This window comes from Mesorhizobium sp. WSM4935, from assembly GCF_029625735.1.
Taxonomy (GTDB): domain Bacteria; phylum Pseudomonadota; class Alphaproteobacteria; order Rhizobiales; family Rhizobiaceae; genus Mesorhizobium.
Genome location: NZ_JARTVR010000013.1, coordinates 56,301 through 169,452 on the forward strand (window position 1 = coordinate 56,301; position 113,152 = coordinate 169,452).

Consider the following 113,152-nt stretch of genomic DNA (forward strand, 5'->3'; position numbering starts at 1 on the left):
GCCGCCGCGAGGTGACGGTTGCCGATGTGCCAGGCGAGCTCGGTCAGATGAACCGCGTCGCGGGCGCGGATGTCGTAGACCTCCTCGGGTGCGGCGACGATTTCGAGCTGGCGGCCGTCCTCCAGCACCAGCCGGTCGCCATTGTTGAGCGCCACCGGCTCGGGCAGGTCGACCAGCACCTTGTCGCCGCCGGCGGTCTCGACGGCGCGGCGGCGCAGATGCCGCTCGTCATGCGGCAGCACGGCCTTGTCATAGGGCGCGGTCAAAGCCGGATCGCCGGCGGCAAGCACCGAGACGGCGCGCGGAAATTTGGTGAAATCGGTGGTGATGTTGAGCTTCATTTCATGGCTCCGCCATTAGCTTGAGCGCGGGCACGAGCAGGTCGCGACAGCACGCGGTCGAAATAGGCATTCACCCGGTCGGACTCGATCGGGAAACGGCCGGCGCGCGCCCAGCCACCCATATCGCCCAGCAAGACGTCGACGGCCGAGAAGCGGTCGCCCAGCGCAAAGGGCTTGTCGCCGAGCCGGCGGTCCAGCGCCCTCACTTCCGAAGCAAAATCATAGGCGGCCGCAGGCCCGACGTCGACGCGCAGTTCCTTCGGCAGCAGGAAACGATGGCGCAGCTTGTTCCACAGCGGCGCCTCGAACTCGCTCTGGGCGAAATGCATCCAGGAATCCATCTCGGCGCGGCCAGCGAGACCGGGATTGGCGCCCATGCCCTTATCGGCATGCTTGTCCGCCAGATAGACGCAGATCGCGGCCGAGTCGGTCACCTCAATGTCGCCATCGATCAGGATCGGCACCTTGCCGGAAGGATTGAGCGCGTAAGCCTCCGGCGAGCGCAGCTTCACCTCGACGAACTCGTAGGGCAGCCCGAGCTCCTCGAGCATCCAGAGCACCCGGCTGACCCGAGAGCCGCGCGATCCGACGGCCTTGTACATGGTTGAGCCCTGCATTTCCGAGATTTCTAGGGCATCCTGAGCGCCGGTCCAATCGCGCTCAGACGATGGTGTCGAAGAGCCGCAGGATGAACGATATCTGATAGACGAGCGCGGCCGCGACGAAGGCGATGTGGAAGCGGCGGTCGCGCACCATGATCGCGACGATGCAGAGCGCCACGAAGACCGGCGTGCGGATCAGATATTCGTTGCCGAAGCGGGCGAAATGCTCCGGACCTTTGAGCAGCGTGTCGATGACGTCGAGCAGATAGGTCGCGCCAAGCAGCCCGAAGAACCAGGCGCGGCGCGAGTAAAAATAATCCTCGTAGCTGGTGTAATCGAGCATCGAATCCGGAAACAGCAGCGCGCAGAGCAGGAACAGCGTGATGGCGTAGAAAATGATGAAAAGATATTTGCCGAAGGTCCAGTTCTCGATGGCATAGAGGCCGAACTCCCACCACCAGAAATGCACCAGCATCAACAGCACCGAGGCGACCCAGGCGAGATGCACCGCGTAGAGCCGGTACTGGCCGGGATGCTGGACGATGCGGGCCGTTCCCGAAAGCAGCCGGGTGACGCCGAGGCCGATCACCATGCCCATGACGATGCGGATATGCGGAAAGATGTCGTGCGGCGAGGCGATTTCGGTGGGCATGCCTGATCACAATGCTGCTGCTTTGCCGCATATTGCGATCTGCGCACGCGCGCCGCAACGATATTTGCCCGCTCACCGGTCAGCCGTTGTCAGAACAGAAAATACCGTTGCGCCATCGGCAGCACGGTCGCGGGTTCGCAGGTGAGCAGCTCGCCGTCGGCGCGCACTTCGTATGTTTCGGGATCGACCTCGACATGCGGCGTGGCGTCGTTGAGCACCATGGAATGCTTGCCGATACCGCCGCGCGTGTTCTCGACCGCGATCATCGCCTTGTCGACGCCGAGCCTGTCCCGCAGGCCAGCATCGAACGCCGCTTTCGAGACGAAGGTCACGGAGGAGTTGGTCAGCGCCTTGCCATACGCGCCGAACATCGGCCGGTAATGCATCGGCTGCGGCGTCGGGATCGAGGCGTTGGGATCGCCCATGGGTGCTGCCGCGATCGTGCCCCCCACCAGGACCATCTCCGGCTTGACGCCGAAGAAGGCCGGATTCCACAGGACAAGATCGGCGCGCTTGCCGACGGTGATCGAGCCGATCTCCTTCGACAGGCCGTGCGCGATGGCCGGGTTGATGGTGTATTTGGCGATGTAGCGGCGGACGCGGACATTGTCGTTGTCGCCGGTCTCATCAGGCAGCGCGCCGCGCTGGCGCTTCATCTTGTCAGCGGTCTGCCAGCAGCGGATCGCCACTTCGCCGACACGGCCCATGGCCTGGCTGTCGGAAGAGATGATCGAGAAGGCGCCGATGTCGTGCAGGATGTCCTCGGCCGCAATCGTCTCCTTGCGGATGCGGCTCTCGGCGAAGGCGATGTCTTCCGGGATCGACGGCGACAGATGATGGCACACCATCAGCATGTCGAGATGCTCGGCCAGCGTGTTGACCGTGTAAGGCCTGGTCGGGTTGGTCGAGGACGGGATGACATTGGGCAGGCCGCAGACCTTGATGATGTCCGGCGCGTGGCCGCCGCCGGCGCCCTCGGTGTGGAAGGCATGGATGGTGCGGCCGTCGATGGCCGCGACCGTGTTTTCCACGAAGCCGGACTCGTTCAGCGTGTCGGTATGGATCATCACCTGCACGTCGTAAGCGTCGGCGACCGACAGGCAGCAGTCGATGGCGGCCGGGGTCGTGCCCCAGTCCTCGTGCAGCTTCAGCGCGCAGGCGCCAGCCAGCACCATCTCTTCCAGCGCCGCCGGCTTTGACGCATTGCCCTTGCCCGAGAGGCCGATATTCATCGGAAAAGCGTCGAAGGACTGGATCATGCGCGCCATATGCCAGGGGCCGGGCGTGCAGGTGGTGGCCAAGGTGCCGTGCGCCGGCCCGGTGCCGCCGCCGAGCATGGTGGTGATGCCGCTCATCAGCGCTTCCTCGATCTGCTGCGGGCAGATGAAATGGATATGCGCGTCGAAGCCGCCGGCCGTGAGGATCTTGCCCTCGCCGGCGATGATCTCGGTACCGGGGCCGATGATGATGGTGACGCCAGCTTGCGTATCCGGATTGCCGGCCTTGCCGATCGCCGCGATGCGGCCATCCTTCAGGCCGATATCGGCCTTGACGATACCGGCAAGCGCGTCAACGATCAGCGCATTGGTGATGACGGTATCGACCGCGCCGCCTGCCCGCGTGACTTGGCTCTGGCCCATGCCGTCGCGGATGACCTTGCCGCCGCCGAATTTCACTTCCTCGCCGTAGACCGTGAAATCCCTCTCGACCTCGATGAACAGCTCGGTGTCGGCGAGCCGCACCTTGTCGCCGATCGTCGGTCCATACATCTGCGCATAGGCGGCGCGGCTTATCCTGGCCATCAGCAATCGCTCCCGAAATTCCAATTGTTTGCGCGCGGGGCACACATTGTCGCCATCCAATGGTCACGCAATGACCCGCCCGGCGACACTTTGAGCGCCCATTTGCGCTTTCCCATCGGGCCGTTGAGGCGGGCGGAATCACTCCCAAGCCGATGGAAGGAAGATCCATGCGCAAAGCGATAGTTCTCGCCGCGACCGCCACCCTGATGATGGCGGGGGCCGCCAGCGCCCAGCAGCAGCCGACGCCGCAGCCAAGCCCGGCGCCCACCGCACCCGCCGCGCCAAAAGCCCAGTCCGCGGCGCCGGCGATCCAGAGCGTCAACATCGTCGACATCACAGAACTGCCCAAGGACACGCAGACGCAGGTCAACCAGATCGTGGCGCAGCGCGGCGACGCCGGCCTGCAGACCTTGCGCAAGTCGATCGACGCCACGCCCAAGGTGAAATCCGCGCTCGAAGCCAAGGGCATGAGCTCGGCGCAGGTGATCGCCGCCAGCATGCAGCCCAATGGCGCGCTGACGCTGATCACCAAGAAGGCAAGCTGATTGCACGTCAAGGCGGGCCGCGTCGCGGTCCGCCTGTCGGCTTTTGAAGGGAACCTGCGGCCAGACAGGGCCGTTTCGCTGTTTTCGCCCCGTCAGGAGTTCAGTCAGGAGCGAGCGATGGCGAAAGCCCCGCGTTTTGCAAGATGGAGTTCCGCGGTTGCCGCCGCGCTTGTCATGGCCGCGCCCCAGGCGGCGTCCGCGGCGCAGCCGCTGGACAATGGCAGTCCTGCCGCGGCGATCGTCGATTCCGATGTCCGACAGGAAGAGGCGCTCTCCACGACGGAGGCCGGGAAGGTCATCACCGCCATCGACCGCACCCGCGACAACATCGGCGCGGTGCGCAAGACCACCAAGCTCGACAGGGTCGACATCGTGTTCCTGACCGATGCCGCGCGTAGCGAAGGCGGGCCGCCGCCGGCCATCGAGAACAAGGTGAAGCAGCATCAGGAGGACGTCGCCGAATTGCGCCAGGAGATCGAGGCGAACGCGCTGCTCTTCAACGCCATCGATTCGCGACGCGTGCAGGCCGAGGACGTGCTTGCCGTGGAATTCGACAATCCGGGAAAGGTCGTCATCTACGCCGCCGCCAAGCCGCCGAAATGATGTGAGCGCGCCGGCCATCTTCACAGCTTGCCCATCACCTTCTGCTGGAAACCATAGACCTCGCGCTTGCCGCCCAGCGGCACGAGCGTGACGTCGCGCTCCTGTCCCGGCTCGAAGCGTATGGCCGTGCCGGCAGCGATATCGAGCCGCATGCCCCGCGCGCGCTCGCGGTCGAATTTCAGGCCCTCATTGGTCTCGAAGAAATGATAGTGGCTGCCGACCTGGATCGGCCGGTCGCCGCTGTTGGCGACCTTGAGCGTCACCGTGGGCAGGCCCTTGTTCAGCTCGATGTCGCCTTTGGCGGTGATGACTTCTCCGGGGATCATCGCGCCCTCACAGCACGCCGAAGGCAAGGCCGACGCCAATCGCCGCGCAAGCGGCGCCGGCGGCGCGCGCCAGACCGCGGAAGCGCGATCCTAACCCGACGCCGGCCGCAATGCCGGCGCCGTGGAGCAGCGCCGTGGCCACCGCAAAGCCCGCCATATAGTCCAGCCCCGCCGCATTTTCCGGCACTTCGGTGCCATGGGCATTGCCGTGGAACAGCGCGAACAGGCCGATGACAGCGATCCCGGCCGAGAGCGGCAGGTCGATCGCCAATGCCACCAGCAGACCGAGCGCCACGACGGAAGCGAGGATAGCCGGCTCCACGAAAGGCGCCGGCACATGCAGCATGCCGAGCGCGCCGCCGGCCAGCATCACGCCGACGGAGGCCAGCGGCCAGGCCCAGACCGCCTTACCGCCCTTCATCGCCGCCCAAAGGCCGACGGCAACCATCACGGTCATATGGTCGAGCCCAGACAGCGGATGCGCGAAACCGGCGGCGAAGGAAGAGGTGGAGCCTGCGCCGACATGGGCTTCAGCCGGCATAGCGGCTGCCAGGAAAAGGATCGCGGCAAGTGTGGTTCGTTTCGTCGAAGCGGTGATCATCTTTCTGCCCTTCTCCAATTGACCTGGTTCAAGCGGCCTTGCGCGGGCCGCAGCCTCCGGCCTTGAGCACGCGCGTGGTCGATGGTGGGTATTTCGTCAGCTTGGCTGCCGGCCGGATCGGCCGCGGCGCGAAATTGCCGCCGCAATTGGGGCAGACCCCGCCCAGCACATTGTCCACGCAGTCGGCGCAGAAGGTGCATTCGAAGGTGCAGATCAGCGCATCGGCCGCCTCCGGCGGCAGATCCTTGTCGCAGCATTCGCAATTGGGCCTAAGCTCCAGCATCGGTCTTCCTCATCGGATCGGCCCTCACCTGATCGGTTCGTGCACGGTCACCAGCTTGGTGCCGTCGGGGAACGTCGCCTCGACCTGGACGTCGTGGATCATCTCGGCGATGCCGTCCATGACCTGAGCGCGGGTGACGACATGGGCGCCCGCCTCCATCAGTTCCGCGACCGGGCGGCCGTCGCGCGCGCCTTCGACGACGAAGTCGGTGATCAGGGCGATGGCTTCGGGATGGTTGAGCCTGACGCCACGCTCCAGGCGCTTGCGCGCCACCATCGCCGCCATGGCGATGAGCAGCTTGTCCTTTTCACGCGGCGTAAGGTTCATGCGATGTCCCGGTATTTCAGATCAGAGTGACCACAATTTGGGCAGTCCCGCCCGTCCATTGAGCAGTTCGACGAGCAGAACCAGCCGCTTGCGGAGCTGGTAGCCGTCGCCGGCGCAGAGCCTCGCAAGAAGCTTGCCAGATCGGCCGACGCTCCAGAAACTGGCGCCGCCCCAGCCGCCGATCGCCGGATCGCCGATGATGGCGCGGACCTTCTCCAGCAGGTCTTCCGCCTGCGGCGAAACGAGGAGCACTGTGGCAAGCGCAAGCGCGCCGCCGGTCGCCGCCCGCCGCTGGAGCGTCGCGGCGATATCCGGGCCGAGCCGGAAATCCTCCGCATGGACCAGCGCGCCGCCCTGGCGGACCCGCCAGCGGTCATGGAAACTGCCTTGAACCGTGCGCTCGCCCATCGCAAGCCGGCCGAACAGCGTGGCTTCGAGTATCAATGCCTCGGCACCGTCGCCAAGCTCGACATCCAGCGTGCGGGCGAAAGCGGCACGGTCGAAAACGATGGTTTCCTGCGGCAGCCAGGCGATGCGGCCGCCCGGGCCGACCCGGAGGCCGACGCTTGTCTCGGCCCTGTCGGCGGCAGCGCGATAGAGTTTTTCGCAGGCTTGGGTGGTGACGGAGGCGGAGGCGCCGGCGCCGACCTCGATTGTCCAGCCGAGGCGGTCGCCGCCGGTCATTCCGCCGGCCGTGTTGATGAGCACCGCCTCGAGCGGATCGCCTTCTACTGCCGGCAGGCGGATCTTGGCCGATCCATCCTGATACAGCCGCTGCAAGCGCGTCCGGCCGTCGCTCTTGCCGCAGAAAAGCCTGGCTCGCCCGGCAACACGTTGCGCGGCAGGCAAAGGATCGGCGGCCGAAGGCAAGGCGGGCCGGGATGGGAGAGTGTTCTCGATCGTGTCCACCATTCCAGGTTAAGCACTCCGGCGGCTTTGTCGATATATCGCTTGTTGCTTGACATCGTTTTGGTTTCTATAGAGGGAAGCCACCCTGGAGCGGTTGCGCGATGTCTGGCGAGGTAAGGGCAACGGCGTTTGTTGGATCCGGGGACAAAAAGGGCGCTGATCAGTTGGCGTCGGGAAACGACAGGGAAGGAACCGAATGGCTGACCAACTGACGACCGAGATCATCGAAAAGATCAAAGCGCATGCCGATACCGGCGGCGAGGAAATCACCGCCAGCACCGATCTCGGAACGCTCGGCATCCATTCGCTGGAGTTGACCGAGATCATCTTCGATCTCGAGGAAAAATACGGCATCGAGATCGAGATGAACACGGTCGATGCCTGGAGCAATCTCAAGAACGTCGGCGACATGGTCGAGGCGGTTCGCGAACTGATCGCGAAAAAAGCCTGATTGCATGCAAAGACGCGTCGTCATCACCGGTATCGGCGGGATTTGCGGGCTCGGCAACGATGCGCCTGCGATATGGGACGCCATGCGCGCCGGCCGCTCGGCCATCGGCCCCATCGACAATCCGTCGCTGCATGACCTCAAGGTCAAGACTGGTTGCCAAATCAAGCAATTGCCGGACCACGGCATCGACCGCAAGCAGGTCGTGTCGATGGACCGTTTCAGCCTGCTGGCGGTGATCGCGGCGCGCGAAGCCATGCGACAATCGGGCTTGACCGCGCATGCCGACAACACCTACCGGATGGGCGCAATCGTCGGCGTCGGCGTCGCGGGCTTCGAGACCATCGAGGAGAATTACCGCGCGATCCTGCTCGAAGGGCGCAACCGCGCCGCCATCTTCACCGTGCCGAAAGTCATGCCGGGCGCGGCCGCCGGCCAGGTCAGCATGAATCTCGGGCTGCGCGGCCCTGTTTTCGGCGCCACGTCGGCCTGCTCGTCCGCCAACCATGCGATTGCCTCGGCCGTCGACCAGATCAGGCTCGGTCGCGCCGACGTGATGGTCGCCGGCGGCACCGAAGCGCCGCTGGTGTGGGGCGTGCTGAAAGGCTGGGAAGCGCTGAGAGTGCTTTCGCCTGACACCTGCCGGCCGTTCTCGGCCGATCGTGCCGGCCTTGTGCTTGGCGAAGGCGCCGGGATGGCGGTGCTCGAAAGCTATGATCACGCGACGGCGCGCGGCGCCACCATTTTGGCCGAGATCGCCGGCGTCGGGCTTTCGGCCGACGCGTCCGACATCGTCGCGCCGACCGTCGAGGGACCGGAAGCGGCCATGCGTTTTTGCCTGGCGGATGCCGGGCTCAATCCGGAAGACGTCGACTATCTCAACGCGCATGGGACCGGCACCAAGGCCAACGACCAGATCGAGACCGCAGCGATCAAGCGTGTCTTCGGCGAGCATGCCCGTTCGCTTTCGGTGTCGTCGACCAAGTCGATGCATGCGCATTGCCTCGGCGCCTCGGGCGGGCTGGAGATGATCGCCTGCGTGATGGCGATCCGCGACGGCATCGTGCCGCCCACCGCTAACTATCGCGAGCCGGACCCGGAATGCGACCTCGACGTGACGCCGAACACGGCGCGCGAGCGCAAGGTACGCGCGGCGCTCAGCAACAGTTTCGCCTTCGGCGGAACCAACTCGGTGCTGGCCTTCAGGGAGGTCTGACCGAAGCCCTCCGGTTGACTGTATGTGCATGGATAGAACGGACCTCCCGTTTCCCGGGAACGGCGGACCGCCCTATCTCTTTGTTTTTACGCAATTCCGGTCGGAAGGTTACGGCGAAGACGCCGAACCTAACCGCTCACACTTTTCCTGGAATTGCTCTAGCCGCTTGTCGGTGTATTGATCGCGGTCGGCCACAGACCTAATTCTTGCCTCACCCGCCACAGGCGCCGCCCGGCGTCCGCTCCGGAGTTTCCGATGACCGACCTGTCCGCCTTTCCGATCGCCAAGCGCTGGCCGGCCAAGCAGCCCGAGCGCCTGCAGCTCTATTCCGCCACGACGCCCAATGGCGTGAAGGTCTCGATCGCGCTGGAGGAGATCGGCCTTCCCTATGAGCCGCATTATGTCGATATCGGCAAGAACGAGAGCTGGACGCCGGAGTTCCTGTCGCTCAACCCGAACGGCAAGATCCCGGCGATCGTCGACCCGGACGGTCCGGGCGGCAAGCCGATCGGCCTGTTCGAGTCCGGCGCCATCCTGCTCTATCTGGCGGACAAGACCGGCGAGCTCATTCCCGCCGATCCGGCGCGGCGCTACGAGGCGATCCAGTGGGTGTTCTTCCAGATGGCGGCGATCGGTCCGATCTTCGGGCAGGTCGGCTTCTTCCACAAATTCGCCGGGCGCGAGATTGCCGACAAGCGGCCGCTGGAGCGTTACCGCGACGAATCGCGGCGGTTGATCGGCGTGCTGGAAACGCGGCTGAAGGGCCGCAAGTGGATCATGGACGACGATTACACCATCGCGGACGTATCGATGCTGGGCTGGGTGCGCAATTTGATCGGCTTCTACGAGGCGCGCGAGCTGGTCGGCTTCGACGACTTCCCGACCGTCGCCGAGTGGCTGGAGCGCGGCCTGGCGCGCCCGGCGGTGAAGCGGGGGCTCGCCATTCCGGCGAAGGGCTGAGCCCTTACTTCGTCTTGGCGCTTGCGCCGCCGCGGCCAAACATGGACGCCGCCAGCCTCACGGTTGCCACGACCGCTCCGGTCGCGACGCTGGCCACGGTGCGGATCGGACCCGACTTCTTGACCGCGGGTCCCTTTGCGGGCTTGTGGTGCTTCGCGCTCTCGGCCGCGACCTTGTGAGCCGCGCCGGGCGTTACCCTCTTCGGCGCCGCCTTGCCGAAAGCCGGCTTGGCGTCCTTCGACCGCTCGGCGATCGCGGCGCCGGCCTTGGGCTGCGCCGTCCTGGATTGGTTGGCCCTGGCTTTCTTGGGCGCGGTTTTTCTGCTGTTGGTTGCCATCTGACAGCTCCTGCAATTTTCTTCTCAACTCCAGACGGAAAGCGGTGCGCGCTTTCCTGGAATTGCTCCGGCGCCGAACAATTCGGGATAGGGTCATAACGGCGCGAAAACCTTAAGGTTCCCGTTCAAAAATATTGAAAATTGAGCAGGTTAACCAATCATCAGGGTCATTGGTCAATGACGGGTCATTGACCAATGACCATGTCGGCAGGCCGGCGCCGCGCCAGCACCCGCTCGATGTTGGGCATATCGTTGGAGGCGATCCAGGCGCGGGCGTCCTCGTCGGACTTGCCGTGCTCGCGCCAGCGCTCCATCAGCCGGCGCTCGAGCTCGTTGCGCGGCACGTCGACGAAGATGGTGAAATCGAACAAAGCCGCCAGCCGCGACCACGGCTCCTCGTCGAGCAGCAGGTAGTTGCCCTCGACCAGGATGAACTTGGTGTCGGCGCCGATGATTTCGGCCGCCGCGCGCGACAGTTCGATGCTGCGGTCGAACACCGGGATGGCAATATCGGGCTCGCCGGAGCGGATGCGCTTCAGCAGCGTCTCGAAACCGGCGAAATCGAAGGTTTCCGGCGCGCCCTTGCGGGGACGCAGGCCGCGACGGTTGAGAATGATGTCGTCAAAGTGGAAGCCGTCCATCGGCACGATTTCCGAGCTGCCCTCAGGCAAAAGCTCATGCAAGGAAGCGGAGAGCGTCGACTTGCCGGCGCCTGGCGGACCGGCGATGGCGACGACGAAGCGCTTGGCCTTGCCGGCGCGCTTGAAGATGGCGGCGGTGATATGGGCGATCTCGGACATCGGCGCTTTCCGGTAAGGTTGCGGCCGGCATTTTGGCGGGTGTCGGTGGAAAATTCAAACCTGGTTCCGAAGTTTCGGCGGCCTAAGCCTTCGAGATTAGCCGGACGCCCTTCCCTTCGTCATCCGCGCTAGAATGACGGACTCTTAGAACGCGCTGCCCCTGAGCCCTTACGCCGGAACCGAACGGCCGATGCGCAGGAAGTCGCCGTCGAAAGGCACCTCCTTCGCCGCGCCGTTCGAAGCAAGGATGCGCAAGCGATCGGGCGCGGATTCGATGCTCGGCGCCTCGGTCTCCGCAAACGCCACCCCGCCGAGGATATGGCGGAAGGAGACGCTGCGCCCCTCGGCCAGCGCGAAGGCCGTCGCCACGCCTTCATGCTTCAGCCAGTTGTCGCCGAGCGAAGCGGCGTGGCCGATCGCGGTGCGGCCGTCCTCGATGCCGAGCACGCCGAGATGGCGGCCGCTCCAGGGCGCATAGTCGCGGCCGCCATTCGAGAACCACAGCATGGTCACCGGCAGTTCGGCCGGGTTCTTCAGCACCAGCACCAGGTCCTGCTCGGCGCGGCGGGCAATCGCGGTCCAGCCCGGGCCGCCGTGATCCGCCTCGACGAGCGTGATGAAATCCTCGCGCCTGTCTTCCATGCGATAGTCGGTGAGGTCGGTGGCGCCGCCGGCGGCCAGCGGAAACTGCTTGGGGTCGGTGGCGCGGGCCGGATAGGCCAGCATGAAGCGGCCGCGCGCCGGATCGGGCTCGAGCGGTGTGGGAGGCGTCACCGCCACGCGTTTCGGCGAGAAGGCCAGCCGGCCGCCGCCTTGCATCACCGTCATCGGATGATGGGCGACGGAAATCGCACCCGAGCCGCCGGAAAAGATGTGCTCCTGGTAGAGGAAAGGATGGCCGTCGCGCAGCGTCAAGACCTTGTCGACGGCCGCGCCCATCACCTTGCGGCGCAGCCGGAAGACGGCGCGCCAGCCGCCGGCAATGGGACTGTTCTCGACCACGTCCCACTCGCTGTTGGCCGGCCAGCCATGCAGGGGTGCGACCTCGACATCGCTGGCGGAGAAGGGCGCGCAGAGGAAATCGCCGGAGAGCCGCACTGTGCCTTCGGGGAGATTTGCAGGCAGGCTCTCGCGCGGCGAGCCGACCCAGGGCGCGCGATGCAGCGGCTTCAGAACGCGGCCATCGGCCTCGATCTCCATGGCGGCGATGTGGCCGACGGCAAGGTCGAGCGAGACGGAAATGCCCTTTGCGCCGATCGTGACCGTGTCCATGCATGCCTCCCGCGAATCTTTGCGCAAGAAAAGCCTGTCCGAGGGAGGGCGCGCAAGCGGGGCGACCGGCATTTTGCATCAAGGTGCGGCAGGGGCCGCCAAGTTGTGGCCGCAGGCGCTGCCCCTCATTGCCCTGCCGGGCCTTTCTCCCCGTATAGTGACGGGGAGAAAGGGGCTGGCCGCCATGGCTGCGCCCTTTCTGCAACGCTGGCGATTGGCGAAATCGGCGATGACCGTGCTCCTCTCCCCGTCGCTATACGGGGAGAGGATGCCGGCAGGCAGGTGAGGGGCAGCGCCGAACCTCCGGAAGCAAAGAAAGCATACTCACACCTCCCGAAAACCTGGGCAAATGCGTTACTATCGCCGTTAACCAGTTGGACGCGGCACATAGGTTACGTTAGCTTCGCCGCGTCTCAGCAACAGTTTTAGAAACGTCTTGCCCCGTCCTCTCGCCTTCCTCCAGAAACTCATCGCCGTCTTGGCATTGCTCGCGCTGGTCGCCGGCTGCACGACGGCAGCGCCGCCGGAAAGCGTGCTTGCCGTGCCGGCGCAGCCGCAGAAATATGCGGCGATCGTGGTCGACGCCTCGAGCGGCAAGACCTTGTTCGAGGTCAATTCGAGGGCGCAGCGCTATCCCGCCTCGCTGACCAAGATGATGACGCTCTACATGCTGTTCGAGGCGCTGGAGAGCGGCCGCGTCACCAAGCAGACGCGCATCCCGGTTTCCGACCATGCCGCCTCGCAGCCGCCGACCAAGCTGCGCTTCCGGCGCGGCGAGACGATCGACGTCGATTCCGCCATCCGCGCCATGGTGGTGAAGTCGGCAAACGACGTGGCGGTGGCGGTGGGCGAATATCTGGGCGGCGGCTCGGAGGACCAGTTCGCGGCGATGATGACCGCCAAGGCCCGCTCGCTCGGCATGACCGGCACCAATTTCCGCAATGCCTGCGGCCTGCCCGACGACGGCCAGGTGACCACGGCGCGAGACATGGCGGTGCTGGGCATGGCGCTGGAAAAGCGCTTCCCGCAGCATTTCCACTATTTCTCCGAAAGCGACTTCATGTTCCGCGGCCGCCTGGTGCGCGGCCACAACGACATGCTGGGACGGGTGCGCGGTGTCGACGGCATCAAGACCGGCTACATCCGCGCCTCCGGCTACAACATCGTCACCTCCTACAATGCCGACGGGCGGCACCTGATCGTGGTGGTGATGGGCGCCGACTCGGCGCGCCAGCGCAACGACCATGTCGAGGCGCTGATCCAGCGCAGCCTCGGGCCGGCGACCGCCAACGCCGGCCAACCCAGGCTGATGTATTCCGGGCAGCAGCCGGCCTCGGCGCCGCCCGGCACGATGCCGCCGGACTCGGCTTTGCCAGGGTTGCGGCCGCCAGGTTCCGCGGCGCCCGCGTCGACGCCGCCGGGCCAGCTGGCATCCGATTTTCCGTCGCCGGATCTGGCATCGCCCGGCGCGCCGCTGCTGCCGACGCAGTAGGCGGCGGGGCGAACCAGAAGGCCTGAGACGCCGGCGGGACAGCGCCCCCCCTCTGGCCTGCCGGCCATCTCCCCCACAAGGGGGGAGATCAGATGTCACGCCTGCTTTCGCCAATCGCGAACGCTGCAGGAATGAGCGGGGCGCCGAAACCGCCAATCTCCCCCCTTGTGGGGGAGATGTCCGGCAGGACAGAGGGGGGCGCGAAGGATCGCTGCCTGCCCCGCCTTTCGCTGGCGCAAGGGTCTGTCGAGATTCAGGTCAGGCCGCGCCGAGAATGATGGTTTCCGAGAACCGGACCGGAGCGTACTTGAAGTACGTGAGCACCGGAAGAGCAGGAAATCATCGTTCGCAGGCCGGCCTCACCTGAATATCGGCGGACCCTATCGAACCACCAGCACCGGGATCGTCGTCAGCGACACCACCTCCGCCGTCTGGCTGCCCAGCACCAGGCGGCCGATGCCGCGGCGGCCATGCGAGGCCATGACGATGAGGTCGCTGCCTTCCGCGCCGGCGACCTCGAGGATCGCCTCGGCGGGGGTGCGGTTCTCGATATGCAAGGTCTTCGCGCTGACGCCCTTCGCCTCTGCCTCGGCCTTGCATTTGTCGAGCAGCTCACTTGCATATTTGCGCGCGCTTCCCTCGTAATTGACCAGCTCGTCGGCGGCGACATAGCCCGCCATGGCGCCGCCCCAGGCAAGCGCCGGGAACGGCTCAGAGACGGTGACGAAGGCCACGGTGGCGCCGAGGCCCTTGGCCAGCTCCAGCCCGTGGGCGACGCCCTTCTGGGCGAGTTCGGAGCCGTCGGTGGCGATCAGGATTTTCTTGTACATGGTGGCGATCCCTCAAATTGCGGGGCGCCGCGCGCGCCCCAGGTGGCGGGAGCCTGAACGGTAAGGCCTGATTTCGATATAGTCAGCCTATGAGGCCCGCCACAGGGCCCAGTTGGATGTGGATCAAGGCCAGGCGGCGGAGACGATTGCTCCAGGGTTAGGCGCGAAATCGCCGGCGGCGCTCCCCTCTCCGTCTCGGCTTCGCCGAGCCACCTCTCCCCGCTCCGCGGGGCGAGGAACCCAAGCTTGCGAGGTCGCGCCCTCGGCGATTGGCGTTTCCTCGCCCCCGCAAAGCGGGGGAGAGGTGGATCGGCGCGCAGCGCCGAGACGGAGCGGGGGCTGCGCCGACCCATGCAATTGCCTCAGCAGCCCGCCCGTCCCATCACAAGAACTTGTTTCGTCACACACTTTTCACACTGACCATGGATATGCCGCGCCGGCTTGGCGTATCGTGGCGCAAAGCCTCGAACAGGAGCATCGACCATGGCAGGCGACCCGAAGGCATCCGCGCAAATCCAGGCCGACAATGAGAACGACGTCGCCGGCGAGTATCTCGAGGCGGAAACCGTACCGGAGGATGCGCAGGCAGCCGCCGACGAGATCCTCGAAGCGCCGGAAGTGCCGGATTCCGAGCCGCACCCTGAACCGCATGTTCCGGGCACCACCAGGGTCAAGCCGAAGAAGAAGCCCTCGGCGATATCGGGGCGCAAATTCCGCAAGCGCGACCTGGTGCGCGTCGACGATCTGAGGCCCAGCCTTGCCGACCGCATCCGCTCCGACCATCCCGACCTGCCGCGCGGCGCCCGCATCAGCCGCGAGGAGCTCGCCCGCTACCGCATGCGCTACATGGAGGAATTGCTGCAGCAGGAGCATGGCGAATTCTCCGAGCTCGACCGCCAGGTGGTGGAATCGATCGCCAGGCAGGACACGATCTCGGAGAACTCCGAAGAGGAGTTCGAGGAGCACCGCTCCTTCGCCGACCGCGTCTCCGACTCGATGGCCGAGTTCGGGGGCAGCTGGTGGTTCCTGATCTCGTTCGCCGGCATCCTCTTGGTGTGGATCGGCCTCAACCTCGTGGAAGGCGAGGCGAAGGCCTTCGACCCCTACCCGTTCATCCTGCTCAACCTTCTCTTATCCTGCATCGCCGCCATACAGGCGCCGGTGATCATGATGAGCCAGAAGCGCCAGGAAGCCAAAGACCGGCTGCGCTCCTTCAACGACTACCGGGTGAACCTGAAGGCCGAGCTCGAAGTGCGGCACCTGCACGAAAAGCTCGACTATTTGATCTCGCGCCAATGGCAGCGCCTGGCCGAAATGCAGCAGATGCAGCTTGATGCGATGCACGAGCTGACCGCGGCGAAAAAGGTGAAGCGCGCGACAAGGGCGGTGCGGCGGAAGACGGCGAAGGTGGGAGCGGAGGGCTAGTTCCTCGCCCCACGCAGTGGGGAGAGGTGGCTCGGCGAAGCCGAGACGGAGAGGGGAGCGCCCTATTCGACAGCCCATCCGTCAGACAATCGCCCCACCAGCCCCCGCACAATCGCCAATTGCCCGTTGAAGCGTGCTGCGGCTTCCGCTAAGAAGCCGTGGCTGGCCGGCTCACCGGCCGGTTCGTTTTCCGGTTCCCCGGGAAGCACCCGTAGCTCAGCTGGATAGAGCGCTGCCCTCCGAAGGCAGAGGTCACAAGTTCGAATCTTGTCGGGTGCGCCAATGATAGCCGCGTCGGCCGAATGGGGGTAGGGCATACGCCCTTGGATAAACACTAGTCTAGAGCGTGTTTGACCTTAAAGGGTTGCTTTCAACCTGCCCTATACCTTTACAACCAACTCGTACGACCTGACTAACATCCGCTCGAGCTGACACAGTAAGAAAGCTGCTGGGCAGCTCGCGCATGGCAATCTGCTTTCTGCTGCCCACTATAGTTATTTTCGCACGCCTGAGAATCTAGGTCGTAATTTCTTGCACAGTTCTCTTTGACGTCATTGCAATCCGCCATGGCAATTGCGGAATAACACATTGCCGCTGAGAAGACGATTATACCGATGCGCGCGATTTTCATTGCCACACCTCCCTATTTTATGAGAGTATGCTAAACTAATATTTAAAGAAAGGCAAGGGTGGGCAAGCGCGCGAGTGGATCGTGCCTCAAGAGTTCCGTTTTTAGGCATTGGCGGAGGCAAGACATGGACGAACAAGACAAATTCGCGATTTGGATCGCGGCATCGACGCTGCGTAGCGGCAATCGCGAGATAGATGCTCTCGCGCTGGATGACATTGCACAACAAGTGCGAGGGAGCGGCGACCTCGAGAGAGAGTTGGCAGCCATGCGGCAGTTCGATCGAAGGGGCGGCGATTTCGGTGCCGAGATCGTTGGCGCAGTTGTAATCCCGATCCTGATTGAAGCGGGCAAACAGCTTTGGGCAGCGTATCTGAAGAAGTTGACAGACAAGGCCGCTGGCCAGTTGGCGGACGTTACTGCGGACGAGGTTAAGGCCCTCGTGAGGGGGCGATGGTCGAGGGTCGACGAGAGCGCTAGAGCCGATTTTGAGACTTTTCTACGAGCTGAGGCCGTCAGGCAAGGCCTTTCCGAAGCGCAAACGGAGGGCCTATTAGCTGCGCTGCACCAGCCCGGTATGCCAAGTGAGATCGCGAAAGCCTGAAGCGCAAGATTGCGCGGCGGAAGACACCGCTGCTCATGCTTTGGTCGAAGCATGTTCGATCGAGATCGCCGCGCAAAAAGTGCTTCTTTGGGTCGTGGTTCTGCCGACCGCTATTGTCATACTACCCGCGACAGTAATCGCTCTTGCGCTCTACTTAACCGTGCATCTGATCGGAGCCATTTCGACCAACCTGCATTGGATTGGCGAATGGGCAGAGGAGCACTGGTGGAGCCAGTTGGTCGCGAGCGGCATTATTTCTTTGGCGGTCGGCTGGGTGCCCTCCATTCTAAGTCGCAATCCATCACTTGTCAGAGGTGAGCGCCGCCTGCGTGCACTAACTGGTCAGGCAGGAGGTGCGTTAGCTAGCATCGTATCAGACCTGTGGCAGCTGTTGCCCAGGGCGGCTGCCCAACCTCCTCCGACCGTAATGTGGTTTGCCAACTTCAATGTGATGGCCAGCGCCAATGACCGCAGCAATTTCAAGGAAATCCATGTAAGTTCAGCACTTTGGGAGCGTGCGATACGACGCGACCCTATAGCAATTGGGATACTCGCACATGAAATGGCGCATCTCGTCTTTCATGACGGACCACGTCTACGTTCCATAGAAGGTTTTGTAGCAACTGCACATCGAGCCCTAGGTGCCGCGAAAATCAGTGTGCTTTTGCCTGCGGCGATGGCTGGAATCGCAGCTGTCGTAAATTACACGACACTTTTCGATCTAGTTTGCTATGAGGTTGCCGTAGTCGCATTTGCGGCGCTCGTATTGCTTGTCCCAATTTTCGCCGATGTCATCGTTCGACGCAGCGCCGCGCTAATCACAGCGCTCATCGAGATTCGCGCAGATGCATGCGCCGGCCTTTGGACCGATGGACTTGCCGGGTTCGCCCGTTCGCTTTCGGCGGATTCCAGCGTCAAACCGTCTTCTCCAGCTGACATTCGACACTCTGTCCTTTCGCCAGATTTGACGCATATCTCCAATTCCGAGCGTATTGCCCTGTTGAGCGACACCCAAAGATTGGCTACTCCTAAGCTCCGATATTTCGCCTTGTCGCTTGCATTGCCATTCCTCCTTCCATTGAACCCTTTGACCCCATTACAAGGGGGCGGGATGCTAGACTACATACTTGTAGCAGCGGTCGTTGTGGTCGCCCATTTTACGGCGATTGCAATGATTGTCTCTGGAGCGCCTGCACTGTCAGCCTCGGTTTCATGGCGCACGACGAGCACGTTGGGCGCGTTCCTCTGCGTCGCAATAATTCTCCCACAGGTTAATCTTTATCAGTTCGGGTATCTTCTAAGTCATCTCGCTGCTGGACTCGTGTCACCGGGAGGCTTTGGCACCGATGCCTTAACTTGGGAGACCATGTTGAGCGACATTGAGATCTCGATCATAGGGCTTTTGGATGATTTTCTTAAAGCAACCGGCGGGGGCCTAATATTTGTTGCTATGATTTGTTCCACCGTCTGCCTAAGAGTATTGTCTTCTCGGACCCGGCAGATCATTTCGGTATTACCTCGAAAAATACCGAAATCCCTTTGGATTGGCCCGGCTTCTTTAGCAAGCATTGCTACACTTGCGTCGATCTATGACAAGTGGCGATCCCCGACCTTCTTTCCGTTCAATCTAGCTGCGGTCTGGTTCGAAGCAACGATCTCTATGCCTTGGGTTCGCCTCTGCACCCCCGAGTTAGTGGGGGTAATCATTTTCGCCCTGGAGATCGCCTGCCTGAAAGTGTCGGCATCACGCGCCCGCCAGGTCGACCTTTAGTACGCTTTGGACGCTACAAACCCAGATCAAGCTGAGAGCGGCTCGGCTATTCTTACCAAACGCTGCTCTTGGATAACTTCGTGAAGACCACCCCCTCACCCCAGCACCTCCCCTATCGCCGCCGCCAGCCGCTCCACGCCGTCCCGCGTCTGCGCCGCATCACACGCCGCGTAGCCCAGCACCAGCCCCTGCGTCGGCGCCGTGTTCTGGAAATATTTCGACAGCGGCGAGACGTTGATCGCCCTCTTTGCCGCCGCCTGGCTGACCTTGATGTCGTCGATGCCTTCCTTGAGATAGCCTACCACCTGGATGCCGGCTTCGACGGGGGAGAGGGTGATCTCGTCGCGCAGGCGCTCGCTGACAATGTCGCGGAAAAGCTGGCGGCGCTGGGCGTAGATGCGGCGCATGCGCTTCAGGTGCCGGCTCATATGGCCTTCGGTGATGAAATCGGCGAGCGCGGCCTGCAGGAGCAGCGGCGCGAACTGGCCGGTGGTGGAGAGCGCGTTGACGATGCGGCCGGCGAGCTCCGGCGGCAGCACCATGAAACCGAGGCGCAGCGCCGGGAACAGCAGCTTGGCGAATGTGCCGACATAGATGACGCGGCCGGAGCGATCCATGGTCTGGATCGCCGGCACGGGGCGGCCCTGGAAACGGTATTCGCCATCGAAATCGTCCTCGATCACCCAGGAATTCGCGGTCTCGGCGATGTCGAGCAGGCGCAGCCGCTCCTCCATGCGCATGGTGATGCCGAGCGGATGCTGGCAGGCCGGCGTCACATAGATGAGGCGGGGCAACGGGTCCGGCGGGTCTAGGCGCCAGCCGCGCTCCTGGTCGACCGCAATCGGCAGGATCCTTGCGCCGGCCACGGTGAAGGCGGCCTTGGCGCCGTAATAGCCGGGCTCCTCCATCCACACCGTGTCGCCGGGGTCGAGCAGAAGGCGCGCCAGAAGATCGAAGGCGGCCTGCGCGCCGGTGGTGACGACGATCTGCTCCGGCCGGCAGCGCACGCCGCGGGCGGAGAAGAGATACCCGGCGATCGCCTCCTTCAGCGCCGGATGGCCGGTGACGTCATAGGTGCCGAACAGCGTCTCGCCGCCATGGCTGGCGCGGCGCGCGACCAGCCGGCCCCAGACGCCGAAGGGAAAGCTCTGCGCATCCGGCATGCCGGGGTGGAAGGCGACATGCCCCGGCCGGCCGTGATGATAGGGCTGGCTGAGCAGCTGCTGGCCACGCAGCGAGGGTGATCGCAGCGGCGCGGGCGGTTCCTCGGCCGGTGTTTCGCGCGGGCCTTCGGGCAGGTCGACGATGACCGGGCGGGCGCCCTGGCGGTTGGCGAGATAGCCTTCGGTGACAAGCTGGTCGTAGGCGGCGACGATGGTGTTGCGCCCAAGGCCGAGCTCGGCGGCCAAGGCGCGGGTGGAGGGAAGCTCCGAGCCGGGAGGAAGCGCGCGGCTGCGGATGATGGCGACGAGGCCGTCATAGAGCTGGCGCGACAGATGCTCGGGGCTCGAGCGGTTCACGGCGAGCATGTCGAGCGGGAAGGGCTGCGGTTTGGGGTGTGGGCGCATGGGTTATCTCGCGCCGTGGGTGCTACCGCGTGTGGACCTTCCAGGCCGAGTTCCTTCGCGCCCCCCTCTGCCCTGCCGGGCATCTCCCCCACGAGGGGGGAGATTGGCAGCTTCGCCGCCTCGCTCTTTCCTGCGGAGCTTGTTATTGGCGAAAGCCGGCGTGACATCGATCTCCCCCCTCGTGGGGGAGATGCCCGGTAGGGCAGAGGGGGGCGCTGTCCCGCCGGCGATCGACATTTGCTGACCTACGTTCTTTCTTCCCCCATCCTGCCACACCCGTCTCCCCGCACAAACTGGTTCCTTCATTTTCCCGAAAACTGGCCCTCGCGAGGGAGACAGAGCGGGGTAGACTTCCACCACTGACGTTGGGGCAAGACGTCGACAGGACATGTGAGGCACGGCGCTGGGAGGGCGTCCGGCCGAACGAAACGGGCAGGGCTTTCGCCCCGCCAGCAATCGCAGCCATCTCCTCCCGAGACCATGAACCCCGCAGCCATCCGGCTGCGGGGTGGAAAGCGAGCAATGACGACCGTTCGACTTGGCATCAACCCGATCACCTGGACCAATGACGACGTGCCGGAGCTGGGCGGCGACACGCCGCTCGAGACCTGCCTGAGCGAAACCGCCGAAGCCGGCTATGCCGGCACCGAGCTTGGCGGCAAGTTTCCGCGCGACAGCCGTGCGCTTCGGCCGATCCTCGACCATTACGGGCTGGCGCTGGTCTCCGGCTGGTATGACGGGCGCATCTGCGAGAAGGAGGTGGACGAGGAGTTCGAGGCGATCCGGCCGCATCTGACGCTGCTCAAGGACCTCGGCGCCAGGCGTGTCGTCTATGCCGACACCTCGCGCGGCCGGCATGGCGCCATCCATGACCCGATCTCGCAGCGGCCGAAGCTGATGGACGGCGAATGGAAAGTCTATGGCGAAAAGATTACCCGGCTCGCCGAGCGTTTTGTCGATTTCGGGGTCGGCATGGCCTTCCATCATCACATGGGCACGATCGTCGAGACCGACGAGGAGATCGACCGGCTGATGCAGACCACCGGCGAGGCGGTCGGCCTGCTCTACGACACCGGGCACTGCGCCTTTTCCGGCGGCGACCCGGAGCAGTTGCTGCGCCGGCATGTGAGCCGTGTCGTGCATGTGCATTGCAAGGATGTGCGCCCGGCCATCTTGAAGAAGGCGCGCGACACCGACATGAGCTTCATGGGCGCGGTGATGGAAGGCATCTTCACCGTGCCGGGCGACGGTGCGATTGACTATGAGACGCTCTTAAAGATCCTCGCCGACCAGGGCTATTCCGGCTGGCTGGTGGTGGAGGCCGAGCAGGATCCGGCCAAGGCGCACCCCTTGACCTATGCGACCCTGGGCTACCGCAATCTGAAGAGGCTCGCCCAAGGCGCGGGCTTCTATGTGCATGAGCGCGCCAAGGAGGTCCGCCATGCCGGCTGAACGCAAGGTCGTCATCAACATCGACGATGTCGGCATGTGCCGTGGCGCCAATGTCGCCTATCTGAAGCTGAAACGCGCCGGCGCGGTGGACAGCGGCTCGGTGATGGTGCCCTGCCCGTGGTTCCTCGAAATCGCGGAGGCGGGAGCCGCAGACGCTTCGCTCAATCTTGGCGTCCACATCACGCTCACTTCGGAGAAGAAATACTATCGCTGGCGGCCGCTGACCAAGGCGAGCCAGGCGTCGGGCATCGTCGATAGCGACGGCTATCTGTTCCGCTCGGTGCGGGAATTGCGCGCCAAGGGCGAGCCGGACGCGGTGGAGGCCGAGATGCGGGCGCAGATCGACGCGGCCTTGGCCGCAGGGCTGTCGCTCACGCATATTGACGGGCATATGGGCGCGGTGTTCTCGCCGGAATTCGTCGACCGCTACGCTTCGGTCGGCATCGACTACGGCCTGCCGACTTTGTTTCCGAAAAGCATTTCGGTCTACGGACCGATCCACAATCTGGGTCCGCTGGACGACAGCGTCTTCTCCGCACCGGGCAAGCGGCTGGAGCAGGCCGGCCAAACGCTGGCAAGCGCGGTTCTGGAGACGCCCTGGCATCGCAACCAGCCGGCCCGGGCGCGCTACGAGGCGCTGTTCGGTGATATCGGCGAAGGGCTCAACTTTCTTTGCCTGCATGCCAATGCGCCGGGCGAGATCGAGGTGATCGAGCCGAAGTCGGCGCAGATCCGCATCGACGAATTCGACCTGCTTGCTGACCCGGATTTCATGGCCTTTGTGGAGGGATTGTCTATCCGCCGCGGCTCGCTCCAGGATTTTCGAGCATGATCCCGAACCGAAGGTCAGCGGAAGCAAAAAGTGGAAACCGGTTTTTGCTTCGCTGACCTACGGTTCGGAAAAGATCATGCTCCAAACAGGAATCATGACGAAGGGCCTGACCGGGAGGGTCGAGGCCGAGACTTGAGACGACAACGATAACTTGAGGAGAACCACTATGAGTGCCTTATTCTCGATGTCCGGAATGCGAAATCTGCTTGGCGCGGCGGCGCTCTCGCTCGCCTTTGCCGGCGCCGGCATCCTGCCCGCGCCGGCCCAGGTGAAGAAGGAAAGCGATGTGCGCATCGTCTTCGTCACCCACGGCCAGGCCAACGACGTCTATTGGAGCGTGGTGAAGAACGGCATGCAGGCCGCCGCCAAGCAGCTCGGCGTCAAGGTCGAATATCAGGCGCCGGAGACCTTCGATGTGGTGCGCATGGCGCGCATGATCGAGGCGGCGACGGCGTCCAAGCCCGACGGACTGGTCGTCTCCATTCCCGACATGGATGCGCTGAAGGCACCGGTGGAAGCGGCGAAGGCCGCCGGCATTCCGGTGGTGGTCATCGACAGCGGCGAGGAAGCGGTGGAGCCCTGGGGCCTCGATCTCTTCGTCGGCGGCGGCTCGGAATATGACAATGGCGTCAAGGCCGGCGAGATCATGGCCAAGGCCGGCGTCAAGAAGGGCATCTGCATCAACCACGAGGTCGGCAATGTCAGCCTCGACAAGCGCTGCGAAGGCTATAATGACGGGCTGAAGAAGAGCGGCGGCTCCTCCGACGTGGTCGCGGCCACCATGGACCCGACCGACGTGACGCGCCGCGTCGAAGGCTATCTCACCGCGCATCCGGATGTCACCGGCGTGCTGACGCTCGGCCCGACGGTCGCCGCGCCCCTGCTCAAGATGTTCGAGGATGCCGGCACGATCGGCAATTACAAGATCGGCACCTTCGACCTGTCGCCCGAGATCCTCGATGCCGTCAGCAAAGGCACGATGATGTTCGGCATCGACAACCAGCAATATATGATGGGCTATTATCCCGTCGTCTTCCTGACCAACAAGGCGATGTACAAGACCTTCCCGACAGCCGCCGTGCGCACCGGGCCGTCCTTCATCATGAAGGATGACGCGGCCGCCGTGCGCGATCTCAGCAAGGCCGGCATCCGCTGATGCTATAATGGCCCGCCAGCGCTCTAAGACAGAGCACCGGCGGGCCCTTGTTGGACAAGAAATCCGGACGGAAGCCAGGGCGAAGCCGCCTCACCTGCCGCCTCGGATTTTGCTCAGGTGCCCTGGACGCTTATTGGGATGACGATCGTGACCGATGCCCTGAACCCGGCTCACCCGCCCGAGCCGAAACCCGTTTCGCGACGCCTGGTGCGCCTGATGCGGCGGCCGGAGCTCGGCGCCATCACCGGCACCATCATCGTCTTCCTCGCCTTCGGCATCACCGCCGGCAATAGCGGCCTGTTCTCGATGGCCGGCATCGCCAATTTCCTGCAGGTCTCGGCGCAGCTCGGCATACTGGCCGCGGCGGTCGCGCTGTTGATGATCGGCGGCGAGTTCGACCTGTCGCTGGGATCCATGATCGGATTCGCCAGCGTCACGATCGGGCTTTGCGTCACCCAGTTCGGACTTTCGATCTCCGTTGCGGTGGCGATCGCCTTCGTCATCGCCATTATCGTCGGCGCGCTCAACGGCATCCTTGTGGTGCGAACGAGGCTGCCGTCCTTCATCGTCACGCTGGCAGGCCTGTTCATCCTGCGCGGACTGACGCTCGCCATCACCCGCACGGTCACCGGGCGCACGCAGATACCCTATATCACCGACGGCCAGGAGGGCAGCTTCGTGGTCTGGCTGTTCGGCGGCAAGTTCGGCGCGCCGGTCTTCGCCTGGCTCGCCTCGCACGGCTTGATCGCCGCCCGCCCCGACGGCTCGCCCATGGTGCAGGGCCTGTCGATGTCAATCCTGTGGTGGGTTGCGGTGACCGCCTTCGCCACTTGGCTGCTGATCAAGACGCGCTTCGGCAATTGGGTGTTCGCTGTCGGTGGCGACGACCGGGCCGCGCGCAATGTCGGCGTGCCGGTCGACCGGGTGAAGATCCTGCTGTTCATCGGCACGGCGCTTTCGGCGACACTGTTCGCCGTCATCCAGGTGCTGGAAGCCGGCTCCGCCGACACGCTGCGCGGCACGCAGAAGGAATTCCAGGCGATCATCGCCGCGGTGATCGGCGGCTGCCTGCTCACCGGCGGCTACGGCTCGGCGATCGGCGCCATGTTCGGCGCGCTGATCTTTGGCACGGTGGAGATGGGCATCTTCTACACCGGCATCGACACCGACTGGTTCCAGGTGTTCCTCGGCTCGATGCTGCTGATTGCCGTGCTGGTCAACAATTACGTGCGCCGCAAGGCGACGGAGGCACGCTGATGGCCGATCCGGTTCCGCTGATCGAACTGCGCAACGTCACCCGCCGCTTCGGCTCGGTGACGGCGCTGCGCGACATGTCCTTTGCCGCGCATGCCGGCGAGGTGCATTGCCTGCTCGGCGACAATGGCGCCGGCAAGTCGACGCTGATCAAGACGCTGTCGGGCGTGCACACGCCGAGCGAAGGCCAGATGTATGTCGACGGCCGGCCGGTGACCTTCACCTCGCCGCGCCAGGCGCTCGACGCCGGCATCGCCACGGTCTTCCAAGACCTGTCGATGATCCCGCTGATGAGCATCACCCGCAATTTCTTCCTTGGACGCGAGCCGGTGAAGGGCGCCTGGGTCACAAAGCGCATCGACATGAAAAAAGCCGACGCCATCGTCTATGAGGAGCTCGGCAAGATCGGCATCAATGTGCGCGACCCGCAGCAGGCGGTGGGCACGCTTTCCGGCGGCGAGCGGCAATGCGTGGCGATCGCCCGCGCCGTCTATCACGGCGCCCGGGTGCTGATCCTCGACGAGCCGACCTCGGCGCTCGGCGTGCACCAGGCCTCGATCGTGCTGCGCTATGTGGCGCAGGCGCGAGCCCGCGGGCTCGCAGTCATCTTCATCACCCACAATATCCACCACGCCTATCCGATCGGCGATGTCTTCACCATGCTCAACCGCGGCCGCTCGCTCGGCACGTTCCGCAAGGGCGACATCACCGAAAAAGAGGTGCTGGACATGATGGCCGGCGGCCGCGAGATCCGCGAATTGCAGCAGGAGTTGGAGCGCTTCACCAAGCCGGGTTCCGGCGCGGAAGCAGTCATCTCCTGAAAGACTGAAAAGAGAGAAAAATGATCGACGCCGCATTGTTCGGCGCCGGGCTGATCGGCTCGGTGCATGCGAAAAATCTTGCCCGGCATCCGGGCGTTCGCCTGCGCTATGTCGTCGATCCGCGCCGCGACGCGGCCGAGCGGATCGCCGCTGCGACGGGCGCCGAGATCGCCGATACCGCGACGGTGATGAAAGACCCGTCGATCAAGGCCGTGCTGATCGCGTCCGCCACGCGCACACATGCCGATCTGATCATCGAGGCCGCGGCCAAAGGCAAGGCGATCTTTTGCGAGAAGCCGATCGATCTCGACATCGCCCGCACGGACGAATGCCTGGCGGCTGTCGAGAAGGCCGGCGTGGCGCTGCAGATCGGCTTCAACCGGCGCTTCGATCCGTCCTTCGCCACTGTCAAGAAGAGGATCGACGCCGGCGAGATCGGCGCGGTCGAGCAGGTGATCATCACCAGCCGCGACCCGGAACCGGAAACCGAGGAAGCGCTGGCGGGCGGCGGCGGCGTGTTCCGCGAGATGACGATCCACGATTTCGACATGGCGCGCTTTTTGTTGGGCGAGGAGCCGGTCGAGCTCTTCGCCACCGGCTCCTCGCTGGTGCTGCCCTACTATGCGAAGCTGGGCGATTACGACACGGCGATGTTCATCCTGCGCACGGCATCCGGCAGGCAATGCCACATCAACAACAGCGTGCGCGCCGTCTATGGCTACGACCAGCGCATCGAGGTGCATGGCTCGAGGGGCATGCTGCAGGCCGGCAATCGCACGCCGACTTCGGTGAGCCTCAGCGGCGAGAGCGGGATCGCCACTGAGCGGCCGCTCTATTTCTTCGTCGAGCGCTATGCCGAATCCTACGAGGCCGAGCTCGACCATTTCATCCAGGCGCTCGCCGCGGGGTGCAGGCCGGCGGTCGGCGCCGCCGATGGCCGCAAGGCGATGATCCTGTGCGAGGCTGCCCTTGCCTCCGCCAAGTCCGGCCGCTTCGAGCCGGTCCGGTTCTGAGGTGTTGCCTGCCCTATCTCACGTCTATCCAGCGCTGCTCCTGGAAGGAGCGCGCCATGGCATGCACGGTGCGCTCGATCTCCAGCCCCTCGTCGAAATCGATGACGCGGGCCGGCTTGCCGGCGATGCGCATCAGGAGCTCGCGGCACTCGATCATCTTGAGGTCGTTGAAGCCGAGGCCATGGCCGGGCGCCGGCAGGAAGGAATCGTAGGGCTTGTGGTGCGGCGCGACCAGGATGGTGCGGTAGCCCTGCTCGGTCGGCCGGTCGGCGGTGAGGTAAAGCTGGAACTCGTTCATCCGCTCCTGGTCGTAGAGGATCGAGCCCTTGGAGCCGAAGATCTGGATTGCGATGCGACCCTTGCGGCCCCAGGCCGAGCGGTTGACCAGGAGCGTGCCGGCGACACCGTTTTCGAGATGCATCAAGACGCTGGCGATGTCGTAGGTCTCGACCGCGCGGCGGTCGCCGGAAGCGGTCTTGCGGTCGGCATAGGGTTTGACCATGTCGCACATGACGCGGGACACACGGCCGAACAGTGCCTTGATCAGCGACAACGGGTGGACGGCGAAATCGTCGAGCGCGCCATAGCCGGACGAAGCCTCGTGCTTCCAGAAGAACAGCGCCTCCGGGTCGGCCATGAAATCCTCGTCCATCTCGATGCGCAAGAGGTTGACGTCGCCGATGATCTTTTCCTCGAGCAGCGCGCCGATATGGCGGATGGCAGGATTCTGGATGTAATTGTAGCCGAGCACGGCGGCCTTGCCGGATTTTCTCGCAGCCTTCGCCATCGCCTCGGCCTCGGCGAAGCTCGGCGCCATCGGCTTCTCGCACCACAGATGCTTGCCGGCCTCGAGGATGGCGATCGCCATCTCGGGATGGAACTGGTTGGGCGTGGTCAGCGAGATAACGTCGACGTCGGGATCGTTGACCACGGCGCGCCAATCGCCGGAGCCTTTTGCGAAGCCGAACTCGCCGGACTTGCGCCGGGCAAGCTCGTCATTCACCTCGCCCAGATGCACCAGTTTCGGCTTGTCGACATCTGGAAAGACGGTGCCCACCGCGTTCCAGGCGATGGCGTGGCACTTGCCCATGAAGCCCGTGCCGATGAGGCCCACTCCGACCATGTCGATTGTCTCCGAGATTCGGGAAATAGCGATATGGATGAATTAGTCCATTTTGGCTGCGAATGGAACATACAAATCATTTTTATGGTGTTCTTGCGCGAACTCGCTATGATGAGGCAGGAGAGGGACAAAGCATATGCGCGCGGACGGAGCGACGATGGACGAACGGCTGCCTCGTGATTTCGAAACGCTGCGCGCGACGATCCTGGACCGGCGCGCGAGCCTGCCGAAGCGCATCGCGCAAATCGCCGCCTATGCGCTCGACAATCCCGACGACATCGCCTTCGGAACGGCGGCGAGCATTGCCGCTTCGGCCGGCGTGCAGCCCTCGACGTTGATCCGCTTCGCCCAGCAACTCGGCTTCGACGGCTTCACCAGCCTGCAACAGGTTTTCCGCGAGCGCCTGCGTGAGCGCAATTCCTCCTATGACGAGCGGCTGGCGGCGCTGCGCGCCAAGGCCGAGGAAGGCGGCGGCCATCGGGCTATCTTCGACGGCTTCGTCGCCGCCGCCAGCACCTCGCTGGGAGACATTTCGCGCTCGCTCAACGATGCGCATTTCGAGGAGGCTGTGGCGCTTTTGGCGAAGGCCGAGACCATCTATGTGCTGGCCAAGCGCCGGTCCTATCCGGTCGCGTCCTACATCGCCTATGCGCTGGGCAAGCTCAAGATCCGCAACCAGCTGGTGGAATCGGCCGCGGGGCTCAACGCCGAGATGATCGGCTTCGCCACGCCGCGCGACGCCGTCATCGCCATCAGCTTTTCGCCTTACGCGCCGGCGACCATCGAGGAGACGCGCTCGATCGCCGAGCAAGGGGTGCCGATCGTGGCGATCACCGACTCGTCCTTCTCGCCGCTGGCGCAATTCGCCAAGGTCTGGTTCGAGGTCGCCGAGGCCGATTTCGGTGGCTTCCGCTCAATCTCGGCGACGATGGCGCTGGCAATGGCGCTGACCGTCGCCGTGGGTGAGAAGCGCCGCGAAGCTGGGCGGCGGCGCAAGGGCTGAGCCTCGCCGAGAAGCGCTTTTCGGCTTGGGAACGCTCATTCCATATTGACTGTAGATTGGAATTAATATTTCATATTGACGACACCACGCCATCGCCGGCGCGCGCTGTCCAAAACGACGCTGCTCTGCACAACAAGGCCGATGGGAGGTTCGAATGGGCGAAGCCGTGGAAGGGAAATACCCGCCGCTCGACGTCATCACCATCGGCCGCGCTTCGGTCGATCTCTACGGCCAGCAGATCGGCTCGCGGCTGGAGGACATCACCTCTTTCGCCAAGTCGGTCGGCGGCTGCCCGGCCAATATTTCCGTCGGCACGGCAAGGCTCGGCCTGCGCTCGGCGCTTCTCACCCGGGTCGGCGACGAGCAGATGGGCCGCTTCATCCGCGAACAGCTTCGGCGCGAAGGCGTCTCGGTCGACGGACTGAAGACCGACAAGGAACGGCTGACTGCGCTGGTCTTACTTTCGGTCGAGAGCGAAGGCGTCTCGCCGATGATCTTTTACCGCTCCGACTGCGCGGATATGGCGCTGGCCGAAGAGGATATCGACGAGGCCTTCATCGCTTCGGCCCGCTCGGTGGTCGTTACCGGCACGCATTTCTCGCGGCCCAATTCCGATGCCGCGCAGCGCAAGGCGATCCGACTGATGAAGGCCAAGGGCGGCAAGGTGGTGTTCGATATCGACTATCGCCCGAACCTCTGGGGCCTTGCCGGCCATGCCGAGGGTTTCGAGCGCTATGTCAAATCCGACCGCGTCTCGGCACAGCTGAAGACGGTGCTGCCGGACTGCGATCTCATCGTCGGCACCGAGGAAGAGATCATGATCGCTTCGGGCGCCGACGATTGCCTGAGCGCGCTGAAGACGATCCGCGGGATTTCTTCGGCGACCATCGTGCTGAAGCGCGGCGCCAAGGGCTGCATCGTCTATGACGGGCCAATCAGCGACGATCTCGAGGACGGCATCGTCGGCAGGGGTTTTCCGATCGAGATCTACAATGTGCTCGGCGCCGGCGACGCCTTCATGTCCGGTTTCCTGCGCGGCTGGCTGGGCGGCGAAAGCTTTGCCACCGCCGCGACCTGGGCCAATGCCTGCGGCGCCTTCGCCGTGTCGCGCCTGCTCTGCGCGCCGGAATATCCGACCTTCGAGGAGCTGCAGTTCTTCCTGAAGCAGGGCAGCAAGCACCTGGCGCTGCGCAAGGACGAGGCGATCAACCACATTCATTGGGCGACGACGCGCAGGCGCGACATTCCCTCGCTGATGGCTTTAGCCTGCGACCATCGCGTCCAGCTCGAAGACGTTGCCGCCAAGGTCGGCGGCGATATTGCGCGCATCCCCGATTTCAAGGTGCTGACCGTCAAAGCGGCGGCAAAGGTCGCCGCCGGCCGCGACGGCTACGGCATGCTGATCGACGAGAAATATGGCCGCGACGCGATGTTCGAATTCGCCCGCCATCCCTTCGCCTGGCTCGGCCGGCCGGTCGAATTGCCAGGGTCGCGGCCGCTGCGCTTCGAATTCTCACAGGATATCGGCTCGCAGCTCGCCGAATGGCCGGTCGACCACTGCATCAAATGCCTGTGCTTCTATCATCCGGACGACCCGGAAGCGCTGAAGAGCGAGCAGCAGCAGAAGCTGCGGGCGCTGTTCGAGGCGGCGCGGAAAGTCGGCCGGGAGCTGCTGGTCGAGATCATCGCCGGCAAGCACGGCAAGCTCGACGACACCACCATTCCGCGCGCGCTGGAAGAGCTCTATGCGCTGGGCATCAAGCCGGACTGGTGGAAGCTCGAGCCGCAGGCTTCCGCAGGCGCCTGGGCAAAGATCGAACAGGTGATCGTCAGGAACGATCCGTGGTGCCGCGGCGTCGTGCTGCTCGGGCTGGAGGCGCCGCAGGACGAGCTGGTGGCGGCCTTCGCGGCAACCGCCAACGCGCCGATCGTCAAGGGATTTGCCGTCGGTCGCACCATCTTCGTCAACGCCGCCGAACAATGGTTGGCCGGCCGAATGTCGGATGACGAGGCGGTGGCCGACATGGCGGCGCGTTTCGAGCAGCTGACCGAGGCGTGGCTTGCCGCGCGCGGCCGCAAGGCCGCATAACAAGACCGGCGAAGGATTGCGGAGGAAACACCATGAGCAAGACAATCCGCCTGACCATGGCGCAGGCGCTGACCCGCTTTCTCAGCCGGCAAATGACCGAGATCGACGGCAAGACGGTGCCGATCTTCGGCGGCGTCTGGGCGATCTTCGGCCATGGCAATGTCGCCGGCATCGGCGAGGCGCTCTACCAGGTCCGCGACGAATTGCCGACTTTCCGCGCCCATAACGAGCAAGCGATGGCGCATGCGGCGATCGCCTATGGCAAGGCCAATTTTCGCCGCCGCTTCATGGCCGCGACTTCTTCGATCGGCCCCGGCGCGCTGAACATGGTGACGGCGGCGGCACTCGCGCATGTGAACCGGTTGCCCGCCCTGTTCTTGCCGGGCGATGTCTTCGCCAACCGGCTGCCCGATCCCGTGCTGCAGCAGGCCGAGGACTTCTCCGACGGCACGGCGAGCGTCAACGACTGCTTCCGCCCTGTGTCGCGCTATTTCGACCGCATCGCGCGCCCGGAGCAGATCATCCCGGCGCTCAACCGCGCCATGCAGGTGCTGACCGATCCCGCCGAATGCGGCCCGGTGACGCTTTCACTGTGCCAGGACGTGCAGGCCGAGGCCTATGATTATCCCGAAAGCCTGTTTGCCGAGCGCGTCTGGACGCCGCGCCGGCTGCGCCCGGACCGCAATGAGCTGGCCGCGGCCGTCGCGGCACTGAAGAATGCCAAGAAGCCGCTGGTGATCGCCGGCGGCGGCGTCCTCTACTCGCAGGCTTCCGGCGAACTGGCGAAACTGGTGCAGGGCGCCGGCATTCCGGTCTGCGAAACGCAGGGCGGCAAATCCTCGCTGCCCGACGATCATCCGCTCAACATGGCCGCCGTCGGCGTCACCGGCACCTCCGCCGCCAACCGGCTGGCTGAGGAGGCGGACGTCGTGCTTGCCGTCGGCACCAGGCTGCAGGACTTCACCACCGGCTCCTGGGCGCTGTTCAAGAATGCCGGCCGCACCATCATCGGGCTCAATACCCAGGTCTTCGACGCAGGCAAGCACTGGGCGCTGCCGCTGGTCGCAGATGCGGCCGAAGGACTTTCCGAACTGGGTGCCGCGCTGAAGGGCTGGAAGGCGCCGAGCGCCTGGACCGACAATGCGCTGAAGGGCAAGACGGAGTGGCAGGCCGCCGCCGCCAAGGTAACGGCCTCGACCAACGCAGCCTATCCGTCCGACGCGCAGGTGATCGGCGCGGTCCAGCGCGCGATGGGCTCGGGCGTCACCTTGCTGCATGCCGCGGGCGGGCTGCCCGGCGAATTGCACAAGCTCTGGCAGGCGGGCGCGCCGGGCTCCTACCATGCTGAATACGGCTTCTCGACCATGGGCTACGAGATCGCCGGGGGCCTCGGCGTGAAGATGGCGAAGCCCGACCAGGAGGTAGTCGTCATGGTCGGCGACGGCTCCTATTTGATGCTCAATTCCGAGATCGCCACCTCGGTGATGCTTGGCCTAAAGCTCACTATCGTGCTCCTCGACAATCGGGGCTTCGGCTGCATCAACCGGCTGCAGATGGCGACCGGCGGCGCCAACTTCAACAATCTGCTCAAGGACGCGCGCCACGAGGTGATGCCCGATGTCGACTTCGCCGCGCATGCGGCAAGCTTAGGTGCCGTCGCCGAGAAGGTGGCGTCGATCGCCGAACTGGAAACGGCGTTGGCCAAGGCGAAGAAGAACGACAAGACCACCGTGCTGGTCATTGACACCGACCCGCTCGTCTCGACCGAGGCCGGCGGCCATTGGTGGGATGTCGCCGTGCCGGAGGTCTCGTCGAGGCCGCAGGTCAATGCCGCGCGCAAGAAATATGAGGAAGCCGTGGGCAGCCGCCAGGGCTGAACCGGCCTCACAACGAACCGACATTGGAGTGACGACTTGAAAGCCAAACTGGGCATGTCCCCCATCGCGTGGTGGAACGACGATCTCGTGGAGCTGAGCGATGACGTGTCGCTGGAGGAATGCCTGCGCCAGTCGCGCTCGGCCGGCTTCACCGGCATGGAGATGGGCCGCCGCTTCCCCAACGACCCGAAGGTGATGCTGCCGATCCTGAAGGAGGCGGACGTGACGCTTTGCGGCGGCTGGTTCTCCGGCACGCTGGTCGACGAGGATTTGGCGAAGAACAAGGACCGCATCCAGCCGATGATCGACCTGTTCAAGGCGGTCGACGCGCCCTGCATCGTCTATGGCGAGGTCGGTCGCTCCATCCAGGGCGACCGCTCCAAGCCTCTGGCCACCAAGCCGAAGCTTTCAGACGACGAGATGAGGGCCTATGGCCGGCGCGTCACCGAATTCGGCGAATGGTGCGCCGAGCAGGGCATGCCGCTTTCCTACCACCACCACATGGCGGCGGTGGTCGAGACCGAGCCGGAGCTCGACGCCTTCATGCGCAACTCCGGCGAAGGCATTCCGCTTTTGCTCGACGCTGGCCATCTGGCCTTAGCCGGCGGCGACGTGCTGCGCGCCATCGACAAACACCACAAGCGCATCAACCACGTCCATGTGAAGGATGTGCGCATGGGTGTGATCGACGGGCTGGACCGCTCGAAACAGTCCTTCCTCGATGCCGTGGCGCTCGGCGCCTTCACCGTGCCGGGCGACGGCTCGCTCGACTTCGGCGCCATCGTCCAGCGCTTCGCCGACTACGGCTATGAAGGCTGGTTCGTGGTGGAAGCGGAGCAGGACCCGAAGAAGAACCCGCCGCTCAGGATGGCTCAGGTCGGCCATAAGGAGCTGATGCGGGTGATGACGGCCGCCGGCTATACGGTGGCGACGCAAGGCTTTCCGGCCTGAACAGTGGATTAGTCGGGGCGCCCGGTCTATCTGGTGCGCTTGGGCAAAATCCTGGATTGGCGTGATGAAAGACTATGAGCACCCCTTCTTCCGGCCACTTTGGCGCCGCATCGCCGTCGTGGCGGTCTGCCTTGTTTGGTCGGTGATCGAGTTTGCGTCCGGCACGCCGTTCTGGGGCGTCATCGCGCTCGGCTTCGCCGGCTACGCCGTGTGGCAGTTTTTCTATCTCTACAGGCCGGCCGAGGAGACGAAGCCTCCGGCCGAGCCGAAGGAATGATCCAAAGGAGGCCAGCATGTCGAAACTTCTCGTCAAGGCCGACAAGGGCCATGGCCACGTCGCCCACGTCACGCCACAGAGCGCCGGCTGGACCTATGTCGGTTTCGATCTGCATCGGCTGAAAGCGGGCGAGATGGCGTCGGGCAAGACGGGCGAGCGCGAGGTTTGCCTCGTCTTCGTCACCGGCAAGGGCAAGGTCTCGGCCGGCGGCAAGGACCTCGGCCTGCTGGGCGAGCGCATGTCGCCCTTCGAGGGCAAGCCGTGGTCGGTCTATGTGCCGCAAGGCACCGACTGGTCGGTGACCGCCGACACCGAGCTGGAGCTCGCCGTCTGCTCGGCGCCGGGCTTAAACGGCGGCCTTCCCGTCCGCGTCATCGGACCTGACGATCTCGGCCAGGAGGTGCGAGGCAAGGGCACCAACACGCGCTATGTCACCAACATCCTGCCCGAGGGCAAACCGGCGGATTCGCTGCTGGTGGTCGAGGTGATCACGCCCGGCGGCCACACGTCGAGCTATCCGCCGCACAAGCACGACCAGGACAATCTCCCGGCCGAATCCTATCTCGAGGAGACCTATTACCATCGCCTCAACCCGCCGCAGGGCTTTGCCTTCCAGCGCGTCTACACCGATGCCGACCGCAACGGCGTGCGCGAGCTGGACGAAGCGATGGCGATCGAGGACGGCGATGTCGTGCTGGTGCCCAAGGGCTACCACCCCTGCGCGGCATGCCACGGCTACGACCTCTATTACCTCAACGTCATGGCCGGACCGAAGCGGACGTGGAAATTCCACAACGCGGCCGAGCATGAATGGCTGATGAAGGCCTGACCGGCGGATTGGTCCAGTCCGGAAAAATCGTCGGCTAACGAGCTCTGTGCTGGACTTGCCTTCGAAAACCCATGAAAGCTTCGTCAATCCGTCATGGAAATCACCTATGGCAGCGGTTCCGGTGCATGTCGCCGCAAGCGCTCCGGCGTTTTTGGGTCCACGACTTGCCGAAACAATGACTTGAAGCGCGTCGCATGATCCTTCGGGGCGCAGCGCGCTTGACGAGGAACGCCGATGCGCTACGCCATCTACTACACCCCGGGGCAGGACGAGCAGCTGGCGCGCATTGCCGCCAACTGGCTGGGCCGCGACCCGTTCGGCGCGGCGACGCGGCCGGTGGAGGCCGTGGGCGATCTGTCGGCCGCGGAAGTCGCCTTCCACACCGCCTCCGCCAGGCGTTACGGGTTCCATGCCACGCTGAAGGCGCCGTTCCGGCTGGCGCCAAACGAGACGGAAGCCTCGCTGCGCGCCGCGCTCGACAGTTTCGCCGAGGCGACGCCGCCGGTCGTTATCCCGCGTCTAGTCGTCGGCCAGATCGACGGCTTCTTCGCGCTGGTGCCGGAAACGCAGTTCGCGCCGCTCAACGATTTCGCCGGCGAGGTGGTTCGCGCCTTCGATCGGTTCCGCGCGCCGCTGACCGAGGCCGAGATCGAACGCCGCAGCCCCGATGCGCTGAAGCCCGACGAGTTCCGCAACCTCTGCCAATGGGGCTATCCTTACGTCTTCGACACATTCCGCTTCCACATGACGCTGTCGGGGCGCGTCGGGCCGGAGGAAAGCCCACGTCTGCGTGCTGCGATCGATGGCCTGTTTGCCGATGTGCTGCGGCAGCCGGTGCCGGTGGATGCGCTGACATTGTTCGTCGAAAGCGAGCCCGGCGCCCCGTTCATGGTGCTTTCCCACCATGCGCTTGGCCGCGGCCCGGCCCGCAAAACCGCCTAGGGCGGATCAGCGGAAACGCTGAACCGCCCTGTCTTTAGTTTTTACGCAATTCCGGACGGAAAACCGCAAAGCACTTTTCCTGGAATTGCTCTGATTTGATCGCCGACCGTTCGAGATAGGACCGCCCGAGATGACCGCCGAAACCGTTCTCACCAATGCCCGCATCGTGCTGCCCGACGAAATCGTCGAGGGCTCGCTTCTGTTGCGCGACGGCCAGATTGCCGCCATCGAGCCGGGGGCCGCCCGCACCGGCGAGGACATGAGCGGAGACTACATCATCCCGGGCCTTGTCGAGCTGCACACCGACCATCTCGAAGGCCATTACGCGCCGCGTCCGAAAGTGCGCTGGAACCCGATCGCCGCCGTGCTCGCCCATGACGCGCAGGTCGCGACGGCCGGCATCACCACCGTGCTCGACGCCTTGCGCGTCGGCATGGACGAGGACGCCGACCTGAAATCCGACGATGTGCGCAAGCTGGCCGACGCGATCGAGGACAGCGTCAAGCAGGATCGGCTTAGAGCTGACCATTTCATCCACCTGCGCTGCGAGGTTTCCGCACCCGATTGCCTCGAGGCCTTCGCCAATTTCGAGACCGACGAGCGGGTGAAGCTCGCCTCGCTGATGGACCATGCGCCTGGACAGCGCCAGTTCGTCAATCTTGAGACCTATGCCTATTACTACCAGCGCAAGCTGAAGCTGACCGACCGCGATTTCCAGAAATTCTGCGAGAAGCGGATGGCGGAATCGGCCCGCAATTCCGGTCCGAACCGTGTCTTCATCTCGGCCGCCTGCCATGAGCGCGGCATCGTGCTGGCGAGCCACGACGATGCAACCGCCGGCCATGTCGACGAAGCGGTCGAGCAGGGCGTGCGCGTCGCCGAGTTCCCGACGACGGAAGAAGCGGCCAAGGCCTCGAAGGCGGCGGGCCTCGGCGTGCTGATGGGCGCGCCGAACGTCATGCGCGGCGCCTCGCATTCCGGCAATGTCTCGGCGCGCACGCTTGCCGCCGACGGCCTGCTCGACATCCTGTCCTCAGACTACATCCCCTTCAGCCTGATCCAGTCGGCCTTCTTCCTCGGCGATGTCGTCGAAGGGATTTCGCTGCCGCAAGCGGTCGCCATGGTGTCGAAGAACCCGGCCGAGGCGGTCGGCCTCACCGACCGCGGCGTTATCGAGCCGGGCCGCCGTGCCGACCTCGTGCGCGTGCGCGTGGACGACCATGTGCCGGTCGTGCGCACGGTGTGGCGCCAGGGCAGCCGGGTCGCATGATGGTCTCGGCCCTCATCGAGCGCGAGCTGGCCGAGAACCTGCCGATCCGCCACGGCGTCTTCGTCGCGGTGGTCGGCCCAAGCGGTGCCGGCAAGGATACGCTGATTGCCTACGCCAAAGCGCGCTTTGCCGGCGAGACGCGGCTGGAATTCGTGCGCCGCGTCATCACTAGGCCGAGCGATACGGCAAGCGAGGATCACGACACGCTGGCCGATGCCGCCTTCGCCGAAGCGGAGGCCGACGGCGCCTTCTCGTTGTGCTGGGATGCGCATGGCCTGCGCTACGGCCTGCCGGCCGAGGTCGACTGGGCCGTGGCGAACGGCCATGTTGCGGTCGCCAACGTGTCCCGCGCGGTGATCCCGGCGCTGCGCGAGCGCTACGCCAATCTGGCCGTTGTCGAGATCACGGCGGCGCCGGAGATCCTCGCCGAGCGGCTGGCCGCGCGCGGCCGCGAATCGCGCGGCGAGGTGCTTGCCCGCCTGGCGCGCAGCACCAGTGTCAAGCTGACGGGACCGGACGTGACCTCGATCGACAACAGCGGCGACAAGGAAATCGCCGGCGAACGCTTTGCCGAAGTGCTGCGCAAGGCGATGGCGTTCTCGGACCTGTCGGACATGATCTAAGATGTGCTGATATTCAGGTGAGGCCGGCCTGCAAGCGGCGGCTCCCTGCGCTTCCGGTGCTCACGTACATAAGTACGCTCCGCTCCGGTTCTCGGAAGCCACCACTTTCGGCTCGGCCCGGCCTGAATCTCGGCACATCTTGGCGCCGAGCAATGTCCGTCTTCACTTGTTGAAGTTGGCGATGAACTGCTTGAACTGCGGCGTCGGCGGCCTGGCGAACATTTCTTTCGGCTCGCCGACCGAATCCACTTCGCCCTTGTGCAGGAACATCACCTTGCTCGAGACGTCGCGGGCAAATCCCATTTCGTGGGTGACGACCAGCATGGTGCGTCCTTCCTCGGCGAGCGAGCGCATGACGCGCAGCACCTCGCCGACCAATTCCGGATCGAGCGCGGAGGTCGGCTCGTCGAAGAGCATCACCTTGGGGTTCATCGCCAGGGCGCGGGCGATTGCCGCGCGCTGCTGCTGGCCGCCCGACATGTGCGGCGGATAGTAGTTGCGGCGCTCCCATATGCCGACGCGCTTCAGCAAGGCTTCGGCCTGTTCCAGGCACTCGGCGCGCGGACGTTTCAGCACATGTGTCGGCGCGGCGACGAGGTTTTCCAGCACCGTCATATGCGACCAGAGATTGAAGCTCTGGAAAACCATGGCGAGGTTGGCGCGGATCCGCTCCACCTGGCGGATGTCGGCCGGCATCTGGTGGCCGTCGCGACCGCGCTTCATCTTGATGAGCTCGCCATCCACCCGCACTTCGCCGGAATCCGGGGTCTCCAGCAGGTTGATACAGCGCAGCATCGTGCTCTTGCCGGAGCCCGAGGAGCCGAGGATGGAAATCACATCGCCCTTGTGCGCTTCGAGCGAAATGCCCTTGAGCACCTCGTGATCGCCAAAGCACTTGCGCAGGTCCTTGACGCTGATGGCGGGCGTCTCGCCGGAGGACGGTGCCGCTTTCGTGGCAGCAGCGACATTTGCCGGCATCACAACACCTCCGGGACGGGTTTGACGAGCCGGCTCTGCTCGGGCGGGGGACGCAGATGCGGCGACAGCCGGTATTCGACCCAGGCAAACAGCCGGGCGATCGACAGATTGAGCAGCAGGTAGATCACGCCGGCGCAGGTCAGCACCTCGATCGGCCGGAACGTGTCGTGCTGGATCTTCTGCGCCGTTCCCATCATCTCCATGATGGTGACCACGGAGGCGAGCGCGGTCGCCTTGGTCATCAGGATGATCTCGGTTGAATAGGCCGGCAAGGCGAGCCGCAGCGCGATCGGCAGCGTGACGAGGCGAAAACGGGTGAAGGCCGACATGCCGAACGCCTTGGCCGCCTCGATCTGGCCGACCGGCACCGCCCGCAGTGCGCCGCGGAAAATCTCGCTCTCATAGGCGGCTGTGTTCAAGGCCATGGCGACGATCGTGCAATACATCGGATCGCGCAGGATCGGCCACAGGATCGGGCTGTGGCGGACGAAATCGAACTGCGAGAGCCCGAAATAGATCAGGTAGAGCTGCACCAAGAGCGGCGAGCCGCGGAAGACGAAGACATAGGCGCGGGTGAAATATTCGCCCAATTTGTAGCCGGAAGCCCGCAGCCAGGTCAGGCCGGTGGCGATGACGAGCCCGAAGGCGATGCCGAAGAACCAGATCTCGAGCGTCAGCGGCAGCGCCTTGAGCACGCTCCATATGGTCGAAAGATAGAAATCAAACTCCACCGCCACCTCTCACTTCGGCCGCGTGAAACTGCGCGAGGTGTAGCGCTCGGCCCGGTCGAAGATCGGCGTCGAGATCGACGTCATCACCAGGTAAAGGATGCCGGCGAGCGTGTAGAAAAGCAGCGAATGATGCGTCGAGCGCGCGGCCTTGTTGGCCGTGAGCATCAGCTCGGCGACGCCCGTGACCGAGATCAGCGCCGAATCCTTGATGGTCAACTGCCAGACATTGCCCAGCCCCGGCACCGCGAGGCGCAGGACCTGCGGCATGATCACGAGGCGAAACCGCAGCCAGGCCGACATGCCGTAGGCGCGGGCCGCTTCCAGCTCGCCGCGGTGAATGGCCAGGAACGACCCGCGAAAAACCTCGGCCTGGTAGGCGCCGGAAATGATACCGACCGCAAGCACGCCGCCCAGGAAGCTCGGCATGTTCAGGATGTCGGTCGAGCCGATCGATCCGGTCGACCTCGCCACGCTGGTCAGAACCTGGGTGCCGCCATAGTAGAATAGGTAGATAATCAAAAGTTCCGGTTCGCCGCGGAAGACGGTGGTGTAGCTCTCGCCGATAAATCTCAATCCGCCACGATGCGAAAGCTTGGCAGCCGCCACCAGCGACCCAAGCGTGGCACCAATCAGCATCGAGACGACGGTGACGGCCAGCGTCCAGCCTATGCCCCAGAGCAGTTGCACGCCCCAGCCGGCGGCCAGCAGCTCATAGGCCGTCGATGCCTGGTCCTTGAGATCGTTGAGAAACTCCACTTACGGCTCCTGCGGGCGCCGAGATAGGCATCGACGGTTGCCTGCCTTTGATGCGTGTCGTTCGCCCAAAACCGCTCTGCTTTTTGAGCAACATGCACTCAATGCAAAACGGGAGCAGCCTTGGCTGCTCCCGTTGCGACATTACTTGGTAATGTCGATCTTGAACCACTGCATGGAGTATTTCGACACCGAGCCGTCGTCGAGCGCGGCCTTGAGCGCCTTGTTGTAGATGTCCTGCAAGTCCTTGTCGGTCTTGCGGAAAGCGGCGCCGATGCCCGGCCCGAGGATCGGACCACCCTTGAATTGCGGGCCGACGAATTCGAGGTCCTTGGCATCGGGCTTGGCCAGCGTGCCGAGGAAATAGGTGGTGTCGGCGAAGGCCACGTCGATGCGGCCCGCCATCAGGTCGAGGTCGTGCTCGTCGGTGGTCTTATATTCACGGACGTTGGCGACGTCCTTGAGATATTTGTCGGCAAAGGTTGCCTCCGTGGTCGACACCTGCAGCCCGATATTCTTGCCGGTGAGTTCCTTGCGCAGCGTGTCGAGCGCCGCCTTGGATTCGGCGTCGTCCTTCGACAGATCGATCATCTTGCCTTTGTTGGACAGGTTGGCCAGCGGGCCGTTCTTGTCGGCAAGGAAGGCCACCGGCGAGGAGGCATAGGGGATCGAGAAGTCAATCGTTTTCATGCGTTCCTCGGTGATCGACATGCCGTCCATGACGATGTCGAACTTGCCTGCCGTGAGGCCGGGAATGACGCCGTCCCAATCCTGAGCGACGATCTTGCATTCGAGCTTCGCGCGGGCGCAGACGTCGTTCAGGATGTCCACCTCGAAGCCGACGATCTTGCCGCTGGCATCCGTCTGATTCCAAGGAGCGTAGGAGCCCTCCATGGCGACGGTGACGGTCTTCCAGTCCTTGGCCATCGCCGGGGTCGAGCAGGTCAACGCCAGCGCGGCGAGCGCGATCCAACGTGATGATGTCACGGTACTTTCTCCCAATTTTTTCTTGGAACCCTCGGATACTATTTGCTTAGCCCAGCCCCGATTCTGCGACAAGGGGCTGTTTTCCGCTTCACGCGTTGTTGCAGTTCGTCCACGAATCCGGACTTGCCCGGCGGCTCAACCGCGAGCATCGATCCAATCGGAGCCGGGGCCGGGCGTGGACGGAAGAGTGAGCTATTCCGCCGGCGCGCCGGCGACATTGCGGCGCGTCGCCTCGATCATCCGGCGCCGGGCGCGGAATACGCCCCATTGCTGGTCGACCAGGACGCCGATCAGGATCACGCCGCCCATCACCGCGAAGTTAAGCGATGAGGGAATGCCGAGCAGATTGACGAGGTTCTGCAGCTCCTGCAGCAGCACGGTGCCGAGGACGACGCCGAACAGCGAGCCCTCGCCGCCGCGCAGCGAGAAGCCGCCCAGCACCGCCGCGGCGATGGCATAGAGCTCGTAGAACTGGCCGTGGCTCGCCGGCGAGATCGAGCGCGTGTACATGGCGAAATAGATCGCCGACAGCGCGGTCAGCACGCCGCAGATGACATAGGCAGCGATGATCACCCGGCCCGTGCGGATGCCGGAATATTTCGCCGCTTCCTCGTTTTTGCCGATGGCGTAGAGATAACGGCCGAACACCGAGCGGTGCAGCACCACCCACATGACGATGGCGATGACGATCAGCGCGATGAAGGAGTTCGGCAGCCCGTAGGAGCGGCCGGCGGTCAGGAATTCGAGCGTCGGGAAATTCTGCCCGAAGGCGAAGCCCGCCGTGCCGTCGGCGGTGTAGAAGCGCGCCACGCCGCGATAGATGAGCAAGCCGCACAGCGTCACCACGAAGGGCTGCAATTTGAGCCTTGTGATCAGCCAGCCATGCACGAAGCCGATGACCGCGCCGAGCATGATGATGACCACGAAGGCCAGCGGCCAGTCCAACTCGCGCACCGCGATGAAATCGATGAACAGCGTGCCGAGCAGCGCGATCAGGGAGCCGACCGACAATTCGATGCCGCCGGTGATGATGACGAAGGCCTGGCCGATCGAGAGGATGCCGAATAGCGCGACAAGGTTGGAGGTGTTGGCGAGGTTGATCGCCGACAGGAAGCGCGGATTGATGGCCGTCACCACCGCACCGACCACAAGGATCAGGATCAGCAGGCCGAGATCCTTCTTGCTCATTGCACTCCTCCCGCCGCTTGCAGCAATTTCGGCTTCTTGCCGACCGCCAGCAAGAGCACGTTCTCCTGGCTGAAATCTTGCTTGTCGAGAATGCCGGAGAGCTGCCCCTCATGCATGACCGCGATGCGGTCCGACACGCCGATCACCTCCTCCATGTCGCTGGAGATCATCAGCACGGCGACGCCGGCATCGGCCAGCGCCCGCATCAGTCCGTAGATCTCGGCCTTGGCGCCGATGTCGATGCCACGCGTCGGCTCGTCCAGGATCATCACCTTGGGGTTCATGGCCAGCCATTTGGCCAGGACCACCTTCTGCTGATTGCCGCCCGACAGCGTGCCGGTGCGGGTGAGCACCGACGGCGCCTTGATGCCGAGGTTCTTCTTCTGCTTTTCGGCCGTCGCGAGCTCGGCGCCGGTCGAGACCAGCGAGCGCCTGGCATGCGCCGGCAGGTTGGGCAGCGATATGTTCTGCGCGATCGAAAGGTCAAGCAGTATGCCGGTCAGCTTGCGGTCTTCCGGCACGAGGAAGATGCCGTTCGCCACCGCGTCGGCGGCCGATGTTACATTCAGCGGCTTGCCGTCGAGCGTGACGCTGCCGGCCAACCGTTCGTCGATGCCGAACAGGACGCGGGCGAGCTCCGTGCGGCCGGAGCCGACAAGGCCCGCGAGGCCGAGGATCTCTGCCCGCCTCAATTCGATGCTGACCGGCCGGTCCGGATAGGTGCTGGTGCGGATCGCTTCGGCAGACAGCGCCACGCTGCCCGGCGCGCGGGCGGCTTCGCCGGCCTTCTCGCGTTCCTTCAGCATGCGGCCGATCATCAGCCTGACCATCTCGTCGTGGTTGATCTGGCTCTTCGCCAGCGTGCCGGCCAGCGTGCCGTCGCGCAGCACCACGACCCTGTCGGCGACGCGCTCGATCTCATGCAGCCGGTGCGAGATGAAGATGACGCTGATGCCTTCCGCCTTCAGCCCCTTGATGACGTCGAGCAGCTTTTCGGTCTCGGCGATCGGCAGGCTGGAGGTCGGTTCGTCGAGGATCACGAGGCGGGCCTTGATCGACAACGCCTTGGCGATCTCGACCATCTGCTGCTGGGCAAGCGACAGCGACGCCACCGGGGTGTCGGCCGAGAAATTGGCGCCGACGCGCTTCAAGAGCGGCGCCACCATCTCGCGCAGCCTGGCGCGGTCGACCAGCCTCAGCGGCCCGGCGCGCAGTGGCTCGCGGCCGAAGAAGATGTTGGCGGCGACGTCGAGGTTTTCGAAGAGGTTCAATTCCTGGTGCACGAAGGCGATGCCGGAGCCGATGCTCTGCTCGACGGTAAGCCCGTCATGCGCTGCGCCATCGACGGTGATGGTGCCGCTGTCCGGCCGCGTCACGCCGCCGAGGATCTTCATCAGCGTCGATTTGCCGGCGCCGTTTTCACCGACAAGTCCGATGACCTCGCCGGGCCGGACCTCCATCGAGAACCTGTCCAGCGCGACAACGCCCGGATAGGTTTTGCGCACGGCATCCAGACTCAGGAATGGAGCGGTGATCGGTTGAGTGGTGTCGGTAGAGGTCATCGCGCCTAAGTTTACCGCACGGGGCAACAGCCGGTAGCCACAGACTGACGGGCCTTGGCAGGTCCGTCAATACGAACGCCGGCTCAAGGCGGACGCTTGAGCCGGCGCGACTGTTTTGGGCTTATTTGCCCTGCATCGCCTTCAGGTTGGCAGCGTAGGCGTCGACGTCATCCTTGCCGATGATCTTGGTCGGGATGATGATCAGGTGGTTCTCCGGGATGCCCGACTTGTCACCCTTGAGGTAGGCAGCCATCAGCTTCATGCCCTGATAGGCCCATTCGAAGGGCTGCTGCACCACGGTGGCGGCGACGGTGCCTTCCTTGACGCCGCCCAGCGTGATCGGATCGTCGTCGAAGCCGACGACGGTGATCTGGCCGAGCTTGCCGGCGTCGCGCAGCGCTTCATAGATGCGCGGCGTGTTGTAGGAGTAGAAGCCGACCATGCAGGTGATGTCGGGGCTGGCGACCAGCGCGTCCTCGACATTCTTCTTGGCGCGCGCCTGATCGATGTCGTCGCCGCGCACGTCGACCAGCTCGATCTTGCTGCCGGCGAGACCGTCCTTCATGCCCTGGATGCGCTCCTTGGCGTTGTCGGCGCCGAGCAGGCCGACGAAGCCCAGGCACTTGCCGCCGTTCGGCATCGCCTTTTTGGCGATCTCGGCCGCCTGCTTGCCGGCATCGACGTTGGAGGAGCCGATATAGGCGACGCGCTTGGTCTGCGGCGCATCGGAGTCGGTGGTGAACAGCGCGGTTTCCGACGCGATCTTGTTCAGCCCCTCAGTCGAGGTCTTGGGATCGACGGCCGAGACCATGATGCCCTTGACGCCGGCCGTCACCAGATCGTCCATCAGCCGCTGCTGGATGGCGACCGAGGACTGTTCCGGATATTTGAGCTCGAGATTATAGTCGGGCAATTCGCCCTGGGCCTTCTTCACGCCGGCTTCCGCCGCCTTCCAGAAGTCCGACGCGCCGTTGACGACGAAGGCCAGCGTCGGCTTGTCGTCCGCCCGGGCTACTGCCGTGGCTGCAAGCCCGATGAGCAGTGCTGCCGCGGCGACAGATGCATTACGGATCATGGATTTCATAGTTCAACCTCCCTTGTAGAACTTGCCTTGTAGAGCTCGTCGCCGATGTCTCGGCTGCGGCCCGGACAACCCTCCTCCTCAAGGGTGCGGCGCAAAGGTCCGCCGACTTAAGAACGGTGCCGATCCGGCCGCGGTTGAGACACTAGACACTCATGCGGCGTTCGTAAATAGTCCGATTTGTCTGACATTTTCGTGAGGATGGACGCAAGCCCCGGATCGGCGATGCCGCCGTTTCGAGCGAGCGTCCTTCCGCACCTGACGCCACCGAACGGAAGCCCGGACGGTCACGACGAGTTGACAGTAGAACGCTAACCGCTATTAGTAAAGACTATTAGTTATGAGGCCAGGCGCGCGCTCTCGAGCGGAGGAGACGCTGAGCGAAGAACGCGCTGGGAGTGTGAAGAGCGAGGGCGGCAAGGCTCGCAACCGCACGGAAAATACCCGATTCGTCAGCATTATTGACCTTGTCCGACTGGTTTCGTCGCGACGCGGCGCCGCCCGCGACTTGCATGTTGCGTCTGCTAATATATATTAGTCAGCTGCAAGCTCGATGAACGCACCGGCCCGACCATCTTGCCGCTGTCGTCGGCCTTTGCTTTAGAGCCGGCTGGGTTTGGGAAACGATCATGAGCGAACCGACGGAACTCAGCGATTCTCCGGGGGCTTCCAGGCGCCGCAAGCCGGCGGCCAAGCCCAAGGGGCGCGTCACCATGACCGACATTGCACGCGCCGCCGGCTGCTCGCAGGCGACGGTATCGTTCGTGCTCAACAACTCGCCGGGCATCAGGCTGTCGCAGCAAACCCGCGACCGGGTGATCGAGGCGGCGCGGGCGCTGGGCTATGCGCCGCCGGTCTTTTCGGCGCTCCGACCGCCGGTGACGCCGTTCGAGGGCCTCGACGGCGTCATCGGCTTCGCGGTCGACCAGCTCGCCACCAGCCCCGAGGCGGTGGTCGCCATCGAGGGCGCGCGCCAGGCTTCGTGGAATGCCGGCAACGTGCTTCTGGTGGCGCAGACCATGGGCGACGCGGTGATGGAGCCGCGCGCCGTCCAGGCGCTGACGCGGCGCGGCATCTCGGCGCTGATCTACATGACCATCTTCACCCGCGAGATCGCGGCGCCGGATTTCCTCTACAGCCTCGACATACCGGTCATCCTGCTCAACTGCTACACCGCCGATTATGCCTTCCCGGCCGTGGTTCCCTCCGAGATCGCCGGCGGCCAGAGCGCGACAAGGCATCTGATCGCCCACGGCCATCGCCGCATCGCCACAATCACCGGCGAACCGTGGATGCAGGCCGCGCAAGACCGGCTCAAGGGCTATCGCCGCGCTTTGGCCTCCGCCGATATCCCGTTCGATCCCGAGCTGGTGGTCGAGGGCGACTGGTCGGCCAGCGCCGGCTATGCCGCGACGGTCAAGCTGCTCGGGCTCAAGGAGCGGCCGACCGCGATCTTCTGCCAGAACGACCGCACCGCGATCGGCTGCTACGAGGCGCTGAAGGAAGCCGGCCTGCATATCCCGCAGGACATTTCGGTGGTCGGCTATGACGACGAGGAGATCGCCCGCCATCTCTTCCCGCCGCTGACCACTTCCATCCTGCCACATCTGGCGATGGGCCAATGGGCGATCGAGCAGCTCGAAACGCCACCGACGCCCGGCCGCGGCCGGTATCCCATCACCAAGCTGGAATGCCCGCTGGTGGAAAGGGAGAGCGTGGGGAGCGTGCCCGCACAATTGCGGTGACCCGGCCCTGAGACAGGCTTATGATAGGCGCGAGTGTGTCCCGTCCCGGACAGGAAAAAACGCTCATGTGGCCGAACCGCCGTTTATGCGATCTCTTGAAGATCGAGCATCCGATCATCCAGGCTCCGATGGCCGGCTCGGCGACGCCGCAGCTCGCCGCCGCAGTGAGCAATGCCGGTGGGCTCGGGTCGCTCGGCTGCGCATCGATGCTGCCGGATGGCCTGCGCAACGTGGCGCGCCAGATGCGCGCCTCGACCGAGCGGCCCTTCAACCTCAATTTCTTTGTCTTTCCCAGACCCGATACCAGCGACGCCGTGCTGACCGCGGTCATCGACAGGTTGCGGCCCTACTACGAGGAGCTGTCGCTCGACGAACCCTCGCGGAGGCTCCCGCCGATCGGACCGGGTTTCGACGAGGAAAAGCTTGAACTGCTGCTCGAGATCCGCCCGCCGGTCGTGAGCTTCCATTTCGGCATTCCGGATGCGGCTGCCATCGGCAGGCTGAAGCAGGCCGGGATCGCGATCATCGGCACCGCGACGAATGTCGCCGAGGCGCGCAAGCTCGCCGACGGCGGGGCCGACGCGGTCATCGCCCAGGGCTGGGAGGCGGGCGGCCACCGGGGCTCGCATGTCCCCAATGGTCCCGGCGACGGCGTCGGCACGATGGCGCTGGTCCCCCAGGTCGTCGACGCCGTCGAACTGCCGGTCATTGCCGCGGGAGGCATCGCAGACGGCCGCGGCATAGCGGCGGCTTTCGCGCTTGGCGCCAGCGGCGTGCAGATCGGCACCGGCTTTTTGTCCTGCGACGAAGCCGGCACGGACGCACCGCGCCGCGCCCTGATCCGCGCCGCGAGCGACATGGACACGATGGTCACCGATGCCTTCACCGGTCGCGCGGCGCGGGCGAGGCGCACCCGCTATGCCCTGGAGATGGGGGAGACCAGGACGCCCCTTCCGGACTTCCCGCAAATGGTCGCGCTCAGCGCTCCGCTCGGCGACGCCGGGGCAAAGGGAGATTTCGCCTTTCATCTCTATGGTCAGGCGGCGGCGCTGAACAGGGAGCTTCCCGCGGGCGAATTGATGCGGACGCTCGTGGCCGAAACAGGTGAGATATTCGAAGCCCTCTCGGCCGGCAAAACGACGCCTGCTTGAGCGAAGTCTCCGGTCGTTGGCGCCTCCGATGGTTCCAGCCTGGATTGCGAAGATCACCCTGCAAGCAGGGATGCCATCCGGTCGCGATCGATAATGCCGGTATTCGGCGGCAAGGGGCGACCGTCCATCTCGGCCAGTTTTGCCGCGATATGCGGCCTGGCGACGACGTCCTGCGGCAGCGAAACGCACATGGCGATCTCGATCACGCCGCGAAACACCTCGGCATCCTCGCTTGCGGCGGCGAAAAGCCGGGCCATGACCGGATTCGGCGGCGGAACAGGAAGGCCGTCCGCCAGAGCGTTCATCTCCGCGATCCGGGCACGGTCGGCGGCGATCTGGTTGCGATAGAACGGGCCGACCTGGCGCTCGGTCTCGGCATCGTATTCTCGCGAGAACTCGGCAGGGTCGTCGATATGCCGGCGAGCGACGTTCCTGAGCACCTGCGCGTGCACAAGACCGACGCTCAAGCCCCGCCCGGCAGACGGATTGGTGCAGGCCCAGGCGTCGGCCACAGCCGCAAACCCGGTGACGACAGGCTGGCCGTCGACGACAAACCGCCGGTAGCGGTCGAGAACGCCCGCCATTAGCAGGACATGTGTGATCGGCTCGCCGTCAAGCCAGTGGGCCTGCATGGGACAGGCCATGACGACACTGTGGAACGTGGCCGTATCGCGCAAAGCCCGCATGGCCTTGTTTCTCGCGGAAGTGAACAGGGTGACCGACCAGGTGTCGTTGTCTCCGTCCAGCGTGAGAATGGAGAACATCCCCATCGGAGTGAGCAGGCGGCCCTTTCGGCGCGGCCGCTGCTTGCCCGTGAAGTAGCGGGTGAAATAGACGAAATTGCTGTCCTCGGCTTCCTCGCTCGGGCTTCGGCCTCCCGCCGCGACGATCCATTCGCAGGCAGGGCTTCGCCGCCCCATCGCGTCGATCACCAGATCGGCGCGGATCTCTTCGCCGGCGGTTGTACGAACGCCCGCAATATGCGGCACGCCGGGAATGGCCGACGCGCCCGTGATCAGCTCGCGAACCTTGGTCCCCCGCCGGATCGTCACATTGGGCGCCGCTTGCGCCATCTCGGCCACGGCCCATTCGATCACCGGCCGCCGGCCGGTGACGAAGCGCATCGCTTCATCGCCCGGGCGGGGCGCCCTGTCCGTTATTGTCGGAGGCAACGATCGAGGGTCGAAAAAGTCCATCCAGACGCAGCCGGCGCGCAGCAATATATCCGTCAGCCCGGGCAGTTCCTGATCGGCGACCATCCGAAAACGCGAGCTGAGGTTGTGAGGCTGCCTGAATTGCGCGACGCCGGGGCGCTCCCAGTCCCATCCTTGAACGGAACTCGAAGGCTGATCCGCCGGATCGGCCTCGAGGACCGTCACGTCATGACCGTCGCGGCCAAGCATGGCCGCCGTGCACAACCCGATTACGCCTCCACCGCAAATCAGGATCTTGCTCACCCCGTCCCCCAATGTCCGCGAGGGTCGGGCACTATATTAGCTTCTGCACACGTTCGCGGCAACGTGCCGGACCGGCCAGCGCCGACCCGCTCCACGCTTGCGTGCGATCACGCTGCTTTCGTCGCTTGGCATGGCTCCCGCCTAGGTCTAGGCTGGGAACCAGCGAAGGGAGGGCGGGATGACATCAAGCTTCACCGTTCACGCCGCGTCCGGCTATGAGCAGCTGATGGGCCGCTGGAGCAAGAGACTCGCGCCGCTGTTTATCGATTTCGCCGGTCTGGCCGGCGGCGAAAAAATCCTGGATGTCGGCTGCGGCACCGGCAGCCTGACCTTCGAACTGGCGAAATCGGCCGATCTTGCCGAGATCCAGGCCATCGACTTCTCGCCGGTTTTCGTCGCGGCGGCGAAGGAGAGGAACACCGATCCGCGCGTCACCATCAGCCAGGCGGACGCCACCGCGCTGCCTTTCACGGACAATGCGTTCGACCGGGCGCTGGCGCTGCTGGTGCTGCACTTCGTGCCGGAGGCCGGCAAGGCGGTGGCTGAGATGCGCCGCGTCGTGCGGCCGGGCGGCGTGGTCGCGGCCGTTGTCTGGGACCATTACGGCGGCATGACCGGCATGCGCATGATGATCGACACCGTCGCGGCGCTCAGCGAAAGCGGGCGCCAGATGCGGAGCCGCTATTGCTTCCAGCCGATGATGCAGCCGGGCGAGATGAAGCGGACCTTTATCGAGCAGGGTCTCGCCGACGTTACCGAGACCGAGCTGATGATCCGCATGGACTATGCGGATTTCGACGACTTCTGGGCGCCGATCGGCGCCGGCGAAGGCCCGCTCGGCAAATACATGACCACGCTGGATGCGGCCGAGCGGGAGCGCGTCGAGGCCGCCGTGCGCGATGCCTATCAGGCCGGCCGGTCCGATGGGCCGCGATCTTTCGCCAATGTCGCCTGGGCCTGTCGCGGCATCGTGCCTTGAAATCGCGCCGACCGCGCAGCGCTGCATCGCGGGGCCGGCGAGGCCTCAGTTGCCTGCGCCCGCGGCATTGATCTCCCAGCCGTCGACCCATACCTGCCGCAGCCGGTCGCCCTCGCCCTTGAACCACAGGCCCGCCGCTCGGCAGTCCTCGATGCGGTCGCTGCGGAAATTGCGGATGGCCTGGCGCAACTCGCACCAGGCGACGATGTTGGCCGTCTCGGCATAATAGATCAGCGCGACCGGGCGGATGATGCGGTCGGTCGCCCGTCCCGCCTCGTCGCGATAGGAGAGGCTGAGCTTCTCCTCGTCGCGGATGGCGCGGCGGACCAGCGCAAGGTCGACGGCGGAAGCGGAGGGTGCGGCAAAACCCCAAGCATGCAGCGCATTGGCATCGAGCGTCTGCCGCAAGGGCGGCGGCACCGCGCCGGCGATCTTGGCGCCGACCCGCTTTGCCGCCTGCTTGAGCTCGTCGTCGCCGGTGCGTTCGAGCAGCGCCAAGGACAGCACGATCGCCTCCATCTCCTCGATGGAAAACATCAGCGGCGGCAGGTCGAAGCCAGGACGCAGTATGTAGCCGATGCCGCGCCCGCCCTCGATTGGCACGCGCATCGCCTGCAAGGCGGCGATGTCGCGGTAGACCGAGCGCACCGTCACTTCCAGTTGTCCGGCTATCGTCGCCGCGGTCACCGGCCTTCGGGCCAGACGCAGGATCTGGATGATCTCGAACAGGCGCGAGGCCTTGCGCATTTTTCCATCCGGCCGGAAAGCAACTGACACATCCCCGTCAGTTGGGGTGACCTATAGGGCCGTCTAGCCGCTTGAAAAGCAACAGATTCCTTTTCCGCACTAGCGGCCGAAGCGATAGGCAACTGACATGAGCTATGCCGAAAACCTCTGGCTGTTCTTCGCGCTTCTGTTCGGCATCATCGCCGTTCCGGGTATGGACATGCTGTTCGTGCTGGCCAATGCGCTGACCGGCGGCAGCAACCGGGGCCTGGCGGCGACCGCCGGCATCATGCTCGGCGGCGCCGTGCACACGCTGAACGGCGCGATCGGTGTCGGGTTGCTCATGCATTTCGTGCCGATCCTCTTCACGCCGCTGCTGGTCGCCGGCGCTGCTTACATGGCCTATATTGGCATTTCGCTGATGCGCAGCTCGATCACCGTCGGCGATGACGGGCCCACGGGGAGCCGCTCGGCCTGGAAGGCGTTTCGTCAAGGCCTGGTGACCTGCCTGATCAATCCGAAAGCCTATCTCTTCATCCTCGCCGTCTATCCGCAATTCCTGAAGCCGGCTTACGGTCCGATCTGGATGCAGGCGACAATCATGGGATTGCTGACGGTCGCCACGCAGGCAGCGATCTATGGCGGGCTCGCCGTCACCGCCGGGCGCAGCCGGAGTTTACTGGTCGATAATCCGGGCGCGACGATCATTGCCGGACGGGCAGCGGGACTTTTGCTGTTCGCGGTTTCGATCTTCACAGCCTGGGAAGGGTTGAGGGCGGCGTGACCGCCGCCCTCTCCATTCGGCTTACGCCGCGCCCTGACGGCTGGCGAGCATTTCGCGCTTCACTGACCGGCGCCATTCGACGGCGCCGGCAAGGCCGTGCAGCACCGTCTCGGTGGTCGCCCAGTCGATGCAGCCATCGGTGATGCTTTGGCCGTAGGTGAGCGGCTTGCCGGGCACGACGTCCTGCCGGCCGGCGACGAGATTGCTCTCGATCATGCCGCCGATGATGCGCTCGTCACCAGAAGCGACTTGGCCCGCCACGTCATGCGCGACCTTCGGCTGGTTCTCCGGCTTCTTGGCGCTGTTGGCGTGGCTGACATCGATCATCAGCCGCGGCGCGACGCCGATGCGGCCGAGTTCGGCAGCGGCGGCATCGACGCTTGCGGCATCATAATTCGGCTGGATGCCGCCGCGCAGGATGACATGGCAATCCTCATTGCCGGTGGTCGCCGCAATGGCGCTGCGGCCGCCCTTGGTCACCGCCATGAAATGGTGCGGCTGCGCGGCGGACTTCACCGCTTCGCCGGCGATCCTCAGATTGCCGTCGGTGCCGTTCTTGAAGCCGACCGGGCAGGAGAGGCCCGAGGCCAGCTCGCGATGGATCTGGCTTTCGGTCGTGCGCGCGCCGATGGCGCCCCAGGCGACGAGGTCGGCGATATATTGCGGCGTCGTCATGTCGAGGAACTCGGTCGCCGCCGGCAGGCCGAGATTGTTGACGGCCGACAAAACGTTGCGCGCCATGCGCAAACCCTTGTCGATGTTGAAGCTGCCGTCGAGATCGGGATCGTTGATAAGCCCCTTCCAGCCGACCGTGGTGCGCGGCTTCTCAAAATAAACGCGCATGACGATCTCGAGCCGGTCGGCCAGGGTCTCGCGCAGCGCCGCCAGACGGCTGGCGTAGTCCACGGCGGCGACCGGATCGTGGATGGAACAAGGGCCGACGACGACTACCAGTCGATCATCGGCCCCCGTGAGGATGGAATGGATAGCGTTGCGCGAAGCGGCAACGGTGCGCGTCGCCGTGAGCGAGCGCGGTATCTCGCACATCACCTCTTCCGGCGTGCTCAGGACTTTGAGTTCCTTGACCCGAAGGTCGTCTGTGGTGGTCAACACGGCTTTCTGCTCCTGGTTAGGAGACCTGCCGGCTGAAACAAAAAAGCCGCCAGGTCTGGCGGCTTGTCGGATTTTGATCTGCAATTTTCAGATCGAGCGCAATCCTCCCGCCGCCAGCGAGCTGTAATAAAAGTACCAAAACGAGGCGGTCAGATGGATCATGCGGCTCATATAATCGATGTGCGGGCGCTTGTCACTCTCTCTTTGTTTGACGCAATTCCGGACGGAAAACCGCTTACTCGCCGATCACGCCGGCAATGTTCTGGTCATAGTCGACCAGCGAACCCGTCATAACGCCGGCTTGAGGGCTCAGCATATAGGTGATCAGCCGGGCAAGCTGAGCGGGTTTCACCAACTGGCCCATGGGCTGTGCGGCCTCAGCCTTTTCCAGCCAGTCGTCCGGCGCGTCGTGCCACTTCTTCTGCACGATCGCCTCGCCTTCGGTGTCCATCCAGCCGGGTAGCACGGCGTTGCAGCGGATGCGGTTCTTCCGGTAGGCGCTCGCGACATTTTTGGTCAGCGTCATTAGCGCGCCCTTGCTGGTCGAATAGGGCGTGAGGAAGGACTGGCCGGCATGCGCCGACATCGACAGCACGTTGACGATCGAGCCCGGCGCCTTGCGCTCCAGAAGATGCGCGACCAGGCCCTGCATCAGGAAGAAGGGGCCGCGTACATTGGTGTCGAAGATCTGGTCGAACAGCTCCTCGGTGGTCTCCACCAACGATCCCCTCGCGGACGTGGCGGCGGCGTTGACCAGCGCGTTGAGCGTTCCGAAATGCTTGATCGCGGTCTCGACGGCGCGCTTGCAGTCGGCAACCTTGGCCACATCGGCGCTGATGAAGATCGCGTCGACACCGTTCTTCTTGAGTGCTGCGACCGCCTTGTCGCCCTTCTCCTGCGAGCGGCCGATCAGCGCCAGCGCGCGACAGCCCTCGTCGGCCAAAGCTTCGGCGACCGCGAAACCGATGCCCTGCGCGCCGCCGGTGACGATGGCGCGCGTTTCTGAATTGCGACCGGCCAAACCGTTCATCGCTGTGCTCCTGTAATCAAGTTCAACGTTCAATCGATGCGGACGGTCTTGCCCGTCTTCGCCGACTGCAAGGCGGCGTCGGCCAGCCTCAGCGCAATCAATCCATCCTTGCCGCTCGGCGCCGCCTTCTTGCCCGCGGTTGCCGCGGCGATAAAGGACGCGATCTCGTTGGCGTAGGCGTCGATGTAGCGGGTCATGAAGAAGTCGTGCAGAGGCGGACGGGTGTAGCCCTTGTCGTTGGCGAGCTCGATCGAAACGGGCCGCTGGTTTTCGGCCGCGACCATGCCCTTGGAGCCATGAACCTCGATGCGCTGATCGTAGCCATAGGTGGCGCGGCGCGAGTTGGAGATGACGGCCTGCTTGCCGGAGGCGGTTTCGAGAATGACGCTGACGGAGTCGAAATCGCCGGCTTCGCCGATTTTTTTATCCACGAGCACCGAGGCATGGGCGCTGACGGCAACAGGTTCTTCACCCAGCAGGAAGCGCGCCATGTCGAAGTCGTGGATGGTCATGTCGCGAAAAATGCCGCCGGAGCGGGCGATGTAATCGAGCGGCGGCGCGCCTGGATCGCGGGACGTGATGGTGACCATCTCGACATCGCCGATGGCGCCGTCGTCGATCGCCTTGCGCACGGCGGCGAAATGCGGATCGAAGCGGCGGTTGAAGCCGACCATCAGCGTGGCATTGGTCTTCTCGACCACGGCCAGGCACTGCTCGACGCGCTTGACGTCGAGATCGATCGGCTTCTCGCAGAAGATCGCCTTGCCAGCCTTGGCGAAGCGCTCGATGAGGTCGGCATGGGTGTCGGTCGGGGTGCAGATGATGACGGCGTCGATGTCCTTCGCCTGCTCGATGGCGTCGATGGTGCGGACTTCAGCGCCATAGGCGGAGGCCAGCTCCGTCGCCGCCTTCTCAAAGGCGTCGGCCACGGCCACCAGCCTGGCCTGCGGGTTGGAGGCGACGGCGCGGGCATGCACCTTGCCGATACGGCCGGCGCCGAGAAGAGCGAAGCGGAGTGTCATGAAATGTCCTTCGAGGGGTGGGTTTGTAGGCATATCCGCGCCTTCCGGCGCGGAGATTGGTTTGATCCCGTCGTGGCGCCAGTCAGGCGGCCTGGAGTTCGGCCTGTCCGGTCTTGGCGCCGGTGATGTAGGCGACGATGTCGTTGCCGTCGGTGTCCTGTTTGCGCAGGTTGGCGACGATGCGGCCGCGGCGGAAGACGACGATGCGGTCGACCAGGTCAAACACCTGGCGCATGTTGTGGCTGACCAGAATCAGCGGTTCGCCGTTCTCCTTCAGCGTGCGGATGATGTTTTCGACCTGCGCGGTCTCCTGCACGCCGAGTGCGGCCGTCGGCTCGTCCATGATGATCAGCTTGGAGGCAAAAGTCGCCGTCCTGGCGATGGCCACGCACTGGCGCTGGCCGCCCGACATGTGGCGGATGGTGCTGGAGAGGTTCGGGATCTTCACCGCCGTGCGGACAAGTGCTGCCTCCGTCGCCTTGCGCATCGCCTTGCGGTCGAGGATCGAGAAGGGGCCGAGGTTGAACAGCACCTTCTCGCGGCCGAGGAACAGGTTCGACGGCACGTCGAGGTCGTCGGCCAGGGCGAGGTTCTGGAACACGGTCTCGATGCCGGCCTCGCGCGCCTCGATCGGGCCGGCGAAGTTCACTTCCTTGCCGTCGAACCAGATCTTGCCGCTAGTGCGCTGCTCCACGCCGGTGATCTGGCGCACGAAGGTCGACTTGCCGGCGCCGTTGTCGCCCATGATGGCGACATGCTCGCCCTTGCGCAGCTCGAAATTAGCCTCCTGCAGCGCGTGCACGCCGCCATAATGCTTGGTGAGGTTTTCGGTCTTCAGAACGATGTCGGACATGGTCAAGCTCCTATCGCGCGGCGGCGCTGGCGCCATTGATCGAGAACGACCGCGCCGACGATGATCACCCCCTTGACCATCTCCTGATAATAGGCGTCGAGGCGCAGGAAGGTGAAGCCGGAAATGATGACGCCGAAGATCAGCGAGCCGATGACGGTGCCGATGATCGAGCCGCGGCCGCCCGACAGCGAGACGCCGCCGATGACCGCCATGGCGATGGCGTCGAGCTCGTACATGACGCCCATGCCGGCCTGGGCGGTGAGGTTTTTGGAGGACAGCACCACCGCGGCGATCGCGGCCAGTATCCCGGCGATCGCATAGACCAGTACCTTGTGGTTGGCGATCTTGATGCCGGACATGCGCGCGGCATCCTCGTTGGAGCCGATGGCATAGCAGTGCTTGCCGTATTTCGTGTAGGTCAGGATGAGCTGGAATAGGATCGCCAGCGAGATGAAAATGATGACGGGCATCAGGCCCTTGCCGATGGCGGCGAAACTGTCGGTCGGGAACGAGATCGGCTGGCCCTTCGACCACCATTTGGCGATGCCGCGGGCGGTGACCATCATGCCGAGCGTGGCGATGAAGGGCGGAATGCGGGTGTAGGCGATCAGAAGCCCATTGATCAGGCCGGCGATCAGGCCGCAGCCGATCGCGACAAGCAGCGGCACGATGACCGGCAGGTCGGTCCAGCCATAGTCGATGAACATTGCCTTGGGGTTGGGATTGCCGTTCACAGTCGCTACCTGGGCGAAGCTCATGGCGATCATGGCGGTGGCGCCGACGATCGAGCCGGAGGACAGGTCGATGCCGCCGCAGATGATGACCTGGGTGACGCCGATGGCGATGATGCCGACGATCGAGACCTGCAGGATGATGATCTGCAGGCGCTGCTCGTTGAAGAGCCCGGAAACATTCTCGCGGGTGTTGAACAGGAAGCTGTCGCCGAGGAAGACGCGGCCGATCAGCTCGAAGGCGCCGACCAGGATGACCAGCGCCAGGAACACGTTGAACTCGGCCGGCCATGGGCGCTTCTTGGCGTCATAGCTCAGCCCGCCAATGCCATGCGATGTCTGTGACACGTCTTCTTCCTCCGAATGACCGCGCCCGTTCTCCCGCCCGGCCGGGCGGGAGGGGAGAGGAGCGACGCCGCTTGATCAGCAGCCGACTTCAGCCAGTCCGATGCGTCGCGGCACCACTCCGCGGTTTGTCTTCGCGCAATTCCATGCCGAAACCGAGCACGGTTCCCGGAATTGCGCGGGCGCGTCTCAGTTCTTCTTCAAGAACTTGTCGATGTTCGCCGGGGTGACGAGCTGGAACGGGATGTAGACCTTGTGTTCCACCTTTTCGCCCTTGGCGAGCTTCAGCGCGGCGTCGAGCGCGCCGGCGCCCTGGCCGGCCGCATCCTGGAAGACGGTTACGTCGAGATCGCCCGCCTGCATGGCGGCCAGCGCGTCCTGGGTGGCGTCGACGCCGCCGACGACCACCGACTTCATGTCGATATTGGCGGCCTTCATCGCCTGGATGGCGCCGATGGCGCTTTCGTCATTGTTGGCGATGACGCCGTCGAACGCCTTGCCCGACGACAGCCAGTTGGTCATCAGGTTCTGCGCCTCGTCGCGCTTCCAGTTCGAGGTCTGCTTGTCGATGATCTTGATGAAATTGCAGTCCGGCGTAGCGATCACTTCGTCGATGTCCTTGGTGCGCTGCACCGCGGCCTGGTTCGACAGCTCGCCCATGATCACATAGACGTTGGCTTCCTTCTTGCCGGCTTCCTTGAACAGGCGGCAGACTTCCTTGGTCTCGAGCGTGCCGGATTCGGCTTCGTTCGAAGCGACGAAAGCCTGGTTGTCGGGCAGCTTGTCGACGTTGATCGGTTCGCGGTTGACATAGACCAGCGGAATCTTGGCCGCGGCGGCCGCGTCCGACATCGCCTGGGTGGCCGAGGTGTCGACCGGGTTGACGATGATGGCGTCAACGCCAGAGGCGGCGAAGTTCTTGATCTGGTCGAGCTGCTTGGCGACGTCGTTCTGCGCGTCTTCGACCTGCAGCTCGACGCCGTCCATGCCCTTGGCCTGCGCGATCATGCCGTTGCGCAGCACGGTGAGGAAGTTGTCATCGAAAAGAGCCATCGAAACGCCGATCTTGGCGGCGAAGGCGGATGAACACATCAGCGCCGAAAGCGCGACGCCCAAAAGAAGTTTCTTCATTTTATTCTCCTCCACTTGGTGTCCGGCTGCACCCATTGAACCGGAATCCCCGGTTTGCCCGAGGAATCTCTCCCTGCGGCCATGCGGCGTCGCCAATTCGATTGGGGCGCCTCGTCCTCCGTTCGAACAGATGCTCCGGAACGAAAGAACCAAAAAGCCTATTTAGTGAAATATTTATTCCATTTCGTTTTGGAAACGTCAAGGGCGATTCCGACCGGGGCAGCCGGTTTTTCGACCACTATCGGCGTGACGAGGACCACGATCGTCGAAACCTCAGCCCGAATCGAAGCAAACCATCGTGAAAGAATCCATCAGGCTGATGGATTCTTTCATGGCGACGCCATCGCTCCGGGGCCTAAATGTTTTCCGGCAGATAGATGTCGAAGGGCAGGAAGGTCTGCCCGGGCGCGTTAGCGGCGCCGCTTTCGATGGCATGGGCCATCAGCCCGACGAGTTCCCGGCAAAGTGCGGCGAGCGGCGTCGAGATCACCATGGTGAGGATGTTGTCGGCAAGTGCGGCGCGCGAGACGGCGTTGATCTCGTTGCAGATGACGACCGGCGTCTCGGCCGGGCGCGCCGTCCGCAGCGCCGAGACCGCGCCCTCCATGCCGCCGCCGGCGACGTAGCAGCCGGCAAGATCGGGATGGCGCGCCAGAAGGTCGAGCATGGCGTCATGCGTCACGTCATTGGCCTCGAGGTTGACCAGCGTCTCCATCACGGTGAAGTCCGGCGCATGCTCGCGAAAGAATGAGCGGAAGCCGATCTCGCGCAGCTCATGGCCGTGGAAGCGATGGCTGCCGACGAACAGCGCGACCTTGCCCGGCTTTTTAGCGGCCTTGGCGATCATCCAGGCCGCGCTGCGCCCGACCTTGCGGTTGTCGAGCCCGACATAGCCCTCGCGGATGCCGGCGGCAAAATCCGACAGCAGCGAGAAGACCGGCTGGCCCCTCGCCTTCAGCGCCTCGACGACCGCCGTAAGGTTGGGATGGTCCGGGCCGACAACGGCGATGGCTCTCGACTTGGCCGCCAGTTTGCGCATCTGGGCGGCGATCTCATCCGGCGCCAAGGACGTGGCGAACTCGACGGTTGCAACGCCGCGGAAACGCTGCGACTGCGCAACCGCCAGTTCGAGTTCTCGGGCGAAATCGCCATAGAAGACATCATTGCCCCTGAGCAGCAGGAAGCCGAGCCGGTATTCCGGCAATTCCTGGCGCATGCGCTGCTTGATCAGCCCCGCCGCGTGATAGCCGATCTCGGTGGCGGCGTCGTAAACCCGGCGCGCCGTCTCCTCGCGCACCGGCAGGCGGCTGTTCAGCACCCTGTCGACCGTGGCGACGCTGACGCCGGAGACGCGCGCGAGATCGGTAATGGTCGGCCGCTTTGCCATGAACGCTTCCTCGCCTGCCCGACTCCGTATATCCGACTCAGGATAGCGCAATCTGATAGGAAATGATAGAAACTATCTTTCTGATGTTGAGACTATCAGACCTTGCGGCTATGCTGAAGTCGAAACTCAGCGATGCGCGGCCCCTGCATGGTCGGGGAGGCTCGCCAAGCGCTGGCGGAGGAACTCCAATGACGGCAATCACGTCTTCGGCGGCGTCGCCGCGCGACTACAGCCTGACCGGGCGAGACGCCAGGCTCGCGCTCGAGAACGGGCTGGCCGCGGCCGAGTGGTACCACACCGAGATCCCGCGCAAGCAGATGAAGGAGCTGATGCAGCGCTCCGACCAGCCAGCGATCCGCGACACCGTCATCTGGCTGGCCGCTTTCGTCTTCAGCGCCGCGGGCGGCATATGGTTCTGGGGCAGCTGGTGGTGCGTGCCGTTCTTCTTCGTCTACGGCACGCTCTACGGTTCCTCGACCGATTCCCGCTGGCATGAGTGCGGCCATGGCACGGCCTTCCGCACGCAATGGATGAACGATGCCGTCTACCAGCTCGCCTGCTTCATGATCATGCGCAACCCGGTGACCTGGCGCTGGAGCCATACGCGTCACCACACCGACACCATCATCGTCGGCCGCGACCCGGAAATCGCCGTCATGCGGCCGCCGGACCTGCTGCGCGTGGTGCTCAACTTCTTCGGCATTCTCGACGCACGGCACGCGATGATCGACATGGTGCGCAATGCCGCCGGCGTCATCAGCGCCGCCGAACAGACCTACATCCCCGAGCGGGAGCAGCCGAAGGCGATCCGCGTGGCCCGCATCTGGCTCGCCATCTATCTCACGACCGTCGCCCTGGCCCTCTACCTGCATTCCTGGCTGCCGCTGATGCTAATCGGCCTGCCCCGCCTCTATGGCGCCTGGCATCACGTCATGACCGGCCTGCTGCAACACGGCGGCCTCGCCGACAATGTCATCGACCATCGGCTCAACAGCCGCACCGTCTACATGAATCCGATCAGCCGGTTCATCTACTGGAACATGAACTACCATGTGGAGCACCACATGTTCCCGATGGTGCCCTATCACGCGCTGCCCAGGCTGCATGAGATGATCAAGCACGACCTGCCGGCGCCGACGCCTTCGATCCTTGCCGGGTATCGCGAGATGATCCCGGCCTTTCTGCGCCAGCTGCGCAACGAGGATTATTTCCTCAAGCGCGCGCTGCCGCCGACGGCGAAGCCCTATCGGGAAGAACTGCACAACGACAATCCGGTGGCGGCAGCGGCCGAGTGAGCGGCCCGACCACGACCATGAATTTCAGGAGGACGAGATGAGCGACTGGGTCGAGGCCTGCGCGGCCGAAGATATCGACGAAGAGGACGTGATGCGGTTCGACCATGCCGGCCGCACCTTCGCCATCTACCGCAGCCCGGACGACGAGTATTTCGCGACCGACGGCCTGTGCACGCATGAAAAGGTGCATCTGGCCGACGGGCTGGTGATGGATGACATCATCGAATGCCCCAAGCACAATGGCCGCTTCAACTACAAGACCGGCGACGCGCGCGGCGCGCCGGTCTGCGTCAACCTGAAGACCTATCCGGTCAAGGTCGATGCCGGAAAAGTCCTGATCCGGATCGGATGACGGGCATGGCGGGGATGGTGATCATCGGAGCGGGCGAGTGCGGCGGACGGGCCGCGCTCGCCCTGCGCGACCTCGGCTTCGAAGGGCCGGTGACGCTGGTCGGCGACGAGCCGCATCTGCCCTATGAACGGCCGCCGCTGTCGAAGGAAGCGATGACGGGAGAGGCTCCGGCCATCAAGGCGATCGCCACAGACGAGCTCTTCGCCGAACGCGCGATCCGGCATATCCATTCCGTCCGGGCCGTCGCGATCGATCGCGCCGCGCATCTGGTGCAGCTGTCGGACGGCTCTTCCGTTCCCTACGACAAGCTGCTGCTGGCGACCGGCTCCGTTCCGCGCCAACTACTGATGCCAGGCCTTGGAGGCCGCGGCGTCTATCTCAGGACCTTCAAGGACGCGCTCGCCATTCGCGCTCATCTCAGCGCCGGAAACCGTGTCGCCATCATCGGAGGCGGCTTCATCGGGCTCGAGCTTGCCGCTTCGGCGCGCAAGCTTGGCGCCGCCGTCACCGTCATCGAGGCGCAGCCCCGCGTCCTGATGCGCGGCGTGCCGGCCGAGATCGCCGAAATCATCCACAAGGCGCATGAGGCCGAAGGCGTTTCGATCCGCACCGGCCAGGGGATCGCGGCGATCGCCGATGACGGCAAGGAAGCCGGCATCACGCTGGCCGACGGGCAGAAAATCGCCGCCGACCTCGTGGTGATCGGCATCGGCACCGTGCCGGTGACGGCGCTTGCCGCCGAGGCGGGGCTCGCGATCGACAACGGCATCGCGGTCGATGAGCATTTGCGCACCGCCGATCCGGATATCTTCGCCGCAGGCGATTGCTGCTCGTTCCCGCTCGCCGTCTATGGCGGGCGGCGCGTGCGCCTCGAAGCCTGGCGCAACGCGCAGGAACAGGGCGCTTTGGCCGCCAGGAATATGCTGGGGGCCGGTGAGGCGCATGCCGCGGTGCCGTGGTTCTGGTCGGATCAGTACGGGTTCACCCTGCAAATCGCCGGGTTGTCAGACGAAGGCAAGAGCATCGTGCGGCGCGACCTCGACGACGGCGCCTTCATCCTGTTCCATCTGGCCGAGGACGGCAGGCTGGTCGCCGCCAGCGGCATCGGCCCCGGCAACGCGGTGGCGCGCGACATCCGCCTGGCGGAAATGCTGATCGCCAAGCGGGCGAGCCCGGCGCCGAAGGCGCTCGGCTCGCAAGCGGTCAAGCTGAAATCGCTGCTGGCGGCGTGAGGTCCGCTAAAACAGCGTCTTCAGCTCATCCAGCTTGTCGTTGACCAGCCAGCCGTAATAGTTCTCTTCGGGCAGCTTTTCCGGCTGGCCGGCGGCGCGGCGCTTTTCGTTCTCGGTCTTCAGCGCGTAGGCGCGCTGCTCGGGATTGCCGACATTGTAGAGCGTGGCGGTGATGCCCGGATTTTTCGAGATGTCGAAGTCGGCGATGCTTTTATAGGCGTCGATCGACTTCCTAATGGTCGCGGCGACGTAAGGCAGCGTCAGGTCGGGATCCATGATGGTCTTGTAGACCGTGTTGGGATCATCGACATCGAGCTTCGGCAGGCCGGAGACCTTATGCACCAGATCGCTCATCTGCAGCGCGGTCAGCGGGTTCAATTGGCCGAGGCCGAAGGTCTGGCCGGCATAATAAGGCTGGAAGAAGGTGGCGCCGAAACGGTCGTTGGGAAAATCCTCGCCGCCGACGGTCTTGCCGCGGAAGGAATGGTTCCAGACCTGCTCGCGGCATTCCCAGAGATCATAGCTGTCGTCCATGCCGGAGCATTTCTTGAATTCCGGCCGCTGGATGAAATCCGAAATGTCCTCGCCATGATAGGCGAAGGAGAGCTTGCTCGACAGGTACGAGATCGCCTTGACGTAATAGGTCTGCAGGCGGTCGTAGGCGTCGACATTATAGGTGTGCTCGCCGACGATGGCACCGACAATATGCATCGGGTCGATGCCGTAGGCAGCCGCCACCTTCCTGATCTTGCCGCGCAGCTCGGCGTCGTTCTGCAAGAGCGCGTAGACCTTGCGGTACTTGGCCTGGAAGGTGGTGTTGGTGGCCTGGGTGCGCCGGCTAGAGGCGCCGGGGATGTCCGGCTGCACGCTGTTGCGGTTGCCTGGAGGTACCATGGTCGCGGCATTGGCGGTTGCCACCGCCGCCGCCAAGGCCATGCAGAGAAAAAGCAGGATAAGTTTCTTCATACGCCGCCGCTTTCGAATGCGCGGCAAACTAGGTAAAGCGCGCCGCGGAGTCGAGAGAAGGCGCCAACCCGCCACCAAGAATGGTGGCCAGATGCTTCCATTTGGCCACACCCCCTTGTGTTTCGGGCCAGCCCAGGGCCAGCCCGAAATCAAAGCTCATATGTCAGAGGATGAACCGAGACAGGTCGGTGTTGCGCGACAGGTCGCCGACATGCTTCTCGACATAGGCGGCATCGATAGCGACCGTCGTGCCGTGGCGGTCGGGTGCGTCATAGGAGATTTCGTCCAGCACGCGCTCCATCACCGTCTGCAGACGGCGAGCGCCGATGTTCTCGACGCTGGCGTTGAGCTCGACGGCGATGCCGGCCAGCGAATCGATGGCGTCGTCGGTGAAGGTCAGCTCGACGCCTTCGGTCTTCATCAGCGCGATATACTGCTTGATGAGGCTCGCTTCGGTCTCGGTCAGGATGCGGACGAAATCCGACTTCTCCAGCGCGCGCAGCTCGACGCGGATCGGCAGGCGGCCCTGCAGCTCGGGCAACAGGTCGGACGGCTTGGAGACATGGAAGGCGCCGGAAGCGATGAACAATATATGGTCGGTCTTGATCGGCCCATATTTGGTCGCGACCGTGGTGCCTTCGACCAGCGGCAGCAGGTCGCGCTGCACGCCTTCGCGCGAGGGCCCGCCCGAAATGTCGCTCCTGGCGGCGATCTTATCGATCTCGTCGAGGAAGACGATGCCGTCATTCTCGGCCGATTCCAGCGCGCGGCGCACGACCTCGTCCTGGTCGAGCAGCTTGTCGGACTCGTCGTTGACGAGCAGCGCGTAGGAATCGCGCACCGTCGTCTTGCGGGTCTTGGTCCTGCGGCCGCCCATCGCCTTCGACAGCATGTCGTTGATGTTGAGCACGCCGACATTGGCGCCGGGCATACCAGGGATCTCGAAGCCCGGCATGCCGCCATTGCCGGTGTCGGCCACCTCGATCTCGATCTCCTTGTCGTCAAGCTCGCCGTCGCGCAGCTTCTTGCGGAAGGAGTCGCGGGTCGCCGGGCTCGCCGTCTTGCCGACAAGAGCTTCCAGCACGCGCTCCTCGGCGTTGATCTGGGCGCGCGCCGCGACATCCTCGCGCATCTTCTCGCGCGTCAGGCCGATGGCGACCTCGACGAGGTCGCGCACGATCTGCTCGACGTCGCGGCCGACATAGCCGACCTCGGTGAATTTGGTCGCCTCGACCTTGACGAAGGGTGCGCCGGCAAGCCGCGCCAGGCGGCGCGAGATCTCGGTCTTGCCGACGCCGGTCGGACCGATCATCAGGATGTTCTTCGGCATCACCTCTTCGCGCATCTGGCCTTCCAGCTGCTGGCGCCGCCAGCGGTTGCGCAAGGCAATCGCCACGGCGCGCTTGGCGTCCTTCTGGCCGATGATGAAGCGGTCGAGTTCTGAAACGATTTCGCGGGGAGAAAAGGTGCTCATATTACTCAAATTCCACTTTGCCACTGCCTGATAAACTCGAACGGATGCAGCAGCATGATCACGTTGAGCGTCAGATTGTCCCTGATGATGTAGCCCGTGCCGAGCTCGAAGATGAGCGCCAGGGCCACGATCACCCATATAGGAAGCTTTCGCGCCATCACAAATCCCAGCGCCATGAACAGCGTGTCGGACACCGAGTTGATGATTGAGTCGCCGTAATAGTTGAGCGAAATGGTGCCGGCACGGTAGCGCTCGATGATGAAGGGGCTGTTTTCCAGGATCTCCCAGCCGCCTTCGATGAGGACGGCGAAAGCGAGCCTTAAGCCCACCGGCGAGCGCGGAAACAGCGCCCAGGCCAGCGCATAGAACAGGAAGCCGTGGATGATGTGCGAGAAAGTGTACCAGTCGGCGATGTGCTGGGAGTTCTCCGAGCTGTTGACCACGCCGTGCCAGAGCTTGACGTAGCCGCAGGTGCAGATCGGCGGGTGCCCCATGCCGTACAAGGCGCCCGCCTGGAAGATGATCAGGGCGAGCACGAGCAGCAGGCCCATGCGCCAGCTGTCTTCGTAGGCGGAAAGCGTCTTGTCCCCTCCGGATGCGGTCATTGCCTCAGTCCCCCAGATTCTCATCGTCCTCGGCCGCATCGACGGCCATCAGCACCACGTCCCCATATTGCGAATGCCTGCGGCCGATCGGCCTGAAGCCGGCCTTCTCATAGGCGCGGATGGCGCGGCCATTGTCGGGATGCGGATCGATGATGACGCGCGGCGCGCCTTCCTCGAACAGCTCCTCGACGAACTGGCGCACGATGGCCGAGCCATGGCCGATCCCGACCAGTTCCGGCAGGCCGATTGTGAGGTCGATGCCCAGCGTGCCGAAGGGCTGGTCGGCATAGGGATGGTCGTCCTCCATATGCGGATCGTAGCTCTGCAGATAGGCAATCGGCCTGCCGTCCAGCTCAACGATCAGCGGCTCCACCGAGACCGAATCCATATGCTCGCGGATGTCGGCGATTTCCTTGTCCGGATCGTCCCACCACTCAGCGACATGCGGCTCGCGCAGCCATCGGGCGATCATCGGCAGATCCTTCTCCGTGACCGGCCGAAAATCGTAGCTATGTTCCTGCTCGACCATGATCTTGTCCAAAAACCGATTCCCACTTTTCGGGATCATGGTCGGCCGGCTCAAGCGGCATCGAGCGTTTCGACGACGAAATTGTTGTTGGTGTAGACGCAGATGTCGGACGCGATCTGCATGGCCTTGCGGGCGATCTCCTCGGCATCCTTGTCGGTGTCGATCAGCGCGCGGGCGGCGGCCAGCGCGTAGTTGCCGCCGGAGCCGATGGCCATGACGCCATGCTCGGGCTCCAGCACGTCACCATTGCCGGTCAGCGCCAGCGACACCGACTTGTCGGCGACCAGCATCATGGCCTCCAGGCGGCGCAGATAGCGGTCGGTGCGCCAGTCCTTGGCGAGTTCGACGCAGGCGCGCGTCAGTTGGTCCGGATATTGTTCGAGCTTGGCTTCGAGCCGCTCGAGCAGGGTGAAGGCGTCGGCAGTAGCGCCGGCAAAGCCGGCGATGACGCTGCCGCCCTTGCCGATGCGGCGCACCTTGCGGGCGTTGCCCTTCATGATCGTCTGGCCAAGGCTGACCTGGCCGTCGCCGGCGATCACGACCTTGTTGCCCTTGCGCACGCTGATGATGGTCGTGGCGTGCATGGTGAGTTCATTCGACATCTTGAGCTCCGATTCGCGCTATCCCTTGAAAAGGCGATTGGCGCGGTACGAGTAGGTTTGATCGGCCATATGTATGCATAGGGCCGACGATTGCAAACCGCCGCTCGGCCGCGGCCGATAGCGGCCGGAATGGCAACTGGCAATCGCCGGATCATGCTGATAGAAGGCTTTCGTTTTCAAGCCCCGGCGCCTCCGAACGGGGCAACAAGGACAAACCGATGACGCGTTCGGCCGAAGTCAGCCGCAAGACCAAGGAAACCGAGATTTCGGTCTCGATCCATGTCGACGGCAAGGGAAAATCCGACATTTCGACCGGCGTCGGCTTCTTCGACCATATGCTCGATCAACTGTCGCGGCATTCGCTGATCGACATGACGGTCAAGGCCGAGGGCGACCTGCATATCGACGATCATCATACCGTCGAGGACACCGGCATCGCGATCGGCCAGGCGCTGAGCAAGGCACTGGGCGAGCGGCGCGGCATCATGCGCTATGCCTCGATCGACCTTGCCATGGACGAGACGCTGACCAGGGCGGCGATCGACGTTTCCGGCCGGCCTTTCCTGGTCTGGAACGTCGGCTTCTCGGCGCCGAAGATCGGCACCTTCGACGCGGAGCTGGTGCGCGAGTTCTTCCAGGCGCTGGCGCAGAATGCCGGCATCACGCTGCATGTGACCAACCATTACGGCGCCAACAACCATCACATCGCCGAAACCTGCTTCAAGGCGGTGGCGCGCAGCTTGCGCGCAGCACTCGAGCCCGATCCGCGCCAGCCCGATGCGGTGCCGTCCACCAAGGGATCCCTGAAAGGATAGCCCGATGGCGATCTATGTCGTGATGGCGCCGCCGGCCGGCAACAACGCCGAGGACGCAAGTTTCGTGCGCGACAGCTTCACCTGGCTGGGTTTCCTGGTCGCGCCGCTCTGGCTCGCTTGGCACCGGCTGTGGGTCGAGGCGGCCTTGACCTTCGCGGTCATGGCGATCCTGTCGGTCGCCGGCGAGAGGCTCGGGCTCGAAGGGGCCGGATCGCTGCTGTCGCTGCTGGTCTCGCTCTATATCGGCTTCGAAGGCCAGAACCTGCGCATCGCTTCGCTGCGCCGGCGCGGCTGGCGCGAATGGAGCGTGGTCGAGGCCAACAATCTCGCCGATGCCGAGACGCGCCATGCGCTGGAAGCCGGCGAGGAGAGCGAGGCCCAGCCCGCCCTGCCGCGCATCGTGCCGGATGCATCGCACGCACGTCCGCCACAGACAGGCATGGCGCTCGGCCTGACCCACACGCCTGGAAGGCCCTGACATGCGGGTAGCCATCATCGACTACGGCTCGGGCAATCTGCGCTCGGCCACCAAGGCCTTCGAGCGCGCCTCGCATGAGGCGGGCCTTGCCGCGACGATCGAGCTGACGGCCGATGCCGAGCGGGTGCGTTCGGCCGACCGTATCGTTCTGCCGGGCGTCGGCGCCTATGCCGATTGCGCCGCCGGCCTGCACGCGGTGGCAGGCATGTGGGAGGTGGTGGAGGAGGCGGCAATCGCCAAGGGGCGGCCTTTCCTCGGCATCTGCGTCGGCATGCAGCTGATGTCGGAACGCGGCCTCGAAAAGACCGTCACCAAGGGCCTCGGCTGGATCACCGGCGACGTCAAGGAGATCCAGCCCTCCGATCCGGCGCTGAAAATCCCGCAGATCGGCTGGAATACGGTCGAGCTCCAACGCAAGCACCCGCTGTTTTCCGGCATCGAGACCGGGCCGAAAGGGCTGCATGCCTATTTCGTTCACTCCTATCATCTGGACGCGAAGAACCCGGCCGAGATCGTGGCGACCGCCGACTATGGCGGCGCGGTGACGGCGGCGGTGGCACGCGACAATCTTGCCGGCACGCAATTTCATCCCGAGAAGAGCCAGGCGCTCGGCCTGGCCTTGATCACCAATTTCCTGAAATGGAGGCCCTGACATGAGCAAGAAGGGCTATTGGATCGCGCTGATCGACGTGCGCGACCAGGAAGTCTATAAGAAATACATCGAAGCCAACGCCAAGGCGTTCGCCAAATATGGGGCGAAGTTCATCGTTCGGGCGGGCCGCTATGAGAACCCCGAAACGCCGACGGGGAATCGTCATGTGGTGGTGGAGTTCGATTCCTACGACACGGCGGTAGCCTGCTACCATTCGCCGGAGTATCAGGAGGCGTCGAAATACAGGCTTGCCAGCTCTACCGGCCATTTCGTCATCGTCGAGGGCGCCTGATCCATGATCCTGTTTCCGGCGATCGACCTCAAGGACGGCCAATGCGTGCGCCTGAAGCACGGCGACATGGCCACCGCCACCATCTACAACGACGATCCCGCAGCCCAAGCCAAGGCCTTCGAGGACCAGGGCTTCGAGTGGCTACACGTCGTCGACCTCAACGGCGCCTTCAAGGGCCAGAGCGTCAATTCGGCGGCGGTCGGCGCCATCCTGAAGGCGACGAAGAACCCGGTGCAGCTCGGCGGCGGCATCCGCACCCTGCCGCAGATCGAGGATTGGCTGGATCGCGGCCTCGCCCGTGTCATCCTCGGCACGGTCGCGGTGCGCGAGCCGGAGTTGGTCAAGCAAGCCTGCAAAGCTTTTCCCGGCAGGATCGCCGTCGGCATCGACGCCAAGGGCGGCAAGGTCGCAGTCGAAGGCTGGGCCGAGGCTTCCGAGCTCGGCGTCATCGAGCTCGCCAAGAAATTCGAGGGCGTGGGTGTGGCCGCCATCATCTACACCGACATCGACCGCGACGGCGTGCTTTCCGGCATCAACTGGGATTCGACGATCAGCCTCGCCGAGGCGGTGTCCATTCCGGTGATCGCATCCGGCGGTCTCGCCTCGATCGCCGATATCGTGCGCATGACCATGCCCGACGCGCAGAAACTCGAGGGCGCGATCTCGGGCCGCGCCCTATATGACGGACGTATCGATCCGGCCGAGGCGCTGGCGATCCTGCGCGGCGAGCGGGCGGAGGCAGAACAGTGAACATTTCGATCATCGTGGCATCCTATGACAGCGGCCACTTCCACGGCGGCTGCGGCCAGGGTCCCGACGCGCTGATTTCGGGCGGGCTGGCCGAGGCGCTGAAGCTCGCCGGCCACGATGTCGAGGTGAACGAGATCGGCAAGGTGGTCGAGGACGAAGAAGAGCGCGAGATCGGCACCGGATTTGCCGTCTGCAACGCCGTTTCTGGCGAAGTCCGCATCGCGCTGGACAAGAAGCGGTTTCCAATCGTGCTGGCCGGCAACTGCCTGACCGCCGCCGGCGCCGTGGCAGGTGCCGGCTCCGACGCTATCATCTGGGCCGACCAGCATGGCGACCTCAACACGCCGGAAACCACCACAACGGGCTTTCTCGACGGCATGGCGCTGGCGACCGTGCTCGGCCTCTGCTGGCGATCGATGGCGGCGCAGATCCCGGGCTTCAAGCCGGTCGATCCGGCGCGTTGCGTTCTGGTCAATGCGCGCGACCTCGACGTTGCCGAAAAGGAACTGCTGGAAAAGCTGCCGATCATCCGGACCGAATGTCCCGACTGGAAGAGCGCGGCGCAAAGACTGAAGGCCGACGGCGCACGCCAGGTCCACATGCATGTCGACCTCGACGTGCACGATCCCGAGAAGCTGCAGGCCAACCGCTACACCACGCCCGGCGGTCCCGCGCCGGAGCAGGTGCGCAGCGCGATGTGCGGTCTTGCCGGCCCGCTCAGCATCCCCGGCCTCACCATCTCCGCCTACGACCCGGCCTTCGACCCCAAGGGCGACGTGCCGCCGCTGGTCGGCGAGCTGGTGGTCGACCTGCTCTCGACGCTGGAGGCCAAGTGATGCTCAAGGCGCGCGTCATCCCTTGCCTCGACGTCAAGAACGGCCGCGTCGTCAAGGGCGTCAATTTCGTCGATCTCGTCGATGCCGGCGACCCGGTCGAGGCTGCCAAGGCCTACGACGCTGCAGGCGCCGACGAACTCTGCTTCCTCGACATCACCGCATCGTCCGACAACCGCGAGACAATCTTCGATGTGGTCGCCAGGACGGCCGAGCAGTGCTTCATGCCGCTCACCGTCGGCGGCGGCGTGCGTCAGGTGGCCGACATCCGCAAGCTGCTTCTGGCCGGCGCAGACAAGGTATCGATCAACACCGCGGCGGTGAAGAACCCGGATTTCGTCGCGGAAGCGGCCGACAAGTTCGGCAACCAGTGCATCGTCGTGGCGATCGACGCCAAAAAGGTGTCGGCGGCCGGCGAGGCCGACCGCTGGGAGATCTTCACCCATGGCGGGCGCGAGAAAACGGGCATCGACGCCGTCGACTTCGCCACGCGCATGGTCGAGCGCGGCGCCGGCGAGATCCTTTTGACCTCGATGGACCGCGACGGCACCAGGGCCGGCTACGACATTGCGCTCACCCGGGCGATTGCCGATGCCGTGCGCGTGCCGGTGATCGCATCGGGCGGCGTCGGAACGCTCGATCACCTCGTCGAAGGCATCCGCGACGGCCATGCCGGTGCAGTGCTGGCCGCCTCGATATTCCATTTCGGCACCTACACGATTGCCGAGGCCAAGGCGCACATGGCCAAGGCCGGCCTGCCGATGCGGCTGGACTCGACCGTCCATCGGACTTAAACCACTGCTATGGCTCAATTTTCGCTCACCGAGCTGGAAACGATCATCCACCAACGCGCCCATTCCGGCGACCCCGAATCATGGACGGCGAAGCTGTTCGCCAAGGGCATGGACAAGGCGGCCCAGAAGCTCGGCGAGGAGGCTGTGGAAGCGGTGATCGCCGCCATCCGCGGCGACCGCCAGGCTCTCGTTTCGGAAAGTGCGGATCTTCTGTATCATTGGCTAGTCGTTCTCGGCATAGCGGGCATTCCGCTGGACGACGTGCTGAAGGAGCTCGAGGGCCGCACCGGCCGCTCGGGCATCGCCGAAAAGGCGTCCCGGCCTCACGGTTGATGGCTCCGGGCTGACGGCGAGGAGGGCAGGAACCCGATGGACCAGCTGGCTCCGACCGAGAAGTATTCCCCCTTTCGATTCTTCTCCGCCGAGCAATGGTCGCAGTTCCGCGCCGACACGCCGCTGACGCTCACCGGAGACGAGATCGACCGGCTGCGCTCGCTCAACGACCCGGTCGACCTCGAAGAGGTCAAACGCATCTACCTCTCGCTGTCGCGGCTGCTCTCTGCTCATGTCGAGGCAAGCCAACTGCTGTTCCGGCAGCGCCAGGCCTTCTTCAAGGCGCAGGACGTCATCAAGACACCCTTCATCATCGGCATTGCGGGCTCAGTCGCGGTCGGCAAGTCGACCACGGCGCGCGTGCTGAAGGAACTTCTGGCGCGCTGGCCGTCGAGCCCGAAGGTCGATCTCATCACCACCGACGGCTTCCTCTTGCCAAATGAGATCCTGCGCCGCGAGAACCTGATGGAGCGCAAGGGTTTCCCCGAGAGCTACGACGTCGGCGCGCTGCTCAGGTTCCTGTCCGGCATCAAGTCGGCGCAACGCAGCGTCCGGGCGCCGGTCTATTCGCACCTGACCTATGACGTCATTCCGGGCGAGTTCGTCACCATCGACCGGCCGGACATCCTGATCTTCGAAGGCATCAACGTCCTGCAGCCGGGCAAATTGCCGAAGGACGGCAAGATCGTGCCGTTCCTGTCCGACTTCTTCGATTTCGCCATCTATATCGATGCCGACGAGAAGCTGATCCATCAATGGTACATCCAGCGTTTCATGCGGCTGCGCGAAACCGCCTTCCGCAATCCGGACTCCTTCTTCCATCGCTATTCGCAGCTTTCCCAGGATGCCGCGCGGGCCATCGCCGAGGGGCTGTGGGCCAACATCAACCTGAAGAACCTGCGTGAGAATATCCTGCCGACAAGGGCGCGGGCCGACCTCATCCTGCGCAAGGGCGCCAACCATCTGGTCGAGGAAGTGGCGTTAAGGAAATTGTGAGGCCCTTTAACGGCGCCTTAGGCAATCCCGGCTAGTGTTGCCAGCCAAACTCCAGCGGGTGTCGGGAGGCAACCGGTGATCAATGCGGGCAGTGCCGCGGGCCGCAAGACCCCGGTCTATTCACTGGTCATGAAGCCCCCCTCTGCCCCGGAGGAGTGAGCCGATGACCGTCGTCCTCGACAGACCGACAGCGGAAGCGCCGATCGGCGAGGTGCGCAACGCTCGGGCATGGACTGTGAGTCTTTGCCTGCTGGTGCTGGCAGCCGCCATTCCCTGGCAGATGCGATGGGGCGTCATACCAGACACGAGTTGGGTGATCACCCTGTGCGAGAAGATGCTTGCCGGATCACGGCTCTATGTCGACATTTTCGAAGTCAATCCACCTTTCACGCCTTGGATGTTCATGCCGGCCGTGGCGCTCGCGCAAGAAGTCGGCATTTCGCCGGAAGTGGCGATTCATGTCTACAGCTATGCGATCTGCCTGGCGGGATTAGGTTTCGCCGCGCTGCTCGCCGGGCGGGCCGGTCTCGCCGAGAACCGCGCGCTGTTTCGAATGTTGCCCCTGTTCCTGGCCCTGCTTGTCATTTTCCCGGGCAATGCTTTCACCGAGCGGGAACAGTTGGGGATCGCGCTGTTTTTGCCGCTGCTGGTGCTGACGGCGTGGCGCGCGGCGCCGCGCGAAGGACGCGTGCCAAGCGCTCCGACGGCAGTTCTTGCCGGGCTTTGCGGGAGCGTGCTGGTTCTGGTAAAGCCCTACTACGCGCTGGTCGTGCTCCTTCCGGCTCTCTACGCGGCCTGGAGCCGCCGGTCGATCCGGACGCTTTTCGCCGTCGAATACTGGACTACCGGCCTGGCTTGCGTCGCCTATGTCGTTGCCGTGCAGTATTTCCATCCGGAATTTCTAAGCACGGTCTACCCGATGCTGGCCGACACCTATATGCGGGTCCAGAACATGCAGGCGCTGCTGACGACCTATGTGCCGATCTATATGGTCGCGCTTGTGACGTTGCGCTTTGTTCGACCGGGATTGCCTTTGTCGCCGCTGGTCATCGTGTTCACGCTTGCTTCGCTGGCTGCGACCGTGCCGCTGATCTATCAGGGAAAGGGCTGGCCCTATCACGCATTTCCGGCCTTCAGCCTGATTCTGGCGGCCCTGCTGCTGAGAGTGGCGCAAGCTGCCCCGGCGCCATACAGGTCGCCGGACACGGCGATGGAGCCGGGGCGCAAGATACTGCTGGTTGCCATCATTGCCGCGGCCGCGATTCCGTTCATGCAGACACAGAAGCTCAGTGCAGAGTTTGTCGCCAAGCTCAGGGCTGCGGCTCATCGGCCGACCGTCGCCCTTGTCGGCGCCGACATCTCGGGGGGCCATCCGCTTACCCGCATGCTCGGCGGAACATGGATTTCACGCCATTGCAACGACTGGCTGGGTGAATCGGCGCATTATCTTTCGGCCGTCGCAAGCCGGGACGGCGACAAACACGCGGCATCCCACTACCGGCATATCGCCGATCGCTATATCGAGAGCAAGCTCGCCGAGCTCGAAGCCCAACAGCCCGCCATGATAATCGTCGAGAAAATCGACAGGGACTGGAATGAGGAGCTTGCCCGGTGGCAGGACTACGTCAACTTCCTGCGAGGCTACCAGCAGATTGCCGAGAATGACGAAGTGCAGGTGCTGCTGCGCAATGCGGGGGCCACCCAGGCAGAGTGATCCGTGGTCGGCCTTTCGGGACGAACGCCTGTTCGATGGGATTGAGGTCTGGGAAGTAGGGCGGCAGGTACCAGAACCTGGTGCGGCGGCCTTGATGGCCGCCGATGCGCGCCATCGGAGAAGGCCTGTGGGCCAACATCAATTTGAAGAATTTGCGCGAGAACATCGTGCCGACGCGGGCGCGCCGACCTCATCCTGCGCAATGGCGCCAACCATCTGGTCGAAGAGGCGGCGCTGCGGCAGCTTTTAGCACCCGGTCGACGCTCGTCGAGGACGTCCAGGCTGCCGGTTAAAGCGCGCTTAACTGCCGGTCCGTTAGAAACTGAGCCACAAACGCTGTATTGCTATTGAGGCTCCCGGCATGGATGCGCCATTGGTCGCTTCGGACGATCAGGCCGATCTGCGGCCCCGTCAGGCCGGAACTGCATTTCGTCTTGGCCTGCCGGCTGCCGCAACATTGTTGATCGCCCTCTATGCGGTCGTCGTCTCGCGCGTCTTGCCGGGCAATGTCGACGTCTCGTGGCTGCTGACCGTCGGCGACCGCGTGCTGAACGGCGAACGCCTCTATGTGGACGTCGCCGAGGCCAATCCTCCCTTTTCCACCTGGCTCTATTTGCCATTCCTGATTCTTGAGCGGTTGACCGGGCTTTCGGCGGAGCTCTGGTTAGGGCTCGGCATGGCAGTGCTGGCAATCGGTTCGGTCTGGCTTTCAGCTCGAATTCTTGTACGTGCCGACCACACGCTGGCGCGATTCGTCTGGGCAGTTCCGGTCCTGGTGTTTCTTCTGCTTGCGCTGTCGCCGGCGGATTTCGGCCAGCGCGAACAAATCGCAGTCATCTGCCTTTTGCCTTGGCTGGCGCTGCTTGCGGCACGCGACCGGACAGCAGATTTCCGCGCCGGCAGCACGGCCGAGCGGCTTGCCGCCGGGCTTGGCGCCGCGATTTTCGTCATGATCAAACCGCCCTTCAGCGTACTGGCGCTGGCTGCCCCGGTGCTGGTCCTTGCCCGGCAGCGACGCTCGGCACGGCCTCTGCTGACGACCGAGAATGTCTTCGGCGCTGTTTTGACCGTGGCCTATCTGGTGGCGCTTGTGATTTTCATGCAGCCCTTCTTCACCGACGTCCTGCCTTTGCTGCGCGAGGTCTATTTGCCGATGCGCTTGCCGGTCGTCGATATGTTGATGCTCTTGCCGGTAAAGATTTTCGTGGCCATGGCCGCGGCAACGTTGGCCATGGCCTACCCTGACCGGCCCCATCGCGATGCGAAGATCCTGCTGCTGGCAGGTGTTGGTTATGTCCCTGGCTTTATCGTCATGGGCAAAGGCTGGAATTATCACGCGATGCCGTTCCTGACGCTCGGCATGTTGGCGTTTGTGCTCCAGTTCCTCCGGTTGCGGCCACAGCGCGATTTGCCTGCGCTGGCAAAGGCGGGTGTCGGGTTCGGTCTGTTTTTGCTCCTGACGACCGTCGCGCCACGGCAAGGCTTGGCATTCGCCGAATCGCGTGATGCTCTCGACGAGGCGACGGCCGCCATCAACCGGATCGCCGATCACCCGACCTTGATATCGATCGGCTCGGCGCTGCAGATCGGCCATCCGCTCGCCCGGATGGCCGGCGCTCGCATGATTGGGCGCCACCCTTCCGGCTGGATGGTCAATGATGCCCAGGTCTTGATCGAGTCCGGGCCGGACGCCGCGACGCGGCTCAGGCTCGAAGCCTTGCGGGCGGACTACACGCAGGCGATCGCCAGTGAGTTGGCGACGAAACGGCCCGATATCGTTGCCGATGACGGAACCGGAGGACCGGACGTACCGGTAAAGCTGCATCTGACGCAGCCGCACGCAACGGCGCCGTTGCGTCACAGCCCCCTGATCGCAAAGGCTTTGCAGGACTATCGTCTGCTCTATCAGAACGCCTTGGTAACCCTGCTCGTCCGCAACGATATCGCCGAACGCAATTAGGGCGGCACTGGCTAATCCAGACCAATTGACGCTTAAAGCATGTCTTCCAGAAGCAGTCCTTAAGTCGTCTTGACCCAATCTTTCTATGTCCGCGGCCGATCTGTGGGCTGACCAGCGATGAACGCGCCATTCCTTCCTGTCCCGGCAACGCTTCAGCGAGCGTGAGCATGTCGGCATCGCGCTTTTCCTCCCGCTGATGCCTTTGATGGCGTGGTGGGCGCAGGGCGAGGTGCGAGTGCTGCTGCGCAATGCCAGAATTAGCCAGGCACGAGGACTCGCGGCAGCCTCAAATTGCTATGGCTATTCATCATGCTTCCTACGGGCCGACGGAAGGCCGCGGCGAAGCCACCGAGTCGATCGCTGCGCACGGATCCTGGAATTGCTCAGGCTGGGGATGGCTCGACCGAGAGTTCAGCCTTCGGGCCTCTCGCCCATATCGAGTGCAGCATCCACGCGGCAAGAAACAGCGGGCTCAGGACAGCGACGCAATATCCGCCCCAGGTCAAAAAATGCACGACGAAAGGCCCGAGCCAGCAAATCGCCAATATCAGCCGAGGCGGTCTCGAAACCGTCGCGGCGAGCATCGCGACCGCTACGGCCACACTGATCGTGTCGTAAGTGTAGCCGTAGGGCGTGGCCAGGATCGCAAGGACGGCGGTAAGCACCACGCGTTCCTGATGCGAAACCGCGCGCCCCGGCCACCACAGCCAGATCGCCGCGGCGATGGACGCGACGGTCGCGACCGCCTGCACCCCATAGGCGGCGGTCAGCCCAAGGCCGACGGCTCTCGCCGTGAAGAACACCGTTATCGCGTTATACTGATAAGGTTGCGGGTAAGGCGCCTCCATGATCGCCGTCATCAGCGGACGGGTTTCAGTCAGGAACAGGCGCCAGACATCGAAGCCGAAGAACAGGCCGGTGGCGACGGCGATCACGACGCTGGTGCCGAGGGCCGCGAGAATGGCGCGCCAATTGCTGCTGGCGAGCAGGCAGAAGGGCACGAGAATGCCGAGATGCGGCTTGATCGTCAGCAGGCCTAACAGGACCCCGGCCAGCAGCGGACGCCTGGGTGCCACGGCGAGGCCTCCGATCAGCAAGGCGGCGGTCAACGCGCCGTTCTGGCCGAACACCGAGTTCCAGATAACGGCCGGACTGAAGACAATGGCCAGTTCCAGGGCCGTCCCGAGCTTCAGCGGCCGTATCGCCAAGCACAGACACAGCACGGTCCCGACCGTCCAAATCAGATAGGCAGGCAGGATCGGCAAAGTGGCAAGCGGAACGCCGAGCAGCAGGATGTTCGGCGGATAGCTCCATTCCTGATTGGGAAGGTCGGGCGAGAACATGACGCGCAGCGCCGCGCGGTAGGCATCCACGTCGAAGAGGGTAGCAACATGGCCGTCGATGGCCATGCGGGAACCAGCCCAGAGATTGGTGAAGTCCCAGTAGGGGAGCCTGTGCGAAAGTTCGGAAAACCCTCGGTCGTCGAGGTTCCACAACATGCTCAGGTAGAATTCGGTCATCCACAGGGCGATGATCGACACGACCGTGACTATGGCCACGTCCAAGAGGCTTCTGGTCCTGATCCAGTCCGGTTGCATGGCGACCTCGGTTTCGCAACCGTGTTTGTAGCCCTTGTGTCCTTAAGATCGCGTTGCCCAAATATGGTCAGCCAGGCACCGTCACCCGCCGCAGCGTCAGATTGATGCGGCCGCCATTCTTCAGCAGCGCCGACGTCGCGGGGTAGATGCGGTCGACGCCGTGGAAGGCGAGGCGCCCTTCGCCGCCGAGCACGACGACGTCGCCGCTCTTCAGCCTGAACGACTTCGTGCCGCCTTCGCGCCTGTCCTGGCCGACCCGAAACAGGCAGTCGTCACCCAGCGAGACCGACACCACGGGCGCGGCGAAATCCTGCTCGTCGCGATCCTGATGCAGGCCCATCTTGGCATCCGCCGCATAGAAGTTAACGAGGCAGGCCTCGGGCGGGTGCGGATAGGCCGAGACCTCGCGCCACAATTGCAGCAAGGCTTCCGGGATCGGCGGCCAGGGCTCGCCCGTCACCGGATGCGTGGGCTGGTAGCGATAGCCGCGCTCCTTGTCGGTCACCCAGCCAAGCGCGCCGCAGTTGGTCATGCGCACGCTCATCTCCTTGCCGGTGCGCGGCATGGCCGGCACGTAGAGCGGTGCCGCCTGCACGACGCGCCTGATCTCCTCGACCAGCGCTCCCTGGGCCGGGCGCTGGAGGTAACCCGGCATGTGGCGGACGCCTTTGGGGAGCACGAGCATTGGGTCGATCCGATCAATTGGCCGGAGAGCATGCCACCGAAGGAACCGCTCCGCGACCCGAAAGCGGCCGCTCGCGTTCCGCTATGCTGTTCTCAGTCGCTGTCGACACGGCCGCGCAGCCTCTTCACCGTCGACCGGCCCGCCTTGCTCTTCAGGCGGCGCTCCACGGCGCCTTTGGACGGCCTGGTCTTCTTGCGCGGCGGCGGCGGCGGTTCGGCCGCCTTGGCGATCAATGCCGTCAGCCGCGCCCGCGCATCGGCGCGGTTCTGCTCCTGGGTGCGGAAGCGGCCGGCCTCGATGACGATGACGCCGTCCTTGGTGGCGCGCTGGCCGGCAAGCTTGAGGGCGCGCTCGCGCACGCGCTCGGACAGGCCGGATGCGTTTGCCGCGTCGAAGCGCAACTGCACCGCGGTCGCCACCTTGTTGACGTTCTGGCCGCCCGGACCGGAGGAACGGATGAAATCCTCATGCAGGTCGCCCGCACGAATGACCGCTTCACCGGTGATGATGATGTCGTCGTCAGTTGCCATGCACGCACTCATGACGCGACGGCGGCAAAAAGGAAAGGCCCGGCGCAAGCCGGGCCTGGAGGGAAAGAGACGCCGATTATTCCGCCGCTTCCTGCAGGCGCGGCGCGGCGCCGAGGATGGTGGCGTCGACGTGGCGTTCGAACTTCTCGAAATTGGTCGCGAACATGTTGACCAGTTTCGCGGCTTGGCGGTCGTAACCGGCCTTGTCCGCCCAGGTCGAGCGCGGGTCGAGAATGGCGCTGTCGACACCTGGAACGGCGACCGGCACCGTAAATCCGAAATTGGCGTCGGTGCGGAACTCGGCCGACTTCAACGAACCGTCGAGCGCGGCGCCCAGCAAGGCGCGCGTCACCTTGATCGGCATGCGGCGGCCGGTGCCGTAGGCGCCCCCGGTCCAGCCCGTGTTGACCAGCCAGCAGTCGACGCCGTGGCTGGCGATGAGCTCGCGCAGCAGATTGCCGTATTCGGACGGATGGCGCGGCATGAACGGGGCGCCGAAGCAGGTCGAGAAGGTTGCCTCCGGCTCTGTGACGCCCTTTTCCGTGCCGGCAACCTTGGCGGTATAGCCGGACAGGAAGTGGTACATTGCCTGCGCCGGGGTCAGTTTTGCGATCGGCGGCATGATGCCGAAGGCGTCCGCCGTCAGCATGATGATGTTCTTCGGATGGCCGGCGCGGCCGGTCTTCGAGGCGTTGGGGATGAAGTCCAGCGGGTAGGCGCAGCGCGTGTTCTCGGTGAGACTGCCATCGTTGAAATCCGGAACGCGGCCAGCGTCGAGCACGACGTTTTCCAGCACCGTACCGAAGCGCTGCGTGGTGGCGAAGATCTCCGGTTCGGCCTCGGCCGACAGCCTGATCGTCTTGGCGTAGCAGCCGCCCTCGAAATTGAAGATGCCGAGCGGACCCCAGCCGTGCTCGTCGTCGCCGATCAGCGTGCGCGACGGATCCGCGGACAGCGTCGTCTTGCCGGTGCCGGACAGGCCGAAGAAAACCGCCGCGTCGCCGTCCGGCCCCTCATTGGCCGAGCAATGCATCGGCATCACGCCCTTCGCCGGCAGCAGGTAGTTCAGCATGGTGAAGACCGACTTCTTCATCTCGCCGGCATAGGAGGTGCCGCCGATCAGCACGATGTGGCGGGTGAGATCGACCGCGATCACCGTTTCCGTGCGGGTGCCGTGACGCGCCGGATCGGCGCGGAAGGAGGGCAGGTCAATGATCGTCATCTGCGGCGCGAAACGCTCGAGCTCCGGGGCTTCGGGACGGATCAGGAGATTGCGGATGAACAGCGAATGCCAGGCGAATTCGGTGACGACCCGGGTCGGCAGCTTGAGGTCGGCGTCGGCGCCGCCGACCAGGTCCTGAACGTAGAGGTCCTTTTCGGCTGCATGGGCCTTGAAATCGGAAAACAGCGTTTCGAACTCACCTGGCGATATTGCCTTGTTGTTGTCCCACCAGACATGCGGGCCAGTCGCCTCGTCGTACACGACGAACTTGTCCTTCGGCGAGCGGCCGGTGTGCTGGCCGGTCTCTGCGACCAGCGCGCCTTGCGCGGTCAACCTCGCTTCGCCGCGCCGGATCGCTTCCTCATAGAGTGCGGCCGCGCCGAAATTGTAGCGCACCATGCCCGTGGTCTTCAGGCCGATCGCGTCGATGGCGCAGTCGGGGTTGCGTTTGCCGGCTTCCGACATCAAATTTCCTCTCTGGATTTGGCCGCATGTGACGGGAGGTTTCCCGAAGCCCGCACAGGGCTGTCAAGTTCAGAACCAGAAAAGCCGAATGATATCAAATCATTAATCGATTTAAAAAATTTGAAAGTTGTTTAAATCGTTTATATGTGCAAAAAACTACGAGGTTGCCCAAAGGATTGGCAGGCTTGGTTCGTCCAATCCCATACGGGTGCGATCGTGTGTAGCGGCAGGCCGCCCGTGACTTCGGACAGGGCCCGTGCCACATTTTGTACCCAATTTGTCCTGCAAAAGCCCCTTCTCGACGACAGAAGGGACAGCTCATGAGGGAGCCGCTTGAAATGGCAACAATCGCGCTTGTCGACGACGACCGCAACATTCTGACCTCGGTGTCGATCGCGCTCGAATCCGAGGGGTATCGGGTCGAAACCTACACCGATGGCGCGTCGGCGCTGGAAGGGCTGGCGGCGCGGCCGCCGAACCTCGCCATCCTCGACATCAAGATGCCGCGCATGGACGGCATGGAGCTGTTGCGCCGGATGCGGCAGAAATCGGACCTGCCGGTGATCTTCCTGACGTCGAAGGACGACGAGATCGACGAATTGTTCGGCCTCAAGATGGGCGCCGACGACTTCATCCGCAAACCGTTCTCGCAGCGCCTGCTGGTCGAGCGGGTGCGCGCGGTGCTGCGCCGCACCAGCGCCCGCGAGGCAGCCGCCAAGGCGCCCAGCCAGCAAGCCCGCTCGCTCGAACGCGGCCAGTTGGTGATGGACCAGGAGCGGCACACCTGCACCTGGAAAGGCGAGCCGGTGACGCTGACGGTGACCGAGTTCCTCATCCTGCATTCGCTGGCGCAGCGCCCCGGCGTGGTAAAAAGCCGTGATGCGCTGATGGATTCGGCCTATGATGAGCAGGTCTATGTCGACGACCGCACCATCGACAGCCACATCAAGCGGCTGCGCAAGAAGTTCAAGGCCGTCGACGACGACTTCGAAATGATCGAGACCCTTTACGGAGTCGGATACCGGTTCCGAGAAGCATGAATGGGCAGTACTGAGCAGGGAATAGTCGGCAGTCAGTTTTGAATGGTGCGAGCGGCCACTCATGCATAGCCACGGTCAGCCAGCCATTTCTCAATTCCCTACTGCCTACTGCCTACTCACTAATTAAGCAGGGCCTGCTATTCGATGGCAGTGGAAGTAGAGCGAGGCAGACGGGCGGGCGCGGCGAAGCGCCCGCCGCGGATCGTGCCCGCCTTCGTGTCGAAATTCACGGTGCCGATGCGCCGATTTCTCGGCCACCACATCTTCTCCAGCCTGACGCGGCGCATCCTGTTCCTCAACATGGCCGGCCTCGCTGTGCTGGTCACCGGCATCCTCTATCTCAACACCTTCCGCGACGGGCTGATCGACGCGCGCGTCGAAAGTTTGATGACGCAGGGCGAGATCATCGCCGGCGCGATCGCGGCCTCGGCGACCGTCGAGACCGACTCGATCAGCATCGACCCGGAAAAGCTACTGGAGCTGCAGGCCGGCGAGAGCCTTGGACCGGGTTCCGACCAGCTCGACAATCTCGATTTCCCGATCAATCCGGAACGCGTCGCGCCGGTGCTCAGGCGCCTTATCTCGCCGACCCGCACCCGCGCCCGCATTTATGACCGCGACGCCAACCTGCTGCTCGATTCGCGCCATCTCTATTCCCGCGGCCAGATCCTGCGCTACGACCTGCCTCCGGTCGAGGACGAGCAGCCGGACCTTCTGGAACGGGTCGAGAAATTCATCTTCGACTTCTTCCGCAACAAGGACCTGCCGGTCTATCACGAGCAGCCCGGCGGCAATGGCGCGGCCTTCCCGGAAGTGGTCAAGGCGCTGACCGGCAGCCCCTCGACCATCGTGCGGGTCAGCGAGCAGGGCGAGCAGATCGTCTCCGTCGCGGTGCCGATCCAGCGTTTCCGTGCCGTGCTCGGCGTGCTGATGCTGTCCACTGAAGGCGGCGATATCGACAAGATCGTCGCGGCCGAGCGCAAGGCGATCCTGCGCGTGTTCGGGGTGGCGGCTCTCGTCACCGCGATCCTGTCCTTGCTTCTGGCGTCCACCATCGCCAACCCGCTGCGCCGGCTTTCCGCCGCCGCCGTCAGGGTGCGGCGCGGCGTCAAGAGCCGCGAGGAAATCCCCGATTTTTCCGACCGTCAGGACGAGATCGGCAATTTGTCCATTGCCGTGCGCGACATGACGAATGCGCTGTACGCGAGGATCGAGGCGATCGAAAGCTTCGCCGCCGACGTCTCGCACGAGCTCAAGAACCCGCTGACCTCGCTGCGCAGCGCGGTCGAGACGCTGCCTTTGGCGAAAAACGACACGTCTCGCGCGCGTCTGATGGAGATCATCCAGCACGATGTGAAGCGGCTCGACCGGCTGATCACCGACATCTCCGATGCCTCCCGCCTCGACGCCGAGTTGGCGCGCGAGGACGCCGCCACCGTCGATTTGAAGAAGTTCATCACCGACCTCGTCGCCGTGTCGCGCGAGACCACGCGAAACAAGAAGGCAGTCGAGATCGAGTTCAAGGTGGCAAAGCTGCCGCCCGGCGCCAAAGGCTTCTTCGTTGTCGGCCATGACCTCAGAATAGGCCAGGTCATCACCAATCTGATCGAGAACGCGCGCTCCTTCGTGCCCGATGAGCATGGGCATATCGCGATCTCACTGGCTCGCGCCGGCAAGTTCAACATCGTCACCGTCGACGATAACGGCCCGGGCATCCGGGTGGAGAACATCGACCGCATCTTCGAACGCTTCTACACCGACCGGCCGGCCGGCGAGGCATTCGGCCAGAACTCCGGCCTCGGCCTGTCGATCAGCCGCCAGATCGTCGAGGCGCATGGCGGCACCCTGACGGCCGAGAACATCCCCGGCACCAAGCCCGGCGAGATCAAGGGCGCGCGCTTCGTGGTGATGCTGCCCGCGGAAGGCTGACCGCCGAACCGAATATGCCGGACACCGCCACGAAGCCTCGCAACATGCATGGGACGGCCCTCCTGATCGGCGAGCAGGGCGTGCTGGTCACCGGGCCGTCCGGCTCCGGCAAGACGACGCTGGCGCTGACGCTTATCGATCATTGCCGCACCCGCGGCCTGTTTTCCCGGCTGGTCGGCGACGACCAGTTGTTTGCGACTGCTCACGGCGGCCGGCTGGTGTGCCGCGCGCCGGCAAGCATCGCCGGACTCTGCGAGGTGCACGGCATCGGGCCGCGGCCGCTGGCCTTCGAGCCGGCCGCCGTGATCGATCTGGTGGTTCGGCTTGTCGAACCGCCCGCATTGGCGCGCCTGCAGGACCAAGCCACAGAGACGATCGCCGGATGCAGGCTGCCCCGCATCGACGTCGCCCGGCAGAATGTCACCGCCGCGCTGCCCATGCTGATGGCGCGGCTGTCGATCCAGCCTTTTTCATGATCCGCCCCGGGGTTTTTTGCTGCGATGCGTCAAAATGGTCTGGGCCGCCGCAATTTTGGGCTTGTCAACCGGCCGTGCGTCGACAAGATAGCGCTCCCGCCGCCTGGAATGGCCGGCGAACATAAGATACGCCTGTGAAGCGGCGATGACGGGAGCCACCAGAGAATGATCGGACTCGTGCTCGTGACGCACGGTCAACTCGCCACCGAGTTCCGGCATGCCGTGGAGCATGTCGTCGGGCCGCAGGACAATTTCGAAACCGTGGCGATCGGCGCCGACGACGACATGGAGCAGCGCCGGGCCGATATCGTCGACGCGGTGGCGCGCGTCGACACCGGCGCCGGCGTCATCGTGCTCACCGACATGTTCGGCGGCACACCATCCAACCTTGCCATCTCGGTGATGGAATCCGGCCGCATCGAGGTCATCGCCGGCATGAACCTGCCGATGCTGATCAAGCTCTCCTCGATCCGCAAGGGCGACAACATGGCCGCCGCGCTCGACGAAGCGCAGGCGGCGGGCCGCAAATACATCAACGTCGCCAGCCAGCTCCTGAGCAGCAAATGAACGCATCGGCGCCGCAGACGGACGAGGTTGTGCGGGAGTTCCCGATCATCAATCAGCGCGGCCTGCATGCGCGCGCTTCAGCCAAGTTCGTCCAGGTCGCCAGCGGCTTCGACGCCACCATCCATGTCGAGAAGGACGGCGTGAAGGTCGGCGGCACCTCGATCATGGGCCTGATGATGCTGGCGGCGAGCCCGGGCTATTCGATCCGCGTCATCGCCAGCGGCCCGGAAGCGGTGCCGGCCATGGACGCGCTGGAGCAGCTGGTCGCCTCGCGTTTCGGCGAGGAACTCTGATCTTTTTGTTTTTGGTGCATGTCGTTGTCCCAAACCGCAACACACTTGTGGGCGACATGCACCGCGCCACTAAAGACATGCGCGCATAAAGATTTCTTTATGTCCCATTGTCGTCCGGCGACCGATCTGCTAGTCAAGCCGGCAATCGCGCCCTGCTCGCGCTTCCCGGCGCCGGCGCGCCTTTGAGAAAAAATCACACCGGAGCACTGCCATGACGGGTAGCAAGGATTATGTGGTCGCCGATATCTCACTTGCCGGCTGGGGCCGCAAGGAGATCGAGATCGCCGAAACCGAAATGCCGGGCCTGATGGCCTGCCGCGAGGAGTTCGGCGCCAAGCAGCCGCTGAAGGGCGCGCGCATCACCGGCTCGCTGCATATGACCATCCAGACGGCGGTATTGATCGAAACGCTGAAGGCGCTGGGCGCCGACATCCGCTGGGCCTCCTGCAACATCTTCTCGACGCAGGACCATGCGGCCGCCGCGATCGCCGAGGCCGGCATCCCGGTCTTCGCCGTCAAGGGCGAGTCGCTGGAGGATTACTGGAACTACACCGACCGCATCTTCCAGTGGGCCGATGGCGGCACCTCCAACATGATCCTGGACGATGGCGGCGACGCCACCATGTACATCCTGCTCGGCGCGCGCGCCGAGGCCGGCGAGGATGTGCTGTCCAATCCCGGCAGCGAAGAGGAAGAGATCCTGTTCGCCCAGATCAAGAAGCGCCTGAAGGCCTCGCCCGGCTTCTTCACCAAGCAGCGGGACGCGATCCGCGGCGTCACCGAGGAGACCACCACCGGCGTCAACCGCCTCTACCAGTTGCAGAAGAAGGGCCTGCTGCCCTTCCCGGCGATCAACGTCAACGATTCCGTCACCAAGTCGAAATTCGACAACAAATATGGCTGCAAGGAATCGCTCGTCGACGGCATCCGCCGCGGCACCGACACGATGATGGCTGGCAAAGTCGCGGTGGTCTGCGGCTATGGCGACGTCGGCAAGGGCTCGTCGGCGTCGCTGCGCGGCGCCGGCGCCCGCGTCAAGGTCACCGAGGTCGACCCGATCTGCGCGCTGCAGGCGGCGATGGACGGCTATGAGGTGGTGACGCTGGAAGACGCCGCTCCCACCGCCGACATCGTCATCACCACCACCGGCAACAAGGATGTCGTCACGCTCGACCATATGCGGGCGATGAAGGACATGGTGATCGTCGGCAATATCGGCCACTTCGACAACGAGATCCAGGTGGCGTCGCTGCGCAATCTGAAATGGACCAACGTCAAGCCGCAGGTCGATCTCATCACCTTCCCAGACGGCAAGCGGATGATCCTTCTGTCGGAAGGACGCCTGCTCAACCTCGGCAACGCCACCGGGCATCCGAGCTTCGTCATGTCGGCCTCGTTCACCAATCAGGTGCTGGCGCAGATCGAGCTCTTCACCAAGCACGGCCAATACCAGAACCAGGTCTATGTGCTGCCCAAGCACCTCGACGAGAAGGTGGCGCGGCTGCATCTCGACAAGCTCGGCGCCAAGCTGACCGAGCTGTCCAGCGAGCAGGCCGCCTATATCGGCGTGACGCCGCAGGGCCCGTACAAGCCGGAACACTATCGCTATTAACCAAAGCGAAATTATCTACCAGATATTGAAGCCGGGTGGTTGACTTTCCGCCCGGCTTTATTTTTTGCGCCAATGATTCTTCACGCCGATTCCGGCAGGCGTTATTGTTGTGATTCGCGGTCCGGGGACATTTTGGGCCGGGGACGCATTCAGGGCGGTCTTGCATTCAAGCGGCGAAGAGGACCAAGACATGCCGGGGGATTACCCGCCACGCGCGGGAACGGCCGTTTCCGGCGGCCATGAGGTTTCGAACAAGGCCGGCCCCGCCGCGAGCGGCGGCGGTTTTCGTGCCCGCCTGCGGCTGGGCTCGCTTCTTGCCACCTCCGCGCTGGCCGGCCCGCTGCTGGCTTTTGCCGCCCATGCCGAGACAGGTCTTCCGGGAAAGGCCGCGGCGCCGGTCGGCACCGTCGAGGTCATGCAGCTCGCCATGTTCGTCGGCGTCATGGGCGCAGCACTTGTCTCGGCCATCTTCCTGATCCGCGAGCGCACGCGCACCGCCTCGCAGAATGTCCAGCTCCGGGCACGCATCGCGGACGTCAACGCGGCGCTGCAGCGTTCCGAGGCGCTGCTCAACCTGCGCGACCAGCGCGTCGTCGTCTGGGCCACGGACAACAAGAAACCCGAGCTCATCGGCAGCCTGCCGCTGGACAGCGGCGCGCCCGACGACAGGTCCGCCTTCCTCGCCTTCGGCCGCTGGCTGATGCCGCGTTCGGCGGCGGCGCTGGAGCACGCGGTCGCGGCGGTGCGCGAACAGGGGAAGGCCTTCGACCTCATCATAGAAACGCAGGCCGGCGTGCCGCTGGAAGTGCATGGCCGCAAGAGCGCGGCGCATGTGCTGTTGCGCTTCGTGTCGCTGTCGGAGACGCTGCGCAACCAGGCCAGGCTGAAGATCGAGAACCAGCGGCTCAGCGCCGACTACGACACCCTGATCGGCCTGCTCGACGCGTTGAGGATGCCGGCATGGCTGCGCGGGGCGGACGGGCGATTGCAATGGGTCAACCGCGCCTATGCCGAAGCGGTGGAGGCCGAAAGCCCGGCCGCGGCCGTGCGCGACGCCAAGGAATTCCTTGGTGGCCAGGCGCGCGAGCAGATCGCCGAGCAGCACAAGACACGCCCGGTATTCGAACAGACGCTTTCCACGGTGATCGAAGGCGACCGACGAATGTTCGCGGTCACCGACTTCGCCGGTGCCGACGGCTCGGCGGGGCTTGCCTGCGACACCAGCGCCGCCGAGACGATCCGCGCCGAATATGAACGGACCGTGCGCAGCCATGCCGACACGCTCGACCAGCTGAACACCGCGGTGGCGATCTTCGACACCGAGGAAAAGCTGCGCTTCTTCAACCAGGCCTTCCAGAAGCTCTGGGGTCTCGATTCGGGCTTCCTGCTCAGCGCTCCTTCCAACACGCTGCTGCTCGACCGGCTGCGCAGCGAAGGCAGGATCGCCGAGCAGCCGGAATGGCGGCGCTGGAAGGAAAACCTGCTCAGCGCCTACCGCGCCGTCGAATCGCAGGAGCACTGGTGGCATCTGCCGGACGGCAAGACGATCCGCGTGGTGGCCAACCCGCAGCCGAAAGGCGGCGTCACCTGGGTGTTCGAGAACCTGACCGAGAAGATGGACCTCGAAAGCCGCTACCAGACCGCCGTGCGGGTACAGGGCGAGACGCTGGACAACCTCGCCGAGGGCGTGGTGGTGTTCGGTCCGGACGGGCGGCTGCGGCTGTCCAATCCGGCCTTCGTCGCGCTGTGGGGACTGACCGTGGAAGCGGTCAAGCCGAACATCCATGTTTCGGCGATCCGCGACCTGTGCGACCAGCGGGCCGCGAACAGCCCGTGGGGCGGCTTCGTCGCCGCGATCACCGGCTTCGACGACGAGCGCCGCGACCGCCGCGGCCAGATCGAGCTGATGAACGGCAACGTGCTGCGCTACGCGGTGATCCACCTGCCCAATGGCCAGGTGATGATCACCTTCGTCGACGTCACCGACACTGTGAATGTCGAACGAGCGCTGAAGGACAGGAACGAGGCGCTGGAGAAGTCCGACCAGCTGAAGAACGAATTCGTGCAGCACGTGTCCTATGAGCTGCGCTCGCCGCTGACCAACATCATCGGCTTCACCGAGCTTTTGTCGCTGCCCGCGACAGGGCCGCTGACGCCGAAGCAGCGCGAATATGTCGAGCATGTCGGCTCGTCGTCATCGGTGCTGCTCACCATCGTCAACGATATCCTCGACCTGGCGACCGTCGATGCCGGCATCATGCAGCTCGACATCTCCGAGATGAACATCGACCGGACGATCGCCGCGGCCGCCGAGCTGGTCGCCGACCGGCTGGACGAGCATCAAATCAAGCTCGAGATCGACGCAGCGGAGGCGCCGGCGAGCTTCCATGGCGACGAGACCCGCATCCGCCAGATCCTCTACAATCTGCTCAGCAACGCGGCGAACTATGCGCCGGAGGCGAGCACGATCCGGCTCACCTGCCGCCGGCTGGCCGACGGCGTCGAGTTCTCGGTGCATGACGATGGCCCGGGCATGCCGCCGGACGTGCTGGAATCGGTCTTCCGCCGCTTCGAGCCGCGCGCCAATGGCGGGCGAAGACGCGGCGCGGGGCTCGGACTGTCGATCGTCAAGAGCTTCGTCGAACTGCATGGCGGAACCGTGCGCATCGAGACCGGCCGGGACAAGGGCACGACGGTGATCTGCACCTTCCCGGATAAGCCTTCCGGAATCCCGGATACACCGGCCGGCATCCGCGACGCGGCCGAGTAGCGCGGCCTATATGACAGGGATGGTGCTGGAGCGTTTTCTCGCCGACGAGGCGGCAACGGCAAGGCTTGGCGAGGACCTCGCCATGGCATTGCGCGCCGGCGACGCGATCGCGCTCAAAGGCGATCTCGGCGCCGGCAAGTCGACGCTGGCCCGCGCGCTGATCCGGGCGCTTGCCGATGATAACAGCCTCGAAGTGCCGAGCCCGACCTTCACGCTGGTGCAGAGCTACGAGACGCGCGTTCCGGTGCATCATTTCGACCTCTACCGCCTCTCCGCGCCGGACGAGCTCGACGAGCTCGGCCTCGAGGACGCGCTCGGCCAAGGCGCGGCGCTCATCGAATGGCCGGAACGGGCCGGAGACCGCTTGCCGGCAAACGCGCTGTGGGTCGAGCTTGCCGAACAGGGCGAAGGCCGCGTGGCGCGATTGTCGGGACAGGGACCGACCTATGATCGCGCGGCGCGGTCGCTTGCCATGCGCGATTTCCTGGCCACAGCCGGCTGGGGCGAATCCAGCCGCAGCTATTTCGTCGGCGACGCCTCCCCTCGCTCCTACGAGATCGTCTCGTTGCCTGGCCAAGCCCCGCGCGTGCTGATGAACTCGCCGCGCCTCGTGCTCGGGCCGCCGGTGCGCGACGGCAAGCCCTATGCGGTGATCGCCCATACGGCGCAATCCGTCAGCGCCTTCGTCGCCATCGACCGGGCGTTGCTCGCGGCCGGCGTCAGCGTGCCGGTAATCCACGCCCAGGACCTCGACCAGGGCTTTCTGCTCCTCGAACATCTCGGTTCGGAAGGTTTCTTGAGCGGCGACGGCCAGCCTATCGCCGAACGTTACGAGGCGGCGGCGGAGCTGCTTGCCATGATGCATGGCAAGGCCTGGCCCACGCGGATGGAAGCGGCGCCCGGCGTGGTCCACGACGTGCCGCCCTTCGATCGGGAAGCCATGCTGATCGAGGCCGACCTTTTGGTCGACTGGTATGTGCCGATGATCACCGGCAAGCCGGCAAGCGATGAATTGCGGGCCGGCTACCATAAGGAATGGAACGCCGTGCTCGACCGGCTCGCGGGCCGTGAGTATACGCTGATGCTGCGCGATTTCCATTCGCCCAACATCATCTGGCGCGCGGAGCGTTACGGCCTCGACCGGCTCGGCATCGTCGACGTCCAGGACGCGCTGATCGGGCCGGCGGCCTATGACGTCGCCTCTCTAGCCATGGATGCGCGTGTCACTGTCCCGCCGGAGATCGAGCGGCGGACGGTCGCCGCCTATGTCGAGGCCAGGCGCAACGCCGGCGCTTTCGACCAGGCCGGTTTCGCCGAGGCCTATGCGATCATGGCCGCGCAGCGCAATTCGAAGATCCTCGGCATCTTCGTGCGGCTCGAAAAGCGCGACGGCAAGCCTTACTATCTGAAGCACCTGCCGCGCATCCGCGACTATCTGAGGCGGGCGCTGGCGCATCCGGCGCTTGCCAGCCTGAAGGAATTCTACATGGCCCACGGCCTGCTCGAGGAACGGGTCGCATGAAGCCCACGACCGCGATGGTGCTGGCGGCCGGACTCGGCAAACGCATGCGGCCGATCACCGACACGATGCCGAAGCCGCTGGTGAAAATCGCCGGCAAGACCCTGCTCGACTGGGGGCTGGACAGCCTGGAAGCCGCCGGAATCGCCAAGGCCGTCGTCAACGTGCACTATTTGCCCGAGCAGATCGTCGCCCATGTCGCCCATAGGCGTGCACCGAAGATCGTCATTTCCGACGAGCGCGAGGCGCTGCTGGAATCGGCGGGCGGCATCGTCAAGGCGCTGCCGCTTCTGGGCACTGCGCCTTTCTACATCATCAACGCCGATACGTTCTGGATCGACAAAGGCGAGCCCAGCCTCGAGCGTCTTGCCCTTGCATGGGACGCCGCCAGAATGGATATTCTGCTGATGCTCACCGATCTCGACTCAGCCACCGGGCACTGCGTCGGCACCGATTTCCTGGTTGCATCCGACGGCGCGCTCACGCGCTCGAAAGGCAACCCGGCGGGCCTGATCTATGCCGGCGCCGCCATCGTCCATCCGCGCATCTTCAAGGACGCGCCCACCGGCTCGCATTCGCTCAATGTCTATTTCGACAAGGCGATCGCCGCCGGGCGCCTGTTCGGCATGAGAATGCATGGACGCTGGATCACCGTCGGCACGCCGGACGCCATTCCCGCCGCCGAGGCGGCGGTTGCCGGCGCGCTCGCGAAAGCGGTATGAGCGGCGCGCGCCGCGTCTTTTCCATCCCGCCCGGAGCGCCGTTCCTGCCGACGCTGGCCGGAGCGTTGCTCGACGGGCGACTGATCCCCGGCTTCCGCTTCGATGGCGAGCCGCTGGCGCTGGCCGACGTCACCATCTATGTGCCGACACGCCGCGCCGCGCGGGCACTGCGCGGCGCCTTCGTAGAGATTCTCGGAAAACGATCAGCCATCCTGCCGACGGTGCGGCCGCTCGGCGAATTCGACGAAGACGAGGCGGCCTTCGACGCCGAGGCAGCGCCGGCGATAGACCTCGCGCCGCCGATCGCCGCGCAGGAGCGGCTGTTGTTGCTTGCGCCGCTGGTGCGCGCCTGGAAGGAAAGCCTGCCGGACCATGTCAGGGCCCGGTTCAACGAGGAATTCGTCGTGCCGACCTCGGCCGCGGACGCCATCTGGCTGGCGCGCGACCTTGCCCGGCTGATGGACGAGATCGAGACCGAAGGCACAGACTGGGCAAAGCTCGCGACGCTGGTCACCGGCAACCTTGCCGGCTGGTGGCAGGTGACGCTCGATTTCCTCGGCATCGTTACCGACAATTGGCCGGAACTGCTCAAGGAGCGCAACCGCTCCAATCCCGCCGCGCATCGGAGCGCGCTGATCCGCCTGGAAGCGGCGAGGCTGAAGCGCAATCCGCCGGCCGGTCCGGTGATCGCCGCCGGTTCGACAGGCTCCATTCCCGCCACGGCGGAACTGCTTGCCGTGATCGCCGGTCTGCCCAACGGGGCCGTCGTGCTGCCCGGGCTCGATCGCGAGATGGACGATGCATCCTTCGCGGCGATCACGGCGCCCGGCGCGCGTCCGGCAACGCTCGGCCACCCGCAATACGGCCTCGCCAAGCTGATCGGCGGCATCGGCATTCCGCGCCGCGATGTAGAGGACGTGATCGCCGCGCCGCCGCCGCTCGAGTTGCGCGCGGCCCTTGTCGGCGAGGCGCTGCGGCCGGCCGAAACCACCGAATATTGGACCGAGACACGGCCGCGCTTCACGACAGACGATGTCGAACAGGCGCTTGCCGGCGTGACGCTGGTGGAAGCGGCGAACGAGCGCGACGAGGCGGCGGCTATCGCCATCGCCTTGAAGCGCGCCGTGGAGGCTCCGGGCAAACGCGCGGCGCTCGTCACCGGCGACCGCGCGCTGGCGCGGCGGGTTTCGGCGGAACTTCTGCGTTTCGGCGTCGTTGCCGACGATTCCGGCGGCGCGCCGCTCATCAACACGCCGGCGGCCAGCCTGCTCAGGCTGGCGCTGAGCGCCGCGTTTCGGCCCGGCGATCCGGTCGGCCTGCTTGCCTTGCTCAAGCATCCGCTGCTTGGGCTCGGCCTCGAACGCCGAAACGTGCGCAAGGCGGCCGAACTCGTCGAGCTGGTGGCGCTGCGCGGCGGCACCGGCCGGCCCGATATCGCATCGCTCGGCGCGCTTTTCGAGACTCGGCTGGCAGAGCTGAGCGGTGATATCCGCCAGCCCTTCTGGTTTTCGCGTCTCACCGTGCGCGGCATCGAGCAGGCGCACGGCATGCTTAGCCGCCTTACCAAAGCGCTTTCGCCGCTCACTGCGATGCGCGATGAGAAGGACGCCGACATCGCCACGTTGACCAGCGCGAGCGTCGTCGCGCTGGAGGATCTGGGCCGAGCGGCGGACGGCAGCCTGGCCGAGCTCTATGCCGGCGACGCCGGCGAAAAGCTCGCCGAACTGCTGCGTGGACTGGTGGCGGCGTCCTCGCCCTTTACCTTCGCCGCTTCGGAGTGGCCGGACGTGATGGAGGCGCTGATCGCGCCCGAGACGGTGAAGCCGGCGCAAGGCACCGACCGCAACATCGCCATCTGGGGCGCGCTGGAAGCCCGATTGCAGAATGTCGACACGCTGGTCATCGGCGGGCTCAATGAAGGCGTGTGGCCGCGCAAGCCCGAGAGCGACCGCTTCATGTCGCGGCTGATGAAGACAGGCATCGACCTCGAACCGCCGGAGCGGCGCATCGGCCTTGCCGCGCATGATTTCCAGATGGCGATGGGCGCGGCGGAAGTGGTGCTGACACGGTCAGCGCGCTCGGGTGACGCGCCGGCGGTGCCGTCGCGCTGGCTGCAGCGCATCTTGACCTTCATCGGCAAGGAACCGGCGGCAGCGCTTCGCGGGCGCGGCGACGCGCTGCTTGCCTGGGCGCGCGCGCTCGATGCCGGCGAGAAGAAGGATTTTGCTCCTCGCCCGCAGCCGAAGCCGCCGCTCAGCATGCGCCCGCAGCATTTCTCGGTCACCGAGATCGAGACTTTGCGCCGCGACCCCTACGCGGTCTATGCGCGGCGCATCCTCGGCCTGATGCCGCTCGAGCCGCTGATCCGCGATCCGGGCGCGGCCGAACGCGGCACGCTGTTCCACGAGATCCTGCATTTGTTCTCGCGGCGGATCGAGGATCCAAGGGCGCCGAACGCGCTGGCCAGCCTCATTGAAGCTGGCCGTCTCTGCTTTGCCGAAGCAAAGCTTCCGCCGGATATCGAGGCCATCTGGTGGCCGCGTTTCGAAAAGCTGGCCGAAAACATCATCGAGTGGGAGCATACCCGCGCCGATGCCGTCACGAGGCGCTATGCCGAGGAGCGCGCCGAAAAGACGGTGGTGGGCCGCACCGGCGTGACGTTGTCCGGCTATGCCGACCGCGTCGACCTGCTGGCCGGCGGCATGGCCGACATTCTCGACTACAAGACCGGCTCCTCGCCTTCGAAAGCGCAGGCACACACGCTGCTGTCGCCGCAGTTGGCTTTGGAAGGCGCATTGCTCAGGCGCGGCGCTTTCAGGGAGCTGGGCATCCGCGAACCGTCGCAGCTTGCCTTCGTGCGGCTGAAGCCGAATGGCGAGGTATTCGAAGAATCGATCCTCGAATATAACCGCAAGCCGCGCACCGCCAATGACCTCTCCGAGGAAGCCTGGGCGCGGCTGGAGCGGCTGCTTTTCCATTATGCCGACCCGGCCACCGGCTATCTGTCGCGCGCCCTTCCCTTCCGCGAGGGCGAAGCCGAGGGCGACTACGATCATCTGGCGCGTGTGCTGGAGTGGTCGGCCGGTGGCGCCAGCGAAGACGAGGCGGAAGGATGAAATATCCGATCCCCGCCGATACCGCCGCCAGCCAGGCACGCGCTTCAGACCCCGCCTATTCCGCCTGGGTGTCGGCCAATGCCGGCTCGGGAAAGACGCATGTCTTGGCGCAGCGCGTGATTAGGCTCCTGCTCAACGGCACCGATCCGTCGAAGATCCTGTGCCTCACCTATACGCGGGCGGCCGCCGCCAACATGTCGAACCGCGTGTTCTCGACCTTGTCGGAATGGACAGCGCTGCCCGATGCGGAGCTGGCGGTCAGGATCGCGACGCTGGACGGCCGCGGCGCGGACCGCGACATGATGCGGCGCGCGCGCCGGCTGTTCGCCGAGGCGCTCGAAACGCCGGGTGGGCTGAAGATCCAGACCATCCACGCCTTCTGCGAATCGGTGCTGCACCAGTTCCCGCTCGAAGCCAACATCCCGGCGCATTTCGAGATGCTCGATCCGCAGATGGAGGCCTCGCTGTTTGGCGAGGCCCGCCGCGACATGATCTCAGGCGCGGGCGCCGGCGTCGAAGGGCTGGCGGAAGCCTTTGCCACCGTGCTGGAGCGCGGCGGCGAGTTCGGGCTCGATACGCTGCTTGCAGAGATCGTCGGCAAGCGCGACGAATTGCGCGATTTCATCGCCAAGGTCGGCAAGGGTCGGGACTTCCGGCCGCTGTTCGCCGAATTCGGCTTCAGATCCGGACAGACGGCCGAGGGCATCGCCGCTTCGCTCTGGCCGCTGCCTGGCTTCGCCCCCGGCCAGTTCGCCGAATTCGCACAGGCCGCCGAAGCCGCCGACGCGCGGCAGGTGCTGAACAATGTCATGCCTTACGCGCGAGGGGCATTCGCCGAAGCCGACCCGATCCGCCGGCTGCGGCTCCTGGCAAAGGCCTTTCTCAAGGCCGACGGCGATCCTTACGAACCGCCCAAGATCTTCAAGAAGACGCTGGTGGACCGGCTGCCGGACCTGGCCGATCGCTACCTCGCCGCGGCCAAGGCGATCCTCGAAGTAACCGACCGGCTGGCGCTGTTCCGCATGCTGGAAGGGACAGCGGCGGCCCTCACGGTCGCCGGCTGGCTGATCGCGCGCTACGAGCAGCTGAAGCGCGGTCGGGGCTTCCTCGACTTCAATGATCTCATCACCCGCACCGTGAGCCTGCTGTCACGGCCCGATGCCGGGCCATGGGTGCAGTTCAAGCTCGACCAGGGCATCGATCATATCCTGCTCGACGAGGCGCAGGACACCAGCCCCGACCAGTGGGAGGTGGTGAAGAAGCTGACGGAAGAGTTCTTCGCCGGGCTCGGCCAGCGCGAGGCGGTCACGCGCACGATCTTCGCCGTGGGCGACGAGAAGCAGTCGATCTATTCCTTCCAGGGAGCAGCGCCGGACTCCTTCGCCGAAAGCCGGCTGTTATTTGCGGGCCGTGTGCGCGACGCCGAAGCCGCTTTCGCCAATCTCAAGCTCACCTGGTCATTCCGGTCGAGCGACGACGTGCTGGCCGCGGTCGACCGCGTCTTCGCCGAACCGGAAGTGCGGCGCGGCATCAGCCACGATCCAGACCCTTTGAGCCACAAGGCGATCCGCAACGACGCGCCGGGCTATGTCGAGGTGTGGCCTTCGATCGGCGCCGAAATGGTCGAGGAGCCGGACGACTGGACCTTGCCGGTCAACCATGCCAGCGCGCCCGCGGTGCGCGTCGCCGAGCATGTGGCCACCACCATCCAGACCTGGCTGCGCAGCGGCGAGGTCATCGAAGGCAAAGGCAGGAAGCTGACCGCCGGCGACATCCTGGTGCTGGTGCGCAAGCGCGACCGCTTCGTCCATGCGTTGTCGCGCAGCCTGAAGAACCGGCAGATCCCGGTCGCCGGCGCCGACCGGCTGAGCCTGCCCGGCCACATCGCCGTGCAGGACCTGATCGCGCTTGGACATTTCCTGATCCAGCCGGAAGACGATCTGTCCTTGGCCGCGGTGCTGCGCAGCCCGATCTTCGAGGTCTCCGAGGAGGCGTTGCTGGCGCTTGCCGGCCAAAGGCCGAAGGGCCAGTCGCTGCTTGCCTCGCTGCGTCAGCATTCGGCCGAAGATATTGCCCTGGCCGCTGTCGTTAGCCGGCTCGATGGCTGGGCCACCGAAGTGGCCTTCAAGCCTGTGTTCGAATTCTACGCCGCCCTGCTGGCGCGTGACGGGCTGCGCCGCAAGATGACGGCGCGGCTGGGACCCGAAGCCGGCGACATCCTCGACGAATTCCTCAACTTCTGCCTGGCCGAGGAGCGGACCGGCCTGCCGGGGCTGGAATCCTTCCTGTCGACGCTGGAAAACGCCGGTCCCGAGATCAAGCGCGAGATGGACCAGACGCGCGACGAGGTGCGGGTCATGACCGTGCACGCCGCCAAGGGCCTCGAAGCCCCGGTCGTCTTCCTGGTCGATGGCGGTTCGGCGCCGTTCAGCGACCAGCATCTGCCGCGGCTGATGCCGTTCGAGAGCTCGGGGACACAATGGAAGGGCAAGGGCTATCTGTGGCGCTCGGCCAGCGATGTCGCCAACGGCGTCTCGAAGGCCGCCTCGATCCGAGCGCGCGAACTGGCGGACGACGAGTACCGGCGGCTGCTCTATGTCGGCATGACGCGCGCGGAGGACCGGCTGATCGTCTGCGGCTATCACGGCAAGCGCCAGCCCAGCCCCGGCACCTGGCATTCGATCGTCAGCCGCGCGCTGCTCGGCGCGCCCGAGAGTTCCGAGCGGCGGCATCCGGCGACGGCCGAGGTGGCCGTGCACCGGTTCTACATGACCAAATTGCCGCCGGTGGCGCTGACCGGCACCGACGAGGCAGGGCCGTTCGAGCACACGGCGCCGCTGCCTGAAACCCTGTTCCGGCCACTGCCGCCCTGTGAGGAGCTGCCGCGGCCGCTTTCGCCTTCCGGCGCCTCGGCGCTGATCGAGGAAGCGAAAGATGCTGCGCCCGACACGCGCTCGCCGGTACTCGATGCCGCCGCCGAGCCCGGCTTCGCGGTGGTGCGCGGCCTGGCCCTGCACAAATTGCTGCAGATGCTGCCCGGCATCGCCGAAGGGAAAAGGCGGGACGCGGCCGAGCTCTACCTGACGCGCGCTGGTGCCGATTGGCCAGCGGACGAGCGCGACAGGGCGCTGGACGCCGTGCTTGCGATCCTGTCCGACGGCCGCTTCGGCGCACTGTTCTCGCCGTCGTCACGCGCCGAGGTCGCGATCATGGGCAGCCTGGAGGTGAAAGGCAGGCTGCGTTCCATCTCCGGCAAGATCGACCGGCTGGCCGTCACCCCGGAAAAGGTGTCGATCGTCGACTACAAGACCAACCGGCCGGCGCCCAAAGACCTGACGGAAGTGCCGCCTGCCTATGTGCTGCAGCTTGCGCTCTACCGGGCGCTGCTTCAGCCGCTCTATCCGGGGCGAGAGGTGACAGCGGCGCTGCTCTTCACCGAGGCGCCGCGCCTGATCGAGCTGCCGGCCAAGGCCATGGACGATGCCCTTGCCCGACTCGCGGGAGCGTGACACAAGAACTGCTTGAACATCGCCGCCACAACCACCACATTTGGTGCAACCCGAGTTTTCGAAAGGATTTCAGCATGGCCACCGTCAAGGTCGACAAGGGCAATTTCCAGGCCGATGTGCTCAACGCCAAGGAGCCGGTCGTGGTGGATTTCTGGGCGGAATGGTGCGGCCCGTGCAAGATGATTGCCCCGGCGCTGGAAGACATCGCCAAGGAACTCGGCTCGAAGGTGAAGGTCGCCAAGCTGAACATCGACGAGAACCCCGAGCTCGCCGCTCAGTATGGCGTGCGCTCGATCCCGACGCTGATGATCTTCAAGGGCGGCGAAGTGGCCGACATGAAGGTCGGCGCGGCGCCCAAGACGGCGCTGTCGCACTGGATCAACGGCAGCCTCGCCTGAGCCGATTCGAAAAGTTCAAGGACAAGCCCGGCCAATCGCGCCGGGCTTTTTCTTTGGCGTCATCGCTCGACGCGCTCTGGCCCTCGCATGCAGGCACGTCATACTCTTTGCTTCAGAAAAAGGGAGAGCGCCATGACCGGGACAGCCAAGGCCACAGTACACGTCGACAATGAGCGCGTCATCGTCACCGAGTACCGCTTCGCGCCGGGCGCCAACACCGGCTGGCACCGCCACGGCCATGACTATGTCGTGGTGCCGCTGATGGACGGCAAGGTGAAGCTGGTGACGAAGGACGGCGAATCCTTCGCCGAGATGAAGCAGGGCGCGCCCTATTTCCGCCGGGAAGGCGTCGAGCACGACGTCATCAACGCCAATGACGGCGAATATGCTTTCATTGAGATCGAGCTGAAGTAGGCTGTTGGCTAGCCATCACCTGCCATCTTGATGGCTAAGCTCTGTCGGTATCTATTTCCGGCAAGCGGAGTTCGAAATGGCCGGACCAAAACTCTCAGTCCGTAGCGCAAAAGCATGGGAAATTGCTCATCGACTTGCGCGTCGCGAGAATCGTTCCATGGCTGATGTGATCGAACGCGCGCTGGAGTCCTATGAGATTCAGGAAGCACGCCGCGAACCCGCATCCAGCTTCTATGCTCGACTGGTTGCAAGCAGCGGAGCCGACATCGATCTGGATAAAATTATCCGCGAAGGCCGCGAACTCTAGTGGCACTGCATAGGGATTTTGACTGGTCGGCTCTTGCGTTGACAGGCGGCATGCGTTGGAGATTGGCCGAAACGCCCATCGCGATCGTCATTCTAGGGCGGAGCAGGAGCGAAGCTCCGTCGCGGAGACCCTAGAATCCATGCCGTTACCTTCGCCAAGGCATGCAACGGAGCAAAATTCTGCACCGTGGCGGTGCTTCCAGGTCAAAGCATGGATTCTATGGTCTGCGCCGCGTCGCTTCGCTCCTTGCTCCGCCATAGAATGACGAGGTTGGGGGCGGCTCTCGACCAATCCCCGGCGTTTGCGCTGATTTCACGCAAATGAATGGAAAATCCTGCACCAAGACAAACGGCAACCTTTTCAAAATCCCTTTGTCTAGCCGAATTTCGGACCGGTCAATCAGCTGAACTGGTCACCAGTCGGCGACGCAGTCGCGGCCGACGAATTGCGCGCTTTGTGCAGTGTATTCAAACAGCTCGATCTTCACGCCGTTTGGGTCGCTGATCCAGGCCTGGTAAGTGTCGTCGCAGGCGAGCTTTTTCGGAGTGACCTCGACGCCTTTCGACCGGATATGGGCGATCGCCGCGTCGATATCTTCCACCTCCAGGCAGAAGTGGTTGATCTGATCGCGGTCGCTGTAGCTCGCCTCGTTCCTTTCAAAGACCTCGACATGGCTGCGGCCGCCGCAGTCGAGATAGAAGCCGAAAATCCTGCCGTCGCGCAGGAAATTGAACCTTGTGTCCATGCCGAGCACGTCGCGGTAGAAGCGGCGCGTCGCCTCCAGGTCATGCGCGAAGATGCAGACATGAGCGAGTTGCTTCACCTTGATCATGGCCGGCTCCTTTCGGCCCCCGCCGAAACCGTTGCGCATTTTTCCGGGAATTGCTCAGGTCGGCGGCGTGCCGTTCTCGGCCAACACGGCGCCGGCGAAATAGAGCGAGCCGCCGATCAGGATGCGCGGCGCCGGGCCGTCCCAGGAGTCGCGCAACAGCATCAGCGCGTTGGCGACGGAGCTGACCGGCTCCGCCGACAGGCCGGCCTCTTCGGCACGCAGTGCCAGCTCGTCATTCGGCACGCCGGCTTCGCTGTTGGTCACCGGCACGGTGTAGACATGACGGGCCAACCCCTTGAAGGCGCTGAAATAGCCGGTCTGGTCCTTGGTGTTGATCATGCCGGAGATCAGGACCAGCGGTCTCGGATTCTTCTCCTCCTGCTCGGCCAACGCCTCGGCGATGACGATGCCGGCGCCGGGATTGTGGCCGCCGTCCAGCCAGATCTCAGCGCCCTTCGGCGCCAGATCCACCAATTTGCCCTGCGTCAGCTTCTGCATGCGTGCCGGCCAGGCGACATGGGTCATTGCCCGCTCGGCGGCGCGATGGCCGATCTCGAAGCCGGCCACCTTGACGGCGGCGATCGCCGCGGCGGCATTCGCGTATTGGTGCCGACCGGGCAGCCGCGGCAGCGGCAGGTCCATCAGCCCGTCCTCGTCCTGGTAGACCATGCGGCCGTTTTCCTCGAAAGCAAGGAAATCCTGGCTATAGACCACGGTCGGACAATCCAGCCGCTCGGCCGTCTCGATCAGCACCTGAAGCGCTGTCTCGCTTTCCTGGGCGCTGATCACCACCGGGCAGCCGCGCTTCATGATGCCGGCCTTTTCGGCGGCGATCAGCTCGACACGGTCGCCGAGATAGGCTTCGTGATCCATCGAGATCGGCATGATCACCGAAACGGCCGGACGCTTGATGACATTGGTGGCGTCGAAGCGGCCGCCAAGGCCGACCTCGATGATCGCCGCCTCCGCCGGATGCTCCGAGAACAGGATGAAGGTGACGGCGGTGAGGATCTCGAAGACGGTGATCGTCTGGCCCGCATTGGCCTTGGCGACGCGCGCAATGGCTTCGGCGAAAACGTCGTCGTCGACGAGCTTGCCGCCGCCTTCGGCCGCCAGCCGGTAGCGCTCGTGCCAGTTCACCAGATGCGGCGAGGTATGGACGTGGACGAGGTGGCCGGCCGCCTCCAGCAGCGCGCGCGAAAAGGCGGCGCAGGAGCCCTTGCCGTTGGTGCCGGCGATGTGGATGACCGGCGGCAACCGGTCCTGCGGATTGCCGAGGCGTTCGAGCAGCCGCGTGACGCGGTCCAGCGAAAGGTCGAAGCCTTTCGGATGCAGCGTCATCAGATGTTCGATTTCGCGTTCGGCGGAAAGCGTTGTCATGGCGGAATCCTAACGCCTAACCCAGAGACCGGGAATCGGTCTCGGAACGGTCATGCGCATCAAGAGGCTACAGCACACAACGGACGGCGCAAATCATGGTTCGCGGCGAACAATGTCGCGCCGGCCGATGATATCGCCTCAGGCTGGCGGCCGCGCCTCGGCGCTGACCACCGCCGGCGGCAGGATTTCCGGCTCGAGCGGCTTGTCGGCCGGCGGCATCTTGAGCAGCATTTTCAGCAAACGCGCGATGGTCGGCCGCATCTCGAGCCGCGATACGACCATGTCGACCATGCCGTGCTCCATCAGATATTCGGCGCGCTGAAAGCCGTCGGGCAGCTTCTCGCGGATGGTCTGCTCGATGACGCGTGGACCGGCAAAGCCGATCAGCGCGCCCGGCTCGGCGATGTGGACGTCGCCCAGCATGGCATAGGAGGCGGTGACGCCGCCCGTGGTCGGGTTGGTCAGCACGACGATATAGGGCAGGCCGGCTTCCTTCAGCCGGTCGACGCCAACCGTGGTGCGCGGCAATTGCATCAGCGAGAGGATGCCTTCCTGCATGCGGGCGCCGCCGGAGGCGGCGAACAGGATCAGCGGCCGCCTGCGCTGCAGCGCCACCTCGAAAGCGTGGACGATTGCCTCGCCGGCGGCCATGCCGAGCGAGCCGCCCATGAAGGCGAAGTCCTGCACGGTGACGATGACCGGCAGCCCGTCGATCGTGCCGGCGGCGTTGAGGATCGCATCCTCGAGGCTGGTTTTGGCCTTCGCCTCCTTCAGGCGATCGGTGTAGCGCTTCTCGTCGCGGAACTTCAGCGGGTCCTGGACGACCTTGGGGTTTTCCAGCACCTCGTATTTGCCGTCGTCGAAGAAATATTTCAGCCGCTCCTTGGCCGAGATCTTCATGTGATGGCCGGAGGACGGGATGACGAACTGGTTGGATTCGAGATCCTTGTGGAAGACCATCTCGCCGGTCTCGGGATCCTTGATCCAGAGGTTTTCCGGCATGTCGGTGCGCCGGCCAAGCATCGAATTGATCTTCGGGCGGACGTAATTGGTGATCCAGTTCATGGCTTCGGCTCCCTGTCCTGGAAGAACTTCAAGCTATTCCAGGAAAAGTCTGTGGCGGTTTTCCGGCTGGAATTTGCGCCGCGAAGAATTAGTCAGGCTATTCGGCGGCGGCAAGGCGGGCCGTACGGACGCCCTGGGCAAGCCCGCTGACCAAAGTGGCGACGGCTTCGGCCGGGTCGGCTGTCTTCTCGCCCTTGGGCCCCAGCACATTGGCGATCGCGTTGACGATCGCCGTGCCGACGACGACGCCGTCGGCCGAGGCGCCGATGACGCGCGCCTGCTCGGCGGTCTTGACGCCGAAGCCGACGCAGACCGGCAGCGCGGTGTGACCCTTGATGCGCGTGACCGCGGCCGAGACTTTGGCGGTGTCGGCAAGCGCGGAGCCGGTGATGCCGGTCATCGAGACGTAATAGACGAAGCCGGAGGTGTTTTCCAAAACCTTGGGCAGGCGCTTGTCGTCGGTGGTCGGCGTCGCTAGGCGGATGAAATTGACGCCTGCCTTCAGCGCCGGAATGCAAAGCTCCTCATCCATTTCCGGCGGCAGGTCGACGACGATCAGGCCGTCGATGCCGCTGGCCTTGGCGTCGGCGAGGAAACGGTCGACGCCGTAGATGTAGATCGGATTGTAGTAACCCATCAGCACGATCGGCGTCTCTTCGTCGCCGGCGCGGAATTCGGATGCCATCTTCAGCGTGCGGGCCAAGGTCTGGCCTCCTTTCAGCGCCCGAAGACCCGCGGCCTGAATCGCCGGCCCGTCGGCCATCGGATCGGAGAAGGGCATGCCGAGCTCGATGATGTCGCTGCCGGAGGCAGGCAGCCCCTTCATGATCGACAGCGAGGTGTCGTAATCGGGGTCGCCGCCCATGATATAGGTGACGAGAGCCGGGCGGCCTTCGGCCTTGAGCTTGGCCATGCGGCGGTCGATGCGCGTGGTCATTGTCAGATCTCCATGCCCAGCATGTTGGCCACCGTGTGCACGTCCTTGTCGCCGCGGCCGGACAGATTGACGATGACGATCTGGTCCTTGTCCATCTTCGGCACGATCTTCATCGCATGCGCGATGGCATGCGCGGATTCCAGCGCCGGGATGATGCCTTCGACGCGGGTGGTGAGCTGGAAAGCCTCAAGCGCCTCGTCGTCGAGGATCGGCTCATACTGGACGCGGCCCGAATCGCGCAGCCAGGAATGCTCCGGGCCGACGCCCGGATAATCGAGGCCGGCCGAGATCGAATGGCCGTCGAGGATCTGGCCGTCCGAGTTCTGCAACAGATAGGTGCGGTTGCCGTGGAGCACGCCGGGCTTGCCGGCATTCATCGAGGCGCAATGCTCGACGCCGTCGAGGCCGCGCCCGCCGGCCTCGATGCCGATGATGCGCACATCCTTGTCGTCGAGGAAGGGATGGAACAGGCCGATGGCGTTGGAGCCGCCGCCGACGGCCGCGATGATGACATCCGGCAGCCGGCCTTCTTGCTCCAGGATCTGGGCGCGCGCTTCCGAGCCGATCACCGACTGGAAGTCGCGCACCAGCTCGGGATAGGGATGCGGGCCGGCGGCGGTGCCGATCAGGTAATAGGTGTCCTCGACATTGGTCACCCAATCACGAAGGGCCTCGTTCATGGCGTCCTTCAACGTGCCGTGGCCGGCGGTGACCGGCCGCACCTCGGCGCCGAGCAGCCGCATGCGGAACACGTTGGGGCTCTGGCGGGCGACGTCGGTGGCGCCCATGTAGACCACGCAGGGATAGCCGAAGCGCGCAGCCACAGTTGCCGAGGCGACCCCATGCTGGCCGGCGCCGGTCTCGGCGATGATGCGCTTCTTGCCCATGCGCTTGGCCAGCAGGATCTGGCCGAGGCAGTTGTTGATCTTGTGCGAGCCGGTGTGGTTGAGGTCCTCGCGCTTGAAATAGACCTTGGCCCCACCGAGATGTTTGGTGAGTCCTTCGGCGAAATAGAGCTTCGACGGCCGCCCGGCATAGTGGGTGGAGAGGTTCTGCAGCTCGGCCTTGAATTCGGGATCGTTCTTGGCCTTGTTCCACTGCTCTTCCAGATCGAGGATCAGCGGCATCAGCGTCTCGGCGACGAAGCGACCGCCGAAAATGCCGAACATGCCCTGCTCGTCGGGCCCGGTGCGGAAGGAATTGGGCATTGCCGGCTTGTTCATCGCCGATCTCCTGGCATCTTATGTTTTGAACACGTCCTTGTCGGAAAGCCGGATTCCACCTTTCCGGGACATATTCGGGTTAGGCTGTTCAGGCGGCGCGGTCGTCGCGCGCGGCCCTGGCGGCCCGGAAAAACTGCTCGATCAGCGCCGGATCCTTGACGCCTGGAGCGCTTTCCACGCCCGACGAGATGTCTATACCGGGCGGGTTTGCCTGTCTCAGGGCATCGCCGATATTGGCGGCGTTGAGCCCACCCGAAAGCATGTAATCGACGCCTGCGTCAAGGCCGGCAAGGACGCGCCAATCGAAGGCGACGCCGTTGCCGCCCGGGAGTTGCGATCCCTTCGGCGGCTTGGAATCCAGAAGGAAGCGATCGGCGACCCCGACGAAAGAGTTCATGCGGTCCAGATCCGCCGCCTCGCTGACCGACAGCGCCTTCATGACCGGGAGACCATAGCGGGCCTTCAGTTCCGCCACGCGCCCGGGCGTTTCCGAACCGTGCAGCTGCAGCATGTCCGGCTGCATCTTGGCGACGATCTGGTCGAGGAAAGCATCATCGGCATCGACGGTGACGGCAACCGCCTTGGCCTTGCCGCGCGCCGCTTCGCGCAGGCGCCCGGCTTCGGCGGGCTCGACATAGCGCGGGCTCTTGGCGAAGAAAATAAAGCCGACATGGCTGGCCCCGCCGGCAAGGGCAGCGGCCATTGCGGCGTCGGTTTTCAGTCCGCAGATCTTGATGTCGAGCGTCATGGCGCGGGATTGGCACGAAACGGGAAAAGAGTCGAGAAAAAGCATGCTGTTGCCGGCTCTTCGGAAAACGCTACCTTCATATAGGAGCCACAGGCGGGAGCAGACACTCATGGCCGACCGAACCGTCGCCGAACTGAAGCAGAAGATCGCGCAGGCGCGCGAGGTGATCGCGCATCTGATGGAAAAGTCCGACTTCAACGGCGCCGAGGCGCACCGGGCGCTGGACTATTTCGGCAGCGATGCCTTCGACCGGGATTTCTTGCCCTGGCCGCATCAGGGCGAGGAGGGATTGCGGCCGGAGGAGCTGAACGCGGCGAATGACGATTGATGGGTTTCGTAGGGCGAGGCAACCACGCGGCGTCATCCTAGGGCGGAGCGACGCGAAGCGGCGCGCAGACCTAGGATCCATTCCGTTACGCCGGCCGAAAGGTGCAGCGATCGAGAATAAAATGCCGTTCCGAGGCGCCTACCGTCAATGGTCACGGCATGGATTCTAGGGTCTGCGCCGCGTCGCTTCGCTCCTTGCTTCGCCCTAGAATGACGAAGCTGAGATGGCTCAGCTAATCTCCAGCGTTTACGTACGCTAGCAGTGGCGGCGTTCTTCGCACTGCAGCCATCCGCTCACCTACTCAAACACAATCGCCTGCAACGCCCCACCATTCCGCTTCAGCCAGTCCTTGCAGCGGTCGGTGTCGGGGCAGAGCTTCTCGCACAGCCTCCAGAATTTCGGGCCGTGATTCATCTCTTTCAGATGCGCCACCTCATGCGCCACGAGGTAGTTTATCACCGCCGGCGGCGCCATCATGATGCGCCACGAGAAGGAAAGATTGCCCTCCGAGGTGCATGACCCCCAGCGGCTGGAGGTATCTTTATACCTTATCGCCTTGGCGCGCTTGCCGATCGCCTCGGTGTGCTTCACCACCAGCTTCTCGATCTCCTTCTTCGTCTCGCGCTTGAGATAATCGGCGATGCGGCGCGGCAGATGGATGCGCTCGCCATGCACGATCAGAAGCGGACCGCGCTCGTCGCGCGAGACGGTGACGGTGCCGCGCCTCGAAGGCTCATGCACGATACGGTGCGGCACGCCGCGGATCGGGATCCTGATGCCGGGGCGTACCTGCGGCCGCGTCGGCACCTTGGCCAGCCGCTGCTCCAGCCAGTCCTGATGGCGGTCGAGGAATTTCTCCACCTCGCCCCGGCGCAGGCCGGGCGGCACGGTGACCCGCAGGCCTTGACCGCCGGAATCGATGCGCAGCGTGAGCCGCCTGGCCCTGGCGCTTTCGACGATCTTCAGCGGCAGCGTGCGGCCGGCTACGCAATGTTCTCGCTCCACGACAGGCGTGGGCTTTGGCTTGGTCAGATTGCGAAAGAAGCCGAGGGTCATGGCTGGACGATACGCGATTCGAGAGAAACGGCCAGTGGAGTAAAGCTACATGGAGAACAAAAAAGAAACGGCGCCGCTTGCGCGACGCCGCATGTGGGGGCGGCCCTATGGTTGAGCCTCAGTCGTCAAGGAGATTCGAGCCCTTGCCGCTATTCGGCCCCGTCGCTCCGGTGGGCCCGGTCGTCGTGGTCGGCGCGGTCGGCTTGTTGCGCTGGGCCATGAAACGATCGAACTCTTCCTGGTCCTTGGCGCGGCGTAGCTCGCGGGCATACTCGTCGAACTCCGAGAGCATTTCGTCGAGCTTGCGGCGCTCCTCGGCGAGCCGCTCGAGCTCCTTCTCGCGCCAGTCGTCGAAGGCGACATTGCCGGTGCGAGACGAGCCGTGACCCCAGCGAGCCGCTTTGTCCGAGCCGCGGCGGCAGCCGGCGAAGATGCCGTCGGTGGCGCGGTTGACGTCGCGCTTGAAGCCTTCGAGCCGGTCGCCCCAGATGATGTAGGCGAGCATGGCGAGGCCGAGCGGCCAGAACACCATGAAGCCGATCACCATCAGCGCGATGGTGGCCGGCGTCCAGGCCGGACGGATCAATGCAGTCGTATTCATTTCTCCCAATCCTTCCGTTGGAGACAGCCTAACCGGCTGCGTGGAATCGAAATGGGAAGGCGAAATCGGCTATTCAAGGCAAGGCCAGCCAAAACCGGCGAAGCGCCTGAAATGATTATCGCTTTTTGAGTTTTTCCAGGAAAAGCACTGCCATTCCGGCAACCAGCCCCCAAAATGCCGCGCCGACGCCGAAAAGCGTGAGCCCCGAAGCCGTCACGGCGAAGGTGACGGTGGCCGGCATGCGTTCGGCCTCGTCTTTCAGCGCAATCGACATGGCGTTGGCCAAGGGCGCCGTCAAGGCGAGTCCGGCGACCAGCACGATCAGGCTTTGCGGCAGGACGGCAAAGATCGCCACCAGAGAGGCGCCGAAGATCGCGAAGATGAGATAGGCAAGCGCGTAGAACGGCCCGGTTTTCCAGCGTTCGGCCGGGTCCGGATGGACATCGGGGCCGCTGCAGATTGCCGCCGAGATGGCCGCAAGATTGGTGGTTGCGGCGCCGAACGGCGCCGAGAGCAGCGAAAACAGACCGGTGACGCCGATCAGCGGACCGGGCTCCGGATGATAGCCCGCGGCACGCAGCACCGCGAGGCCGGAAAGGTTCTGCGAAGCCATGGTGACCAGATAGAGCGGCAAGGCGAGGCCAATGGTCGCCGAGGCGGTGAATTGCGGCGCAATGAATGTCAATGTCGACAGTTCCGGCACAGGCAGGCTGCCGACGCGGCCGGTAAGGAAAGCGGCGAGGCCGCCGCCGATCAGCACCACAAGCACCGACAGAGCCGGATTGAACAGGCGGATGACGAAGAACGCTGCGATCAGCGGCAGGATCAGCCAGGGATCGGCCGGAATGGTCTTCACCGCGTTGACGGCGAAGCTGACCAGGATGCCGGCCAGCATGCCGGACGCGACCGAGGCGGGGATTTTCGCGATCAGCCGGGTCAACGGCTTGAACAGGCCGGTGGCGACCAGAAGGACGCCGGTGACGATGAAGGCGCCGACGGCCTGCGACATCGTGAAACCGCTGGAGGCCGCGATCAGAGCCAGGCCTGGCGTCGACCAGGCCGTGATGACCGGCATTTTCGTGCGCCAGGACAGCCACAGGCATTCGATCGTCATGGCCAGGCAGATCGCGGTGACGCCGCTGGCGGTCTCGATCTGCGTGGCGCCGACCGCCTTGGCGGCGGCGATGACGAGGGCCAGCGTGCCGCCGAAGCCGACGATCGCCGCGACGAAGGCGGATATCGGGATGGAGATGCGCATCGGTCAGGCGGCCCGCCTGACCATGTCGCCGACAACCCGTTCGAGCATATTGAGATCCTCCGGGCGGGACAGACGATGGTCGCCGTCCGGGATCAGCGATAGCGTCACGTCATCGGCGGGCAGCATCGCGGCCAGCTTCAGTGCATGGCCGGACGGCACATCCGGATCGGCAAGGCCCTGCAGGATGTGCACCGGGCAATGCGTGTCGATCGGCCCGGTCATCACCCGGTTGGCCCGGCCGTCCTCGATCAGCGCGCGCGTGTAGATATAAGGCTCGCCGGAATAGTCGGACGGCTCCTCGAAAAATCCCTTTTTCGAGAGGTCGCGCCTCTGTGCCTTGGTCAGAACCGGCTCGATCAGCTCGACCGTGAAATCCGGCGCCGGTGCTAGCAGAACCAGTCCGGCGACGCGGTCTTCACCGGCCTTGCGCAGTTCCTGCACCATGCGCAGCGCGATCCACGCCCCCATCGAGGAGCCGACCAGGATCTGCTTGCCCTTGCTGAACCGGCGAAAGACGGCAAGGCTCTCGGCTAGCCATCTGGAGATCGTGCCGTCGGCGAATTCGCCGCCCGACTCGCCATGGCCGGAATAATCGTGGCGCAGATAGGCATGACCCTCGCGAGCGGCCCAGGCGGCAAGCGTCTCGGCCTTCGTGCCCAGCATGTCGGACTTGTAGCCGCCGAGCCAGACCACGCCGGGTGCTGTGCCGGGCGCCTGCCTGACGGCGATGTTCGACCCCTCCACATCGATGAAAACCGGAGCGCTGGCGGCCATGAGCTTGTCCTTTCGGCCGGTCTTTTGGCACAAGCCGGGGTTCAACGAAAAGTGCTCGCGGCATTCTTTGCTTGGTGCAGACAATTGCCGGACAGCAGGTGATTTTCCGGCGCGGCTATGCTATTGACTCCGGCCGCGCGCTCACCACATAGGCGCGTCCACCTATTTTTGTCTAAAACCCTGAACGAAACGGCCGAGGAGACCACGACCATTCGCAGACCTTTCAAAGCAGCGGCACCCACCAAGGACGGGCCGCGCTCCAACCGAGACATCCGGGTGCCCCGGGTCCAGCTTATCGACGCCGACGGCCAGAACCGTGGCGAAGTTTCCATCAACGAAGCGCTGCTGCTGGCCGAAGAGGCCGGGCTCGATCTCGTCGAGATATCGCCCAACGCGCAGCCCCCCGTCGTCAAAATCCTCGATCTCGGCAAGCTGAAATACGCCAACCAGAAGAAGGCGGCCGAAGCGCGCAAGAACCAGAAGGTCATCGAGATCAAGGAGATCAAGATGCGCCCGAACATCGACAGCCACGACTACGAGACCAAGATGAAGGCCGTGCGGCGCTTCTTCGAGGAAGGCGACAAGGTCAAGCTGACGCTGCGCTTCCGCGGCCGCGAGATGGCGCATATGGAGCTTGGCATGCAGCTTCTGAACAAGGTGCGCGAGGAAGTGTCGACGATCGCCAAGGTCGAGGCGGAGCCGAAGCTCGAAGGCCGCCAGATGATGATGGTTCTGGCGCCGCGCTGACCGGGAGGACGCGGCCGCCAAGCGTCGCGCCCATCACGGTTTCGAGAGTTGCCGGGCTCTTTCCATCCCGCTCTAAAATCCGCCCGAATTGCCGGGCACGGCGTCCCGACGATCGGCGGGGCGCCTGTTTTTCAATCCGATCGCCAGCGACGATCGGATGGGTCATGGTCGATGAAGTGAAGGTCCCGACCGACAACCAGAACGAAGGGTTGGGCGGCTATCAGCACATGCGCCGGATCGTGCTGGCGGTGCTGATCGTGGTGCTGTTCTGCGCGCTGCTGTTCGGCCAGTCTTCCTTTCCGCCGGACACGCCCGTGCATGAGTCGATCGAGATGTTCGGCGTGCTTTTGATCTTTCTCGGCATCGTCGGGCGGCTGTGGTCGACGCTGTATATAGGCGGGCGCAAATCGGCCGAAGTGGTCACCGGCGGTCCCTATTCGATCACCCGCAACCCGCTCTATCTCTTTTCGACCGTTGCTGCCGCCGGCGTCGGCGCGCAGATCGGCTCCTTCAGCGGCATCATCCTGTTTTCGCTGCTCTGCGCCGGCGCCTTCCACATCGTCATCCTACGCGAGGAGCGCTATCTGAAGGAAGTGCTCGGCGCGCCTTACGAGGCCTATCTCGCCAGGGTGCCGCGCTTCTTTCCCAACCTGACGCTCTACCAGGAAGGCGATACCGGCAGCTTCAAACCGCGTCTGCTCTTGAACACGCTGCTCGACGGGCTGGTGTTCCTGGTGGCGCTGCCCGCCTTTGAGCTGATCGACGGCATGCAGCAGTCGGGGATGCTGCCGGTGTGGTTTACACTGCCTTAGCCGGGGACACAGCGCCGCACGGCTTGAGGTGTTGCGCACAAGCCATCTTTGATCTATAGGACCGCCGTTCCGCGTATCGGCCCGGAAATCGTCTCCGATTTACGGAAAGCACGATACGCAGAGCAAAAGACGAAAACCGCCCGGCAGGGCATGCCGTGGCGGTTTCATTTGCTTTTCGGGCTTTGGTCGGCCCGAAGCGAGAAAAGAAGCGCGATGGTGCGCCACCAATACGGAGTAGCAAAATGCCCAAGATGAAGACCAAATCGGCCGCCAAGAAGCGGTTCAAGATTACTGCCACCGGCAAGGTGCTGTCGGCTGCCGCCGGCAAGCGCCACGGCATGATCAAGCGTTCCAACAAGTTCATTCGCGATGCCCGCGGCACGATGGTTCTGGCTGAACCGGACGGCAAGAAGGTCATCAAGAATTTTCTGCCGAACGGCCTCTAATCGCCTCGGCCTGGACAACGTTTAAGGAGATCATGACATGGCACGCGTAAAGAGAGGCGTCACCGCCCACGCCAAGCACAAGAAGGTCCTGAAAGCCGCCAAGGGTTTCTACGGCCGTCGCAAGAACACCATCCGCATCGCCAAGCAGGCGGTGGAGAAGTCGCTGCAGTATGCCTACCGCGACCGCAAGAACCGCAAGCGCTCGTTCCGTGCGCTTTGGATCCAGCGCATCAACGCAGCGGCGCATGAGCACGGCCTGACCTATGGCCGGTTCATCGACGGCCTCAACAAGGCCGGCATTGAGATCGACCGCAAGATCCTTTCGGACATGGCCATCCACGAGCCGCAGGCTTTCGCCGCCCTGGTCGCTAAGGCCAAGGTCGCGCTCGAATATCTGAAGAACACCACGCCGAACGCTTTTGAGAGCGCTGTCGCCTAAGCCAGCGCTTCCCAGGCATTCGCAATTCTGATGGGAAACCCGCGCTGGCAGGGCTGCTAGCGCGGGTTTTTTCTTATGCCCGCTGTAACCAAACTGGCACCCGCGTTACCAGACGGTGACGCAAGCTGAATGCCGGTCTCCAATCGAGAGAGTTTCGCCGTGAACGCCACCGCTGGAAATCTTGAAACCCTTGAAGCTTCGCTGATGGCCGACATCGCGGCCGCGGCCGACGAACCGGCGATCGAGGCGGTGCGCGTCTCGGCGCTGGGCAAGAAGGGCTCGGTCTCCGAGATGCTGAAGACGCTGGGCGCGATGAGCGCCGAGGAGCGGCAGGTGAAGGGCCCGGCGATCAACGGCTTGAAAATCCGCATCACCGAAGCGCTCACCCAGCGCAAGGCGGAACTGAAGGATATTGCGATCGCCGCCCGGCTCGCCGCCGAGAAAGTCGATGTCACGCTCCCCGTTCGCCAGTCGCCGGCCGAGCGCGGCCGCATCCACCCGATCAGCCAGGTGATCGACGAGATCGCGGCGATCTTCGGCGATCTTGGCTTCTCGATCGCCGAAGGGCCGGACATCGAGACCGACTATTACAATTTCACGGCGCTGAACTTCCCGGAGGGACATCCGGCGCGCGAGATGCATGACACCTTCTTCTTCCAGCCGGATGAGAAGGGCGAGCGCAAGCTGTTGCGCACGCACACCTCGCCCGTGCAGATCCGCACCATGGAGCGGCAGAAGCCGCCGATCCGCATCGTCATCCCCGGCAAGACCTACCGGCAGGATTCCGACGCCACGCACTCCCCGATGTTCCATCAGGTCGAGGGGCTGGTGGTCGACAAGTCAGCCAATGTCGCCAACATGAAGTGGGTATTGGAGGAGTTCTGCAAGGCCTTCTTCGAGGTGCCGTCGGTCAAGATGCGCTTCCGGCCGTCCTTCTTCCCATTCACGGAGCCCAGCCTCGAGGTCGACATCCAGTGCGACCGCTCGCGTCCGGGCGAAGTGCGCTTCGGCGAAGGCTCCGACTGGATGGAGATCCTTGGCTGCGGCATGGTGCATCCGAACGTGCTGCGCGCC

General features: G+C 64.4%; 112 protein-coding genes, 1 tRNA gene and 1 pseudogene (2 of these 114 only partly in view). 64 read left to right on the forward strand and 50 right to left on the reverse strand.

Translation table 11 applies throughout. The annotated features are described in order from the left end of the window. From ureE to ureC, 4 genes are all read right to left on the reverse strand, one after another. Positions 1-341, reverse strand: partial view of an urease accessory protein UreE gene (gene ureE / locus P9273_RS24530; protein WP_278051062.1) — the 5' portion only. 229 nt of this gene lie to the left of the window's left edge; the window shows 341 of its 570 coding nt (coding positions 1-341); its start codon is at positions 339-341; its stop codon lies off the left edge, out of view. Next, positions 338-943 carry a glutathione S-transferase family protein gene (locus tag P9273_RS24535; protein ID WP_336619405.1) on the reverse strand — a complete coding sequence of 202 codons (606 nt, stop codon included), beginning with the start codon at positions 941-943 and terminating at the stop codon, positions 338-340. Before P9273_RS24535 ends, ureE begins: the two co-directional genes overlap by 4 nt. Positions 944-1,001: 58 nt before the next feature. Further along, positions 1,002-1,595 (reverse strand): hypothetical protein, encoded by a 594-nt coding sequence (locus P9273_RS24540; protein WP_278051064.1) that lies wholly within the window; start codon positions 1,593-1,595, stop codon positions 1,002-1,004. Between the two features lie 89 nt (positions 1,596-1,684). Further along, positions 1,685-3,397, reverse strand: coding sequence for an urease subunit alpha (gene ureC / locus P9273_RS24545; protein ID WP_442920254.1), 1,713 nt, complete (start codon positions 3,395-3,397; stop codon positions 1,685-1,687). Between the two features lie 167 nt (positions 3,398-3,564). Here ureC and P9273_RS24550 point away from each other — a divergent pair, with 167 nt between their 5' ends. Continuing rightward, positions 3,565-3,942, forward strand: coding sequence for a hypothetical protein (locus P9273_RS24550; protein WP_278051065.1), 378 nt, complete (start codon positions 3,565-3,567; stop codon positions 3,940-3,942). A 117-nt stretch (positions 3,943-4,059) separates the two neighbouring features. Beyond that, entirely contained in the window at positions 4,060-4,545 is a 486-nt protein-coding gene (locus P9273_RS24555) for a hypothetical protein (protein WP_278051066.1), read from the forward strand. Between the two features lie 20 nt (positions 4,546-4,565). Here the strand turns inward: P9273_RS24555 and P9273_RS24560 are convergent, their stop codons facing one another. The 5 genes from P9273_RS24560 to P9273_RS24580 are packed head-to-tail and all read right to left on the reverse strand — an operon-like array spanning position 4,566 to position 6,991. Next, positions 4,566-4,871 (reverse strand): urease subunit beta, encoded by a 306-nt coding sequence (locus P9273_RS24560; protein ID WP_041003075.1) that lies wholly within the window; start codon positions 4,869-4,871, stop codon positions 4,566-4,568. A gap of 7 nt (positions 4,872-4,878) precedes the next feature. After that, on the reverse strand, positions 4,879-5,472 hold the full coding sequence (locus tag P9273_RS24565) for a HupE/UreJ family protein (RefSeq protein ID WP_278051067.1): 594 nt from the start codon (positions 5,470-5,472) through the stop codon (positions 4,879-4,881). A 28-nt stretch (positions 5,473-5,500) separates the two neighbouring features. Next, on the reverse strand, positions 5,501-5,755 hold the full coding sequence (locus tag P9273_RS24570) for a DUF1272 domain-containing protein (protein WP_278051068.1): 255 nt from the start codon (positions 5,753-5,755) through the stop codon (positions 5,501-5,503). Between the two features lie 24 nt (positions 5,756-5,779). Beyond that, positions 5,780-6,082, reverse strand: a complete 303-nt coding sequence (locus P9273_RS24575) for an urease subunit gamma (protein ID WP_278051069.1) — start codon at positions 6,080-6,082, stop codon at positions 5,780-5,782. Positions 6,083-6,103: 21 nt separating this feature from the next. Next, on the reverse strand, positions 6,104-6,991 hold the full coding sequence (locus P9273_RS24580; RefSeq protein WP_442920259.1) for an urease accessory protein UreD: 888 nt from the start codon (positions 6,989-6,991) through the stop codon (positions 6,104-6,106). Between the two features lie 196 nt (positions 6,992-7,187). Between P9273_RS24580 and P9273_RS24585 the strand changes: the two genes are divergently transcribed. The 3 genes from P9273_RS24585 (at position 7,188) to P9273_RS24595 (ending at position 9,615) form a co-directional block, all read left to right on the forward strand. After that, a complete protein-coding gene (locus tag P9273_RS24585; RefSeq protein ID WP_041003067.1) occupies positions 7,188-7,442 on the forward strand; it encodes an acyl carrier protein in 255 nt (84 codons plus the stop codon). Positions 7,443-7,446: 4 nt separating this feature from the next. Beyond that, positions 7,447-8,655, forward strand: a complete 1,209-nt coding sequence (locus P9273_RS24590) for a beta-ketoacyl-[acyl-carrier-protein] synthase family protein (RefSeq protein ID WP_278051071.1) — start codon at positions 7,447-7,449, stop codon at positions 8,653-8,655. A gap of 255 nt (positions 8,656-8,910) precedes the next feature. After that, the gene (locus P9273_RS24595) at positions 8,911-9,615 is read left to right on the forward strand and encodes a glutathione S-transferase family protein (protein ID WP_278051072.1); all 705 of its coding nucleotides are present in this window, start codon (positions 8,911-8,913) and stop codon (positions 9,613-9,615) included. 4 nt (positions 9,616-9,619) lie between these two features. On the opposite strand, the gene P9273_RS24600 is transcribed toward P9273_RS24595, so the two are convergent. The 3 genes from P9273_RS24600 to P9273_RS24610 form a co-directional block, all read right to left on the reverse strand. Further along, entirely contained in the window at positions 9,620-9,952 is a 333-nt protein-coding gene (locus tag P9273_RS24600) for a hypothetical protein (protein WP_278051073.1), read from the reverse strand. 185 nt (positions 9,953-10,137) lie between these two features. Next, on the reverse strand, positions 10,138-10,752 hold the full coding sequence (locus P9273_RS24605; RefSeq protein ID WP_278051074.1) for a nucleoside triphosphate hydrolase: 615 nt from the start codon (positions 10,750-10,752) through the stop codon (positions 10,138-10,140). A 168-nt stretch (positions 10,753-10,920) separates the two neighbouring features. Further along, entirely contained in the window at positions 10,921-12,024 is a 1,104-nt protein-coding gene (locus P9273_RS24610) for a hypothetical protein (RefSeq protein ID WP_278051075.1), read from the reverse strand. A gap of 436 nt (positions 12,025-12,460) precedes the next feature. On the opposite strand from P9273_RS24610, the gene P9273_RS24615 reads away from it, so the two are divergent. Beyond that, the gene (locus tag P9273_RS24615) at positions 12,461-13,516 is read left to right on the forward strand and encodes a D-alanyl-D-alanine carboxypeptidase family protein (protein WP_278051076.1); all 1,056 of its coding nucleotides are present in this window, start codon (positions 12,461-12,463) and stop codon (positions 13,514-13,516) included. Positions 13,517-13,896: 380 nt separating this feature from the next. On the opposite strand, the gene P9273_RS24620 is transcribed toward P9273_RS24615, so the two are convergent. After that, positions 13,897-14,346 carry a universal stress protein gene (locus P9273_RS24620; protein WP_278051077.1) on the reverse strand — a complete coding sequence of 150 codons (450 nt, stop codon included), beginning with the start codon at positions 14,344-14,346 and terminating at the stop codon, positions 13,897-13,899. 483 nt (positions 14,347-14,829) lie between these two features. Between P9273_RS24620 and P9273_RS24625 the strand changes: the two genes are divergently transcribed. From P9273_RS24625 to P9273_RS24640, 4 genes are all read left to right on the forward strand, one after another. Further along, positions 14,830-15,771 (forward strand): DUF1003 domain-containing protein, encoded by a 942-nt coding sequence (locus P9273_RS24625; RefSeq protein ID WP_278051078.1) that lies wholly within the window; start codon positions 14,830-14,832, stop codon positions 15,769-15,771. A 205-nt stretch (positions 15,772-15,976) separates the two neighbouring features. Beyond that, positions 15,977-16,053, forward strand: a tRNA-Arg gene (locus P9273_RS24630). Between the two features lie 473 nt (positions 16,054-16,526). Continuing rightward, on the forward strand, positions 16,527-17,003 hold the full coding sequence (locus P9273_RS24635; RefSeq protein ID WP_278051079.1) for a hypothetical protein: 477 nt from the start codon (positions 16,527-16,529) through the stop codon (positions 17,001-17,003). Continuing rightward, positions 16,984-18,774, forward strand: a complete 1,791-nt coding sequence (locus P9273_RS24640; RefSeq protein WP_278051080.1) for a hypothetical protein — start codon at positions 16,984-16,986, stop codon at positions 18,772-18,774. The genes P9273_RS24635 and P9273_RS24640 overlap by 20 nt, the downstream gene beginning before the upstream one ends. Before the next feature lie 95 nt (positions 18,775-18,869). Here the strand turns inward: P9273_RS24640 and mocR are convergent, their stop codons facing one another. After that, a complete protein-coding gene (gene mocR / locus P9273_RS24645) occupies positions 18,870-20,342 on the reverse strand; it encodes a rhizopine catabolism transcriptional regulator MocR (protein WP_278051081.1) in 1,473 nt (490 codons plus the stop codon). A gap of 522 nt (positions 20,343-20,864) precedes the next feature. Between mocR and iolE (P9273_RS24650) the strand changes: the two genes are divergently transcribed. The 6 genes from iolE (P9273_RS24650) to iolG (P9273_RS24675) all read left to right on the forward strand — a co-directional run bounded on the left by iolE (P9273_RS24650) (position 20,865) and on the right by iolG (P9273_RS24675) (position 26,870). Then, positions 20,865-21,794 (forward strand): myo-inosose-2 dehydratase, encoded by a 930-nt coding sequence (gene iolE, locus P9273_RS24650; protein WP_278051082.1) that lies wholly within the window; start codon positions 20,865-20,867, stop codon positions 21,792-21,794. Next, a complete protein-coding gene (locus P9273_RS24655) occupies positions 21,784-22,626 on the forward strand; it encodes a polysaccharide deacetylase family protein (RefSeq protein ID WP_278051083.1) in 843 nt (280 codons plus the stop codon). The genes iolE (P9273_RS24650) and P9273_RS24655 overlap by 11 nt, the downstream gene beginning before the upstream one ends. A gap of 166 nt (positions 22,627-22,792) precedes the next feature. After that, the gene (locus tag P9273_RS24660) at positions 22,793-23,782 is read left to right on the forward strand and encodes a rhizopine catabolism ABC transporter substrate-binding protein (RefSeq protein ID WP_278051084.1); all 990 of its coding nucleotides are present in this window, start codon (positions 22,793-22,795) and stop codon (positions 23,780-23,782) included. Between the two features lie 138 nt (positions 23,783-23,920). After that, positions 23,921-25,039, forward strand: coding sequence for an ABC transporter permease (locus tag P9273_RS24665; protein ID WP_442920255.1), 1,119 nt, complete (start codon positions 23,921-23,923; stop codon positions 25,037-25,039). Next, positions 25,039-25,857: an ATP-binding cassette domain-containing protein gene (locus tag P9273_RS24670; protein WP_040999990.1), complete on the forward strand. Its 819-nt coding sequence runs from the start codon at positions 25,039-25,041 to the stop codon at positions 25,855-25,857. The genes P9273_RS24665 and P9273_RS24670 overlap by 1 nt, the downstream gene beginning before the upstream one ends. Positions 25,858-25,877: 20 nt before the next feature. Next, positions 25,878-26,870, forward strand: a complete 993-nt coding sequence (gene iolG / locus P9273_RS24675) for an inositol 2-dehydrogenase (protein WP_278051086.1) — start codon at positions 25,878-25,880, stop codon at positions 26,868-26,870. Positions 26,871-26,883: 13 nt separating this feature from the next. Here iolG (P9273_RS24675) and P9273_RS24680 read toward each other — a convergent pair whose 3' ends face one another. Then, positions 26,884-27,993, reverse strand: coding sequence for a Gfo/Idh/MocA family protein (locus P9273_RS24680; RefSeq protein WP_278051087.1), 1,110 nt, complete (start codon positions 27,991-27,993; stop codon positions 26,884-26,886). Between the two features lie 157 nt (positions 27,994-28,150). Here P9273_RS24680 and P9273_RS24685 point away from each other — a divergent pair, with 157 nt between their 5' ends. The 9 genes from P9273_RS24685 (at position 28,151) to phnN (ending at position 37,854) form a co-directional block, all read left to right on the forward strand. Continuing rightward, complete coding sequence (locus P9273_RS24685) at positions 28,151-28,996, forward strand: MurR/RpiR family transcriptional regulator (RefSeq protein ID WP_278051196.1); 846 nt, start codon at positions 28,151-28,153, stop codon at positions 28,994-28,996. Positions 28,997-29,150: 154 nt separating this feature from the next. Further along, on the forward strand, positions 29,151-31,085 hold the full coding sequence (locus P9273_RS24690; protein ID WP_278051088.1) for a bifunctional 5-dehydro-2-deoxygluconokinase/5-dehydro-2-deoxyphosphogluconate aldolase: 1,935 nt from the start codon (positions 29,151-29,153) through the stop codon (positions 31,083-31,085). 32 nt (positions 31,086-31,117) lie between these two features. Next, positions 31,118-32,962, forward strand: a complete 1,845-nt coding sequence (gene iolD / locus P9273_RS24695) for a 3D-(3,5/4)-trihydroxycyclohexane-1,2-dione acylhydrolase (decyclizing) (protein WP_278051089.1) — start codon at positions 31,118-31,120, stop codon at positions 32,960-32,962. Between the two features lie 36 nt (positions 32,963-32,998). After that, positions 32,999-33,913, forward strand: a complete 915-nt coding sequence (gene iolE / locus P9273_RS24700; RefSeq protein WP_278051090.1) for a myo-inosose-2 dehydratase — start codon at positions 32,999-33,001, stop codon at positions 33,911-33,913. Positions 33,914-33,977: 64 nt separating this feature from the next. Continuing rightward, positions 33,978-34,190 carry a DUF3329 domain-containing protein gene (locus P9273_RS24705; protein WP_278051091.1) on the forward strand — a complete coding sequence of 71 codons (213 nt, stop codon included), beginning with the start codon at positions 33,978-33,980 and terminating at the stop codon, positions 34,188-34,190. Between the two features lie 16 nt (positions 34,191-34,206). Beyond that, on the forward strand, positions 34,207-35,019 hold the full coding sequence (gene iolB / locus P9273_RS24710; RefSeq protein WP_278051092.1) for a 5-deoxy-glucuronate isomerase: 813 nt from the start codon (positions 34,207-34,209) through the stop codon (positions 35,017-35,019). 234 nt (positions 35,020-35,253) lie between these two features. Continuing rightward, positions 35,254-35,961 carry a DUF1045 domain-containing protein gene (locus tag P9273_RS24715; protein ID WP_040999998.1) on the forward strand — a complete coding sequence of 236 codons (708 nt, stop codon included), beginning with the start codon at positions 35,254-35,256 and terminating at the stop codon, positions 35,959-35,961. 130 nt (positions 35,962-36,091) lie between these two features. Further along, the gene (locus tag P9273_RS24720; protein ID WP_278051093.1) at positions 36,092-37,231 is read left to right on the forward strand and encodes an alpha-D-ribose 1-methylphosphonate 5-triphosphate diphosphatase; all 1,140 of its coding nucleotides are present in this window, start codon (positions 36,092-36,094) and stop codon (positions 37,229-37,231) included. Further along, positions 37,228-37,854, forward strand: coding sequence for a phosphonate metabolism protein/1,5-bisphosphokinase (PRPP-forming) PhnN (gene phnN, locus P9273_RS24725; protein ID WP_278051094.1), 627 nt, complete (start codon positions 37,228-37,230; stop codon positions 37,852-37,854). The genes P9273_RS24720 and phnN overlap by 4 nt, the downstream gene beginning before the upstream one ends. 162 nt (positions 37,855-38,016) lie before the next feature. On the opposite strand, the gene P9273_RS24730 is transcribed toward phnN, so the two are convergent. The 7 genes from P9273_RS24730 to P9273_RS24760 form a co-directional block, all read right to left on the reverse strand. Next, positions 38,017-38,832, reverse strand: coding sequence for an ABC transporter ATP-binding protein (locus P9273_RS24730; RefSeq protein ID WP_278051095.1), 816 nt, complete (start codon positions 38,830-38,832; stop codon positions 38,017-38,019). Beyond that, on the reverse strand, positions 38,832-39,569 hold the full coding sequence (locus tag P9273_RS24735; protein WP_336619404.1) for an ABC transporter permease: 738 nt from the start codon (positions 39,567-39,569) through the stop codon (positions 38,832-38,834). The genes P9273_RS24730 and P9273_RS24735 overlap by 1 nt, the downstream gene beginning before the upstream one ends. Positions 39,570-39,572: 3 nt before the next feature. Then, positions 39,573-40,319, reverse strand: coding sequence for an ABC transporter permease (locus P9273_RS24740; RefSeq protein ID WP_278051096.1), 747 nt, complete (start codon positions 40,317-40,319; stop codon positions 39,573-39,575). 141 nt (positions 40,320-40,460) lie between these two features. Beyond that, positions 40,461-41,303: a transporter substrate-binding domain-containing protein gene (locus tag P9273_RS24745; RefSeq protein WP_278051097.1), complete on the reverse strand. Its 843-nt coding sequence runs from the start codon at positions 41,301-41,303 to the stop codon at positions 40,461-40,463. A 192-nt stretch (positions 41,304-41,495) separates the two neighbouring features. Beyond that, positions 41,496-42,491: an ABC transporter permease gene (locus P9273_RS24750; protein ID WP_041000002.1), complete on the reverse strand. Its 996-nt coding sequence runs from the start codon at positions 42,489-42,491 to the stop codon at positions 41,496-41,498. Then, a complete protein-coding gene (locus P9273_RS24755; protein ID WP_278051098.1) occupies positions 42,488-44,053 on the reverse strand; it encodes a sugar ABC transporter ATP-binding protein in 1,566 nt (521 codons plus the stop codon). Before P9273_RS24755 ends, P9273_RS24750 begins: the two co-directional genes overlap by 4 nt. Positions 44,054-44,174: 121 nt before the next feature. Then, on the reverse strand, positions 44,175-45,137 hold the full coding sequence (locus P9273_RS24760) for a sugar-binding protein (protein ID WP_041000004.1): 963 nt from the start codon (positions 45,135-45,137) through the stop codon (positions 44,175-44,177). Between the two features lie 626 nt (positions 45,138-45,763). Between P9273_RS24760 and P9273_RS24765 the strand changes: the two genes are divergently transcribed. Together P9273_RS24765 and P9273_RS24770 are read left to right on the forward strand one after the other, a co-directional pair. Then, positions 45,764-46,879 (forward strand): LacI family DNA-binding transcriptional regulator, encoded by a 1,116-nt coding sequence (locus P9273_RS24765; protein WP_278051099.1) that lies wholly within the window; start codon positions 45,764-45,766, stop codon positions 46,877-46,879. Between the two features lie 65 nt (positions 46,880-46,944). After that, complete coding sequence (locus P9273_RS24770; RefSeq protein WP_278051100.1) at positions 46,945-48,030, forward strand: NAD(P)H-dependent flavin oxidoreductase; 1,086 nt, start codon at positions 46,945-46,947, stop codon at positions 48,028-48,030. 53 nt (positions 48,031-48,083) lie between these two features. Here P9273_RS24770 and P9273_RS24775 read toward each other — a convergent pair whose 3' ends face one another. Continuing rightward, positions 48,084-49,487 carry an FAD-dependent oxidoreductase gene (locus P9273_RS24775; RefSeq protein WP_278051101.1) on the reverse strand — a complete coding sequence of 468 codons (1,404 nt, stop codon included), beginning with the start codon at positions 49,485-49,487 and terminating at the stop codon, positions 48,084-48,086. A 178-nt stretch (positions 49,488-49,665) separates the two neighbouring features. Between P9273_RS24775 and P9273_RS24780 the strand changes: the two genes are divergently transcribed. Beyond that, positions 49,666-50,466: a class I SAM-dependent methyltransferase gene (locus P9273_RS24780; RefSeq protein ID WP_278051102.1), complete on the forward strand. Its 801-nt coding sequence runs from the start codon at positions 49,666-49,668 to the stop codon at positions 50,464-50,466. 45 nt (positions 50,467-50,511) lie between these two features. Here P9273_RS24780 and P9273_RS24785 read toward each other — a convergent pair whose 3' ends face one another. Then, complete coding sequence (locus P9273_RS24785; RefSeq protein ID WP_278051103.1) at positions 50,512-51,213, reverse strand: helix-turn-helix transcriptional regulator; 702 nt, start codon at positions 51,211-51,213, stop codon at positions 50,512-50,514. 127 nt (positions 51,214-51,340) lie between these two features. On the opposite strand from P9273_RS24785, the gene P9273_RS24790 reads away from it, so the two are divergent. Then, positions 51,341-51,976: a LysE family translocator gene (locus P9273_RS24790; protein ID WP_278051104.1), complete on the forward strand. Its 636-nt coding sequence runs from the start codon at positions 51,341-51,343 to the stop codon at positions 51,974-51,976. 21 nt (positions 51,977-51,997) lie between these two features. On the opposite strand, the gene P9273_RS24795 is transcribed toward P9273_RS24790, so the two are convergent. The 7 genes from P9273_RS24795 to P9273_RS24825 form a co-directional block, all read right to left on the reverse strand. Then, on the reverse strand, positions 51,998-53,089 hold the full coding sequence (locus P9273_RS24795) for a 3-deoxy-7-phosphoheptulonate synthase (protein WP_278051105.1): 1,092 nt from the start codon (positions 53,087-53,089) through the stop codon (positions 51,998-52,000). A gap of 235 nt (positions 53,090-53,324) precedes the next feature. Further along, a complete protein-coding gene (locus tag P9273_RS24800) occupies positions 53,325-54,119 on the reverse strand; it encodes an SDR family oxidoreductase (protein ID WP_052458804.1) in 795 nt (264 codons plus the stop codon). Between the two features lie 29 nt (positions 54,120-54,148). Next, the gene (gene iolG / locus P9273_RS24805; RefSeq protein WP_278051106.1) at positions 54,149-55,141 is read right to left on the reverse strand and encodes an inositol 2-dehydrogenase; all 993 of its coding nucleotides are present in this window, start codon (positions 55,139-55,141) and stop codon (positions 54,149-54,151) included. Between the two features lie 82 nt (positions 55,142-55,223). Further along, positions 55,224-55,994 (reverse strand): ATP-binding cassette domain-containing protein, encoded by a 771-nt coding sequence (locus P9273_RS24810; protein WP_042637543.1) that lies wholly within the window; start codon positions 55,992-55,994, stop codon positions 55,224-55,226. Between the two features lie 2 nt (positions 55,995-55,996). Then, positions 55,997-57,073: an ABC transporter permease gene (locus P9273_RS24815; RefSeq protein WP_278051107.1), complete on the reverse strand. Its 1,077-nt coding sequence runs from the start codon at positions 57,071-57,073 to the stop codon at positions 55,997-55,999. Positions 57,074-57,259: 186 nt separating this feature from the next. Next, a complete protein-coding gene (locus P9273_RS24820) occupies positions 57,260-58,201 on the reverse strand; it encodes a sugar ABC transporter substrate-binding protein (RefSeq protein ID WP_041000013.1) in 942 nt (313 codons plus the stop codon). A gap of 355 nt (positions 58,202-58,556) precedes the next feature. Further along, positions 58,557-59,588 (reverse strand): LacI family DNA-binding transcriptional regulator, encoded by a 1,032-nt coding sequence (locus P9273_RS24825; RefSeq protein WP_278051109.1) that lies wholly within the window; start codon positions 59,586-59,588, stop codon positions 58,557-58,559. A 188-nt stretch (positions 59,589-59,776) separates the two neighbouring features. On the opposite strand from P9273_RS24825, the gene P9273_RS24830 reads away from it, so the two are divergent. The 3 genes from P9273_RS24830 to P9273_RS24840 are packed head-to-tail and all read left to right on the forward strand — an operon-like array spanning position 59,777 to position 62,467. Further along, entirely contained in the window at positions 59,777-60,883 is a 1,107-nt protein-coding gene (locus P9273_RS24830) for a fatty acid desaturase family protein (RefSeq protein WP_278051110.1), read from the forward strand. Between the two features lie 37 nt (positions 60,884-60,920). Next, positions 60,921-61,235, forward strand: a complete 315-nt coding sequence (locus P9273_RS24835; protein WP_278051111.1) for a MocE family 2Fe-2S type ferredoxin — start codon at positions 60,921-60,923, stop codon at positions 61,233-61,235. 5 nt (positions 61,236-61,240) lie between these two features. Then, the gene (locus P9273_RS24840; protein WP_278051112.1) at positions 61,241-62,467 is read left to right on the forward strand and encodes an NAD(P)/FAD-dependent oxidoreductase; all 1,227 of its coding nucleotides are present in this window, start codon (positions 61,241-61,243) and stop codon (positions 62,465-62,467) included. 6 nt (positions 62,468-62,473) lie between these two features. Here the strand turns inward: P9273_RS24840 and P9273_RS24845 are convergent, their stop codons facing one another. From P9273_RS24845 to hslV, 5 genes are all read right to left on the reverse strand, one after another. Next, positions 62,474-63,433, reverse strand: a complete 960-nt coding sequence (locus tag P9273_RS24845) for a DUF1402 family protein (protein ID WP_278051113.1) — start codon at positions 63,431-63,433, stop codon at positions 62,474-62,476. A 163-nt stretch (positions 63,434-63,596) separates the two neighbouring features. Beyond that, positions 63,597-64,907: an ATP-dependent protease ATPase subunit HslU gene (gene hslU / locus P9273_RS24850; protein ID WP_278051116.1), complete on the reverse strand. Its 1,311-nt coding sequence runs from the start codon at positions 64,905-64,907 to the stop codon at positions 63,597-63,599. A gap of 5 nt (positions 64,908-64,912) precedes the next feature. Further along, positions 64,913-65,512, reverse strand: coding sequence for a DUF2585 domain-containing protein (locus tag P9273_RS24855; RefSeq protein WP_278051118.1), 600 nt, complete (start codon positions 65,510-65,512; stop codon positions 64,913-64,915). Positions 65,513-65,516: 4 nt separating this feature from the next. Continuing rightward, positions 65,517-66,041 carry a GNAT family N-acetyltransferase gene (locus tag P9273_RS24860; RefSeq protein WP_278051198.1) on the reverse strand — a complete coding sequence of 175 codons (525 nt, stop codon included), beginning with the start codon at positions 66,039-66,041 and terminating at the stop codon, positions 65,517-65,519. A gap of 50 nt (positions 66,042-66,091) precedes the next feature. Continuing rightward, entirely contained in the window at positions 66,092-66,643 is a 552-nt protein-coding gene (hslV, locus tag P9273_RS24865) for an ATP-dependent protease subunit HslV (protein ID WP_040986886.1), read from the reverse strand. Positions 66,644-66,861: 218 nt separating this feature from the next. Between hslV and hisB the strand changes: the two genes are divergently transcribed. From hisB to P9273_RS24925, 12 genes and pseudogenes are all read left to right on the forward strand, one after another. Beyond that, on the forward strand, positions 66,862-67,458 hold the full coding sequence (gene hisB / locus P9273_RS24870) for an imidazoleglycerol-phosphate dehydratase HisB (RefSeq protein WP_278051125.1): 597 nt from the start codon (positions 66,862-66,864) through the stop codon (positions 67,456-67,458). Positions 67,459-67,462: 4 nt separating this feature from the next. Further along, the gene (locus P9273_RS24875) at positions 67,463-67,936 is read left to right on the forward strand and encodes a DUF2628 domain-containing protein (protein ID WP_278051127.1); all 474 of its coding nucleotides are present in this window, start codon (positions 67,463-67,465) and stop codon (positions 67,934-67,936) included. Between the two features lies 1 nt (position 67,937). Beyond that, positions 67,938-68,588 (forward strand): imidazole glycerol phosphate synthase subunit HisH, encoded by a 651-nt coding sequence (hisH, locus tag P9273_RS24880; protein ID WP_278051129.1) that lies wholly within the window; start codon positions 67,938-67,940, stop codon positions 68,586-68,588. A gap of 1 nt (position 68,589) precedes the next feature. Beyond that, positions 68,590-68,880 carry a DUF1330 domain-containing protein gene (locus tag P9273_RS24885; protein WP_278051131.1) on the forward strand — a complete coding sequence of 97 codons (291 nt, stop codon included), beginning with the start codon at positions 68,590-68,592 and terminating at the stop codon, positions 68,878-68,880. Between the two features lie 3 nt (positions 68,881-68,883). Continuing rightward, a complete protein-coding gene (gene hisA, locus P9273_RS24890) occupies positions 68,884-69,630 on the forward strand; it encodes a 1-(5-phosphoribosyl)-5-[(5-phosphoribosylamino)methylideneamino]imidazole-4-carboxamide isomerase (RefSeq protein WP_278051133.1) in 747 nt (248 codons plus the stop codon). Continuing rightward, positions 69,627-70,466, forward strand: coding sequence for an arginase family protein (locus P9273_RS24895; RefSeq protein ID WP_278051134.1), 840 nt, complete (start codon positions 69,627-69,629; stop codon positions 70,464-70,466). The genes hisA and P9273_RS24895 overlap by 4 nt, the downstream gene beginning before the upstream one ends. Beyond that, positions 70,466-71,257, forward strand: coding sequence for an imidazole glycerol phosphate synthase subunit HisF (gene hisF, locus P9273_RS24900; protein WP_442920256.1), 792 nt, complete (start codon positions 70,466-70,468; stop codon positions 71,255-71,257). Before P9273_RS24895 ends, hisF begins: the two co-directional genes overlap by 1 nt. A gap of 9 nt (positions 71,258-71,266) precedes the next feature. After that, positions 71,267-71,590 (forward strand): phosphoribosyl-ATP diphosphatase, encoded by a 324-nt coding sequence (locus P9273_RS24905; RefSeq protein ID WP_278051137.1) that lies wholly within the window; start codon positions 71,267-71,269, stop codon positions 71,588-71,590. Between the two features lie 36 nt (positions 71,591-71,626). Continuing rightward, positions 71,627-72,586 (forward strand): type I pantothenate kinase, encoded by a 960-nt coding sequence (gene coaA, locus P9273_RS24910; protein ID WP_041000030.1) that lies wholly within the window; start codon positions 71,627-71,629, stop codon positions 72,584-72,586. Positions 72,587-72,839: 253 nt separating this feature from the next. Further along, positions 72,840-74,300: a hypothetical protein gene (locus P9273_RS24915; protein WP_278051139.1), complete on the forward strand. Its 1,461-nt coding sequence runs from the start codon at positions 72,840-72,842 to the stop codon at positions 74,298-74,300. A 107-nt stretch (positions 74,301-74,407) separates the two neighbouring features. Beyond that, positions 74,408-74,546, forward strand: a pseudogene (locus P9273_RS24920) (type I pantothenate kinase); the annotation flags it as partial. A 115-nt stretch (positions 74,547-74,661) separates the two neighbouring features. Next, positions 74,662-76,260 carry a hypothetical protein gene (locus tag P9273_RS24925; protein WP_278051141.1) on the forward strand — a complete coding sequence of 533 codons (1,599 nt, stop codon included), beginning with the start codon at positions 74,662-74,664 and terminating at the stop codon, positions 76,258-76,260. 383 nt (positions 76,261-76,643) lie between these two features. Here P9273_RS24925 and P9273_RS24930 read toward each other — a convergent pair whose 3' ends face one another. From P9273_RS24930 to P9273_RS24945, 4 genes are all read right to left on the reverse strand, one after another. Continuing rightward, a complete protein-coding gene (locus tag P9273_RS24930) occupies positions 76,644-77,819 on the reverse strand; it encodes a glycosyltransferase family 87 protein (RefSeq protein ID WP_278051142.1) in 1,176 nt (391 codons plus the stop codon). Between the two features lie 106 nt (positions 77,820-77,925). After that, positions 77,926-78,543, reverse strand: coding sequence for an alpha-ketoglutarate-dependent dioxygenase AlkB family protein (locus tag P9273_RS24935; protein WP_278051144.1), 618 nt, complete (start codon positions 78,541-78,543; stop codon positions 77,926-77,928). A gap of 92 nt (positions 78,544-78,635) precedes the next feature. Further along, on the reverse strand, positions 78,636-79,073 hold the full coding sequence (arfB, locus tag P9273_RS24940; RefSeq protein WP_041000034.1) for an alternative ribosome rescue aminoacyl-tRNA hydrolase ArfB: 438 nt from the start codon (positions 79,071-79,073) through the stop codon (positions 78,636-78,638). Between the two features lie 76 nt (positions 79,074-79,149). Next, a complete protein-coding gene (locus tag P9273_RS24945; protein WP_278051146.1) occupies positions 79,150-80,760 on the reverse strand; it encodes a phosphoenolpyruvate carboxykinase in 1,611 nt (536 codons plus the stop codon). Between the two features lie 338 nt (positions 80,761-81,098). Here P9273_RS24945 and P9273_RS24950 point away from each other — a divergent pair, with 338 nt between their 5' ends. From P9273_RS24950 to P9273_RS25015, 14 genes are all read left to right on the forward strand, one after another. Continuing rightward, entirely contained in the window at positions 81,099-81,800 is a 702-nt protein-coding gene (locus tag P9273_RS24950) for a response regulator transcription factor (RefSeq protein ID WP_006201274.1), read from the forward strand. A gap of 144 nt (positions 81,801-81,944) precedes the next feature. Further along, a complete protein-coding gene (locus P9273_RS24955) occupies positions 81,945-83,729 on the forward strand; it encodes a stimulus-sensing domain-containing protein (protein ID WP_442920257.1) in 1,785 nt (594 codons plus the stop codon). Positions 83,730-83,743: 14 nt separating this feature from the next. Beyond that, positions 83,744-84,205 (forward strand): HPr kinase/phosphorylase, encoded by a 462-nt coding sequence (locus P9273_RS24960; RefSeq protein WP_442920258.1) that lies wholly within the window; start codon positions 83,744-83,746, stop codon positions 84,203-84,205. 165 nt (positions 84,206-84,370) lie between these two features. Next, on the forward strand, positions 84,371-84,772 hold the full coding sequence (locus tag P9273_RS24965; protein ID WP_041000038.1) for a PTS sugar transporter subunit IIA: 402 nt from the start codon (positions 84,371-84,373) through the stop codon (positions 84,770-84,772). Further along, positions 84,769-85,065, forward strand: a complete 297-nt coding sequence (locus tag P9273_RS24970; RefSeq protein WP_278051161.1) for an HPr family phosphocarrier protein — start codon at positions 84,769-84,771, stop codon at positions 85,063-85,065. The genes P9273_RS24965 and P9273_RS24970 overlap by 4 nt, the downstream gene beginning before the upstream one ends. A 211-nt stretch (positions 85,066-85,276) precedes the next feature. Next, complete coding sequence (gene ahcY, locus P9273_RS24975; protein ID WP_041000040.1) at positions 85,277-86,677, forward strand: adenosylhomocysteinase; 1,401 nt, start codon at positions 85,277-85,279, stop codon at positions 86,675-86,677. Between the two features lie 190 nt (positions 86,678-86,867). Then, entirely contained in the window at positions 86,868-89,447 is a 2,580-nt protein-coding gene (locus P9273_RS24980) for a sensor histidine kinase (protein ID WP_278051163.1), read from the forward strand. 10 nt (positions 89,448-89,457) lie between these two features. Beyond that, complete coding sequence (tsaE, locus tag P9273_RS24985; RefSeq protein ID WP_278051165.1) at positions 89,458-90,969, forward strand: tRNA (adenosine(37)-N6)-threonylcarbamoyltransferase complex ATPase subunit type 1 TsaE; 1,512 nt, start codon at positions 89,458-89,460, stop codon at positions 90,967-90,969. Next, positions 90,966-91,688, forward strand: a complete 723-nt coding sequence (locus P9273_RS24990; RefSeq protein WP_278051167.1) for a nucleotidyltransferase family protein — start codon at positions 90,966-90,968, stop codon at positions 91,686-91,688. Before tsaE ends, P9273_RS24990 begins: the two co-directional genes overlap by 4 nt. Beyond that, a complete protein-coding gene (gene addB / locus P9273_RS24995) occupies positions 91,685-94,804 on the forward strand; it encodes a double-strand break repair protein AddB (RefSeq protein ID WP_278051169.1) in 3,120 nt (1,039 codons plus the stop codon). Before P9273_RS24990 ends, addB begins: the two co-directional genes overlap by 4 nt. Further along, on the forward strand, positions 94,801-98,313 hold the full coding sequence (gene addA / locus P9273_RS25000; RefSeq protein ID WP_278051171.1) for a double-strand break repair helicase AddA: 3,513 nt from the start codon (positions 94,801-94,803) through the stop codon (positions 98,311-98,313). Before addB ends, addA begins: the two co-directional genes overlap by 4 nt. Before the next feature lie 74 nt (positions 98,314-98,387). Further along, positions 98,388-98,711, forward strand: a complete 324-nt coding sequence (trxA, locus tag P9273_RS25005; protein ID WP_041000044.1) for a thioredoxin — start codon at positions 98,388-98,390, stop codon at positions 98,709-98,711. Positions 98,712-98,843: 132 nt separating this feature from the next. Beyond that, positions 98,844-99,125 (forward strand): cupin domain-containing protein, encoded by a 282-nt coding sequence (locus P9273_RS25010; protein WP_027166948.1) that lies wholly within the window; start codon positions 98,844-98,846, stop codon positions 99,123-99,125. A 76-nt stretch (positions 99,126-99,201) separates the two neighbouring features. Next, entirely contained in the window at positions 99,202-99,432 is a 231-nt protein-coding gene (locus P9273_RS25015; RefSeq protein WP_278051175.1) for a plasmid stabilization protein, read from the forward strand. 412 nt (positions 99,433-99,844) lie between these two features. Here the strand turns inward: P9273_RS25015 and P9273_RS25020 are convergent, their stop codons facing one another. The 6 genes from P9273_RS25020 to P9273_RS25045 form a co-directional block, all read right to left on the reverse strand. After that, positions 99,845-100,264, reverse strand: a complete 420-nt coding sequence (locus P9273_RS25020) for a VOC family protein (RefSeq protein ID WP_278051176.1) — start codon at positions 100,262-100,264, stop codon at positions 99,845-99,847. Between the two features lie 54 nt (positions 100,265-100,318). Then, positions 100,319-101,644 carry a bifunctional folylpolyglutamate synthase/dihydrofolate synthase gene (locus tag P9273_RS25025; RefSeq protein ID WP_278051177.1) on the reverse strand — a complete coding sequence of 442 codons (1,326 nt, stop codon included), beginning with the start codon at positions 101,642-101,644 and terminating at the stop codon, positions 100,319-100,321. 138 nt (positions 101,645-101,782) lie between these two features. Next, positions 101,783-102,709: an acetyl-CoA carboxylase, carboxyltransferase subunit beta gene (accD, locus tag P9273_RS25030; RefSeq protein ID WP_278051178.1), complete on the reverse strand. Its 927-nt coding sequence runs from the start codon at positions 102,707-102,709 to the stop codon at positions 101,783-101,785. A 97-nt stretch (positions 102,710-102,806) separates the two neighbouring features. Continuing rightward, positions 102,807-103,646: a tryptophan synthase subunit alpha gene (gene trpA / locus P9273_RS25035; RefSeq protein ID WP_278051179.1), complete on the reverse strand. Its 840-nt coding sequence runs from the start codon at positions 103,644-103,646 to the stop codon at positions 102,807-102,809. Positions 103,647-103,648: 2 nt separating this feature from the next. Next, positions 103,649-104,869, reverse strand: a complete 1,221-nt coding sequence (gene trpB, locus P9273_RS25040) for a tryptophan synthase subunit beta (protein ID WP_278051180.1) — start codon at positions 104,867-104,869, stop codon at positions 103,649-103,651. Between the two features lie 88 nt (positions 104,870-104,957). After that, positions 104,958-105,617 carry a phosphoribosylanthranilate isomerase gene (locus tag P9273_RS25045; protein ID WP_278051200.1) on the reverse strand — a complete coding sequence of 220 codons (660 nt, stop codon included), beginning with the start codon at positions 105,615-105,617 and terminating at the stop codon, positions 104,958-104,960. Positions 105,618-105,726: 109 nt separating this feature from the next. On the opposite strand from P9273_RS25045, the gene P9273_RS25050 reads away from it, so the two are divergent. After that, positions 105,727-105,945 carry a hypothetical protein gene (locus tag P9273_RS25050; protein ID WP_041000051.1) on the forward strand — a complete coding sequence of 73 codons (219 nt, stop codon included), beginning with the start codon at positions 105,727-105,729 and terminating at the stop codon, positions 105,943-105,945. A 297-nt stretch (positions 105,946-106,242) separates the two neighbouring features. On the opposite strand, the gene P9273_RS25055 is transcribed toward P9273_RS25050, so the two are convergent. The 4 genes from P9273_RS25055 to P9273_RS25070 form a co-directional block, all read right to left on the reverse strand. Then, on the reverse strand, positions 106,243-107,001 hold the full coding sequence (locus tag P9273_RS25055) for a M48 family metallopeptidase (protein WP_278051181.1): 759 nt from the start codon (positions 106,999-107,001) through the stop codon (positions 106,243-106,245). 118 nt (positions 107,002-107,119) lie between these two features. Next, positions 107,120-107,602: a DUF2852 domain-containing protein gene (locus P9273_RS25060; RefSeq protein ID WP_278051182.1), complete on the reverse strand. Its 483-nt coding sequence runs from the start codon at positions 107,600-107,602 to the stop codon at positions 107,120-107,122. Positions 107,603-107,717: 115 nt separating this feature from the next. Next, the gene (locus tag P9273_RS25065; RefSeq protein WP_278051183.1) at positions 107,718-108,860 is read right to left on the reverse strand and encodes a benzoate/H(+) symporter BenE family transporter; all 1,143 of its coding nucleotides are present in this window, start codon (positions 108,858-108,860) and stop codon (positions 107,718-107,720) included. A 3-nt stretch (positions 108,861-108,863) separates the two neighbouring features. Further along, a complete protein-coding gene (locus tag P9273_RS25070) occupies positions 108,864-109,634 on the reverse strand; it encodes an alpha/beta hydrolase (RefSeq protein ID WP_278051184.1) in 771 nt (256 codons plus the stop codon). A gap of 210 nt (positions 109,635-109,844) precedes the next feature. Here P9273_RS25070 and infC point away from each other — a divergent pair, with 210 nt between their 5' ends. From infC to pheS, 5 genes are all read left to right on the forward strand, one after another. After that, a complete protein-coding gene (gene infC, locus P9273_RS25075; RefSeq protein WP_041009911.1) occupies positions 109,845-110,381 on the forward strand; it encodes a translation initiation factor IF-3 in 537 nt (178 codons plus the stop codon). Between the two features lie 164 nt (positions 110,382-110,545). Then, positions 110,546-111,193 carry a methyltransferase family protein gene (locus P9273_RS25080; protein ID WP_278051185.1) on the forward strand — a complete coding sequence of 216 codons (648 nt, stop codon included), beginning with the start codon at positions 110,546-110,548 and terminating at the stop codon, positions 111,191-111,193. A gap of 242 nt (positions 111,194-111,435) precedes the next feature. Beyond that, positions 111,436-111,639: a 50S ribosomal protein L35 gene (gene rpmI, locus P9273_RS25085; protein ID WP_027166935.1), complete on the forward strand. Its 204-nt coding sequence runs from the start codon at positions 111,436-111,438 to the stop codon at positions 111,637-111,639. A 37-nt stretch (positions 111,640-111,676) separates the two neighbouring features. After that, positions 111,677-112,078, forward strand: coding sequence for a 50S ribosomal protein L20 (gene rplT, locus P9273_RS25090; RefSeq protein ID WP_041000056.1), 402 nt, complete (start codon positions 111,677-111,679; stop codon positions 112,076-112,078). Between the two features lie 204 nt (positions 112,079-112,282). Further along, positions 112,283-113,152 carry the 5' portion of a phenylalanine--tRNA ligase subunit alpha gene (gene pheS / locus P9273_RS25095; RefSeq protein ID WP_278051186.1) on the forward strand. It continues 183 nt past the right edge of the window, so 870 of the gene's 1,053 nt are visible here — the first part of the coding sequence; the start codon lies at positions 112,283-112,285; the stop codon falls past the right edge of the window.

Bases quoted from the DNA above. Each gene is read 5' to 3' on its own strand.
- P9273_RS24535 (WP_336619405.1), bottom strand. From the start codon at position 943: ATGTACAAGGCCGTCGGATCGCGCGGCTCTCGGGTCAGCCGGGTGCTC.
- P9273_RS24540 (WP_278051064.1), bottom strand. From the start codon at position 1,595: ATGCCCACCGAAATCGCCTCGCCGCACGACATCTTTCCGCATATCCGC.
- ureC (WP_442920254.1), bottom strand. From the start codon at position 3,397: ATGGCCAGGATAAGCCGCGCCGCCTATGCGCAGATGTATGGACCGACG.
- P9273_RS24550 (WP_278051065.1), top strand. From the start codon at position 3,565: ATGCGCAAAGCGATAGTTCTCGCCGCGACCGCCACCCTGATGATGGCG.
- P9273_RS24555 (WP_278051066.1), top strand. From the start codon at position 4,060: ATGGCGAAAGCCCCGCGTTTTGCAAGATGGAGTTCCGCGGTTGCCGCC.
- P9273_RS24560 (WP_041003075.1), bottom strand. From the start codon at position 4,871: ATGATCCCCGGAGAAGTCATCACCGCCAAAGGCGACATCGAGCTGAAC.
- P9273_RS24565 (WP_278051067.1), bottom strand. From the start codon at position 5,472: ATGATCACCGCTTCGACGAAACGAACCACACTTGCCGCGATCCTTTTC.
- P9273_RS24570 (WP_278051068.1), bottom strand. From the start codon at position 5,755: ATGCTGGAGCTTAGGCCCAATTGCGAATGCTGCGACAAGGATCTGCCG.
- P9273_RS24575 (WP_278051069.1), bottom strand. From the start codon at position 6,082: ATGAACCTTACGCCGCGTGAAAAGGACAAGCTGCTCATCGCCATGGCG.
- P9273_RS24585 (WP_041003067.1), top strand. From the start codon at position 7,188: ATGGCTGACCAACTGACGACCGAGATCATCGAAAAGATCAAAGCGCAT.
- P9273_RS24590 (WP_278051071.1), top strand. From the start codon at position 7,447: ATGCAAAGACGCGTCGTCATCACCGGTATCGGCGGGATTTGCGGGCTC.
- P9273_RS24595 (WP_278051072.1), top strand. From the start codon at position 8,911: ATGACCGACCTGTCCGCCTTTCCGATCGCCAAGCGCTGGCCGGCCAAG.
- P9273_RS24600 (WP_278051073.1), bottom strand. From the start codon at position 9,952: ATGGCAACCAACAGCAGAAAAACCGCGCCCAAGAAAGCCAGGGCCAAC.
- P9273_RS24605 (WP_278051074.1), bottom strand. From the start codon at position 10,752: ATGTCCGAGATCGCCCATATCACCGCCGCCATCTTCAAGCGCGCCGGC.
- P9273_RS24610 (WP_278051075.1), bottom strand. From the start codon at position 12,024: ATGGACACGGTCACGATCGGCGCAAAGGGCATTTCCGTCTCGCTCGAC.
- P9273_RS24620 (WP_278051077.1), bottom strand. From the start codon at position 14,346: ATGTACAAGAAAATCCTGATCGCCACCGACGGCTCCGAACTCGCCCAG.
- P9273_RS24625 (WP_278051078.1), top strand. From the start codon at position 14,830: ATGGCAGGCGACCCGAAGGCATCCGCGCAAATCCAGGCCGACAATGAG.
- P9273_RS24635 (WP_278051079.1), top strand. From the start codon at position 16,527: ATGGACGAACAAGACAAATTCGCGATTTGGATCGCGGCATCGACGCTG.
- mocR (WP_278051081.1), bottom strand. From the start codon at position 20,342: ATGCGCCCACACCCCAAACCGCAGCCCTTCCCGCTCGACATGCTCGCC.
- iolE (WP_278051082.1), top strand. From the start codon at position 20,865: ATGACGACCGTTCGACTTGGCATCAACCCGATCACCTGGACCAATGAC.
- P9273_RS24655 (WP_278051083.1), top strand. From the start codon at position 21,784: ATGCCGGCTGAACGCAAGGTCGTCATCAACATCGACGATGTCGGCATG.
- P9273_RS24660 (WP_278051084.1), top strand. From the start codon at position 22,793: ATGAGTGCCTTATTCTCGATGTCCGGAATGCGAAATCTGCTTGGCGCG.
- P9273_RS24665 (WP_442920255.1), top strand. From the start codon at position 23,921: ATGACGATCGTGACCGATGCCCTGAACCCGGCTCACCCGCCCGAGCCG.
- P9273_RS24670 (WP_040999990.1), top strand. From the start codon at position 25,039: ATGGCCGATCCGGTTCCGCTGATCGAACTGCGCAACGTCACCCGCCGC.
- iolG (WP_278051086.1), top strand. From the start codon at position 25,878: ATGATCGACGCCGCATTGTTCGGCGCCGGGCTGATCGGCTCGGTGCAT.
- P9273_RS24680 (WP_278051087.1), bottom strand. From the start codon at position 27,993: ATGGTCGGAGTGGGCCTCATCGGCACGGGCTTCATGGGCAAGTGCCAC.
- P9273_RS24685 (WP_278051196.1), top strand. From the start codon at position 28,151: ATGGACGAACGGCTGCCTCGTGATTTCGAAACGCTGCGCGCGACGATC.
- P9273_RS24690 (WP_278051088.1), top strand. From the start codon at position 29,151: ATGGGCGAAGCCGTGGAAGGGAAATACCCGCCGCTCGACGTCATCACC.
- iolD (WP_278051089.1), top strand. From the start codon at position 31,118: ATGAGCAAGACAATCCGCCTGACCATGGCGCAGGCGCTGACCCGCTTT.
- P9273_RS24705 (WP_278051091.1), top strand. From the start codon at position 33,978: ATGAAAGACTATGAGCACCCCTTCTTCCGGCCACTTTGGCGCCGCATC.
- iolB (WP_278051092.1), top strand. From the start codon at position 34,207: ATGTCGAAACTTCTCGTCAAGGCCGACAAGGGCCATGGCCACGTCGCC.
- P9273_RS24715 (WP_040999998.1), top strand. From the start codon at position 35,254: ATGCGCTACGCCATCTACTACACCCCGGGGCAGGACGAGCAGCTGGCG.
- P9273_RS24720 (WP_278051093.1), top strand. From the start codon at position 36,092: ATGACCGCCGAAACCGTTCTCACCAATGCCCGCATCGTGCTGCCCGAC.
- phnN (WP_278051094.1), top strand. From the start codon at position 37,228: ATGATGGTCTCGGCCCTCATCGAGCGCGAGCTGGCCGAGAACCTGCCG.
- P9273_RS24730 (WP_278051095.1), bottom strand. From the start codon at position 38,832: ATGCCGGCAAATGTCGCTGCTGCCACGAAAGCGGCACCGTCCTCCGGC.
- P9273_RS24750 (WP_041000002.1), bottom strand. From the start codon at position 42,491: ATGAGCAAGAAGGATCTCGGCCTGCTGATCCTGATCCTTGTGGTCGGT.
- P9273_RS24755 (WP_278051098.1), bottom strand. From the start codon at position 44,053: ATGACCTCTACCGACACCACTCAACCGATCACCGCTCCATTCCTGAGT.
- P9273_RS24760 (WP_041000004.1), bottom strand. From the start codon at position 45,137: ATGAAATCCATGATCCGTAATGCATCTGTCGCCGCGGCAGCACTGCTC.
- P9273_RS24765 (WP_278051099.1), top strand. From the start codon at position 45,764: ATGAGCGAACCGACGGAACTCAGCGATTCTCCGGGGGCTTCCAGGCGC.
- P9273_RS24770 (WP_278051100.1), top strand. From the start codon at position 46,945: ATGTGGCCGAACCGCCGTTTATGCGATCTCTTGAAGATCGAGCATCCG.
- P9273_RS24780 (WP_278051102.1), top strand. From the start codon at position 49,666: ATGACATCAAGCTTCACCGTTCACGCCGCGTCCGGCTATGAGCAGCTG.
- P9273_RS24785 (WP_278051103.1), bottom strand. From the start codon at position 51,213: ATGCGCAAGGCCTCGCGCCTGTTCGAGATCATCCAGATCCTGCGTCTG.
- P9273_RS24790 (WP_278051104.1), top strand. From the start codon at position 51,341: ATGAGCTATGCCGAAAACCTCTGGCTGTTCTTCGCGCTTCTGTTCGGC.
- P9273_RS24800 (WP_052458804.1), bottom strand. From the start codon at position 54,119: ATGAACGGTTTGGCCGGTCGCAATTCAGAAACGCGCGCCATCGTCACC.
- iolG (WP_278051106.1), bottom strand. From the start codon at position 55,141: ATGACACTCCGCTTCGCTCTTCTCGGCGCCGGCCGTATCGGCAAGGTG.
- P9273_RS24810 (WP_042637543.1), bottom strand. From the start codon at position 55,994: ATGTCCGACATCGTTCTGAAGACCGAAAACCTCACCAAGCATTATGGC.
- P9273_RS24820 (WP_041000013.1), bottom strand. From the start codon at position 58,201: ATGAAGAAACTTCTTTTGGGCGTCGCGCTTTCGGCGCTGATGTGTTCA.
- P9273_RS24825 (WP_278051109.1), bottom strand. From the start codon at position 59,588: ATGGCAAAGCGGCCGACCATTACCGATCTCGCGCGCGTCTCCGGCGTC.
- P9273_RS24830 (WP_278051110.1), top strand. From the start codon at position 59,777: ATGACGGCAATCACGTCTTCGGCGGCGTCGCCGCGCGACTACAGCCTG.
- P9273_RS24835 (WP_278051111.1), top strand. From the start codon at position 60,921: ATGAGCGACTGGGTCGAGGCCTGCGCGGCCGAAGATATCGACGAAGAG.
- P9273_RS24840 (WP_278051112.1), top strand. From the start codon at position 61,241: ATGGCGGGGATGGTGATCATCGGAGCGGGCGAGTGCGGCGGACGGGCC.
- P9273_RS24845 (WP_278051113.1), bottom strand. From the start codon at position 63,433: ATGAAGAAACTTATCCTGCTTTTTCTCTGCATGGCCTTGGCGGCGGCG.
- hslU (WP_278051116.1), bottom strand. From the start codon at position 64,907: ATGAGCACCTTTTCTCCCCGCGAAATCGTTTCAGAACTCGACCGCTTC.
- P9273_RS24855 (WP_278051118.1), bottom strand. From the start codon at position 65,512: ATGACCGCATCCGGAGGGGACAAGACGCTTTCCGCCTACGAAGACAGC.
- P9273_RS24860 (WP_278051198.1), bottom strand. From the start codon at position 66,041: ATGGTCGAGCAGGAACATAGCTACGATTTTCGGCCGGTCACGGAGAAG.
- hslV (WP_040986886.1), bottom strand. From the start codon at position 66,643: ATGTCGAATGAACTCACCATGCACGCCACGACCATCATCAGCGTGCGC.
- hisB (WP_278051125.1), top strand. From the start codon at position 66,862: ATGACGCGTTCGGCCGAAGTCAGCCGCAAGACCAAGGAAACCGAGATT.
- P9273_RS24875 (WP_278051127.1), top strand. From the start codon at position 67,463: ATGGCGATCTATGTCGTGATGGCGCCGCCGGCCGGCAACAACGCCGAG.
- hisH (WP_278051129.1), top strand. From the start codon at position 67,938: ATGCGGGTAGCCATCATCGACTACGGCTCGGGCAATCTGCGCTCGGCC.
- P9273_RS24885 (WP_278051131.1), top strand. From the start codon at position 68,590: ATGAGCAAGAAGGGCTATTGGATCGCGCTGATCGACGTGCGCGACCAG.
- hisA (WP_278051133.1), top strand. From the start codon at position 68,884: ATGATCCTGTTTCCGGCGATCGACCTCAAGGACGGCCAATGCGTGCGC.
- hisF (WP_442920256.1), top strand. From the start codon at position 70,466: ATGCTCAAGGCGCGCGTCATCCCTTGCCTCGACGTCAAGAACGGCCGC.
- P9273_RS24905 (WP_278051137.1), top strand. From the start codon at position 71,267: ATGGCTCAATTTTCGCTCACCGAGCTGGAAACGATCATCCACCAACGC.
- coaA (WP_041000030.1), top strand. From the start codon at position 71,627: ATGGACCAGCTGGCTCCGACCGAGAAGTATTCCCCCTTTCGATTCTTC.
- P9273_RS24925 (WP_278051141.1), top strand. From the start codon at position 74,662: ATGGATGCGCCATTGGTCGCTTCGGACGATCAGGCCGATCTGCGGCCC.
- P9273_RS24935 (WP_278051144.1), bottom strand. From the start codon at position 78,543: ATGCTCGTGCTCCCCAAAGGCGTCCGCCACATGCCGGGTTACCTCCAG.
- arfB (WP_041000034.1), bottom strand. From the start codon at position 79,073: ATGGCAACTGACGACGACATCATCATCACCGGTGAAGCGGTCATTCGT.
- P9273_RS24945 (WP_278051146.1), bottom strand. From the start codon at position 80,760: ATGTCGGAAGCCGGCAAACGCAACCCCGACTGCGCCATCGACGCGATC.
- P9273_RS24950 (WP_006201274.1), top strand. From the start codon at position 81,099: ATGGCAACAATCGCGCTTGTCGACGACGACCGCAACATTCTGACCTCG.
- P9273_RS24955 (WP_442920257.1), top strand. From the start codon at position 81,945: ATGGCAGTGGAAGTAGAGCGAGGCAGACGGGCGGGCGCGGCGAAGCGC.
- P9273_RS24960 (WP_442920258.1), top strand. From the start codon at position 83,744: ATGCCGGACACCGCCACGAAGCCTCGCAACATGCATGGGACGGCCCTC.
- P9273_RS24965 (WP_041000038.1), top strand. From the start codon at position 84,371: ATGATCGGACTCGTGCTCGTGACGCACGGTCAACTCGCCACCGAGTTC.
- P9273_RS24970 (WP_278051161.1), top strand. From the start codon at position 84,769: ATGAACGCATCGGCGCCGCAGACGGACGAGGTTGTGCGGGAGTTCCCG.
- ahcY (WP_041000040.1), top strand. From the start codon at position 85,277: ATGACGGGTAGCAAGGATTATGTGGTCGCCGATATCTCACTTGCCGGC.
- P9273_RS24980 (WP_278051163.1), top strand. From the start codon at position 86,868: ATGCCGGGGGATTACCCGCCACGCGCGGGAACGGCCGTTTCCGGCGGC.
- tsaE (WP_278051165.1), top strand. From the start codon at position 89,458: ATGACAGGGATGGTGCTGGAGCGTTTTCTCGCCGACGAGGCGGCAACG.
- P9273_RS24990 (WP_278051167.1), top strand. From the start codon at position 90,966: ATGAAGCCCACGACCGCGATGGTGCTGGCGGCCGGACTCGGCAAACGC.
- addB (WP_278051169.1), top strand. From the start codon at position 91,685: ATGAGCGGCGCGCGCCGCGTCTTTTCCATCCCGCCCGGAGCGCCGTTC.
- addA (WP_278051171.1), top strand. From the start codon at position 94,801: ATGAAATATCCGATCCCCGCCGATACCGCCGCCAGCCAGGCACGCGCT.
- trxA (WP_041000044.1), top strand. From the start codon at position 98,388: ATGGCCACCGTCAAGGTCGACAAGGGCAATTTCCAGGCCGATGTGCTC.
- P9273_RS25010 (WP_027166948.1), top strand. From the start codon at position 98,844: ATGACCGGGACAGCCAAGGCCACAGTACACGTCGACAATGAGCGCGTC.
- P9273_RS25015 (WP_278051175.1), top strand. From the start codon at position 99,202: ATGGCCGGACCAAAACTCTCAGTCCGTAGCGCAAAAGCATGGGAAATT.
- P9273_RS25020 (WP_278051176.1), bottom strand. From the start codon at position 100,264: ATGATCAAGGTGAAGCAACTCGCTCATGTCTGCATCTTCGCGCATGAC.
- P9273_RS25025 (WP_278051177.1), bottom strand. From the start codon at position 101,644: ATGACAACGCTTTCCGCCGAACGCGAAATCGAACATCTGATGACGCTG.
- accD (WP_278051178.1), bottom strand. From the start codon at position 102,709: ATGAACTGGATCACCAATTACGTCCGCCCGAAGATCAATTCGATGCTT.
- trpA (WP_278051179.1), bottom strand. From the start codon at position 103,646: ATGACCACGCGCATCGACCGCCGCATGGCCAAGCTCAAGGCCGAAGGC.
- trpB (WP_278051180.1), bottom strand. From the start codon at position 104,869: ATGAACAAGCCGGCAATGCCCAATTCCTTCCGCACCGGGCCCGACGAG.
- P9273_RS25045 (WP_278051200.1), bottom strand. From the start codon at position 105,617: ATGACGCTCGACATCAAGATCTGCGGACTGAAAACCGACGCCGCAATG.
- P9273_RS25050 (WP_041000051.1), top strand. From the start codon at position 105,727: ATGGCCGACCGAACCGTCGCCGAACTGAAGCAGAAGATCGCGCAGGCG.
- P9273_RS25055 (WP_278051181.1), bottom strand. From the start codon at position 107,001: ATGACCCTCGGCTTCTTTCGCAATCTGACCAAGCCAAAGCCCACGCCT.
- P9273_RS25060 (WP_278051182.1), bottom strand. From the start codon at position 107,602: ATGAATACGACTGCATTGATCCGTCCGGCCTGGACGCCGGCCACCATC.
- P9273_RS25065 (WP_278051183.1), bottom strand. From the start codon at position 108,860: ATGCGCATCTCCATCCCGATATCCGCCTTCGTCGCGGCGATCGTCGGC.
- P9273_RS25070 (WP_278051184.1), bottom strand. From the start codon at position 109,634: ATGGCCGCCAGCGCTCCGGTTTTCATCGATGTGGAGGGGTCGAACATC.
- P9273_RS25080 (WP_278051185.1), top strand. From the start codon at position 110,546: ATGGTCGATGAAGTGAAGGTCCCGACCGACAACCAGAACGAAGGGTTG.
- rpmI (WP_027166935.1), top strand. From the start codon at position 111,436: ATGCCCAAGATGAAGACCAAATCGGCCGCCAAGAAGCGGTTCAAGATT.
- rplT (WP_041000056.1), top strand. From the start codon at position 111,677: ATGGCACGCGTAAAGAGAGGCGTCACCGCCCACGCCAAGCACAAGAAG.